General features: G+C 64.8%; 109 protein-coding genes, 4 tRNA genes and 1 pseudogene (2 of these 114 cut by a window edge). 56 read left to right on the plus strand and 58 right to left on the minus strand.

Features of this window, described 5'->3' with window-relative positions; all coding sequences use genetic code 11:
• The 10 genes from L6D75_RS12900 to L6D75_RS12945 all read right to left on the minus strand — a co-directional run.
• Nucleotides 1-7,715 carry the 5' portion of a DUF4347 domain-containing protein gene (locus L6D75_RS12900; protein WP_176514255.1) on the minus strand. 3,475 nt of this gene lie to the left of the window's left edge, so the window shows 7,715 of its 11,190 coding nt (coding positions 1-7,715); the start codon lies at nt 7,713-7,715; the stop codon falls past the left edge of the window.
• A gap of 124 nt (nt 7,716-7,839) precedes the next feature.
• Complete coding sequence (locus L6D75_RS12905) at nt 7,840-8,394, minus strand: phage tail protein (RefSeq protein WP_176514253.1); 555 nt, start codon at nt 8,392-8,394, stop codon at nt 7,840-7,842.
• Nucleotides 8,395-8,451: 57 nt separating this feature from the next.
• Nucleotides 8,452-8,994, minus strand: a complete 543-nt coding sequence (locus L6D75_RS12910; RefSeq protein WP_176514251.1) for a phage tail protein — start codon at nt 8,992-8,994, stop codon at nt 8,452-8,454.
• A gap of 51 nt (nt 8,995-9,045) precedes the next feature.
• Entirely contained in the window at nt 9,046-9,600 is a 555-nt protein-coding gene (locus tag L6D75_RS12915; RefSeq protein WP_176514249.1) for a phage tail protein, read from the minus strand.
• Nucleotides 9,601-9,664: 64 nt separating this feature from the next.
• Nucleotides 9,665-9,991, minus strand: a complete 327-nt coding sequence (locus L6D75_RS12920; RefSeq protein WP_176514247.1) for a DUF6916 family protein — start codon at nt 9,989-9,991, stop codon at nt 9,665-9,667.
• Nucleotides 9,988-10,488 (minus strand): GNAT family N-acetyltransferase, encoded by a 501-nt coding sequence (locus tag L6D75_RS12925; protein ID WP_176514245.1) that lies wholly within the window; start codon nt 10,486-10,488, stop codon nt 9,988-9,990. The genes L6D75_RS12920 and L6D75_RS12925 overlap by 4 nt, the downstream gene beginning before the upstream one ends.
• Before the next feature lie 118 nt (nt 10,489-10,606).
• Nucleotides 10,607-12,706 carry a site-2 protease family protein gene (locus tag L6D75_RS12930; RefSeq protein ID WP_176514243.1) on the minus strand — a complete coding sequence of 700 codons (2,100 nt, stop codon included), beginning with the start codon at nt 12,704-12,706 and terminating at the stop codon, nt 10,607-10,609.
• On the minus strand, nt 12,703-14,022 hold the full coding sequence (locus L6D75_RS12935) for an efflux RND transporter periplasmic adaptor subunit (protein ID WP_176514241.1): 1,320 nt from the start codon (nt 14,020-14,022) through the stop codon (nt 12,703-12,705). Before L6D75_RS12935 ends, L6D75_RS12930 begins: the two co-directional genes overlap by 4 nt.
• A complete protein-coding gene (locus tag L6D75_RS12940; protein ID WP_371871954.1) occupies nt 14,019-14,738 on the minus strand; it encodes an efflux RND transporter periplasmic adaptor subunit in 720 nt (239 codons plus the stop codon). Before L6D75_RS12940 ends, L6D75_RS12935 begins: the two co-directional genes overlap by 4 nt.
• 166 nt (nt 14,739-14,904) lie before the next feature.
• Nucleotides 14,905-14,981, minus strand: a tRNA-Val gene (locus L6D75_RS12945).
• A gap of 201 nt (nt 14,982-15,182) precedes the next feature.
• On the opposite strand from L6D75_RS12945, the gene L6D75_RS12950 reads away from it, so the two are divergent.
• Nucleotides 15,183-16,466 carry an NAD(P)/FAD-dependent oxidoreductase gene (locus L6D75_RS12950; RefSeq protein ID WP_003250557.1) on the plus strand — a complete coding sequence of 428 codons (1,284 nt, stop codon included), beginning with the start codon at nt 15,183-15,185 and terminating at the stop codon, nt 16,464-16,466.
• 71 nt (nt 16,467-16,537) lie between these two features.
• On the opposite strand, the gene L6D75_RS12955 is transcribed toward L6D75_RS12950, so the two are convergent.
• On the minus strand, nt 16,538-17,281 hold the full coding sequence (locus L6D75_RS12955) for a peptidase C39 family protein (protein WP_176514238.1): 744 nt from the start codon (nt 17,279-17,281) through the stop codon (nt 16,538-16,540).
• 156 nt (nt 17,282-17,437) lie between these two features.
• On the opposite strand from L6D75_RS12955, the gene L6D75_RS12960 reads away from it, so the two are divergent.
• The gene (locus L6D75_RS12960; RefSeq protein ID WP_236193562.1) at nt 17,438-17,617 is read left to right on the plus strand and encodes a hypothetical protein; all 180 of its coding nucleotides are present in this window, start codon (nt 17,438-17,440) and stop codon (nt 17,615-17,617) included.
• Nucleotides 17,618-17,751: 134 nt separating this feature from the next.
• Here the strand turns inward: L6D75_RS12960 and L6D75_RS12965 are convergent, their stop codons facing one another.
• Together L6D75_RS12965 and L6D75_RS12970 are read right to left on the minus strand one after the other, a co-directional pair.
• Nucleotides 17,752-18,504, minus strand: coding sequence for a TerC family protein (locus L6D75_RS12965; RefSeq protein ID WP_054903585.1), 753 nt, complete (start codon nt 18,502-18,504; stop codon nt 17,752-17,754).
• 26 nt (nt 18,505-18,530) lie between these two features.
• A complete protein-coding gene (locus tag L6D75_RS12970; protein ID WP_176517209.1) occupies nt 18,531-18,779 on the minus strand; it encodes a hypothetical protein in 249 nt (82 codons plus the stop codon).
• 131 nt (nt 18,780-18,910) lie between these two features.
• Between L6D75_RS12970 and nhaR the strand changes: the two genes are divergently transcribed.
• The 3 genes from nhaR to L6D75_RS12985 all read left to right on the plus strand — a co-directional run bounded on the left by nhaR (nt 18,911) and on the right by L6D75_RS12985 (nt 21,937).
• Nucleotides 18,911-19,804: a transcriptional activator NhaR gene (nhaR, locus tag L6D75_RS12975; RefSeq protein WP_176517210.1), complete on the plus strand. Its 894-nt coding sequence runs from the start codon at nt 18,911-18,913 to the stop codon at nt 19,802-19,804.
• Between the two features lie 105 nt (nt 19,805-19,909).
• Nucleotides 19,910-21,121 (plus strand): serine/threonine transporter SstT, encoded by a 1,212-nt coding sequence (gene sstT / locus L6D75_RS12980; RefSeq protein ID WP_176517211.1) that lies wholly within the window; start codon nt 19,910-19,912, stop codon nt 21,119-21,121.
• A gap of 168 nt (nt 21,122-21,289) precedes the next feature.
• A complete protein-coding gene (locus L6D75_RS12985) occupies nt 21,290-21,937 on the plus strand; it encodes a YceH family protein (protein ID WP_176515052.1) in 648 nt (215 codons plus the stop codon).
• Between the two features lie 4 nt (nt 21,938-21,941).
• On the opposite strand, the gene L6D75_RS12990 is transcribed toward L6D75_RS12985, so the two are convergent.
• From L6D75_RS12990 to L6D75_RS13025, 8 genes are all read right to left on the minus strand, one after another.
• Entirely contained in the window at nt 21,942-22,130 is a 189-nt protein-coding gene (locus L6D75_RS12990; RefSeq protein ID WP_176515054.1) for a hypothetical protein, read from the minus strand.
• 157 nt (nt 22,131-22,287) lie between these two features.
• Entirely contained in the window at nt 22,288-23,850 is a 1,563-nt protein-coding gene (gene ahpF / locus L6D75_RS12995; protein ID WP_176515056.1) for an alkyl hydroperoxide reductase subunit F, read from the minus strand.
• A 125-nt stretch (nt 23,851-23,975) separates the two neighbouring features.
• Nucleotides 23,976-24,539 (minus strand): alkyl hydroperoxide reductase subunit C, encoded by a 564-nt coding sequence (gene ahpC / locus L6D75_RS13000; RefSeq protein WP_008090543.1) that lies wholly within the window; start codon nt 24,537-24,539, stop codon nt 23,976-23,978.
• Nucleotides 24,540-24,791: 252 nt separating this feature from the next.
• Nucleotides 24,792-26,147 (minus strand): glutathione-disulfide reductase, encoded by a 1,356-nt coding sequence (gene gorA / locus L6D75_RS13005; protein WP_176515057.1) that lies wholly within the window; start codon nt 26,145-26,147, stop codon nt 24,792-24,794.
• Between the two features lie 99 nt (nt 26,148-26,246).
• Entirely contained in the window at nt 26,247-27,086 is an 840-nt protein-coding gene (gene galU / locus L6D75_RS13010) for a UTP--glucose-1-phosphate uridylyltransferase GalU (RefSeq protein WP_176515059.1), read from the minus strand.
• Nucleotides 27,087-27,312: 226 nt separating this feature from the next.
• Nucleotides 27,313-28,227 (minus strand): c-type cytochrome, encoded by a 915-nt coding sequence (locus tag L6D75_RS13015; protein WP_176515061.1) that lies wholly within the window; start codon nt 28,225-28,227, stop codon nt 27,313-27,315.
• Entirely contained in the window at nt 28,224-28,874 is a 651-nt protein-coding gene (locus L6D75_RS13020) for a c-type cytochrome (RefSeq protein WP_176515063.1), read from the minus strand. The genes L6D75_RS13015 and L6D75_RS13020 overlap by 4 nt, the downstream gene beginning before the upstream one ends.
• 134 nt (nt 28,875-29,008) lie before the next feature.
• The gene (locus tag L6D75_RS13025; RefSeq protein ID WP_176515064.1) at nt 29,009-29,368 is read right to left on the minus strand and encodes a hypothetical protein; all 360 of its coding nucleotides are present in this window, start codon (nt 29,366-29,368) and stop codon (nt 29,009-29,011) included.
• Nucleotides 29,369-29,529: 161 nt separating this feature from the next.
• Here L6D75_RS13025 and L6D75_RS13030 point away from each other — a divergent pair, with 161 nt between their 5' ends.
• From L6D75_RS13030 to csrA, 8 genes are all read left to right on the plus strand, one after another.
• Nucleotides 29,530-29,832: a DUF1883 domain-containing protein gene (locus tag L6D75_RS13030; RefSeq protein ID WP_039602623.1), complete on the plus strand. Its 303-nt coding sequence runs from the start codon at nt 29,530-29,532 to the stop codon at nt 29,830-29,832.
• Nucleotides 29,833-29,839: 7 nt separating this feature from the next.
• Complete coding sequence (locus L6D75_RS13035) at nt 29,840-30,010, plus strand: hypothetical protein (RefSeq protein ID WP_176515065.1); 171 nt, start codon at nt 29,840-29,842, stop codon at nt 30,008-30,010.
• A 28-nt stretch (nt 30,011-30,038) separates the two neighbouring features.
• Nucleotides 30,039-31,115: an NAD(P)H-dependent flavin oxidoreductase gene (locus L6D75_RS13040; protein ID WP_176515066.1), complete on the plus strand. Its 1,077-nt coding sequence runs from the start codon at nt 30,039-30,041 to the stop codon at nt 31,113-31,115.
• Nucleotides 31,116-31,229: 114 nt separating this feature from the next.
• A complete protein-coding gene (gene modA, locus L6D75_RS13045) occupies nt 31,230-31,988 on the plus strand; it encodes a molybdate ABC transporter substrate-binding protein (protein WP_176515067.1) in 759 nt (252 codons plus the stop codon).
• Complete coding sequence (gene modB / locus L6D75_RS13050; RefSeq protein ID WP_176515068.1) at nt 31,988-32,668, plus strand: molybdate ABC transporter permease subunit; 681 nt, start codon at nt 31,988-31,990, stop codon at nt 32,666-32,668. The genes modA and modB overlap by 1 nt, the downstream gene beginning before the upstream one ends.
• Before the next feature lies 1 nt (nt 32,669).
• Nucleotides 32,670-33,761 carry a molybdenum ABC transporter ATP-binding protein gene (gene modC / locus L6D75_RS13055; RefSeq protein ID WP_176515069.1) on the plus strand — a complete coding sequence of 364 codons (1,092 nt, stop codon included), beginning with the start codon at nt 32,670-32,672 and terminating at the stop codon, nt 33,759-33,761.
• Nucleotides 33,762-33,818: 57 nt separating this feature from the next.
• Nucleotides 33,819-34,841: a DNA topoisomerase IB gene (locus L6D75_RS13060; RefSeq protein WP_176515070.1), complete on the plus strand. Its 1,023-nt coding sequence runs from the start codon at nt 33,819-33,821 to the stop codon at nt 34,839-34,841.
• Between the two features lie 252 nt (nt 34,842-35,093).
• Nucleotides 35,094-35,291, plus strand: a complete 198-nt coding sequence (gene csrA, locus L6D75_RS13065) for a carbon storage regulator CsrA (protein WP_008089330.1) — start codon at nt 35,094-35,096, stop codon at nt 35,289-35,291.
• 73 nt (nt 35,292-35,364) lie between these two features.
• Here the strand turns inward: csrA and L6D75_RS13070 are convergent, their stop codons facing one another.
• From L6D75_RS13070 to L6D75_RS13085, 4 genes are all read right to left on the minus strand, one after another.
• Nucleotides 35,365-35,718, minus strand: a complete 354-nt coding sequence (locus tag L6D75_RS13070) for a response regulator (RefSeq protein ID WP_176515072.1) — start codon at nt 35,716-35,718, stop codon at nt 35,365-35,367.
• Between the two features lie 11 nt (nt 35,719-35,729).
• A complete protein-coding gene (locus L6D75_RS13075) occupies nt 35,730-37,175 on the minus strand; it encodes an ATPase domain-containing protein (protein ID WP_176515074.1) in 1,446 nt (481 codons plus the stop codon).
• A 5-nt stretch (nt 37,176-37,180) separates the two neighbouring features.
• The gene (locus L6D75_RS13080) at nt 37,181-38,341 is read right to left on the minus strand and encodes a two-component system sensor histidine kinase NtrB (protein WP_176515076.1); all 1,161 of its coding nucleotides are present in this window, start codon (nt 38,339-38,341) and stop codon (nt 37,181-37,183) included.
• 82 nt (nt 38,342-38,423) lie between these two features.
• Nucleotides 38,424-38,711, minus strand: a complete 288-nt coding sequence (locus L6D75_RS13085) for a hypothetical protein (RefSeq protein ID WP_176515078.1) — start codon at nt 38,709-38,711, stop codon at nt 38,424-38,426.
• A gap of 204 nt (nt 38,712-38,915) precedes the next feature.
• On the opposite strand from L6D75_RS13085, the gene L6D75_RS13090 reads away from it, so the two are divergent.
• Both L6D75_RS13090 and L6D75_RS13095 read left to right on the plus strand, forming a co-directional pair.
• Nucleotides 38,916-39,000 (plus strand) — tRNA-Leu (locus tag L6D75_RS13090).
• Between the two features lie 102 nt (nt 39,001-39,102).
• On the plus strand, nt 39,103-39,516 hold the full coding sequence (locus L6D75_RS13095; protein WP_176515165.1) for a DoxX family protein: 414 nt from the start codon (nt 39,103-39,105) through the stop codon (nt 39,514-39,516).
• Nucleotide 39,517: 1 nt separating this feature from the next.
• Here the strand turns inward: L6D75_RS13095 and L6D75_RS13100 are convergent, their stop codons facing one another.
• On the minus strand, nt 39,518-39,721 hold the full coding sequence (locus L6D75_RS13100; protein ID WP_176515080.1) for a hypothetical protein: 204 nt from the start codon (nt 39,719-39,721) through the stop codon (nt 39,518-39,520).
• A gap of 249 nt (nt 39,722-39,970) precedes the next feature.
• Here L6D75_RS13100 and L6D75_RS13105 point away from each other — a divergent pair, with 249 nt between their 5' ends.
• Complete coding sequence (locus tag L6D75_RS13105; protein ID WP_176515082.1) at nt 39,971-40,645, plus strand: polysaccharide lyase family 7 protein; 675 nt, start codon at nt 39,971-39,973, stop codon at nt 40,643-40,645.
• Nucleotides 40,646-40,892: 247 nt separating this feature from the next.
• Here L6D75_RS13105 and L6D75_RS13110 read toward each other — a convergent pair whose 3' ends face one another.
• The 3 genes from L6D75_RS13110 to sohB form a co-directional block, all read right to left on the minus strand.
• Entirely contained in the window at nt 40,893-41,156 is a 264-nt protein-coding gene (locus L6D75_RS13110) for a hypothetical protein (RefSeq protein ID WP_176515084.1), read from the minus strand.
• Between the two features lie 89 nt (nt 41,157-41,245).
• Nucleotides 41,246-41,319: transfer RNA gene (locus L6D75_RS13115), tRNA-Cys, on the minus strand.
• A 153-nt stretch (nt 41,320-41,472) separates the two neighbouring features.
• Nucleotides 41,473-42,492: a protease SohB gene (gene sohB, locus L6D75_RS13120; RefSeq protein ID WP_176515086.1), complete on the minus strand. Its 1,020-nt coding sequence runs from the start codon at nt 42,490-42,492 to the stop codon at nt 41,473-41,475.
• Between the two features lie 197 nt (nt 42,493-42,689).
• Between sohB and L6D75_RS13125 the strand changes: the two genes are divergently transcribed.
• The 4 genes from L6D75_RS13125 (at nt 42,690) to L6D75_RS13140 (ending at nt 45,826) form a co-directional block, all read left to right on the plus strand.
• Entirely contained in the window at nt 42,690-43,400 is a 711-nt protein-coding gene (locus L6D75_RS13125; protein ID WP_176515088.1) for a histidine phosphatase family protein, read from the plus strand.
• Nucleotides 43,401-43,457: 57 nt separating this feature from the next.
• Complete coding sequence (locus L6D75_RS13130; RefSeq protein ID WP_176515090.1) at nt 43,458-43,775, plus strand: SCP2 sterol-binding domain-containing protein; 318 nt, start codon at nt 43,458-43,460, stop codon at nt 43,773-43,775.
• Nucleotides 43,776-43,967: 192 nt separating this feature from the next.
• The gene (locus L6D75_RS13135) at nt 43,968-45,035 is read left to right on the plus strand and encodes a phosphotransferase family protein (protein WP_176515092.1); all 1,068 of its coding nucleotides are present in this window, start codon (nt 43,968-43,970) and stop codon (nt 45,033-45,035) included.
• A gap of 23 nt (nt 45,036-45,058) precedes the next feature.
• Nucleotides 45,059-45,826, plus strand: a complete 768-nt coding sequence (locus L6D75_RS13140; protein WP_176515094.1) for an SDR family oxidoreductase — start codon at nt 45,059-45,061, stop codon at nt 45,824-45,826.
• Here the strand turns inward: L6D75_RS13140 and L6D75_RS13145 are convergent, their stop codons facing one another.
• Genes L6D75_RS13145 through L6D75_RS13155 form a run of 3 tightly spaced genes read right to left on the minus strand, consistent with a single transcriptional unit; the run spans nt 45,827 to nt 48,250 of the window.
• Entirely contained in the window at nt 45,827-46,648 is an 822-nt protein-coding gene (locus tag L6D75_RS13145) for a class I SAM-dependent methyltransferase (protein ID WP_176515096.1), read from the minus strand.
• Between the two features lie 50 nt (nt 46,649-46,698).
• Nucleotides 46,699-47,049, minus strand: coding sequence for a hypothetical protein (locus L6D75_RS13150; RefSeq protein ID WP_176515098.1), 351 nt, complete (start codon nt 47,047-47,049; stop codon nt 46,699-46,701).
• A 40-nt stretch (nt 47,050-47,089) separates the two neighbouring features.
• On the minus strand, nt 47,090-48,250 hold the full coding sequence (locus tag L6D75_RS13155) for a GGDEF domain-containing protein (RefSeq protein WP_176515100.1): 1,161 nt from the start codon (nt 48,248-48,250) through the stop codon (nt 47,090-47,092).
• Between the two features lie 224 nt (nt 48,251-48,474).
• Here L6D75_RS13155 and L6D75_RS13160 point away from each other — a divergent pair, with 224 nt between their 5' ends.
• From L6D75_RS13160 to L6D75_RS13175, 4 genes are all read left to right on the plus strand, one after another.
• Complete coding sequence (locus L6D75_RS13160; RefSeq protein WP_176515102.1) at nt 48,475-48,651, plus strand: hypothetical protein; 177 nt, start codon at nt 48,475-48,477, stop codon at nt 48,649-48,651.
• Nucleotides 48,652-48,702: 51 nt separating this feature from the next.
• Complete coding sequence (locus tag L6D75_RS13165) at nt 48,703-49,083, plus strand: glycine zipper domain-containing protein (RefSeq protein WP_176515103.1); 381 nt, start codon at nt 48,703-48,705, stop codon at nt 49,081-49,083.
• A 121-nt stretch (nt 49,084-49,204) separates the two neighbouring features.
• The gene (locus tag L6D75_RS13170; protein ID WP_176515105.1) at nt 49,205-51,034 is read left to right on the plus strand and encodes an SLC13 family permease; all 1,830 of its coding nucleotides are present in this window, start codon (nt 49,205-49,207) and stop codon (nt 51,032-51,034) included.
• Between the two features lie 139 nt (nt 51,035-51,173).
• Entirely contained in the window at nt 51,174-52,595 is a 1,422-nt protein-coding gene (locus L6D75_RS13175; RefSeq protein ID WP_176515107.1) for a GGDEF domain-containing protein, read from the plus strand.
• Between the two features lies 1 nt (nt 52,596).
• Here the strand turns inward: L6D75_RS13175 and L6D75_RS13180 are convergent, their stop codons facing one another.
• On the minus strand, nt 52,597-53,358 hold the full coding sequence (locus L6D75_RS13180) for a sulfite exporter TauE/SafE family protein (protein WP_176515109.1): 762 nt from the start codon (nt 53,356-53,358) through the stop codon (nt 52,597-52,599).
• A 99-nt stretch (nt 53,359-53,457) separates the two neighbouring features.
• Here L6D75_RS13180 and L6D75_RS13185 point away from each other — a divergent pair, with 99 nt between their 5' ends.
• Nucleotides 53,458-54,378: a LysR family transcriptional regulator gene (locus tag L6D75_RS13185; protein WP_176515111.1), complete on the plus strand. Its 921-nt coding sequence runs from the start codon at nt 53,458-53,460 to the stop codon at nt 54,376-54,378.
• A gap of 116 nt (nt 54,379-54,494) precedes the next feature.
• Here L6D75_RS13185 and L6D75_RS13190 read toward each other — a convergent pair whose 3' ends face one another.
• Nucleotides 54,495-54,689, minus strand: coding sequence for a hypothetical protein (locus L6D75_RS13190; protein WP_176515113.1), 195 nt, complete (start codon nt 54,687-54,689; stop codon nt 54,495-54,497).
• Between the two features lie 683 nt (nt 54,690-55,372).
• Here L6D75_RS13190 and L6D75_RS13195 point away from each other — a divergent pair.
• Complete coding sequence (locus L6D75_RS13195) at nt 55,373-55,558, plus strand: hypothetical protein (protein WP_176515115.1); 186 nt, start codon at nt 55,373-55,375, stop codon at nt 55,556-55,558.
• A gap of 54 nt (nt 55,559-55,612) precedes the next feature.
• On the opposite strand, the gene betA is transcribed toward L6D75_RS13195, so the two are convergent.
• From betA to speB, 5 genes and pseudogenes are all read right to left on the minus strand, one after another.
• A complete protein-coding gene (gene betA, locus L6D75_RS13200) occupies nt 55,613-57,295 on the minus strand; it encodes a choline dehydrogenase (RefSeq protein WP_176515117.1) in 1,683 nt (560 codons plus the stop codon).
• Nucleotides 57,288-58,772, minus strand: a complete 1,485-nt coding sequence (locus L6D75_RS13205) for a purine-cytosine permease family protein (RefSeq protein ID WP_176515118.1) — start codon at nt 58,770-58,772, stop codon at nt 57,288-57,290. The genes betA and L6D75_RS13205 overlap by 8 nt, the downstream gene beginning before the upstream one ends.
• Nucleotides 58,769-58,954: a hypothetical protein gene (locus L6D75_RS13210; protein ID WP_308506868.1), complete on the minus strand. Its 186-nt coding sequence runs from the start codon at nt 58,952-58,954 to the stop codon at nt 58,769-58,771. The genes L6D75_RS13205 and L6D75_RS13210 overlap by 4 nt, the downstream gene beginning before the upstream one ends.
• A gap of 88 nt (nt 58,955-59,042) precedes the next feature.
• A pseudogene (locus tag L6D75_RS13215) lies at nt 59,043-60,551 on the minus strand (aldehyde dehydrogenase family protein).
• Nucleotides 60,552-60,564: 13 nt separating this feature from the next.
• Nucleotides 60,565-61,536, minus strand: a complete 972-nt coding sequence (speB, locus tag L6D75_RS13220; RefSeq protein ID WP_176515120.1) for an agmatinase — start codon at nt 61,534-61,536, stop codon at nt 60,565-60,567.
• Between the two features lie 266 nt (nt 61,537-61,802).
• On the opposite strand from speB, the gene L6D75_RS13225 reads away from it, so the two are divergent.
• Nucleotides 61,803-62,717, plus strand: a complete 915-nt coding sequence (locus tag L6D75_RS13225; protein WP_176515121.1) for a LysR family transcriptional regulator — start codon at nt 61,803-61,805, stop codon at nt 62,715-62,717.
• A 15-nt stretch (nt 62,718-62,732) separates the two neighbouring features.
• Here L6D75_RS13225 and L6D75_RS13230 read toward each other — a convergent pair whose 3' ends face one another.
• A complete protein-coding gene (locus L6D75_RS13230) occupies nt 62,733-63,404 on the minus strand; it encodes a peptidoglycan DD-metalloendopeptidase family protein (RefSeq protein ID WP_176515122.1) in 672 nt (223 codons plus the stop codon).
• A 94-nt stretch (nt 63,405-63,498) separates the two neighbouring features.
• Nucleotides 63,499-63,786 carry a hypothetical protein gene (locus L6D75_RS13235; RefSeq protein WP_176515123.1) on the minus strand — a complete coding sequence of 96 codons (288 nt, stop codon included), beginning with the start codon at nt 63,784-63,786 and terminating at the stop codon, nt 63,499-63,501.
• Nucleotides 63,787-63,890: 104 nt separating this feature from the next.
• Here L6D75_RS13235 and L6D75_RS13240 point away from each other — a divergent pair, with 104 nt between their 5' ends.
• Nucleotides 63,891-64,127, plus strand: coding sequence for a hypothetical protein (locus L6D75_RS13240; RefSeq protein WP_176515125.1), 237 nt, complete (start codon nt 63,891-63,893; stop codon nt 64,125-64,127).
• 89 nt (nt 64,128-64,216) lie between these two features.
• Here L6D75_RS13240 and L6D75_RS13245 read toward each other — a convergent pair.
• Nucleotides 64,217-64,304, minus strand: a tRNA-Ser gene (locus L6D75_RS13245).
• Nucleotides 64,305-64,439: 135 nt separating this feature from the next.
• On the opposite strand from L6D75_RS13245, the gene L6D75_RS13250 reads away from it, so the two are divergent.
• The 8 genes from L6D75_RS13250 to L6D75_RS13285 all read left to right on the plus strand — a co-directional run bounded on the left by L6D75_RS13250 (nt 64,440) and on the right by L6D75_RS13285 (nt 70,190).
• Complete coding sequence (locus L6D75_RS13250; protein ID WP_176515127.1) at nt 64,440-65,111, plus strand: Bax inhibitor-1/YccA family protein; 672 nt, start codon at nt 64,440-64,442, stop codon at nt 65,109-65,111.
• Nucleotides 65,112-65,288: 177 nt separating this feature from the next.
• Entirely contained in the window at nt 65,289-66,668 is a 1,380-nt protein-coding gene (locus L6D75_RS13255) for a nucleobase:cation symporter-2 family protein (protein WP_176515129.1), read from the plus strand.
• An 87-nt stretch (nt 66,669-66,755) separates the two neighbouring features.
• A complete protein-coding gene (tusD, locus tag L6D75_RS13260; RefSeq protein WP_176515131.1) occupies nt 66,756-67,148 on the plus strand; it encodes a sulfurtransferase complex subunit TusD in 393 nt (130 codons plus the stop codon).
• 1 nt (nt 67,149) lies between these two features.
• The gene (gene tusC / locus L6D75_RS13265; RefSeq protein ID WP_176515134.1) at nt 67,150-67,509 is read left to right on the plus strand and encodes a sulfurtransferase complex subunit TusC; all 360 of its coding nucleotides are present in this window, start codon (nt 67,150-67,152) and stop codon (nt 67,507-67,509) included.
• A complete protein-coding gene (tusB, locus tag L6D75_RS13270; RefSeq protein WP_176515136.1) occupies nt 67,509-67,805 on the plus strand; it encodes a sulfurtransferase complex subunit TusB in 297 nt (98 codons plus the stop codon). Before tusC ends, tusB begins: the two co-directional genes overlap by 1 nt.
• Nucleotides 67,802-68,137, plus strand: coding sequence for a TusE/DsrC/DsvC family sulfur relay protein (locus L6D75_RS13275; protein WP_176515138.1), 336 nt, complete (start codon nt 67,802-67,804; stop codon nt 68,135-68,137). The genes tusB and L6D75_RS13275 overlap by 4 nt, the downstream gene beginning before the upstream one ends.
• A gap of 14 nt (nt 68,138-68,151) precedes the next feature.
• Nucleotides 68,152-69,138, plus strand: a complete 987-nt coding sequence (locus L6D75_RS13280; protein ID WP_371871964.1) for a glycosyl transferase family protein — start codon at nt 68,152-68,154, stop codon at nt 69,136-69,138.
• A gap of 92 nt (nt 69,139-69,230) precedes the next feature.
• Complete coding sequence (locus tag L6D75_RS13285) at nt 69,231-70,190, plus strand: glutathione S-transferase family protein (RefSeq protein ID WP_176515142.1); 960 nt, start codon at nt 69,231-69,233, stop codon at nt 70,188-70,190.
• 121 nt (nt 70,191-70,311) lie between these two features.
• On the opposite strand, the gene cysG is transcribed toward L6D75_RS13285, so the two are convergent.
• From cysG to L6D75_RS13315, 6 genes are all read right to left on the minus strand, one after another.
• Nucleotides 70,312-71,703 carry a siroheme synthase CysG gene (gene cysG, locus L6D75_RS13290; protein WP_176515144.1) on the minus strand — a complete coding sequence of 464 codons (1,392 nt, stop codon included), beginning with the start codon at nt 71,701-71,703 and terminating at the stop codon, nt 70,312-70,314.
• Nucleotides 71,704-72,984: a serine--tRNA ligase gene (serS, locus tag L6D75_RS13295; protein WP_176515146.1), complete on the minus strand. Its 1,281-nt coding sequence runs from the start codon at nt 72,982-72,984 to the stop codon at nt 71,704-71,706.
• A 30-nt stretch (nt 72,985-73,014) separates the two neighbouring features.
• Nucleotides 73,015-73,389, minus strand: coding sequence for a fluoride efflux transporter CrcB (gene crcB / locus L6D75_RS13300; RefSeq protein WP_176515148.1), 375 nt, complete (start codon nt 73,387-73,389; stop codon nt 73,015-73,017).
• The gene (locus L6D75_RS13305; RefSeq protein ID WP_176515150.1) at nt 73,386-74,711 is read right to left on the minus strand and encodes a replication-associated recombination protein A; all 1,326 of its coding nucleotides are present in this window, start codon (nt 74,709-74,711) and stop codon (nt 73,386-73,388) included. Before L6D75_RS13305 ends, crcB begins: the two co-directional genes overlap by 4 nt.
• A gap of 12 nt (nt 74,712-74,723) precedes the next feature.
• Entirely contained in the window at nt 74,724-75,347 is a 624-nt protein-coding gene (gene lolA / locus L6D75_RS13310; RefSeq protein ID WP_176515152.1) for an outer membrane lipoprotein periplasmic chaperone LolA, read from the minus strand.
• Nucleotides 75,348-75,409: 62 nt separating this feature from the next.
• The gene (locus L6D75_RS13315; protein WP_176515154.1) at nt 75,410-77,869 is read right to left on the minus strand and encodes a DNA translocase FtsK; all 2,460 of its coding nucleotides are present in this window, start codon (nt 77,867-77,869) and stop codon (nt 75,410-75,412) included.
• Nucleotides 77,870-78,224: 355 nt separating this feature from the next.
• Here L6D75_RS13315 and aat point away from each other — a divergent pair, with 355 nt between their 5' ends.
• The 3 genes from aat to infA all read left to right on the plus strand — a co-directional run bounded on the left by aat (nt 78,225) and on the right by infA (nt 79,990).
• On the plus strand, nt 78,225-78,905 hold the full coding sequence (gene aat, locus L6D75_RS13320) for a leucyl/phenylalanyl-tRNA--protein transferase (RefSeq protein ID WP_176515156.1): 681 nt from the start codon (nt 78,225-78,227) through the stop codon (nt 78,903-78,905).
• Between the two features lie 56 nt (nt 78,906-78,961).
• The gene (locus L6D75_RS13325; RefSeq protein ID WP_008097741.1) at nt 78,962-79,669 is read left to right on the plus strand and encodes an arginyltransferase; all 708 of its coding nucleotides are present in this window, start codon (nt 78,962-78,964) and stop codon (nt 79,667-79,669) included.
• Nucleotides 79,670-79,771: 102 nt separating this feature from the next.
• A complete protein-coding gene (infA, locus tag L6D75_RS13330; protein WP_002553999.1) occupies nt 79,772-79,990 on the plus strand; it encodes a translation initiation factor IF-1 in 219 nt (72 codons plus the stop codon).
• A gap of 151 nt (nt 79,991-80,141) precedes the next feature.
• Here the strand turns inward: infA and clpA are convergent, their stop codons facing one another.
• Together clpA and clpS are read right to left on the minus strand one after the other, a co-directional pair.
• The gene (gene clpA / locus L6D75_RS13335; protein ID WP_176515158.1) at nt 80,142-82,412 is read right to left on the minus strand and encodes an ATP-dependent Clp protease ATP-binding subunit ClpA; all 2,271 of its coding nucleotides are present in this window, start codon (nt 82,410-82,412) and stop codon (nt 80,142-80,144) included.
• A gap of 30 nt (nt 82,413-82,442) precedes the next feature.
• Nucleotides 82,443-82,805 (minus strand): ATP-dependent Clp protease adapter ClpS, encoded by a 363-nt coding sequence (gene clpS / locus L6D75_RS13340; RefSeq protein ID WP_016488124.1) that lies wholly within the window; start codon nt 82,803-82,805, stop codon nt 82,443-82,445.
• A gap of 230 nt (nt 82,806-83,035) precedes the next feature.
• On the opposite strand from clpS, the gene cspD reads away from it, so the two are divergent.
• Nucleotides 83,036-83,302, plus strand: a complete 267-nt coding sequence (cspD, locus tag L6D75_RS13345) for a cold shock domain-containing protein CspD (protein ID WP_176515160.1) — start codon at nt 83,036-83,038, stop codon at nt 83,300-83,302.
• A gap of 67 nt (nt 83,303-83,369) precedes the next feature.
• On the opposite strand, the gene icd is transcribed toward cspD, so the two are convergent.
• A complete protein-coding gene (gene icd, locus L6D75_RS13350) occupies nt 83,370-84,626 on the minus strand; it encodes an NADP-dependent isocitrate dehydrogenase (protein ID WP_176515161.1) in 1,257 nt (418 codons plus the stop codon).
• Between the two features lie 466 nt (nt 84,627-85,092).
• Here icd and L6D75_RS13355 point away from each other — a divergent pair, with 466 nt between their 5' ends.
• From L6D75_RS13355 to L6D75_RS13390, 8 genes are all read left to right on the plus strand, one after another.
• A complete protein-coding gene (locus L6D75_RS13355) occupies nt 85,093-87,318 on the plus strand; it encodes an NADP-dependent isocitrate dehydrogenase (RefSeq protein ID WP_176515163.1) in 2,226 nt (741 codons plus the stop codon).
• A gap of 213 nt (nt 87,319-87,531) precedes the next feature.
• Complete coding sequence (locus tag L6D75_RS13360; RefSeq protein WP_176517349.1) at nt 87,532-87,972, plus strand: NUDIX hydrolase; 441 nt, start codon at nt 87,532-87,534, stop codon at nt 87,970-87,972.
• A gap of 59 nt (nt 87,973-88,031) precedes the next feature.
• The gene (gene mnmA / locus L6D75_RS13365) at nt 88,032-89,156 is read left to right on the plus strand and encodes a tRNA 2-thiouridine(34) synthase MnmA (protein WP_176517350.1); all 1,125 of its coding nucleotides are present in this window, start codon (nt 88,032-88,034) and stop codon (nt 89,154-89,156) included.
• Nucleotides 89,153-89,779: a high frequency lysogenization protein HflD gene (gene hflD, locus L6D75_RS13370; protein ID WP_176517351.1), complete on the plus strand. Its 627-nt coding sequence runs from the start codon at nt 89,153-89,155 to the stop codon at nt 89,777-89,779. Before mnmA ends, hflD begins: the two co-directional genes overlap by 4 nt.
• A gap of 189 nt (nt 89,780-89,968) precedes the next feature.
• Nucleotides 89,969-91,339 (plus strand): adenylosuccinate lyase, encoded by a 1,371-nt coding sequence (purB, locus tag L6D75_RS13375; RefSeq protein WP_176517352.1) that lies wholly within the window; start codon nt 89,969-89,971, stop codon nt 91,337-91,339.
• An 81-nt stretch (nt 91,340-91,420) separates the two neighbouring features.
• Nucleotides 91,421-92,587: a ribosomal protein uL16 3-hydroxylase gene (locus L6D75_RS13380; RefSeq protein ID WP_176517353.1), complete on the plus strand. Its 1,167-nt coding sequence runs from the start codon at nt 91,421-91,423 to the stop codon at nt 92,585-92,587.
• The gene (locus tag L6D75_RS13385; protein ID WP_176517354.1) at nt 92,580-93,014 is read left to right on the plus strand and encodes a GNAT family N-acetyltransferase; all 435 of its coding nucleotides are present in this window, start codon (nt 92,580-92,582) and stop codon (nt 93,012-93,014) included. Before L6D75_RS13380 ends, L6D75_RS13385 begins: the two co-directional genes overlap by 8 nt.
• A gap of 235 nt (nt 93,015-93,249) precedes the next feature.
• The gene (locus L6D75_RS13390) at nt 93,250-95,202 is read left to right on the plus strand and encodes a DNA topoisomerase III (protein ID WP_176517360.1); all 1,953 of its coding nucleotides are present in this window, start codon (nt 93,250-93,252) and stop codon (nt 95,200-95,202) included.
• A 106-nt stretch (nt 95,203-95,308) separates the two neighbouring features.
• Here the strand turns inward: L6D75_RS13390 and L6D75_RS13395 are convergent, their stop codons facing one another.
• The 3 genes from L6D75_RS13395 to L6D75_RS13405 all read right to left on the minus strand — a co-directional run bounded on the left by L6D75_RS13395 (nt 95,309) and on the right by L6D75_RS13405 (nt 98,496).
• Nucleotides 95,309-96,406, minus strand: coding sequence for an extracellular solute-binding protein (locus L6D75_RS13395; RefSeq protein ID WP_176517355.1), 1,098 nt, complete (start codon nt 96,404-96,406; stop codon nt 95,309-95,311).
• Nucleotides 96,406-97,515: an agmatine deiminase gene (gene aguA / locus L6D75_RS13400; RefSeq protein ID WP_176517356.1), complete on the minus strand. Its 1,110-nt coding sequence runs from the start codon at nt 97,513-97,515 to the stop codon at nt 96,406-96,408. The genes L6D75_RS13395 and aguA overlap by 1 nt, the downstream gene beginning before the upstream one ends.
• 93 nt (nt 97,516-97,608) lie before the next feature.
• The gene (locus L6D75_RS13405; RefSeq protein ID WP_176517357.1) at nt 97,609-98,496 is read right to left on the minus strand and encodes a LysR substrate-binding domain-containing protein; all 888 of its coding nucleotides are present in this window, start codon (nt 98,494-98,496) and stop codon (nt 97,609-97,611) included.
• Between the two features lie 134 nt (nt 98,497-98,630).
• Between L6D75_RS13405 and L6D75_RS13410 the strand changes: the two genes are divergently transcribed.
• From L6D75_RS13410 to L6D75_RS13420, 3 genes are all read left to right on the plus strand, one after another.
• Complete coding sequence (locus L6D75_RS13410) at nt 98,631-99,920, plus strand: NAD(P)/FAD-dependent oxidoreductase (protein WP_176517358.1); 1,290 nt, start codon at nt 98,631-98,633, stop codon at nt 99,918-99,920.
• 215 nt (nt 99,921-100,135) lie between these two features.
• Complete coding sequence (locus L6D75_RS13415; RefSeq protein WP_176517359.1) at nt 100,136-100,966, plus strand: alpha/beta fold hydrolase; 831 nt, start codon at nt 100,136-100,138, stop codon at nt 100,964-100,966.
• A gap of 174 nt (nt 100,967-101,140) precedes the next feature.
• Nucleotides 101,141-101,920 carry a TSUP family transporter gene (locus L6D75_RS13420; RefSeq protein WP_236193563.1) on the plus strand — a complete coding sequence of 260 codons (780 nt, stop codon included), beginning with the start codon at nt 101,141-101,143 and terminating at the stop codon, nt 101,918-101,920.
• On the opposite strand, the gene nudC is transcribed toward L6D75_RS13420, so the two are convergent.
• Both nudC and L6D75_RS13430 read right to left on the minus strand, forming a co-directional pair.
• A complete protein-coding gene (nudC, locus tag L6D75_RS13425) occupies nt 101,888-102,718 on the minus strand; it encodes an NAD(+) diphosphatase (RefSeq protein WP_176517312.1) in 831 nt (276 codons plus the stop codon). The genes L6D75_RS13420 and nudC overlap by 33 nt on opposite strands.
• Before the next feature lie 35 nt (nt 102,719-102,753).
• Nucleotides 102,754-103,566: a crotonase/enoyl-CoA hydratase family protein gene (locus L6D75_RS13430; RefSeq protein WP_176517311.1), complete on the minus strand. Its 813-nt coding sequence runs from the start codon at nt 103,564-103,566 to the stop codon at nt 102,754-102,756.
• A gap of 153 nt (nt 103,567-103,719) precedes the next feature.
• On the opposite strand from L6D75_RS13430, the gene nhaB reads away from it, so the two are divergent.
• The 4 genes from nhaB to L6D75_RS13450 all read left to right on the plus strand — a co-directional run bounded on the left by nhaB (nt 103,720) and on the right by L6D75_RS13450 (nt 107,580).
• Nucleotides 103,720-105,222: a sodium/proton antiporter NhaB gene (gene nhaB / locus L6D75_RS13435; RefSeq protein WP_176517310.1), complete on the plus strand. Its 1,503-nt coding sequence runs from the start codon at nt 103,720-103,722 to the stop codon at nt 105,220-105,222.
• Between the two features lie 85 nt (nt 105,223-105,307).
• Entirely contained in the window at nt 105,308-105,943 is a 636-nt protein-coding gene (locus L6D75_RS13440) for a dihydrofolate reductase family protein (RefSeq protein ID WP_176517309.1), read from the plus strand.
• A 72-nt stretch (nt 105,944-106,015) separates the two neighbouring features.
• Nucleotides 106,016-106,579, plus strand: a complete 564-nt coding sequence (locus L6D75_RS13445; RefSeq protein WP_176517308.1) for a lipocalin family protein — start codon at nt 106,016-106,018, stop codon at nt 106,577-106,579.
• A gap of 44 nt (nt 106,580-106,623) precedes the next feature.
• Nucleotides 106,624-107,580 carry a ribonuclease Z gene (locus L6D75_RS13450; RefSeq protein ID WP_176517307.1) on the plus strand — a complete coding sequence of 319 codons (957 nt, stop codon included), beginning with the start codon at nt 106,624-106,626 and terminating at the stop codon, nt 107,578-107,580.
• 24 nt (nt 107,581-107,604) lie between these two features.
• On the opposite strand, the gene L6D75_RS13455 is transcribed toward L6D75_RS13450, so the two are convergent.
• Together L6D75_RS13455 and L6D75_RS13460 are read right to left on the minus strand one after the other, a co-directional pair.
• A complete protein-coding gene (locus L6D75_RS13455; protein WP_176517306.1) occupies nt 107,605-108,888 on the minus strand; it encodes a Zn-dependent hydrolase in 1,284 nt (427 codons plus the stop codon).
• 148 nt (nt 108,889-109,036) lie between these two features.
• Nucleotides 109,037-110,527: an NCS1 family nucleobase:cation symporter-1 gene (locus L6D75_RS13460; protein ID WP_176517305.1), complete on the minus strand. Its 1,491-nt coding sequence runs from the start codon at nt 110,525-110,527 to the stop codon at nt 109,037-109,039.
• Nucleotides 110,528-111,143: 616 nt separating this feature from the next.
• Between L6D75_RS13460 and hydA the strand changes: the two genes are divergently transcribed.
• Nucleotides 111,144-112,147 carry the 5' portion of a dihydropyrimidinase gene (gene hydA, locus L6D75_RS13465; RefSeq protein ID WP_176517304.1) on the plus strand. Its footprint extends 436 nt past the window's final position, so only the first 1,004 of its 1,440 coding nucleotides appear in the window; the start codon lies at nt 111,144-111,146; its stop codon lies beyond the right edge, outside the window.

The following is a 112,147-nucleotide window of genomic DNA, read 5'->3' on the forward strand; positions in this document are numbered from 1 at the left end:
TCACCGCCGAACACCAGGCTGAAGTCGCTGGCATCGACACCGCTGACATCCTCGCTGAAGGTCACGTTGTAGCTGACCGAAGCACTGTTGCTTGGGGTCGCGTCGGCCCGGCTGATCTGCGCCGGGGTCGGCAACACGGTGTCGATCAGCACGTTGGCGGTGCTGCCCAGGCCGTTGAGTTGCAGGCCCAGCGGGTTGCCTGCAGGGTCGCGCACGCTGCCGCCATTGAGGTCCAGGGTGTTGCCTACGCCCAGTCCGCTGGCCGTGTTGTCCCCGCCCTGCACGATGTACTGGAACACCAGCGCACCGCTGGCAGCACCTGAAACATAGGCGGCATAGCGCTGCACGCCGCCGATATCGAGCAACAGGCGCGGCGTGCCGGTGGTGCTGTCAACCACCACGCCTTCGCTGGTGTGGACGGTGAAGCTCAGCACATCGCCTGCTTTATAGTTGCCGTCGGCCGGCACACTTACCGAACCAACCAGCGGCACTACGGCGTCGATCAATACGCCACTGGTGCTGCCGACGCCATTGAGGGCCAGGTTGCCCGGGTTGCCGACCGCGTCGCGCAAGGTGGCGCCGTTGAGCTGCAGGTTGCTGGCGACGCTGATGCCATCGCTGTCCATCTGGCCGCTGGTGACGGTCAGGCGGAATACCAGGGCATTACTGCCGGCGCCGGACAGGTAGCTGGCATAGGCCTTGGCGCCATTGTCCAGGGTGATTTCCAGGCGCGGGGTGCCGCCGCTGGTGTCCAGTTGCACCGCTTCGTCGAAGTGCACGGTGAAGTCCAGGTTTTGCCCGGCCACATAGCTGCCGTTGGCCGGCACATCGACGTGGGTGACGCTCGGCGCTACCCGGTCGATGCTGTAGCTGGCCCCGGCCAGGCCACCGGCAAGCAGGTTGCCCGCCGCATCGGCGATGCCGGTGGCACTGCTGTTCAGGTCCAGGCGCAGGCTGCCAACACCGCTCAGCCCACTCACCAGCACCGTGTAGGTGTGGCCGTCCACGGCGGTGACGCTGCTGATGCTGCCTGTGGCGCTGCCACTCAATACCAGGCTGAAATCACTGGCATCGACGCCGCTGACGTCCTCGCTGAAGGTCACCGTGAAGCTGACCGAGCCGCTGTTGCTCGGCGAGGCGTCGACACGCACGATACTGCTGGCGGCCGGCACTGTGGTGTCGACCAGGATGCCCGCGGTGCTGCCCATGCCGTTGAGGGCCAGGTTCATGTCGTTGCCGGCCAGGTCGGTGAGCTGCTCACCGCGCAGGTCCAGGCTGCTGACCGCGATGCCGTCGGCGTCGTTGTCGCCGGCCTGCACGGTGTACTGGAACACCAGCGCCGCGCTGCCATTGCCGGAGACATACGTGGCATAGCGGGTCGCGCCACCCACGTTGAGCACCAGGCGCGGCGCCAGCGCGCCGGTCTGCAGGGCTTCGCTGGCATTGACGGTGAAGGTCAGGACGTCGCCCGCCTTGTAGCTGCCATCGCTCGGGATGGCCACGCTGACCACCGCTGGCACCACGCCGTCGATATTGACGTTGGCAGTGCTGGCAACACTGTTGAGGGTGACTTGGGTGTCATTGCCGGCCGCATCGCGGATGCTGCCGCCGTTGAGCTGCACCGAGCCGCCCAGGGTGACGCCGTTGCTGTCCAGCTGGCCGCTGGCCGCCGTCAGGCGGAACACCAGCGCGCTGCTGCCGGAGCCGGACACGTACTGGGCGTACACCGTGCCGCCGGTGTCCAGGGTGACGGCGATGCGCGGCACGCCGCCGCTGCTGTCGACCACCACGCGCTCACTGAAGTTGACGGTGAAGTCGAGGTTCTGGCCGGGGATGTAAGTGCCGTCTGCCGGCGCGCTGACGCTGGCCACCACCGGCACCACGCCATCGACCACGATATTGCTGCGCCCGCCCAGCGAGTCCGCGCCACCCACGGTCGGCAGCGTCAGGATCGCCAGGTCGTGGGTGGCGTTGGCCAGTGCCCCGCCGTTGAGCTGCAAGGCCGCCGTGCTCTGGAAGTCCAGGTCGGCGCTGAGGTCACCGGCCTGCACGGTGTACTTGAACACCAGGGTATTGCTGCCCGAACCGCTCAGGTAGACCGCGTTGCGGTCGACCAGGCCGGTTTCCAGCAGCAGGCTCGGCGTGCCGCCACTGGCGTCGACGAACACCGCCTGGTCGAATACAACGTTCACCAGCACCTCGTCACCGATCTTCACGGTGCGGTCCAGGCCCTGGGCGGAAACATCGGTCACTTTGGGGTTCACCGGCACCACATTGATCATGATGGTGCCGACGGTGTTCCACGCCCCACCGCTGCCGGTATTGCCCTGGTCGTTGGTTTGGATGATCAGCTGGGCGGGGCCCTGGTACCCGCTGGTAGGCGTGAAAACCAGGCTCTGCAGCGCGGCGTTGAGGTTGGCCTGTGAGCCCTGGATGCGAATGACGGCGTTGTTGAGGCCAGTGCCGATCAACAGGGTCACGCCGCTGGTATTGGCCAGGTTCATGGTGCCGTTCACCGTGCTCAGGGTCACGGTCATCAGGCTGCTGCCGGCATCCACATCGCTGATGGAAATGGCGTTGCCATTGCCATCGTTGAACGCCACAGAACCGTTCTGCGCGACAGTCTGGGCACTCGGCACGCTGTTGACCGGCGCATCGTTGACCGCATTGACGCTGATGGTCACGGTCTTGGTGTCGGTCAGCGGGCTGCCACCGGTGTTGCCGTTGTCGTTGATGGTCACCGTCAGGGTCACGCTGTTGGTAGCGTTCAGTGCGGTCCGGTAGCTCAGGTTGTTGCCAGCGATGAAGGCGTTGATATCGGCCAGGGTGCCGGTGAGCGTCAGGCGGTCGGTGCCGTCGCCGCCGACCACCACGCCCTGTCCACCCACCGCGCTCAGGGTGCCGCTGGGCACCGAGAAGGTCGCGGTCACGCTGCCACTGCCGGCGTCGACGTCGCTGAAGCTGACACCGGTGATGGCGCCGGGCACGTCCTCGGTCACGGTAATGCTCCCCGGCACAGTGACCACGGGCGTGTCGTTCACCGGGATGATCGTGAGGGTCATGGCCCTGCTGTCATTGCTGATGCTGCCAGTATTGGCCGTGATGGTCAGGGTGACGTCACCGTTGGCATTGGCCGCCGCGATATAGGTCACCCGGTTGCTGGCGATGAAGGCGTTGATGGCTGAAAGCGTGCCGGTCAAGGTCAGTGTCATGGTGTTACCGCCCACTGTCACACCGGCGCCGCTGGTGGCACCCAGGCTGCCCGACAGGACGCTCAGGGTCACCGTGCCGCTGGCGGAATCAGCATCACTGACACTGATCTGGTTGATCACCGAAGCGGTATCTTCGACCACCAGGATTGTCGTCGGCGCACTGATCACCGGCGCGTCATCCACGGCGGTGAGGGTAATGCTGCGGGTGACCGCGGAAGAGTCCAGGCCGCCGTCATTGACCTTGAACTCCACGGTGCGCGTCTGGGTAGCTGGGGCGTCCGACAGATTGCTGAAAGTGACCGCCCGCAAGGCCGCCTGGAACTGCGCCAGGGTCGCCTGGTTGCCGGCGGAGGTCAGCGTCAGGGTGCCGCTGGCGGCATCCCAGGAGGCACTGATATTGCCCATGGTCGCCGGGTTGTTGACCAGCGCCAGGTAGTCTTGGCCGGTGCTGTAATTGGCCGAGATGCGCACGGTGGCCGAGGCAATGCCTGGGCCATCCGGGTCGGTGATGGTGATGCCATTGTCGATGACCACGGGCACCGAGGTGGTGTTGTTGCCTTCCGTCCAGGCCACGCTGCCGCCGCTGCCAGCGAGCGTCGGCGCCTCGTTGACCGCGGTGACCACCACGCTGGCGGTGTCGGTCGAGGTGGAAAAGGCCGAAGTGCCGCCCGAGGTGCTGGTGTCGAGCTTGACGCCCTGCAGGCCGGCGGTGCCGTTGCTCTGGTCCCAGGCCTTGTAGGTGAGGGTGGCGGTTTCGCCATGGAAGCCGTCCGGGACGAAGCGCACCCGATCGGATGAACGCAGGATCAATGCGGCGCGGTCCGATACCACGCCGATGTCGAGCCACGTGGTACCGCTGTCGGTACTGAATTGCCACACGCCATGGGTGGTGGTCAGGCCGGTGATGGCAACCCCTTTCAGCGCGCCGCTATCGACATCGGTGACGCCACCGACCAGGGCACTGACCGGGTCACCCGCGTTGTTGGTGGCGGTATCGATCAAGCCCGTCAGGGCCGGCGATTGCGGGTTCAGCAAGGGTGCATCGTTGACCGAGGACACCACCAGGGTGGCCTGGGCGGTACCCGAGGAGAACGCCGTGCTGCCGCCATTGCTGGTGCTATCGGCCAGGCCGCGGCTGCCGGTGATCGAGGCCGTGCCGGTGGTACGGTCCCAGGCGCGGAAGGTGAAGCCGACGTTCTCGCCGTTGGCGCCGTCGGGGATGTAGCGCACCTGGGTGCTGGCGGTCAGCAACAGTGCGCTGCTCGACGAAACCGAGCCGAAGTTGCTCCAGCTGATGCCATCGGTGGAATACTGCCAGATGCCGCGGCCGCTGGTGGCGGTGATCGCGATACCGGCCAGGGCACCCGGGTCCACGTCGCTGTAGCCGACGCTGCCGAGGATGGCGCTCACCAGGTTGCCGCCGGTGACCGTATCTTCGTTGGTGCTGGCCATCACGAAGGGGCCGCCACTGAGCGTCGGCGCATCGTTGACCGCGACCACCGACACCGTGCTGGACACGTTGACCAAGCGCGTATCGAGGCCGCCGTTGGCAGTGCCGCCGCTGTCGCGCACGCTTTCCAGCGTTACCACCCGCGCCGAACCGGACGGCCCCTGGCTGTCGTTGCGATAGGCGATGCTGTTGACGATGCTCTGCGCCGTGGCCGCGGCAAGCCCGGTATGGGTCAGGGTGACGGTGGCGGTACTGCCGCTGACGGTGACGGTGACCGTCATGCCATTGCCGCTGGTGAACACGCTGTTGTTACCGACCAGGCTCACATCGGAGCCATCGATGACCAGCTTCTCGGCGGCGCCGTTGCCGAGGTTGCTGACTGTGAAGACCATCCCGACGATGGTCTGCCCGGCCTCGACGGTACTGATCGATGTGCCGCTGAACAGCTGCACGGCAGCGCCGTCTTCGGTGTAGGCCGGCGAAGTGCCGATGGTGTTCACGACAGGGGCATCGTTGACTGCGCTGACGTTCAACGTCACCGAAGCCACGTTGCTGGTGCTGCCTGTCCCGTCATTGACGGTGACCTGCACCGTGCGCGTAACGGTGCTGATGTCGCCGTTGCCGGCGTTGCGGTAGGCCAGGTTGTGCAGCAACGCGCTCACGGCGGCCGGGGTCGCGGCGCCGTTGAGGCTGATGACCAAGGGATTGCCCAGGCTACCGCCGGTGAACAGGCCGATCAGCACGCCGCCATAGCTGACGCTGTTGCCGCTGATGCCGATCTGCCCGACGCCGCTGCCGGTATGGGTGATCCACAACACGTCCTCGCTGGCGACATTGTTGCTGCTGATGCGCACGGTGACGTTGCCACCGTTGAAGTTGGCGCTGTCGGCATCGCTGACGATGGCATTGCCGCCCGCATCGATCAGCGTTACCGGGGCGCCTTCGATATGGGTGACGCTATCGCCATTGAGATTGCCGATCACCGGTGGCTGGGCGATGACCGTGGTGAAATTCAGTGCCGAGTTGTTGAGGATGCCGCCGAACGCCTTGCCGTCGGCATTGACGAACGCTTTGCCGTCGATGCGGATCGCGTACTCGGTGCCCTGGGCCAGGTCGGCCGGAGGGTCGATGATCCAGGTCGTGCCGGATCCGCTCAGCGCAGAACTGCCGGCGGCGATGCTCTGCACCACGGCACCGTCACGCAGCCGCACGATGTAGATGAAGCCGCTGCCAAGGGTCACGCTTTCGCTGAAGGTCAAGGTGATGTTGGCCGAGGTTGATACGTTCAAGCTGTCGTCGGCTGGCGTGGCACTGACCAGCTTGGGCAAGCCCCCGCTCTGGTAATAGACCATGGCGCTGCTGGCGGCCACGCTACCGATTACATCCTTGTCGCCGTCACCGTCGAAGTCGCCGACCCTCACGTTCTGAAAGCCCATGTTGGGCAGGCTGGCAACGCCGAAAGGCGAGTTGATCAGGTCGACCGCTGCAGTGAACGAGCCGTCGGCGTTCTGGCTGGCGTACTTCCAGGCACCGAGGTCGGCCATCTGGTAGAGGATGTCGGCATCGCCATCGCCATCGAAGTCGCCGATGACCGCCCTGGCGGCAAGCGGCACCGAGGGTAAGCCTACGGTGGGCGCGGAAGAGAACACGCCGGCATCGTTGCGGTACAAGAAACCGGTGCTGTTGTTGCTGAAGGCGAAGACGTCGAGGTCGCCATCACCATCGAAATCCACCACCCGGTAGTTGTAGGTGGTAATGGCGATCAGGCTAACGTTGGCAAAAGGGCTGAGCCCCTGGTCCAGGGTCGTGAAAGTGCCGTTGCCGTTGTTCTGCGCATAACGCCAGACGTTGGCCGTACCGGGTGTGTAAAGGATGTCGGCGGCGCCGTCGCCATTGAAGTCGCCGACCACCAGGCGCACGCCTAACTGCGCATCGGTAAAGCCGCTGGCGTTTTCGCGGGTGTACTTGCCGGTACTGGTGTCATAGCGGTACAGGTAAGCCGAGCCCCCGCTCACGGCCACCCCGAGCAGGTCGGTGTCGCCGTCATTGTCGAAGTCGGCGGCGTAGTAGTTGGTACCGTTGCCCGCAGCGTCGATCAGGCCGACATTGGAAAACGGTGAGTACTGCGCATCGCTGGCCGCGTAATAGGTGAACACCCCACTGTTGCTGCCCAGCGCGAGCTGCCAGGCCGTGCCGTTGGTGCCAGGCTGGAACAGGATGTCGTCGATGCCATCGTTGTTGAAATCGCCGATCACATAACGCGCCAGCGCGTTCGCGGGCAGGGTCTGGCCTGAGCCTGTGGTATAGCTGGCGGCCAACAGGTTTTCATAACCACCCAGCTCAGCGCCCAGCGGGGTGGTTTCAATCGAGCCGCTGACGCGCTCCAGCGTCCAGTTGCCACCCAGGGCGGCGGCGCCGGTATCGTCCGTGGACGCTGCGACATCGGCACCGGTGATGGCGGCCAGGCCATCGAGCAAAGCCTGGCCCTTGCTGTTCTCGCCCACCTTGCAGCCGTACAGCATCAAGTCGCCATCGGCTTTCAGTGCGGCGCCGACGCTCTCCAGCGCGGCGCTGTGCTCGGCAAGGTTGCCGCTGTTGAGCCAGACATTGCCCATCTGCACCGTGCCATCGGCGCCATGCGACAGCAGATGGATGGCATCGAGCCCTTCGCGGCCCTTGAGGTAGTCGGCCATCTGCTGCAGGCCGTCCTTGTTCGGGTCGAGGATGACCACTTCGGGCTTGCCGGACAGCCCCGACAGCAGCTGCTCGAGGTTGCTGACATTGCCGTCGATGAACACCACTTCCTGGCGCTGGGCATCGGGTTGGCCGGTGGCGTCGGCGGTCGCGGCCGGGGGCTGGCTGGCGTCCTGGCTGGGGGCGCTGTCCTTGGCCGCATCGGCGCCGGTCTGCGCCGCCGCATCCTGGGCAACCACGGCCACCGACGCATCGAACATGATCCGCGGTTCGAGCGCCATCAACAGCGGCGCGGCGCCGGGTGCGGGCACGGGCTGCTGTGGGGCTGGTTTGCGCGAAAAACGTTCGATGAGCTTCATGCAGCACCTCCTGGTATTGAACCCCTTCACATGGCCATGCGAAGCGGCCTTTAAAAAGGACGGCGCCCTCACGGGCACCGCCAGTCATGGCCATTCGGGGGCCCTGGCCCCCTCGCCCGGCACGTCAGCCGCGGCTTGGGTAGATCCCGGACACGGCGATGATGAAATTGACAGCCAGGTACGGGTTGCGCACCGAAAGCGGCACCGAACTACCACTGTTGCCGATCGCCTGGGGCGCCAGCGAAGTGTCCATGGGCGTCGCCGGATTACTGCGTTGCCCGTAGATGTTCAATGGCGTACCGGCACTGTCCTCGGCTGCAGCCAGATGAGCCACGTTGGTTGGCTGGCTGGCTACACCTTTCTGGTCGGTGGCCCCCATCTGGTGAGTGTGCTGCGGCAGGTTGTTGTTGGTCAGGGTGACGGCTTCGGCCCCCCCGCCCTTGCCGACGGTATAAATCGCTCCAGTGTTCGGGAACTGACCCTGGCCGATCGGTGTGACCCCGCCGAAGTGGGGCAAGGCGAAGGTGTCGGGCGCTGTTCCGCCATAGAGGTTGCCAAGCAGTGCGTACAGCGCCTGGTTCTGGCGTACCAGCATCAGCTGGCCTTGGCACAGGGCATAGCCCCGGGGTGCGAAGTTGCCAGCGAACATCTTGATTTCTGCGATAAAGGGCTCACTCATCGGACGCTTCCTTCCTTGCGTAATGGGGGGGGTGGCTCAGCCTTGCGTGAATGTGGATCACGGTTTGGTAGGCCATTCGCCAGTCAGGGCGATGATGAAAGAGATGGGCATGTAAGGGTTTCGCAAGGAAATGGGTTGCACTCCGCCGACCACGCTGACCGACTCCCCCTGCATGCTGACATTCATTGCCGTGGTGGCGTCGCCATAGAAGTTCAGCGGCGTCCCCGCAGCATCGGTGGCGGACGCCAGCACCGCGCGCGGCGAAGGCACGTTGGTAACGCCTGCGGACAACGACCCGTTTAGCGGGTGGTTATGCGAGGGCATGCTGTTGCTGGACAGTTGGACGGTCTCGGCGCCACCCGCATTGGCGAAGGCGAAGTTGGAGGTTGCGCCACTCTGTCCTTGACCTATCGGGCCGCGCCCTCTCAGGTCTGGCAGGCCGAACGTGGCGAGGCCATCGCCGCCGAACGTGCGGCCGAGAACGGCAGCCAGCGCCGGATTCTGGCTAACCTGCAAAATGTCCCCTTGGCAGAAGGCGTAGCCATAGGGTGCGTAGGTGCTGGCGAACATCTTGATTTCGCCGACGTAGGGCTCACTCATCGAACACTTCCTGTATATGCGCGTAGTTGAAGATGTGCGGGTCGGTCGAGTTCACTGATGAGGTGGGTAGTAGCCCTCGGCGCAAATGATGAATGAAAGAGCCAGATAGGGATTGCGCAACGCGATCGGCGTCGCACCGCCGGTGGCGGAAAGCGTCGTGGGGGCCAGGCTTGTGTTCAGCGGCGTGGCAGGGTTGTTGACCTCGCCGTAGATATTGACCGGCGAACCCGCCGAATCGGTAACCGCCGCCAGGTAGGTGTCCGGCCCAGGCACGTTGGTCGTGCCCGGCTTGCTGGTGGCACCGAGCGTGTGGGTATGCGCCGGCATGTTGCTGGCCAGTACCGAGACCGTTTCCTGGCCACCGAACTCACCCAGCTCGTAGAAACTGCCGACGCCCGGCGCCTGGCCTTGCCCGACCGGCATACGACCACCGAAATGCGGCAGTTGGAACGTGGAGACGCCGTTGCCACCGTAAGTGGTACCGATGATCGAGAACAGCAACTGGTATTGCGAGATCGACAGCGCTTGCCCCTGGCACATCAACCAGCCCACGGGCGCGTAGTTGCCAGCGAATATCCTGATTTCACCAACGTATGCGTCACTCATTCGAACACGTCCTTTGTTGCTGGGGTTGGAATCTTTCAGCCGGTGGCGGATCTGCAACAGCGCCTCAGGCAGCTTCGCGCTTGCGGTGAATCACCGCTTCCAGGGCTGGGCGACCATCTTCCTCAGGCATTACCGGGGTCATCAGCAGCAGCCAGTGCTGACCGCCCGGGCCGCCGAGCCGAAACACCGCCTGAGGCAGGTGCAACCCTTCGGGCAATGCGAAAATGACGGCGTAACACTCGTATTCATCGCTCATTGCCGCACTTGTGCGAATGGCCGTGCGGGTCACCTGAACCTGCTGTTGCGGGGAGACCTGCAGCGTGAAGGCGTCCGCCGGTGCCTGCTCCAGCAGTGCGAAAGTGGGCATCTGGAAATCGATTGGTTCGCTCATTGCGCCATCCTGCGAGGGTGATTCGGGGCTTCCCTGCGCATGCGCAGGTATACCCCGGCCTGGTTGATCACTTTGAAACCAAAGCGCTGATACAGCTGCAGCGCCGGGTTGTAGGGCTCAACGGAAAGTTCGATTGGCAATTCACGTTCATCGGCCTGGCGCTGCAAGTCTTCGAGCAACGCAGAGCCGATGCCGCGTTTCTGGAACGCTGGAATGAGGGCGATGTCGATCAACAGGGCGCAGGTTTCGCCGAAGTGGCGATAGAGGCGGCCGATACGCAGGCCTTGGTGCTCGATGATGAGAAACTCGGCGCGGGCGAAATGCGCCTGGTAATAGGTGTGCTGCGCGTTGAACTGCATGCTCAAGAAAGCAGCGACCTGCTCCGCCGGCCAGCCGCTATGGGCCATCTCCTGCGCACGGCTGGTGGCATACAGTTGCTCGATAAAGGGCATGTCGCCCGTTTGCAGGGCACGGAGGGTCACAGCGCAGTTCGACATCGGTGCAAACTTCCCTGTTTACAGCAGCCTGTGGGCAAACTTGTGGCGTGACGGACGTCAGCGCGTGAGGCATGGCAAATTGATAGCAGCCTAGTTCAATTGTCTGACACTCTCACTACTAAAATCCACTTTCCCGTACGCCTAAAGCGGCTATTCGTCGCCAGGCAGATCCTAAAAGCGACATCCCCTCGCCCTCCAGCACCACCACACCCCGCAGCGGGTGCGAAACCTGCTCGGGGGCGCCTTTTTCGAGGGCGAAGCGCGCGCCGTATTGCGCCTCCAGTGGCTGCGCCCGCTTTTCGTCATCACGGCGCACGGCGATCGGGCCTTTGTGCTCGGAAACCAGGGCTTCCTGGTCGATATAAGGGGCACCTGCGGTGTCGATGTCGGCCAGCGTCACGGCCAGCGAACCTCGCAGTACGTCATCCGCCACGAAGTGCCCGGCTGCCCCCGGCGCCACCCGCCACAAGTCCGCTTCGGCCAGGTAGCCACGCAGGCGCAAGCCTCGTTCGGCCACCTCGGCCAGCGGCAGATCGACCCCGACCCAGCGGCCAGGTGCGAGGTTGTGCGCAAGGTCGCGCACCGTGCCCGCATGCGGCGCGCGCAGGTTCAGGCGCTCGCGCTGGGCAGCCAGGCCGCGGTACTCGGCCACGGCTTCGGCCAGGCGCTGCTCGAGGATGCCGGTGTCTGCCGCGGTGGCGCTGCGCCCCGCCTGCCGGCGCAGCTGCAGTTGCAGGATGTCGATCTCGCGGCGGGTGATGCTCATCCGAGAGGCCAGGTCTGGCGACTCGAGCACCACCAGCACCTGGTTCTGCGCGACCTGCTCGCCATCTTTCACCCGCACTTCGCGCACCTGCGCCGCAGCCGGTGCATGCAGCGCGCTCACCCGCGCAGCCTCGAGCATCGCCGGCACTTCCACGCCACTGCGCCAGGGCACCACCAACAATGCCAGCAAACCCGCCAGCCCAGCGCCCAGCAGCCATACCTTGCGCGGCTGCGCCTTGCTGCGGTGCTGCCACCAGTGTTGCCATTCGCGCCACACCGGCAGGCCGATGAACCAGACCAGTTCGACCATCATCAGGAAGATGCCCAGCACCTTGAAGAACAGGTGATAGACCGCAAGGGCAATGCCAAAGAACAGAACCGCGCGCCACACCCACGAGGCGTAGCTCCAGCACAACAGGCGCCTGCGCATGGTTGGCGACCAATGCTCGGGCATCGGTTCGCCATAGCCGAACAGCAGCTCGCGCAGGTGCCAGCGCCCCAGGGCGAAGCCGCGGCCCTGCAGGTTATCGACGCCCCACAGGTCGCAGAGCAGGAAGTAGCCATCGAAACGCATCAACGGGTTGACGTTGATCGCCAGCGTGGTGATCCAGGTGGCACTGGCGAGCATGAAAGCCGCCGTGCGCCCGGCCCCGTCCGGCAGCAGCGACCAGGCCAGCAGCGCGATGCACGCCAGCACCAGCTCGGCCAGCACGCCGCCGGCGCCGATCAGCAGCCGTGTGCGCCGGTCCTGCACCCGCCAGGCATCGCTGACGTCGGTGTAGAGCATGGGCAGCAGCACCATGAATGCCACGCCCATGCTCGGCACCCGGCAACCGGCGCGCTTGGCCATGTAGGCATGGCCGAACTCGTGGCAGAGCTTGGCAAAGCCCAGGGCCACCGCGAACGCCAGCATGCCGCCGAGGCTGAGCAAATGGGGGAAGGTGGCAAGAAAGCGCTCCCAGTCGCGCATCACCAGGAACAAGCCCAGCAGCAGCACGCTGGGCAAACCCAAGCGCAGTAGGCCGGGGCCATGGCGCTGCAGCCAGGGCCAGGTGCGGTTGAGAAATGCATCGGGGCGCCACAGCGGGATGCGGAAGAACAGGTACTTGTGCAGCACCTGCGTCCACAGGCCCTGGCGCTGAGCGGCCGCCTTGGCTGCGTAGCTGGCGCGTTGCTCGGCATCCACGGCACTGACCAGGTCATGGCCGCGCAGAAAACGCAGCAGCTCATCCAACGCCTGCCCCGTCACCGGCATCCCGGGTTCGGCATTGGCTGCCTGCAGCACCTGCTGCGCATCGCCCAGCGCCCAGTGGCGCAACAGGCGCATGGCCGCCGCGCCAAGTTTGAAATAGCGCCCGCGCAGGGGGTCGGCGAGGGTCCATTGCGGCGCACCGTCGAGCCCGGGCGCGCCCGGCGAAAGCTGCAGATCAGGGCGCAGCGCCGGCAGCATCACAGGCCGACCGCCTGGCGCAGCGCCGCCAATGGCCTGCGCAGCAGGTACAACGCAAGCGGTGCTCGAGCGCCGAACACTTTGGCGGTGCCGCGCAGGCCGATGCGCGGCGGCGCCTGTTCGAAGCTGGCGTCGAGCCGGTAGGCCAGTTGCCCGGCGGGTGTGGCCTGGGCCTGATAAGCCATGCGCTCGAGCGTGGCGCCATGGCGGTTCAAGGGGTCGCTGTCGAGAAACAGCGCAACCTGCGCGCCCTGCTCCAGGCCGATGGCATCGGCCACCGGCAACTCGATGCGCAGTTCGGCCTGGGCCGGGTCGGCGATGTCCATCAGCCGCTCCCCGGTGCGCATCGGCTTGCCGATGAAGCGCTGCGCGTCAGCGAACACGGCAATGCCTTCGCGTTCGGCGCGAACCTCGCTGCGCGCCAGCAGGTCGCGGGCATAATCACGCTCGGCGCGCTTTTGCTCGACCCGCGCCGCCAGCAGATCCAGGCGGGCACTGGAGTCGGCATCGGAGAATGCCCGCTGGGTGTTGGCCTTGAGCTCTGCCTGGGCAACGCCGAGGGTCCGTTCGGCCACGTCGGCCTGGGCCTTCAAGGTGGTGGCATCGAAACGCGCCAGCAACTGGCCGGCCTGCACGGCCTGGTTCGGCTTGACCAGTATTTCGGCCACTACCCCGTCCAGCGGCGCGCTCACCACCTGGCCATTGCGTGGCACCACTTCGGCCGGCGCCAGCACCGACTGGCGCACCGGCACCAGCAGCACCAGCAACAGCGCCGCGGCTATTGCCCAGCGGGTGCGGGCCGGCCAACGCAGCCGCCATGGCTTGCCCGGCTGCAGTGCCTGCCAGGCGTGGCCATAACAGTCGCCCAGCTGCGCCAGCAAGGCCTGCTCGGCATCGTTCCAGGGCATGTCCCGCGCCAGCCACAGGCCACCAAACACCTCGCCCTTGCGGTCTTTGAGCGGCAGCCAGAACGCCTGGGGCGCCGACAGCGCCTGCCAATCGTCGCGGCAGGCTTGATCCAGGTCGGCCGCTGGGACCACCCCGGGCAAGGCGAAACGCTCACTGGCCGCCAGGTGCGATGCGGCGCGCTCGATGAACACCACGAATGGCGCATTCGGCTCGACCGCACTGATGCCGGTGAGCGCCCGCACCTTGCCGGCGATCAGCAGCGCGGCGTGGCGGTAGCCGAACAGCGGCTGGGCATCGTTGACCATGCTGAACGCCAGGGTTTGCACCGAGGTGGCGGCGCGGGCCTGGCGTTCGAGCTTGAGGTAGTGGGCCAGCAGTTGCTCCAGGGCGCCTGGCACCACGGCGTTCATGGCGACTCCGCAAAGTGCGCGGTGCCGCTCATGCCAGCCAGCAGCCCGGGGGTACTGGCCGGCACGCTGGCAATCAACAGGAGGGTCTGGCTGCCTTCGTCAATGCGCGCGCCGAGGCGCTTGACCACGGCAGCGATCGGCGTGCCGGTTTCATCGGGCACGAAGCTGAAGGCCTGCTCGGGCTTGAGCCTGCCCAGCCAGCGCGAAGGTACCAGCAGGTGAATTTCCAGGGAGCGGTTGTCGACGATTTCCAGCAGCGGCGCACCGCTGGCCACGCTTTCGTGGGCCTGGACGCGGCGTTCGACCACCTGGCCGTCATACGGCGCCTTCACCTGGCAGCGCTGTACCTGCACCTGATACACCTGCGCTTCGGCCTGGGCCTGCGCCTGGCGCGCCTCGGCCAGGGCCACTTCGAAGCGCCCCACGGAATTGAGCGCCGCCAGCTGCTGTTTGTTACGCAGCTCTTCGCGCGCCGCCCGCACCGACGCGGCCGAGGCATTGGCCTGGGCCTGGTAGGCGCTGCAGTCGAAGCGCACCAGCACATCACCCTTGGCGAATGCTTGCCCTTCGGCGTAGGGGATTTCCACGACGCGGCCGGGCAACTCGCTGGCCAGCACCGCCTGGGACCGTGCGCGCAGCACACCGCGGATGTCGCCGCTGGTGGCCGTACTGCCTTCCTGCAGCAGCGGGTCGCCGTCGTCAGCGGCTTGCGCCATGCCTGCAGCCAAAGCCAATGCCATGCACAACGCGAACTGCTTCATCTTGCCACGTCCCTGTAGAGGTGTGGCCGGATGCTATCAGTGTTTTCAGGGGCGCGGAAGGTAGCCCACGGGGGCTGGAATGCAAAAAGGGCGACCCTTGCGGATCGCCCCTTCTGATGTTTGGTAGGCACAATTGGACTCGAACCAACGACCCCCACCATGTCAAGGTGGTGCTCTAACCAACTGAGCTATGTGCCTGTCGTGTGGTGCGCATTCTACGCATTCCTAAAACTGTGTCAACACTTTTTTTCGCGCTAACTCACTGAATATTAAACTCTTTATAAGGAAGCGACGGCACGCACCAGTAAAGGATTTTTAACGGGACGACTAGCGGGTGTTTATTATTATTGATAGCATCGGTACATTCGTTAAAAATATAAAACACGAGGTTTCTCGAGCATGGCCAATACCCCCTACCCCCAGTCCTACTACGCCGCCTCGGCTAACCCGGTGCCGCCACGTCCGGCGCTGCAGGGTGAGGTGGAAACCGATGTGTGCATCATCGGCGCCGGCTACACCGGCCTGTCCAGCGCACTGTTCCTGCTGGAAAACGGCTTCAAGGTCAGCATCGTCGAAGCGGCCAAGGTCGGTTTCGGCGCGTCGGGCCGCAACGGCGGCCAGATCGTCAACAGCTACAGCCGCGACATCGACGTCATCGAACGTACCGTCGGCCCCAAGCAGGCTCAACTGCTGGGCCACATGGCCTTCGAAGGCGGCCGCATCATCCGTGAGCGCGTGGCCAAGTACAACATCCAGTGCGACCTGAAGGACGGCGGCGTGTTCGCGGCGCTGACCAGCAAGCAGATGGGCCACCTGGAATCGCAGAAACGCCTGTGGGAACGCTTCGGCCACAACCAGCTGGAGCTGATGGACCAGAAGCGCATCCGCGAAGTGGTTGCCTGCGACAGCTACATCGGCGGCATGCTCGACATGAGCGGCGGCCACATCCACCCACTGAACCTGGCCCTGGGCGAAGCTGCCGCGGTCGAGTCGCTGGGCGGCATCATCTATGAGCAGACCCCGGCCGTGCGCATCGAGCGTGGCGCCAACCCGGTCGTGCACACCCCGCAGGGCAAGGTGCGCGCCAAGTTCATCATCGTCGCCGGCAACGCCTACCTGGGCAACCTGGTGCCGGAACTGGCCGCCAAGTCGATGCCATGCGGCACCCAGGTGATCACCACCGAGCCACTGGGCGAGGAACTGGCCCGCACCCTGCTGCCGCAGGACTACTGCGTGGAAGACTGCAACTACCTGCTCGACTACTACCGTCTGACCAGCGACAAGCGCCTGATCTTCGGCGGCGGCGTGGTGTACGGTGCGCGTGACCCGGCCAACATCGAAGCGATCATTCGTCCGAAGATGCTCAAGGCCTTCCCGCAGCTGAAGAACGTCAAGATCGACTACGCCTGGACCGGCAACTTCCTGCTGACCCTGTCGCGCCTGCCGCAAGTAGGCCGTATCGGCGACAACATCTACTACTCGCAGGGTTGCTCGGGCCACGGCGTGACCTACACCCACCTGGCGGGCAAGGTGCTGGCCGAGGCACTGCGTGGCCAGGCCGAGCGTTTCGACGCCTTCGCCGGCCTGCCGCACTACCCGTTCCCGGGTGGCCAGATGCTGCGGGTACCGTTCAGCGCCATCGGTGCCTGGTACTACAGCCTGCGTGACCGTCTGGGCTTCTGATTCTGCAGGTTTGGCCTTATCGCGGATGAATCCGCTCCTACGGGGGCGGATTCATTTGCGAGGGGCCAACGCTATTTCCCCAGGCTGTTCACCGCCTGCTTCGCCGCGATTTCTTGGCCGGCCTTGGCCAGTTCGTCGGCAGCCTGCAGCCAGCGCTGGCGGTCCACCTGGGCCGGCAGTTGCCGCGGCGGCTGCACCAGCACTGCCCAACTCCCCTCCTTCGCCCAGGCCGAGGCGAAATCGTCGAAGGCCATCATCTGCCGTCGATTCATGCCTGAGCGCAGCAGCACCCGTTTCTTGTAGCGGTCATAGCCGATCAGCAGCGCATAGCGCGGCTCGCTCCACCACGCCGAACCTTCCTGATAACGCAGCAGCCCCGGGTTGCCTGCGGCCACCTGCTCAAGCAATGCATCGACGCGCTGATCGAGCGGATACACCACCATGCCGTATTCGCGCGCTACGCGAGGTATGCCGGTGCCCAGCGAATCGGCGCCCTGGGGCAAGTTCAAGGGCTTGTCCAGCAGCCCCGGGGTGATCGGCGCGCCCTGCTGCGAGAGCAATGCGGCCAGGGCCATGGCGCCGCTGTGGTTGGCGTTGCCGCGATAGAACGGCACGCTGCTGATCTCGACCCGTTGCGGCAAGCCTTTGAGGGCGGCCGGCGGGGTGCTGGCGCAACCGGCCAGGCTCGCGGCCACCAGGCATGCCAGCAACAGTCGACGTGGGCCATTGCCCCACGGCTTGAAGGAATCGTGCTCCATGAACGCTCGCTTGTTCCGATGCCAGGCAGGCAGCGCCCGGCTCTGGCCGACGATCATAGGGCTCCGCGCGGCGCGGGTATAGCCCGTTGCGGGCGGCAATGCCACAGGAGCAAAGCACCAGACGTAAGGTCAATGGAACGTCACGGTCGGCGAGCTAGACTAAAGCTGTGTCTGGAGGGCGAGCCATGCCTGGCCCGAGAGAAGGAGGCACACATGAGCCTGACAATGGCAATTCTCATGCTGGTGGGTATGTGGCTTAGCGTCGCTGCCGCCATGTTATGGGGTGTACTGCGCATCGTGCGACGTCATTCACAGCATCACCACCTGCCACCGCAGGTCGCAAGCAAACCACAACCTGTTCGCCGCGCTCGGCGCCATGCCGGCGTGCATTGATTTTCGAATTTTCTGCATGCCTATCGCCGGCAAGCCGGCTCCCACAGGGACTTCACTGCATTTGGGATCAGTGCGGTCGCTGTGGGAGCCGGCTTGCCGGCGATTAGGGGCGCAAAGCACCCCCGCGCTATCTATCAGCCTTCAGCCGCCTCGCGCTTGAGCCGTGCCCGTCGCGCCAGGATGTTGAGGATCTCGATCACCGTCGAGAAGGCCATCGCGGCATACACATAACCCTTCGGCACATGGGCACCGAAACCTTCGGCGATCAGGGTCATGCCGATCATGATCAGGAAGCCCAGGGCCAGCATCACCACGGTCGGGTTGTCGTTGATGAAGTTGGCCAGCGGGTCGGCGGCCACCATCATCACGATCACGGCGGTGATCACGGCGATGATCATGATCGGCAGGTGCTCGGTCATGCCCACGGCGGTGATGATGCTGTCGACCGAGAACACGATGTCCAGCAGCAGGATCTGGAAGATCGCTGCGGCAAAGCCCAGGGTGACCGTGGACGAGACCTTGGCCTCTTCCTTGGCGCCATGCGGGTCGACGTTCTCGTGGATTTCCTTGGTGGCTTTCCACAGCAGGAACAGGCCACCGGCGATCAGGATCACGTCCTTCCAGGAGAACGCGTTGCCGAACACCTCGAACACCGGGTCGGTCAACTGCACGATCCAGGCCACCGTGCTGAGCAGGGCCAGGCGCATCACCAGGGCCATGCTGATACCGATGCGCCGCGCCTTGGAGCGGTACTCCAGCGGCAGCTTGTTGGTCAGGATCGAGATGAAGATCAGGTTATCGATACCCAGTACCACTTCCATGGCCACCAGCGTGGCCAGGGCAACCCAGGCGGTGGGGCTTGCGGCGAGTTCCAGCAAATATTCCATGTTTCAATCCTGCTAACGGTTCTGGGTCAGATGTCCTGGGTCTTGCCTTGCTTGTCTTGCGGCTCGGCTTGCTCGGGCTTCTGCCCTTCGCTGCCGATGGCGTCGCTCAGGGCTTCCTGGGCCGCCTTGTTGGTGTCATCGATGGCCTGCTTGGCCGACTTGGCGGCCTGGTCGAGCATCTGCTGGGCGGATTTCTCGGCCTGGTCGCAGCCCGCCACGCTCAGTAGGGCCAAGGCTAGCACCAGTGGCGTGCCGATGGATTTGAGTTGCAACATGAAGCCCTCGCTTGTCGATATCCCTGCGGCGCGCGACGCGCCTGATGGGGTGGCATTCTAGTTTTCCTGACACATCCGGAAAATTCGTATTTTCAGCGTATATACTTCGGTTTTTACGAATCGGGACCGTCATGCTCAATTACCGTCAGCTCCATTACTTCTGGGCGGTGGCCAAGACCGGCAGCATCGCCCGGGCCAGCGAGCAGCTGAACCTGACCCCGCAGACCATCAGCGGGCAGATCAGCCTGTTCGAGCAGACCTACGGCCTGGAGCTGTTCCAGCGCGTCGGCCGGCAGCTGGAGCTGACCGAAACCGGCCGCCAGGCGCTGGTCTATGCCGAGCAGATGTTCCAGCTTGGCGGCGAGCTAGAGGCCATGCTGCGCGCCGGCCCACAGGAGCAGATACTGTTTCGCGTCGGGGTTGCCGACGTGGTGCCCAAGTCGATCGTCTACCGCTTGCTGGCGCCGACCATGGAGCTGGACGATGTGCTGCGCATCAACTGCCGCGAAGACAAGCTCGAACGCCTGCTGGCAGACCTGGCGATCCAGCGCCTGGACCTGGTGATTTCCGACAGCCCGATGCCCAGCCACCTGGATATCAAGGGGTACAGCCAGAAACTCGGCGAGTGCGGCCTGAGCTTCTTTGCCACCCCAGCGCTGGCCCGGCGCCATGCCGGCCCCTTCCCCGCCTGCCTGCAGGATGCCCCGCTGCTGATTCCGGGGCAGGAAACCGTGCTGCGCAGCCGCCTGCTGCGCTGGCTGGGCGAGCAGCAGGTGCAGCCGCGGATCATCGGCGAGTTCGACGACAGCGCCTTGATGCAGGCCTTCGGCCAGTCCGGCAGCGGCATCTTCGTGGCGCCGAGTGTGATTGCCGAGGAAGTGTGCCGGCAGTACGGGGTCGAGCTGGTGGGGCAGACCGATGCGGTGCTGGAGTCGTTCTATGCCATTTCGGTGGAGCGCAAGGTCAAGCACCCGGGGATCGTGGCCATCACCGAGGGGGCGCGGCGGGAACTCTTCCATTGGTGAGGGTCGTGCCCCTTTCGTAGACATTGCTTGCACATCGGTCAGAACTTGCCGACTAAGGTCTATGGTAAAGTCGCGCCCTTTCACGATATCGAGACAGCGCTGCACATGACCCCTGTTTTCCGCCTCCTCAACCGTACCAGCCTGGTGACCCAGATCGTCATCGGCCTGGTTGCCGGCATCGCCCTAGCCCTGCTGGCGCCGGCCATCGCCCGTGACCTGGGCTTTCTTGGCAAGGTGTTCGTCAGCGCCCTGAAGGCGGTCGCGCCGGTGCTGGTGTTCATCCTGGTGATGGCGTCGATCGCCAACCACCGCCACGGCCAGGAAACCCACATCCGCCCGATCCTCTGGCTGTACCTGCTGGGCACCTTCGCCGCAGCGGTGGTGGCCGTGGTCGCCAGCATGCTGTTCCCCTCGCACCTGGCCCTGAGCACCAGCGAAGCGGCCCTGAGCGCGCCGGGCGGCATCACCGAAGTGATGCAGAACCTGCTGCTGAGCGCCGTGGACAACCCGGTCAATGCCCTGCTCAACGCCAACTTCATCGGCGTGCTGACCTGGGCCATCGGCCTGGGCGTGGCGCTGCGCCATGCCGGCGACACCACCCGCACCGTGGTCGAGGACCTGTCCAACGGCGTGACCCTGATCGTGCGCGTGGTGATCCGCTTCGCGCCGCTGGGCATCTTCGGCCTGGTCAGCTCCACCCTCGCCCAGTCGGGCCTGAGCGCCCTGCTCGGCTACCTGCACCTGCTGGCCGTGCTGATCGGCTGCATGCTGTTCGTGGCGCTGGTGATGAACCCGCTGATCGTGTTCTGGAAGATTCGCCGCAACCCCTATCCGCTGACCCTGCTGTGCCTGCGCGAAAGCGGTATCACCGCCTTCTTCACCCGCAGCTCGGCTGCCAACATCCCGGTCAACCTGGCGCTGTCCGAGCGCCTGGGGCTGCATGAAGACACCTACTCGGTGTCCATCCCGCTGGGTGCGACCATCAACATGGCCGGCGCTGCGATCACCATTACCGTGCTGACCCTGGCGGCAGTTCACACCCTGGGCATTGCCGTCGACCTGCCGACTGCGGTGTTGCTGAGCGTGGTGGCGGCGGTTTGCGCGTGCGGGGCGTCGGGTGTGGCCGGGGGGTCGCTGTTGCTGATTCCGCTGGCGTGCAGCCTGTTCGGTATTCCCAGCGAGATCGCCATGCAGGTGGTGGCGGTGGGCTTCATCATCGGCGTGCTGCAGGATTCGGCGGAAACGGCGCTGAATTCTTCGACCGATGTACTGTTCACCGCAGCTGCTTGCCAGGCTGAGGAACGGCGCGGAGCCTGAAGCTGCCGGGGCCGCTTTGCGGCCCTTTCGCGGGGCAAGCCCGCTCCCACAGGTTCATCATTGCCCTGGGGTTGTGGCAGCGGGCTGGCCCCGCGAAAAGGTCGGTGATTGCTTAAGCCAGGCGCTTTACCTACGCTAGTGGCCTTTTCCTCGCAATGAGACAGGGCCATGTCAGAACACGAAACCGCCGGCGAAGGCCGTTTCAGCAGCACCGAGATCCGTATTCTCGGTGCACTGATCGAAAAACAGGCCACCAGCCCGGAAAGCTACCCGCTGACCCTCAACGCCCTGGTCCTGGCCTGCAACCAGAAAACCAGCCGTGAACCGGTCATGAACCTCAGCCAAGGCCAGGTCGGCCAAGCCTTGCGCACCCTCGAAGGCCAGCAGATGACCCGCCTGCAGATGGGCAGCCGCGCCGACCGCTGGGAGCAGCGGGTGGACAAGGCGCTGGAGCTGGTGCCGGCACAGCTGGTGCTGATGGGCCTGATGTTCCTGCGCGGCCCGCAAACCCTCAACGAGCTGCTGACCCGCAGCAACCGCCTGCACGACTTCGACGATACCGAGCAGATCCAGCACCAGCTGGAGCGCCTGATCTCGCGAAACCTGGCCCTGCACCTGCCGCGCCAGGCCGGCCAGCGCGAGGACCGCTACACCCATGCGCTGGGCGACCCGGCGGAAATCGAGGCGATTCTCGCCGCCCGCCAGCAGGAAGGTGGCGCGCGCAATAGCGGCAGTGGTGTGTCAGAAGAGCGAATCGAAGCGCTGGAAGCCCGCATTGCAGCGCTGGAGGCGCGCCTGGCCGAGCTCGAAGGCTGAGCCCTCAGAGCTCAGGTTCGGGGAAGTTGCGACAACTCTTGCGTTCGGCCAGCTCCCGGTCACTGGGGCGCTGGTCGACGAACACGGTACGGCCGTCGGCGTAGATTTCCAGGTAGCCCCAGTACAGGTCCTGCTCTTTCTGCCCGGGCTGGGGTGGCACTAGCCACCAGGGTTCGCGGCTGATCAGGGTCATGGGTGAGATTCCTGAAGGGGTCTGCAGTCATCATAGACACCCGCCGCCTGTCATGGCCCTATCGCCGGCAAGCCGGCTCCCACAGGTACCCCACTGATTGCAAATGCAGTGGTGTGCCTGTGGGAGCCGGCTTGCCGGCGATGGGGCCGGTGCAGGCTTACGCCGGCGCCGAAGTGCGAATCAGGTGATCGAACGCCGCCAGCGATGCCTTGGCACCCTCGCCCACAGCAATGACGATCTGCTTGTACGGCACCGTGGTCACGTCACCCGCGGCAAACACGCCGGGGATGTTGGTCGCGCCCTTGGCATCGACGATGATCTCGCCACGCGGCGACAGCTCGACCGTGCCCTTGAGCCAATCGGTGTTCGGCAGCAGGCCGATCTGCACGAAGATGCCTTCCAGCGCCAGGTCATGCACTTCATCTGTGCTGCGGTCCTTGTAGCGCAAGCCCGTCACCTTCTCGCCATCGCCCAGCACCTCGGTGGTCAGCGCGCGGGTGATGACCTTGACGTTGGGCAGGCTGTGCAGCTTGCGCTGCAACACCGCATCGGCGCGCAACTGGCTGTCGAACTCGATCAGCGTCACCTGGGCGACGATACCGGCCAGGTCGATGGCCGCTTCCACGCCGGAGTTGCCGCCGCCGATCACCGCCACGCGCTTGCCCTTGAACAACGGGCCGTCGCAGTGCGGGCAGTAGGCCACGCCACGGGCGCGGTACTCCTGCTCGCCGGGTACGTTCATTTCACGCCAGCGGGCGCCGGTAGCCAGGATCACGGTCTTGGCCTTGAGCGAGGCACCACTGGCCAGGCGCACTTCGTGCAGGCCGCCGTCGGTGGCCGGGATCAGCGCTTCGCCGCGCTGCAGGTTCATGATGTCGACGTCGTACTGCTTGACGTGCTCTTCCAGCGCCGTGGCCAGTTTCGGCCCTTCGGTTTCCTGCACCGAGATGAAGTTCTCGATGGCCAGGGTGTCGAGCACCTGGCCGCCGAAACGCTCGGCGGCAACGCCGGTGCGGATGCCTTTGCGCGCTGCGTAGATGGCGGCCGCAGCGCCTGCCGGGCCACCGCCGACCACCAGCACGTCGAAGGCGTCCTTGGCGCTGATCTTCTCGGCCTGGCGGCTACCGGCATTGGTGTCGATCTTGCCGAGAATCTCTTCCAGGCCCATGCGGCCCTGGCCGAACAGTTCGCCGTTCAGGTAGATGCTCGGCACCGCCATGATCTTGCGTGCGTCGACTTCGTCCTGGAACAGCGCGCCATCGATGGCCACGTGACGCACGTTGGGGTTGAGCACCGCCATCAGGTTCAGCGCCTGGACCACGTCCGGGCAGTTCTGGCACGACAGCGAGAAGTAGGTTTCGAAGGTGAGCTCGCCTTCCAGTGCCTGGATCTGCTCGATGACCTCGCGGCTGGCCTTGGAGGGGTGGCCGCCGACTTGCAGCAGCGCCAGCACCAGCGAAGTGAATTCGTGGCCCATGGGGATGCCGGCAAAACGCAGGGAAATGTCCGCACCCGGGCGATTGAGCGAGAACGATGGACGACGGGCGTCTTCACCATCCGCGCGCAGGGTAATGAGGTTCGACAGGCCGGCGATTTCCACCAGCAGGTCGTGCAATTCGCGGGACTTCGCGCCGTCGTCGAGGGAAGCAACGATCTCGATCGGCTGGGTGACCCGCTCCAGGTAGGTTTTCAGTTGCGATTTAAGCGTGGCGTCCAACATACGGGCGATTCCTTTTTTCAATCTTCACAAACAAAAACGCCCAGGCACTAGCGCCCGGGCGTTTGACGGGGCGATGAAAGCTTCAGCTTTGGCGGCTGCTCACCGCCCGCGACTGGCTCACGGTCTTAGATCTTGCCGACCAGGTCCAGCGATGGCGCCAGGGTGGCTTCGCCTTCTTTCCACTTGGCTGGGCACACTTCGCCTGGGTGGGCGGCCACGTACTGGGCAGCCTTGACCTTGCGCAGCAGCTCGCTGGCGTCACGGCCTACACCGCCGTCGTTGATTTCGACGATCTTGATCTGGCCTTCCGGGTTGATCACGAAGGTACCGCGATCGGCCAGGCCGGCTTCTTCGATCAGCACGTCGAAGTTGCGCGAGATGACGTGGGTCGGGTCACCGATCAGCGGGTACTTGATCTTGCCGATGGTGTCCGAGGTGTCGTGCCAGGCTTTGTGGGTGAAGTGGGTGTCGGTGGACACACCGTAGATTTCCACGCCCAGCTTCTGGAATTCGGCGTAGTTGTCGGCGAGGTCACCCAGTTCGGTCGGGCAGACGAAGGTGAAGTCGGCCGGGTAGAAGAACACGACGGACCACTTGCCCTTCAGGTCGGCTTCGCTTACCTGAACGAATTCGCCATTGTGGAAGGCGGTGGCGTTGAACGGTTTGACCTGGCTGTTGATGATAGGCATGAGAGACGCTCCTTCATGGGGTTGAAATCAGTTGACGGAGAGAATCCTAACCGCTGGTCCCGATAAAGGCTCATTGGTAAAGCTCATGCTTGCGATTGGTTTTGGCTATAAGCGAGGTTTATTAATAGAAGGGATTGCGCTGAGCAAAGGATTGCGGGCCAAGCTGCAGGCCCCATCGCTGGCAAGCCAGCGCCCACAGGCACAGCGCAGGCTTTGAGAACTGCGCTGTAGCTGTGATGGGGCCAGTGGGGCTTAGCGAGTGACGGTGCGCATGGTGACGAACTCTTCGGCGGCCGTTGGATGCACGCCAATGGTTTCGTCGAATTGCTGCTTGGTCGCGCCGGCCTTCAGGGCAATGCCCAGGCCCTGGATGATCTCGCCGGCATCCGGCCCGACCATGTGGCAGCCCAGGACCTTGTCGGTCTCGGCATCCACCACCAGCTTCATCAGGGTCTTTTCCTGGATGTCGGTGAGGGTCAGTTTCATGGCGCGGAAACGGCTCTCGAAGACCTGCACCTTGTGCCCGGCCTGCAGCGCCTGCTCTTCGGTCAAGCCCACGGTGCCGATCGGCGGCTGGCTGAACACCGCGGTCGGGATGTTCTGGTAGTCCACCGGGCGGTACTGCTCGGGCTTGAACAACCGGCGTGCCACGGCCATGCCTTCGGCCAGGGCCACCGGGGTGAGCTGCACGCGGCCGATCACATCGCCGATGGCCAGGATCGACGGGGCGGTGGTCTGGTACTGCTCATCCACACGGATGAAACCGCGCTCATCCAGCTCCACCCCGGTGTTTTCCAGGCCCAGGTTGTCGAGCATCGGGCGCCGGCCGGTGGCATAGAACACACAGTCGGCCAGCAACTCGCGGCCATCCTTGAGGGTGGCCTTGAGGCTGCCGTCCTCGAGCTTGTCGATACGCTGGATGTCGGCGTTGAACTGCAGGTCCAGGCCGCGCTTTTCCAGCTCTTCCTTCAGGTGGGTACGCACCGAGCCGTCGAAACCACGCAGGAACAGGTCACCGCGATAGAGCAAGGTGGTCGCCGCGCCCAGGCCCTGGAAGATGCCGGCGAACTCCACCGCGATGTAACCGCCGCCCACCACCAGTACGCGGCGCGGCAGCGCCTTGAGGTAGAAGGCCTCGTTGGAGGTGATGGCCAGCTCCTTGCCCGGGATGTCCGGCACCTGCGGCCAGCCGCCGGTGGCGATGAGGATGTGCCCGGCGCTGTAGCGCTGGCCATCCACTTCCACTTCGTTGGGCCCGGTGATACGCGCGTGACCTTGCAGCAGGGTCACGCCGCTGTTGACCAGCAGGTTGCGATAGATGCCATTGAGGCGCTCGATCTCGCGGTTCTTGTTGGCAATCAGCGTGCCCCAGTCGAAATGCCCTTCTTCCAGGGTCCAGCCGAAGCCTGCGGCCTGCTCCAGCTCATCGGCGACGTGGGCGCCATAGACCAGCAGCTTTTTCGGCACGCAGCCGACGTTGACGCAGGTACCGCCCAGGTAGCGGCTTTCAGCCACTGCCACCTTGGCACCGAAGCCCGCGGCGAAACGCGCCGCACGTACACCGCCGGAACCGGCACCAATCACGAACAGATCAAAATCGTAGGCCATGTATTCAGTCTCCTTGGCTGGCGCCCAGCATACCGCCGTTGGCAGCCGCAAACAAAAAAGCCACCCCGAAGGGTGGCTTTATCGACCAGGCGTGGCGAATCAGTATGCCTTGCCGGTCTTGTAGTAGTTCTCGAAGCAGAAGTTGGTGGCGTCGATGTAGCCCTCGGCACCGCCGCAGTCGAAACGCTGGCCCTTGAACTTGTAGGCGATCACGCAGCCGTTCTGCGCCTGCTGCATCAGCGCGTCGGTGATCTGGATCTCGCCGCCTTTGCCCGGCGGGGTGTTCTTGATGATGTCGAAGATATCCGGGGTCAGGATGTAGCGGCCGATGATCGCCAGGTTCGACGGGGCGTCTTCAGGGGCTGGCTTCTCGACCATGTTGGTCACGCGGAAGATGTCTTCGCGGATCATGTCGCCGGCGATGACGCCGTACTTGTTGGTTTCCTGCGGGTCGACCTCCTGGATGGCGATGATCGAGCAGCGGAACTGGTTGTACAGCTTGACCATCTGGGTCAGTACGCCGTCGCCTTCCGGGTTCACGCACAGGTCGTCAGCCAGCACCACGGCGAACGGTTCGTCGCCGATCAGCGGGCGGCCGGTCAGGATGGCGTGGCCCAGGCCTTTCATTTCGGTCTGGCGGGTGTAGGAGAACGAGCACTCGTTGAGCAGGCGACGGATACCGACCAGGTATTTTTCCTTGTCGGTGCCCTTGATCTGGTTTTCCAGCTCGTAGCTGATGTCGAAGTGGTCTTCCAGGGCGCGCTTGCCGCGGCCAGTGACGATGGAGATCTCGTTCAGGCCGGCGTCCAGCGCCTCTTCAACGCCATACTGGATCAGTGGCTTGTTGACCACCGGCAGCATTTCCTTGGGCATGGCTTTGGTAGCAGGCAGGAAGCGGGTGCCGTAACCGGCTGCCGGGAACAAGCATTTCTTGATCATAAACGTCCTTAAACAAAGGCTGGGCCTGTGGAATTCGGCGCAGTCTAATCAGGCGGCAGTCACCTTACAATGCCCCCGCCCGTGGCTGACTGGTGCCAACATAGAGATAACCCAGTGTAGATAGTTCCGGCGGATCGTGAATATTGCCTTTGGCGATGACGACCGGCAGGCGCAACCCCCGCCTTGCAAGGGGCTGCGCCACAATCCAGGCGGCTGGCGCGGCCGCTCAACTACCGCTGCCGCGCCCGATCAGCACGCCATCGACCTGCTGGCCGTAGAGGTTGACCCCGTCGTTGGCGTGGAACTTCAGCCGGGTCTTTTCGATCGAGCCTTCCATCAGGCGCGGGTCCTGCGGCCGCTCATGGCGGTTGACCCAGGCGGCTACGTCCCAGGCCTGCTGGTCGCTCAGGCTGCCGGGCTTGCCCAGGGGCATGTTGTACTTGATGAACGACGCCGCCGTGTTGATCCGGTGCATCCCGGCACCCCAGTTGTAGGAATCCTTGCCCCACAGCGGTGGCATCACATAGTCGCCGGCCACTTTCTGGCCTTCGCCATTGTCGCCGTGGCAGATCGCGCATTGCGCCTGGTAGACCGCCTCGCCGCGCTTGAAGTCGTAGCCACCCTTGGGCTGCGGCACATCGGGGTAGCCGCGCCCGGCGATTTCCACGCCGGTGGGCGCCTTGGTCGACAGCCAGTAGGCATACACCGACAACGCCGTCATCTGCGGGCTGTCGGCAGCCGGCGGCTTGCCGTTCATGCTGAACTGGAAGCAGCCCTGGATGCGCTCGGCGTAGGTGTTGACCTTGTCGTTTTTCTTGCGATACGCCGGGTACATCGGGTACGCACCCCACATCGGCGCGGAATGGGCCAGGCGGCCCTGATCGAGGTGGCAGTTGCTGCAATTGAGGCCGTTGCCGACCGCCTCGGGCATCAGCCGGCGGGTGTCGACGAACAGCGCATGGCCCTCGCGCACCATCTTGCCGAAGGCGTTGTCCGGCAGCTCGCTCTCGGCCGGCGGCGCGAACTGCGCCGAAGCCTCGGCACCGGGCACCTGCAGCTGGGACTGGTCTTCCATGGCGATGGGCGCGGCCACGGCATGGCCCATGGCGGCGAGCAACAGGGTGGGCATCAGTGCTCTCATGGCTTGGCCTCCGGGCTGACGGGGTTGGCAAAGTACTCGGCGATCGCCTTGACCTCGGCATCGGTCATGGCCTTGGCCACGCCGACCATGAGCTGGTTGGGGTCGTTGCTGCGGCTGCCATCGCGCCAGCCGTTGAGCTGCGCCATCAGGTAAGGCGCAGGTTGCCCGGCCAGGGGCGGAAAGTGCTCGCCGACGCCGCTGCCGCCTGGGCCGTGGCATTGCACGCAACCGGGTATCTGCCGGCTCCAGTCGCCGTAGAGGGCCAGGCGTGCTGTGGGGTTGTCGGCTATCTGCTGGCGGCGCCGGTCCGGCGCGGGGTCGCTGGGCAGGCTGGCGAGGTAGCTGCTGACGGCAGTGATTTCATCGTCGGTCAGGGCCTTGGCCAGCGGCTCCATCACCGGCTGCTTGCGCGTGCCGTTGCGCCAGTCATGCAATTGCTTGCTGAGGTAGCCTGCGGGCAGGCCGGCCAGGCGGGGGAAGCCGGCAGCGGCGATGCCTTTGCCGTCCGGGCCGTGGCAGCTTGAGCAAGCCATGGCGGCGGGGTTGGCCCCGCCCTGGGTGAAGATCTTCTGGCCATCGGCGGCATGCGCCGCAGGCCAGGCCAGGATCAGCAGGCTGCCGATCACGACGCGACTCATAGGGGTCATCACGAAACTCCATTTCTTTTGTTATAAGCTTAAGCTTAAAAAACATAAGCAAATGGATACTAGCCCCGTAAGCGAATGTGCAACAGCGCTCCCTCAGGCCAAGGCCTTGCTAAGCGCGCATTACTTGCGCCAGGTCAATTGCCTGAAATGCATTTTGTCGCAGCCGTGCGCACGTCACCCAGGCGCAGCGGGAAGTTGTTCAGCCGCTCGTGCAGCTTGATGCTGCTGCCGCTGCCGCGTTTTTCGATATCCACCAGCGCCGCCGGCCCGGTGCCGGCCGAAAGCTTCTGCGGCACGATCAGGCGCAAGCCGTCATCACGCTTTTCTTCGACCAAGGGGTCGCGGCTGTCTGCCAGGTGCTGCTTGACGCAGTCGGCATATTCACGCGGCGTCTTGCCAGACATCACATCGAGGGTTTCGTGGGATTGCTCCAGCTCCGAAACACTGACACACCCTCCCAACGTCAAGGCCAACGCCGCTACCATCCACTTCATTTGTCACACCTCTGCTGTCAAGAATTCGCTATGACAACGCCCAGGCGTTTTTGCTCCCCGCTTTGGCAGATTTATCCGCGCCCGTTTCAGCCGGTGCGCCAGCCTGTGGCGACATCGTGGTATCGTTCGCCTTTGCAGAACCAGACTTTGCGGAGCACCCCATGAAATTCGTACACCAGCGCGAGCACTTGAACGAGGACGACATCGTCGTCATCGAGTGTTCCCAGCGCTGCAACATCCGCCTGATGAACGACGCCAACTTCCGCAGCTTCAAGAATGGCGGCCGGCACACCTACCACGGTGGCCACTTCGAGCGTTTCCCGGCCAAGATCACCGTGCCCAGCACCGGCTTCTGGAACATCACCATCGACACCGTGACCACCCGCCCGATCTCGGTAACGCGCAAGCCAACCTTGACCCACAAGATCAAGATCATCCGTCGCTCGTCGTCGAAACTCAGATAAGACTGCCATGACCCAGAACATCAAGTACGTCATCAAATACAAGCTCGACGGCGAGCGCCGCTGGGATTTCGCCGTGATGCCCGACGCCTCGCACGAGCAGGCGCTCGATGCCCTGCGCAAGATCCACGGCGACGACGCCGAGAAGATCACCGACATCCAGGTCAGCAAGGCCCTGTAACCCACACACTGCGCGCAAGGAGACCCGCATGAGCAACTGGCCCGACCATCGTATTCTCGATCTTCTGGGCATCGAGTTGCCCATGCTCCAGGCGCCCATGGCCGGAGCCGGCGGCTCGGCCATGGCGATTGCCGTGGCCAACGCCGGCGGGCTCGGTGCCCTGCCCTGCGCCATGCTCAGCGGCGAGCAGGTGCGCGGCGAAATTGCCGCCTTTCGCGCCGCCTGCCCGGGGCGGCCGCTGAACCTCAACTTCTTCTGCCACCAGCCCCCGGCGCCAGATGCCGAGCGCGCCGCGCAGTGGAAGCAGGCGCTCAAGCCCTACTACGAGGAAGTCGGCGCCGATTTCGAGGCGCCCACCCCGGTCTCCAACCGCGCCCCCTTCGATGAACAGAGCTGCCAACTGGTCGAGCAACTGCGCCCGGAAGTGGTGAGTTTTCACTTCGGCCTGCCGGCGCCGGCGCTGCTGCAGCGGGTCAAGGCGACAGGTGCCAAGGTGCTGTCCAGCGCCACCACCGTGCAAGAGGCCGTCTGGCTCGAGGCCCACGGCTGTGATGCGATCATTGCCATGGGTTATGAAGCCGGCGGCCATCGCGGCATGTTCCTCAGCGACGACATCACCAGCCAGATCGGCACCTTCGCCCTGGTGCCGCAGATTGCCGACGCGGTGCGCCTGCCGGTGATCGCCGCAGGCGGCATCGGCGACCATCGCGGCCTGGTCGCGGCGCTGGCCCTGGGTGCCAGCGCCGTGCAGCTCGGCACTGCTTACCTGTTCTGCCCGGAAGCCAAGGTTTCTGCGGCCCATCGCCGCGCGCTGGACAGCGCGCCCGCCAGCGACACGGCGCTGACCAACCTGTTCACCGGGCGCCCGGCACGCGGCATCAACAACCGCATCATGCGCGAGCTGGGGCCGATGAGTGCGCTGGCGCCGCGCTTCCCACTGGCCGGTGGCGCGCTGATGCCGCTGCGGGCGATCACCGACCCGCAAGGCAACAGCGATTTCAGCAACCTGTGGGCAGGCCAGGCGTTGCGCCTGGGCAAGGCGATGCCGGCTGAGCAACTGACCCGAGAGATCGCCGAACGCGCACTGGCGCAGCTCAATCGGTAAAGCGCGCGCAAGGCCACTGCCACCTGCAAATCCGCATGATTCAGCCCCTTCCCGACAAATGGCCTATCGCTATATAGTTCACGCCATAACGATAACCACCCCAAGGAGCTGTTCATGCGTATCCGCTTGCCTTACCTGGCCGTCACCGCCCTCGCCAGCCTGATTTCCCTCAACAGCGCCTGGGCCGACGAGGTGCAGGTCGCGGTCGCCGCGAACTTCACAGCGCCGATCCAGGCCATCGCCAAAGACTTCGAGAAAGACACCGGCCACAAGCTGGTCGCCGCCTACGGCGCCACCGGGCAGTTCTACGCCCAGATCAAGAACGGCGCGCCGTTCGAGGTGTTCCTGGCCGCCGACGACAGCACCCCGAAAAAGCTCGAAGAAGAAAAGGAAATCGTCCCGGGTTCGCGCTTCACCTACGCCATCGGCACCCTGGCGCTGTGGTCGGCCAAGGAAGGCTACGTGGACGCCAAGGGTGACGTGCTGAAGAAGAACGAATTCAAGCACCTGTCCATCGCCAACCCGAAAGCCGCGCCTTACGGCCTGGCCGCCACCCAGGTGCTGGACAAGCTGAAGCTGACCGAAGCCACCAAGGGCAAGATCGTCGAAGGCCAGAACATTACCCAGGCCTTCCAGTTCGTCTCCACCGGCAACGCCGAACTGGGCTTCGTCGCCCTGTCGCAGATCTACAAGGACGGCAAGGTCACCAGCGGCTCGGCCTGGATCGTGCCGGCCAACCTGCACGACCCGATCCGCCAGGACGCCGTGATCCTCAACAAAGGCAAGGACAGCGCTGCGGCCAAGGCCCTGGTCGAATACCTCAAAGGCCCGAAAGCCGCTGCGGTGATCAAGTCCTACGGTTATGAACTCTGATGCCACTTGACGCCAGTGACCTGGGCGCGATCTGGCTGACCCTTAAACTGGCCAGCCTGACCACCCTGATCCTGCTGGTCGTCGGCACGCCCATCGCCTGGTGGCTGGCGCGCACGCGCTCCTGGCTACGCGGGCCGGTGGGCGCGGTGGTGGCCTTGCCGCTGGTGCTGCCACCGACGGTGATCGGCTTCTACCTGCTGCTGGCCTTGGGTCCGCACGGCTGGATTGGCCAGGCCACCCAGGCCCTGGGCCTGGGTAGCGTGGTGTTCAGCTTCGCCGGCCTGGTGATCGGCTCGACGGTGTATTCCATGCCGTTCGTGGTGCAACCGCTGCAAAATGCCTTCACCGCCATCGGCCAGCGCCCACTGGAAGTGGCCGCGACGCTGCGCGCCAGCCCCTGGGACACTTTCGTCCATGTGGTGCTGCCGCTGGCCCGCCCCGGTTTCGTCACCGCCAGCATCCTCGGCTTTGCCCACACCGTGGGCGAGTTCGGCGTGGTGCTGATGATCGGCGGCAATATCCCTGACAAGACCCGCGTGGTTTCGGTGCAGATCTTCGATCACGTCGAGGCCATGGAGTATTCACAAGCCCACTGGCTGGCCGGTGCCATGCTGGTGTTCTCGTTCCTGGTGCTGCTCCTGCTCTATGCCGGGCGCCGCGGCAAGACCGGCTGGAGCTGAAATGAGCGGATCGATAGTGGCGCGCCTGCAACTGGCGCGCGACGACTTCACCCTGGATGTCGACCTGCAGCTGCCCGGTCGCGGCATCAGTGCACTGTTCGGCCACTCAGGCTCGGGCAAGACCTCGGTGCTGCGCTGCCTGGCCGGGCTGGAGCGCGCGGCCAAGGCCTATATCGAAGTCAATGGCGAGGTCTGGGAAGACAGTGCCCGCGGCTACTTCCAGGCGCCGCACCTGCGCCCGGTGGGCTACGTGTTCCAGGAAGCCAGCCTGTTCCCGCACCTGTCGGTGCGCGGCAACCTGGAGTTCGGCTGGCGCCGCATCGCCGCCGGCGAGCGCAAGGTCGGCCTCGACCAGGCCTGCCAACTGCTGGGCATCGGCCACCTGCTCGAACGTAGGCCGGCCACCTTGTCCGGCGGCGAGGCGCAGCGCGTGGGGATCGCCCGGGCGCTGCTCAGCAGCCCGCGCCTGTTGCTGATGGACGAGCCACTGGCTGCCCTCGACGGGCCACGCAAACGCGAGATCCTGCCTTACCTTGAGCGCCTGCACGACGAGCTGGACATCCCGCTGGTGTACGTCAGCCATGCCCAGGACGAAGTGGCGCGGCTGGCCGACCACCTGGTGCTGCTCGAGCAAGGCCGGGCCATGGCCAGCGGGCCGATCGGCGAAACCCTTGCCCGCCTCGACCTGTCGCTGGCCCAGGGCGAGGACGCCGGCGTGGTGATCGAGGGCATGGTGGTCGGCCACGACCCGCACTACGACCTGCTCGACCTGCGCCTGCCCGGCAGCATCGGGCCGCTGCTGCGCATCGCCCACCCGGCGCACAGCATGGGCAGCACGCTGCGGGTCAAGGTGCAGGCCCGCGACGTCAGCCTGGCGCTGATGGCCGACGGCACCTCGAGCATTCTCAACCGGCTGCCGGTGCGGGTGCGCGAAGCCTGCCCGGCAGACAACCCCGCCCATGTGCTGGTGAGCCTGGACGCCGGTGGCAACGCCTTGCTGGCGCGCATCACCCGCTACTCGGCCGACCAGCTCGGCCTGCACCCCGGGCAGGCCTTGTATGCGCAGATCAAGTCGGTGGCACTGTTGGGCTGAGCATCGGCGGCGCGGCTGTTGTCCATTGCTCAGTGACCTGATCGAGGTGTGCCGACGATGCTCGACTGCAGCTTGCCGCCCAGCCTGCACTATGTTGACGACAGCCAGCCCGGCCTCAGCCGCAAGCTCTGGCGTGGGCGCTTCATCTACCTTGACGCGCAAGGCCAGCGCATCCGCGACAGCCAGACCCTGGCGCGCATCGCGGCGCTGGTGATCCCGCCGGCCTATACCGATGTGTGGATCTGCGCCGACCCGCAGGGCCATCTGCAGGCCACCGGCCGCGATGCCCGCGGGCGCAAGCAGTACCGCTACCACACCCAGTGGCGCGAACTGCGCGACGAGCACAAGTACGGGCGCATGCTGGCTTTCGCCCAGGTACTGCCCAAACTTCGTGCTCAGCTGGAACTGCACCTGGCCCGCCCAGGCCTGGACCGGGAAAAGGTCATGGCCCTGGTGGTCAGCCTGCTCGACCACACGCTGATCCGCATCGGCAACCAGCGCTACCTGCGCGACAACAAGTCCTACGGGCTGACCACCCTGCGCAACCGCCACGTCAAGGTCGAGGGCAGTACCATCCGTTTCCAGTTCCGCGGCAAGCGCGGCGTGGAACACGATGTAACCCTGCGTGACCGGCGCCTGGCGAACCTGCTCAAACGCTGCATGGAGCTGCCTGGGCAGGCGCTGTTCCAGTACCTGGACGAAGACGGCCAGCGCCACAGCGTGGGCTCCAGCGAGATCAACCAGTTCTTGCAGCAGCTGACCGGCGCCGACTTCACCGCCAAGGACTACCGCACCTGGGCCGGCAGCAGCCTGGCGTTGAGCCTGCTCAGGCCGCTGGCCTGGGAGCCGGAAAGCGAGGCCAAGCGCCAGGTCAGCAGCATCGTCAAGCAGGTGGCCGCGCGCCTGGGCAACACGCCGGCGGTATGCCGGCGCTGCTACATCCACCCGGCGGTGCTGGAGCATTACACCCTGGGCCGGCTGCCTAACTTGCCTGGCCGCCGAGTGCGCAAAGGGCTGGATCCGGAAGAAGTCGCGCTGCTGTTGTTTCTGCAGGCGCTGGAGGAATCGGCTGATGATTGAGCTGGGCTATCTGACCAATGATGCAGAGAAATTTCCCATACGCCTCGAACCCCCCTATCCTTGCCACCGAGCACCTTCGTCGACACACCAGTGGCGCACTGAATCGGCACCTGCGACTAAAGACACACGACAGTTTTTATATTTCGGGGAATTACTATCCGCCGAAAGCGTCTTTAATGAGAAGGAAGAGGGACAGGCTCCCACCGCCACGGCACTGGCCAGGCGGATTTCTATATCACCAAGGAGAACTACATGCTGATACTCACCCGTAAGGTTGGCGAAAGCATCGTCATCAACGATGACATCAAAGTCACCATTCTGGGCGTCAAAGGGATGCAGGTGAGGATTGGCATCGATGCACCAAAAGATGTCCAGGTGCACCGTGAGGAAATCTTCAAGCGCATCCAGGCCGGCAACCCGGCACCGGAGAAGCACGACGACCAGCACTGACCTGCCGGCTACCTGACAGTCGCACGGACGCGCCTGCTCGCAACGCACCAAGGACCGGCCCGCTGGCCGAGCCTCAGGTGCCCAGCAACTCGCGCACCTTGGCGATCATCCTGTCCATGTCGAAGGGCTTGTCGAACACCGCGGCGAACAGTTCCGGGCGTCCTTGGCTGGCCTGGGCGCCGCTCATGAGGATCACGGGCAGGTCCGGCAGCACCAGCTCCTCACGAATCGCCACCACCAATTCTTCTCCGTTGAGCACGGGCATCATGTAGTCGGTGATGACCAGCTCCACGCGCTTTTCCTTGAGCGCTTCCAGGGCTTTGCGTCCATTGCTCGCCTTCTCCACCAGAAAGCCTTCATCCTCCAGGGCGAAGCCCAGGATATCGGCAATCAGGTATTCGTCATCGACGATCAGGATGGTATTCATCTGCGGCCCCGTCACCCACCCCCTTGCGGCACCGGCGAACCCGAGAGCACCCCGCTGGCACCCTCGAATGCCTTGCGCAGGCTGATACCCTGCGGGCCGAAATGCAGCGCATGCAGCGCCGGGTCGTGGTGGCTGTCGCGCACCTTGAGGATCGACAACAGGCGCCGCAGCTGCGAGTCCAGCTCGACGAAGCGCATCAGCATGAGGTTGTCGACGATGCTCGACAGGTCCGGCGCGGGCGCGGTGATTTCCGAGCCGAAGATGTCGCGCATTTCCCAGGTGAGCATGACGCTGACATCCCGCGCCCGCAGCTCGCCGGTCAAGGCGCGGAAGAACGCGTTGAGCCGTGCCGGGTCGACTGCCAGGCGGCTGAAGGCGCCGAGGCTGTCGATCACCACGCGCTTGCTGCCTGCGGCTTCGACCTGCGCCAGCAGGCGCGCACCGAGCTGGTCGAGCAAGCCTTCGGTGGTTGGCTGCCAGCACAGCTGCAAGGCGCCTTGGCGCTCGAGGGCGGCGAAGTCGTAGCCCAGGGACGCCGCCTTCAGCCGCAGGCGGTCGGGGGTTTCGTAAAAGCCGAAATGCAGGCCCGGGGCTTCGGGAGTGGAGGCTCCCAGAAACGCCAGGCCCAATGAAGTCTTGCCGATCCCCGAGGGCCCCATCAACAAGCTGACCGAGCCTTTGGCCAGGCCGCCGCCGAGCATCTCATCGAGTGTCTCGATGCCCGTGGTCACCCGGCTCAAGCTGGCATTGCCCGGCTGGCTGGGGTGGCTGTACAAGGCCTCCAGGCGTGGGAACACGTGCATTCCCGCCTCGTCGATCAGGCATTCGTGGCGGCCGGACAACGCCCCGCTGCCGCGCGTCTTGCGCAGTTGCACGTGGCGCACGGCGCGGCTGCCGAGCAACTGCTCGCCCAGCTCGATCACCCCATCGACCATGGTGTGCTCGGGGCTGCCTTCGTCCAGCCGAGCGCTGGTCAGCAACAGCACGGTACAACCGGCGAAGGCCGCATGGCCCTGCAGCTCGGAGACGAATTTCTTGGTGTCCAGCGACGTTTCCGCGCGCACCCGGGCGTTGAGCACGCCGTCGACGATCAGCAAGCTGGCCTGCTGCCGGCTGATTTCCTGGCGCAGCAACTTGACCACCGCATCCAGCCCCTCCTGCTCGAGGGTGTCGAAGGCGCTGACGAACTGGATCTGGTCGCCGACCATCGCCGGGTCGAAGAAATCCAGGGTCGCCAGGTACTGGAACAGCCGCTCGTGGGATTCACTGAGCAAGGTCGCCACCAGCACTCGCCCGCCCTGGCGCACGTGGCTGCAGGCCAGCTGGTTGGCAAGAATGGTCTTGCCCGCCCCTGGCGGCCCTTGAATGATGTAGGACGCGCCAGCGACCAGGCCGCCCTTGAGCAGCGCATCGAGCCCCGCTATTCCCGTCACCAGCCGCTTGAGTGCTTGTGCCATGGTGGCTACCTTTGCGTTTGACTGTGCGCATCACGCCGGCAGGTCGGCAGGTACAGGCGCATGCAAGTACCCTCGCCCATCTCGCTGCGCACGGTGATTGCGCCATTGCTTTGCTTGGCAAAGCCGTAGGCCTGGCTGAGGCCCAGGCCGGTGCCCTTGCCGAAGGGTTTGGTGGTGAAGAACGGCTCGAAGATCCGCGGCAGTACGTGCGGGTCGATGCCTGGGCCGGTGTCGCTCACCTCGAAGCAGACGTAGCCTCCGCACAGCCCTTCCACTTCGCCCGCAAGCTCCACGGCTTCGATCGCCATGCGAATCGTGCCGTGGCCTTCGATGGCATCGCGGGCATTGAACATCAGGTTGAGCAAGACCATCTGCAATTGCCCGACGTCCACATCGATCATCGGCAAATCGGGCTGCAGCCGCTCTTCGAGCGTGATCTCGCGGGGCAAGGCGTGCTCCAGCAGGCCACGGGTTGCGGTGAGCAACTCGGCCGGCGCGATCAGGCTGACTTCGAGCTGGCGGTGGCGGGCGAAGGTCAGCAGCTGCTTGGTCAGCTCGGTGCCGCGCTGGCCGGCATCGAGCACGTGCTGCATCAGCCGCTGCTGGCGCGCCGGGTCGCGGCTTTCCTGGGCCATGCGCGCGGAATTGATGATGATGGTCAGCAGGTTGTTGAAGTCGTGGGCCAAACCGCCCGTCAGCTGGCCCAGCGCTTCGAGCTTCTGCGCCTGGAACAGCTGGGCACGCACCGCATCGAGCTGCATGGCCGACTCGCGCCGGTCGGTGATGTCACGGGTGACCTTGGCCAGTCCTATGACCCTCCCCTGCTCATCGTGGATAACGTCCAGCGCGGCCAACGCCCAGAACTGCGTGCCATCCTTGCGTACCCGCCAGCCCTCGTCCTGCGCCACGCCCTGTTCCAGGGCCTGCTTGAGCAGCCGTTCGGGGCGGCCATCGAGGCAATCCTGAGGGGTGAAGAACAACGAAAAATGCCGGCCGACGACTTCCTCGGCGCGGTAGCCCTTGATGCGCTCGGCGCCGGCGTTCCAGCTGACCACACGGCCGGAGGTGTCGAGCATATAGATGGCGTAGTCCACCACTGACTGCACCAAGCGCTCATAGCTGTTAGCGGGCATCACAGGGTGGTCGGTGCAGTCAGCTGAAACCATGCAAACTCCACAGGCACAGCAGGAGGGGAAATAGTGAGCTTAGCCAAAGTTGCCCGCCTCCGTCAGCGCGCTGCACTTCAGTTCAGCCAGGCTCACGCTCGACCAGCACCGGGCTGACCCGCCGCGGCAGCGCCACTTTCAGCAACCACAGGCACACCAGCACGATCACCCCGCCACCGCCCAGGGCCATCAGGCGCTGGGGTTGCGGGTGTTCGTCGGCGAACCCGATCATCAACAGGTAGCCGCCCAGTGAGGCCAGGCTGACATAGAGAAACGCCCCCAGCAACAGAACGTGGGCGAACAGCACACGCCAGTACCAGCGGGGGCGAACGAGGCGCCCGGAATCGGTGGAACGGGAAGCCCGAGACATGGCTACGCACTCATTGGATCCAATGGAAGGCGCCACAGTGGCCTAATGACACCTAGGTGTCAATTAACCTTCCGTTCGAGGCCATCACTCCTTTGATCATAGGTGCTGTAGTTGACTCAACTATAACAATGGGTTATAAAGCGCGCTTGATTGTCAGGCCCTTCTGCCTAGAAGCGCGCCGGTCGTCACGACCCTTTCAAGCGTGCGAGTGTGGTGGAATTGGTATACACAGCAGACTTAAAATCTGTCGGCGTGAGCCTTGCGGGTTCGAGTCCCGCCACTCGCACCATATTTTGATGAAGGCGCCCTGGTGGCGCCTTTTTCGTGCCCGCCGGAAATTCAGCGCATGCCTGCTAGAGTGGAACCTGTCTACGTCCACTGGAATGCCACCATGCGCTACTCCCTGTTCGATGGCCAACGCGACATCATCCTCCTCATCGCCCGCGTGCTGCTGATGATCCTGTTCATCCTCTCGGGCTGGGCCAAGCTCACCGGTTTCGAAGGCGCGGTCGGCTACATGACCTCGCTGGGCGCACCGGCCCCCATGGTGGCGGCAGCGGTTGCCGTGCTGATGGAGTTTTTCGTCGGCATCGCGCTGATCCTGGGTTTCTACACGCGCCCGCTGGCTTTCCTGTTCGCGTTGTTCGTGCTGGGCACGGCGCTGCTGGGGCACCCGTTCTGGAACATGGTCGACCCTGAGCGTGCCGCCAACATGACCCAGTTCCTGAAGAACCTGAGCATCGTCGGCGGGCTGCTGTTGCTGGCAGTGAGCGGGCCTGGGCGGTTCTCGCTGGACGGGCGCTGAGTCAGTCGTCCACGTCGTCGTGCCAGGCGGGATGGTCGTCCTCGTCGTCGAGGTCGTCGTCGAGGTCATCCAGTAGCTCTTCGTCTTCCTCGACTTCATCTTCGGCGCCCTGGGCATCGGCTTCGATGTCCAGGTCGTCGTAAAGGAATTCGTGATCGAGCAGGTGATCGTGCTCCGGCTCGTGCAGGTCGTCTTCGTCGCGCATGGTGGCTCCTGGAAATTGGCCACGCCTGTATAGGCGCATCGCTGGCCAGGGTCAATGGCTGACGGTTAATGCTGAGTTAACCGATAGCCCTCAGGCTGAAATCTCTCCCTTCAAACGTTCCTTGCCCGCCTTCCTGGCGGGCTTTTTTTTTGCGCAGACCCTTCGTCCGAATGCAGGCCGCTCCCCGAACCCAACCGGAATGTTGCGTTCGCACATGATGCAGGAACCGCTTTTTCAAGGAGAGAATGCATGGCCGTGAACATCGACAACCTCATCATCACCACACCCGTTCCGAAATCCGCCAGCAACCCCGTTGCCCTCGAAGTGACAGGCGCCCAGGCCCTGGCGAGCCTGACCAACGTGGTCGCACGCCTGAACGATGGCTCGATCCGCATGACCGCCCCCACCAAGGGCGCATCGAGCAAGAGCACCCACCGCACCCGCTGCGAATGGAAAGAAGCCGTGTACTGGGCCCTGGGCAGCGCTGCCCGCCACCGCAATCACCAGCGCATGACGCTGGAGAAGGTCAACCTGGCGCAAAAGGTGGTGATTTCCCAGATGCATGTGAAGGACGACGACAACCCGCCGATCAAGGTGTTCTGGAACAAGGGCAAGATCACCGTGGGCTTTCGCGCGGACTTCAACCAGACCGCAACCGTGAGCAGCACCGTGCTGGAGAATGTGCCGCTCGGCAGCCGTTTCGATATCACCATCGACGTCACCGAGAACGGCGCCTGCACGGTCAGCGCAACGTGCGCAGGCCGCACCGGCACCACCGCCACGCTGCAACTGGGGCCATCCTGGGCGGCGCGGACGCTGAATTTTCATGGCGGGGTGTACAACCAGGTGGACTACAACGATGACACGCCGGCCGAGGATGGGTCCGTCTGCGTGATCAGCGCACTGGAGCGGGTGCATGCTTGAGGCGGGTATTACAGGCGTGAAACATACCCTTCACGAATTTATGACACCCGCCTGGGCACACTGACCCTGCTCCGACGTTCTTTAGGCCCGCCACTTGTTGGCGGGCTTTTTCTTTGGCCGAATGTGCTGTGCAGCCCAGGCCACAGGATTGCAACGAGCCGCTCGCGCTGGGCAGCGCTCAGCCCATAATTACACCAACTTTGTGTGCACTCTGCTGGGCAGATGCCGACTCCGGCATTTTGTACAGCTACTTGGCTGTGCGCTCCTCCGCCTGCCGGCCACTGTAGACGCAGAACGCGGAGTTGTAGCCATTGAAGGCAACAGCATGGCTGAAGTCGCAGAAGTAGGCCGGATTCTTGGTTCCAATGATATCGCCCGCTTTGCACTGACCGGGCATCGATTCTACGAGCGTGTCGCCGTTGCTTCCGAGGCAGGCTTTCCCGCTTGAGGAGTCATTGCACCCTGCTAGGGCAATCGAGGCCAGGGCCAGACAGATAAAACGGTGTTTCATAAGAGACTCCTTTCAATAAGCCGCGGATGGTACTTTTTTGACCCGCAAAGAAAAACCCCGCAGACGTTAATCTGCGGGGCTTTCGAATGTGGAGGCCGAGGTCGGAATCGAACCGGCGTAGACGGATTTGCAATCCGGAGCATAACCACTTTGCTACTCGGCCTCAAAGTTCGGAGTTAGCGGCTTTCGCTTTGCTATCTCCTTGAAACACTGAACCTTTTTCAAAGTTCGCTGCGTTTCGATGGGCGCATTATGTCTGCATTCGGCACACCTTGCAACCCCCTGATCAAAAAAAATATTCAAGGGGTTCAAGGGTTTAGCGCAAGCGGCCGAGTTTACTCCACAAACCCACCAGGGTGTTCTCCACCGTGCCGCTGGCGGCCATGCCGATGCGCTCCTGCAAGCTCTTGCGTTCGGCGTAGTGCAGGTGGAACAGGTTGGCGTTGCGGGCACGCTCGCTGAGGTATTCGTCGCTGGTCTGCAGCTGGTCCACCAGTTTGCGGTTCAGCGCAGCGACGCCCAGCCAGACTTCACCGGTGGCCACCTCGTCGATGTGCAGCTGCGGGCGGTAGCGGGCGACGAAATCCTTGAACAGCTGGTGGGTGATGTCCAGGTCTTCCTGGAACTTCTCCCGGCCCTTCTCGGTGTTCTCGCCGAATACGGTCAGGGTGCGCTTGTACTCACCGGCGGTGAGCACCTCGAAGTCGATGTCATGCTTTTTCAGCAGGCGGTTGACGTTGGGCAACTGCGCCACCACGCCAATCGAACCCAGGACGGCGAACGGGGCACTGACGATCTTCTCGCCAATACAAGCCATCATGTAGCCGCCGCTGGCGGCCACCTTGTCGATGCACACGGTCAGCGGGATGCCGGCTTCGCGGATGCGCGCCAGCTGGGAAGCGGCAAGGCCATAGCTGTGCACCAGGCCACCGCCGCTCTCCAGGCGCAGCACCACTTCGTCACGCGAATTGGCGAGGGTCAGCAGTGCGGTGATTTCGTTGCGCAGGCTTTCGGTGGCGGAGGCTTTGATATCACCATCGAAGTCGAGCACGAATACCCGGCCCTTCTCCTCGGCCTTGGCCTTCTTCTGCTGCTTCTCCTTTTTCGCCTGCTGCTTGCGCAAAGCCTTGAGCTGGGCCTTGTCGAGCAACCCGGCCTCCAGGCGCTCGCGCAGCTCTTTATAGAACTCGTTGAGGCGGGTGACCTGCAGTTGCCCACCCGCCTTGCGCCGCCCTTTACTGCGCAGGCCGGCGATGGCCGACAGCACCACCAGGATGGCAATTACCAGGGTGGCTGTTTTAGCGAGAAAGCTTGCGTATTCGGCAAGAAACTCCACGTTGACTCCTTATGAACCAGCGCCATGACGGCGCGAAACTTTAGCTAGCATACCGGGGCTCTGAAGACGCTGCCAGCCGAGGCAAAGGGCGGCAACACAGTTCAAACAACCTTTTCAAACGCTTGTATGTTTTTTCGTTGACAGCCCGTGTGGCGCATCCTAACCTCGCAGCAATCTTCAAGCGGCCGGATACTTTCGTGGGCAACCTCTACCTGATCCGACATGGCCAAGCCTCCTTCGGTGCCGACGACTATGACGTCCTGTCGCCGCTGGGCATTCGCCAGAGCCAGGCGCTGGGCGACCACATGGCCGCGCTCGGCCTGCGCCTGGACCGCTGTGTGGCCGGCGACCTGCGCCGCCAGCAGGACACTGCCCGGCTCGCGCTGGAGACGATGCACGGCAACGGCTGCGCAGTACCGGCCATTGAGACCGACCCGGCATTCAATGAGTTCGATGCCGACGGTGTGATCCGCGCACTGCTGCCGGGCCTGCTGGCCGATGAGCCGAATGCGCGAGAAATCCTGCGCAACGGCGCGCAGAACCGCAGCGAGTTCCAGCGCCTGTTCGCCCTGATGGTGCAGCGCTGGCACGCCGGCGAGCATGCCGACGATGGCCTGGAGACCTGGCAGGCATTTACCGCTCGGGTGCAAGCCGGCCTGCAGCGTGTGCTGGACAACGCCGGCAGCGGCGACAACATCGCCGTGTTCACCTCCGGCGGTACCATTGCCGCCCTGCTCCACCTGGTTACCGGTATTACCCCCAGCCAAGCCTTCGCGCTGAACTGGCAAATCATCAACACGTCGCTCAGCCAGCTGAAGTTCCGCGGCCGCGACGTGGCACTGGCCTCCTTCAACAGCCAAGCCCATGTGCAGCTGTTGAAGGTGCCGGAGCTCATCACTTATCGCTGAGCCCGGCCTGTTGTTGTCCCTGCGTGGACGTGAATATCACTCTATAAGGAATGCACCATGACCTCCGTAGCTGATGCCGTTAAAGAGATGCAAAAGAAGTTCAACCCAGCCGCAGCCGCAGGCCTGGATCTGGTGTTCGGCTTCAACATCACCGATGAAGACAAGCACTATGCACTGATCGTCAAGGACGGCACCTGCGACCTGCAGGAAGGTGAGAACCCGGACGCCAACTGCACCCTGGTCATGGACAGCGAAACCCTCAAGGGCATCGTCAGCGGCGAAACCGACGGCATGCAGGCCTTCATGGGCGGCAAGCTGCGCGTCGAAGGCGACATGATGCTGTCGATGAAACTCAGCGAGCTGTTCCCTTCCTGAGTGACGGGCACACCGAGCGAGACGAAAACCGAAGCCTGACCGGCTTCGGTTTTTTTTTGCCCTGCCCGCGGCATTCGGTGCAGTGATCGGCCAGCAACACCCACACCTATATGGCACCTGGCACGCTTGTTCCAGCGCAGCAAGGCCATTAGATTAGCCAATAGTCCTTGCGCTAGAAAATAAGGAAAACGCATGACGCTCACCGACCAGTCCACCCAGGTACGCCCCGGCGAAGAACTCGACGCGGCCGTCATCGATCCTTACCTCAAGGCCCACATCCCGGGCCTTGCCGGCACCCCGAAGATCAGCCAGTTCCCAGGTGGCGCGTCCAACCTGACCTACCTGGTCGCCTACCCGGGCCACGAGTACGTGCTGCGCCGCCCGCCGTTCGGCCAGAAAGCCAAGTCGGCCCACGACATGGGCCGTGAATTTCGCATCCTCAACCAGCTCAACAGCGGTTTCCCCTACTGCCCCAAGGCCTACGCACACTGCACCGATGAATCCCTGATCGGCGGCGAGTTCTACGTGATGGAACGAGTCAAGGGCATCATCCTGCGCTCGGACATCCCGGCCGAACTGGGCCTGGATGCCTCGCGCACCGAAGCGCTGTGCAAAAGCTTCATCGACCGCCTGGTCGAGCTGCACCAGGTCGACTACAACGCCTGCGGCCTGGCCGACCTGGGCAAGCCCGAAGGCTACGTGCAGCGCCAGATCGAAGGCTGGACCAGCCGTTACGAAAAAGCCCTGACCCCCGACGCGCCACGCTGGGAGCAAGTCATCGCCTGGCTGCGCGAAAAGATGCCGGCCGACCACCCGCGCCCCGGCATCGTGCACAACGACTACCGCTTCGACAACGTGATCCTCGATGCCGACAACCCGATGCGCATCATCGGCGTGCTCGACTGGGAAATGGCCACGATCGGCGACCCACTGATGGACCTGGGCAACAGCCTGGCCTACTGGATCGAGGCCAGCGACCCGGCGCCGGTGCAACTGATGCGTCGCCAGCCAAGCAACGCTCCAGGCATGCTCAGCCGCCGCCAGTTCGTCGACTACTACGCCGAGCGCGCCGGCATCACCCTGGACAACTTCGATTACTACTATTGCTACGGCCTGTTCCGCCTGGCCGGCATCGTGCAGCAGATCTACTACCGCTTCTACCACGGCCAGACCCAGGACAAACGCTTCGCCCAGTTCATCCACATGAACCGGCTGCTGGAGCAGATGAGCCTGCAGGTCATCGGCAAGTCCACGCTCTGACGACAGACAACAAGGAAAACAGCATGTCCAAGACTCACCTGTTCGACCTCGACGGCAAGGTCGCTTTCGTCTCCGGTGCCAGCCGTGGCATCGGCGAGGCCATTGCCCACCTGCTGGCCCAGCAAGGTGCCCATGTGATCGTTTCCAGCCGCAAGCTCGAGGGCTGCCAGCAGGTGGCCGAGGCGATCATCGCCGCCGGCGGCAAGGCCACGGCGATTGCCTGCCACATCGGTGAGCTGGAGCAGATCCAGCAGGCCTTCGCCGCCATCCGCGAGCAATTCGGCCGCCTGGACGTGCTGGTCAACAACGCCGCCACCAACCCGCAGTTCTGCAACGTGCTGGACACCGACCCCGGCGCTTTCCAGAAGACCGTCGACGTGAACATCCGCGGCTACTTCTTCATGTCGGTGGAAGCCGGCAAGCTGATGCGCGAGAACGGCGGCGGCAGCATCATCAACGTGGCGTCGATCAACGGCGTATCACCCGGGCACTTCCAGGGCATCTATTCGGTGACCAAGGCGGCGGTGATCAACATGACCAAAGTCTTCGCCAAGGAGTGCGCGCAGTTCGGCATCCGCTGCAACGCCCTGCTGCCGGGCCTGACCGACACCAAGTTCGCCTCGGCGCTGGTGAAGAACGACGCCATCCTCAAGGGCGCGCTGCAGCAGATCCCGCTCAAGCGCGTGGCCGACCCCAAGGAAATGGCCGGCGCCGTGCTGTACCTGGCCAGCGAAGCGTCCAGCTACACCACCGGCACCGCGCTCAACGTCGACGGCGGCTACCTGTCCTGATCAGGCCTTGATCGCCTGCAGGGTGTAGCTCAGCGGCAGGCGCTGGGGCGCATGGCGCAATCGCCATTCGCCATCGGCGCCTTTGTCCATCTGCCCCGGCAGGGCCTCCCAGGGCAGGCTCTGGTGCTCCACCAGGCCGGTCAGTTGCAGGCCATGGGCGAGCAAGGCGCTGATCAGCTCACCCATGCCATGGTTCCATTCATGGGTTTCGGTGCGGGTCAGGCGCTGGTCGCTGTCGACGTAGGTCTGGTCGGTGTGCCATACCGTCGGCGCTTCGTGCTCGAAGTACGGATACTCCAGTTGCAGCCGGTCTTGATGGTCTTCGTTGATGGCCATCAGCATCGGGTGACCATCACGCAGGAACAGGCGCCCACCCGGCTTGAGCAAGGCCGCCACGGTGCGCGCCCAGGGCTCGATGCGGGGCAGCCAGCACAATGCACCGATGCCGGTGTAGACCAGGTCGAAACTGCCGGCGGGCAGCACCTGGTGCGCCTCGTAGACGTCGGCCTGCACGTAGTCGATGGCCGTGGCGCAGCGCTCGGCCAGGCGCCTGGCTTCGAGCAGCGATGCAGCGGAATAGTCCAGGCCGCACACCTGGGCACCCAGCCGCGCCAGCGACAGGGTATCGGTGCCGATGTGGCATTGCAGGTGGACCGCGCGCAGGCCACGGATGTCGCCTAGCCGCGGCAGGTCGAAACGCACGGTTTCGGACAGATGCTCCGGCTCGCCGACCAGGCGCTCGACTTCATAGTCCTGCGACGCCGCATGCAGCGGCGCACGTTCATCCCAGCTGTCACGGTTCAATTGCTGTGAGCGGTCCACGTCAGCCATCCTTGCTCTGCTCCTGGTCTCGACCAACAGCTCGGCGCACCTTACAGGCAGGTGGCCGCTGCGGCCCGGCGCTGCAGGGCAACGCCATCGTTTTTCTGTGCGTAGTAATCCACCCGGGTGCCGCCCGCCTGCGAATACACATCGACGAACGACTCGGCTTCGCGGGTATAAACAGTCAGGCCGCCCTGCTTGCGAGGCTCCAGGTAGCCACTGGCGTCATCGCCGAACACCTCTTCCTTCTGCCAGCTGAACTGGATGCACTGCGCCACCAGCTCCGGCGCCTTCTGCGAGGCCAGTTGCGCAGCCGGCTTGCCGCCACGGGCCGCGTCCATGGTCGCGCTAGCGCAACCGACCAACACCAGTGCCGCAGCCATCGGCAAAATTGCTCGCATGTTCCATCCTCGGGGCAAAAAAGAAAGCGACTCTAGCACTTCATCCGGCCCCGACCAACGCCGCCATGCGCACCGCGTTGCGCCCTGCTGCCTTGGCCTGGTACAGCGCCGCATCGGCCTGGGCCAAGAGGCTTGCAGTGCTGTCATGCGGGCCAGGTATGCCGCACCACAGGCCAACACTGAAACGCAGCGCAATCTCGTCGCCGGCAAAATGCGCCGGGCTCATCGCGATGGCCTCGCGCAACGCCTGCAGCGCCTGCAACGCGCCGTCGCGGTCGGCATGCGGCAACAGCAGCAGAAACTCCTCGCCACCGTAGCGGCCCATGCTGTCGCCCTGGCGCATGCGCTGCTGCAACTGGCGCACGCAATGGCACAGCACCTCGTCACCGGCCAGGTGGCCGTACAGGTCGTTGATACGCTTGAAATGGTCGATGTCGATCATGGCCACCGCCAGGTGGCTCTGCTCGCCGCGGGCGCGGTCCAGCGCCACGGCAAAGCGCTCCAGAATCGCCCGGCGGTTGAAGGCGCCGGTCAGCACATCGCGCAAGGCCAGGTGCTGCAGGCGCGCCTCGCTGCGCTCCTTGGCCATCAGCACCAGGCCGATCGAATACATCATCACCGTGACCGTGCCGATCGCCACGGAAATACTCTGCTTGAGGTTGCTGGTGTCGTAGCGCATCTCCACGGCGGTGCCGCCGAGCACCGCCACGGCACGCATGCCCAGGCCAACCAGGCTGATCAGCGCGCCGATTTCCAGCAACAGGTGCGCCCTGCCCGGGCGCTCGGCGTAACGCCGCGCCCAGTACAGGATCAGCGCGCACTGCAGCATCAGCACCAAAGTCGCCAGCAACATGCGCGGCTCCAGGGTGTCGAGCAGCAGCATCAGGCCCACCAGCATGCACGCCGGGATGATGAAGATCAGCGGCCACGGCATGGCCTGTTCGCGCACGCGGAACAGGCTCGCCGAATAGAACGCCAGCGCCAGCGACAGCAAGCTGTTGCCCACGCCATAGCTTAGCCACAGCGGCGCATGGCCATACACGGTGTAACAGACGTAGGCCAAGGCATGGGCAAGCAGCCCGCAGCCGGTCAGCCACACATCGTTACGCCGATTCGACGGGCCGACCAGCAGCAGGCAGAAAGCGAGGATGGTTGCCACCAGGGCAACGGCTGCGAACAGCGTGGGGGTGTGGGCGATCATCGTGATTCACCGTGTGGCAGCTAGCCGTCTTCAGTGCGGCCTGCCCAGCAGTCTATGGGCCAAGGCGCGCGGCGGCCATGACCGAACGGGACAGAACAGCAGCCGCAAGGCACGCCGTTCATCGTCCACGCAACAAAAAAACCACCCTCCCGGAAACAAAATGGATCGTTTCCAGTCTCAGGCAGTGCCCCGTAAACCTATGCGGATCAAGGACCTATATCGTGATGACCCGCCTTGCAAGCTGCTCGCTGATCGCCGCCTTCCTGTTGGTTGCCGGCTGCCACCACCACCGTTACCACGATGACGACGATGGCTGGCGCGATGGCGATCGTGACCATCGTCACCACCCGCGTTACGAGCGCGACGATGACAACCGCTACCGTGACCGCGACTACCGCTAAGACGTCTTTTCAATCCACTTACAACCTGATGATTTTTCCGAGGCTTCTATCATGCGTCTGACTTTGCCTTCCCTTGCCCTTGGCCTGCTCTTGTGCCAGGGCGCTTTCGCCGGTGACGGCAGTGCCGCCATTGGCGGTGGCCTGGGGGGTGCCCTGGGTAACGTGATCGGCCAGCAAATCGGTGGCAGCACCGGCGCGGCCATCGGCGCTGGCCTGGGCGGCGCCGCGGCCGGTGCGGTAGGCGCCAACAAAGGCAACCGTACCGAAGCGGCCATCGGCGGCGGCCTGGGTTCGGCCGGCGGTTCGGTGATTGGCCGCAAGGTCGGCGGCTCGTCCGGCTCGACCATCGGTGCCGGCCTGGGCGGCGCAGCCGGTAGCGCCCTGGGCAACCACATGGGCAGCAACAGCAAGAAGCACCACCGCCACCACTGATGGCGGCGCACTCAGGGCCGCCTCGCGGCCCTGATGTTCATCAATACCCCCTTCACCTGCACCTGCCACACTGGCTGCTACTGTCTACTGTGCCCCTTGTGTGAAGGAACATCCCCGCCCCATGAACCAGGAATTGCTCTGGGTCCTCGGCCTGCTGGCCGTCGTCGTCGTCCTCTTCGTCATCAACCGCCCGCGCATGGATGTGGTCGCCCTGCTGGTGATCCTCGCCCTGCCCTTGTCGGGCATTCTTACCGTGGAACAGGCCCTGGCCGGCTTCAGCGACCCCAACGTGGTGCTGATCGCCGCGCTGTTCGTGATCGGCGAGGGGCTGGTGCGCACAGGCATCGCCTACCGTATCGGCGAATGGATGAGTGAACGCGCCGGCAACAGCGAGGCGCGCCTGCTGGTGTTGCTGATGGTGTCGGTGGCCGGGCTGGGCTCGGTGATGAGCTCGACCGGCGTGGTGGCGATCTTCATCCCGGTGGTGCTGAGCATCGCCGCGCGCCTGAAGATTTCCCCCAGCCGGCTGATGATGCCGCTGAGCTTCGCCGGCCTGATCAGCGGCATGCTCAGCCTGGTGGCCACGCCGCCCAACGTGGTGGTGCACAGCGAGCTGGTGCGCCATGGCTTGCCCGGTTTCAGCTTCTTCAGCTTTACCCCGTTCGGCCTGGTGGTGCTGGTGCTGGGCGTCGGCTACATGCTGCTGACCCGCCACTGGCTCAATGGCGAAGTGCGCAAGGATGGCCGGGTGGAAACCCGCCGCACCCTGCTCGACCTGGTGCTCGACTACAAGCTCAATGGCCGCGAGCGGCGCCTGCGGATCCGCCCGCAGTCGCCGCTGATCGGCCATACCCTGGGCGAGCTGGAGCTGCGCACCCGGCATGGCGCCAACGTGATCGGCATCGAGCGCCAGCACAAGTTCACCACCCGGGTGATTGCCGCCGATTCCAGCACCGTGCTGCACCAGGGTGATGTGCTGCTGCTCGACCTGTTCGCCAACCGCGACGACCTGCGCAGCCTGTGCCAGACCATGCAGCTGGAGCCGTTGCACTTCAAGGCGGCCTATTTCATCGACCAGTCCCAGGAGCTGGGCATGGCCGAGGTTTCTCTGCCGCCAGGCTCCAAGCTGATCGGCAAGAGCATTCTCGAACTGGCCTTCCGCACCCGCTACGACCTCAACGTGGTCGGCCTGCGCCGTGACCAGGCGGCGATCGAGGAGCAGTTGGTGGAAGAAAAGCTGCGCCTGGGTGACACCCTGCTGGTGGTCGGCCCATGGAAGGCCGTGCGCCTGCTGCAGAGCCAGCCCAAGGACTTTCTGGTGCTGAGCCTGCCGGCCGAGATCGACCAGGTGGCCCCGGCCCGCACCCGCGCGCCCTATGCGTTGATCAGCCTGGCGGTGATGGTCGGGCTGATGGTCAGCGGCGCGGTGCCCAATGTGATTGCCGCGCTGATCGGCTGCCTGCTGATGGGCGCCGGGCGCTGCATCGACATGAACAGCGCCTACCGGGCCATCCACTGGCAAAGCCTGGTGCTGATCGTCGGCATGCTGCCGTTTGCCCAGGCCTTGCAGAAGACCGGCGGCATCGACCTGGCGGTCGGCGGGCTGGTCAGCCTGCTCGGCGGTGCCGGGCCGATCGCCATGCTGGCCTGCCTGTTCATGGTCACGGCGGTGATCGGCCTGTTCATCTCCAACACCGCCACCGCGGTGCTGATGGCGCCAGTGGCGATCAGCACGGCCACGCAACTGGGCCTGTCGCCCTACCCGTTCGCCATGACCGTGGCCCTGGCGGCTTCGGCGGCGTTCATGACGCCGGTGTCCTCGCCGGTGAACACCCTGGTGCTCGGCCCCGGCCAGTACCGCTTTGGCGACTTCGTCAAGGTGGGTGTACCGTTCACCTTGCTGGTGATGGTGGTCACGGTGTTGATGGTGCCTTGGTTCTTTGGTTTGTAGGACAATCCCGCGCACAATGGTGGCATTTGGATATTATCCCTACAGATCGCGGCAGATTGACATCAAGTACCCTGTACAAACACACTGAGATGTCATTGCCCCAGGTGCCTACAGCCGTTGTCCTGGATTTCGTTTCCGCTTGTCGGTCGAGCCTATGGTTTTTCCAGCACAATCGCGCCTGTTGCCCTACCTTGCACTGTTCGGCCTGACCTTCGCCCTCACCGTGGGCGGCATCCTGGCCCGGCCGATCGAATCCCTGTCGCTGTTCTGGCCGGTGAATGCGGTGCTGGCCGGCGTGCTGTTGCGCTATCCGCGCCAGGCCGGGGTGATCGGCTTCGCCCTGGTGTGGCTGGCGATGGTCGCGGCCGACTTCCTGTGCGGGAGTGCCTGGGCGCCCGCCTTGTGGCTGAACCTGGCCAACCTGGGCGTGGTGGTGACCGTGTGGTTGCTGCTGTCGCGCCTGCCCCGCCTGCACCGGCGCATGCGCAGCCCGTATGGCGTGCTGAGCGTGTTCGGCGCCTGCGCGGCGGGCGCCATGGTGGCGGCGAGCCTGGCCTGCGTGGTGGCCGCGCCGTGGTTCGAGCAGTCCCTGCGCACGACCTGGCTGGCCTGGTTCAGCGAACAGTTCTCGACCAGCGTGCTGGTGCTGCCGGTGTTGCTGACCGCGCCTTCGGCCCGCGCATTGCTGCGCAGCTACCAGGCGATCCGCCTGGCGCCGCTGCTGGTGCTGCTGGGCTCGCTGGCGTTTAGCATCGGCTTTGGCGGGCCTGGGGCCATCGCCTTCCCGATCGCCGCCCTGCTCTGGTGCGCCTGGACCTACTCACCCTTCCTGGTTTCGTTGCTGACGCTCACCGCCGGCAGCACGCTGATCGTTGCCGTGGCGCAGAACCTCATGCACTTCAGCGTGCCGCAGAGCGAGCCTGGGGTCACCACGCTGATGTCGGCGCGCCTGGGCATCGCCATGCTGGTGCTTGGGCCGCTGGTGGTCGCCTGCGTCAGCCAGGCCAACCGCAGCCTGCTCGCGCGCCTGGCGCACCAGGCCACCATCGATCACCTGACCGGCGTGCTCACCCGCAGCGCCTTCACCCGCCGCGCCAACGCCCTGCTCGAAAGCCGCCAGCAGCATGCCCAGGCCGTGCCGCTGACCTTGATGATGCTCGACATCGACCATTTCAAATCGATCAACGACCGCTACGGCCATGCCGTGGGCGACCAGGTACTGCGCCACTTCGCGCGCACCCTGCAAGACCAGCTGCACGAGGACGAACTGCTGGCGCGCATGGGCGGCGAAGAGTTCGTGGTGATCCTCCCAGGCCTGGCGCCAGACCGCGCGCAGTTCACCGCCGAACGCCTGCGCCGGGCGGTGCAGGACCTGCATGTGGTGCACGGCGATGCGCGCCTGCAGATTACCGTGAGCATCGGCCTTGACGGCTGCGCCGCCGACACCGAGGCGCCAAGCCTGGACGTGCTGATGGCGCGCGCCGACCACGCCCTCTACCGCGCCAAGGCCCACGGGCGCAACCGCGTCGAGCAGGCCGAGGCGCAGCGCCAGGTGGTGTGACTCAGCCGGCCAGCAAATCCCAGGACAGCTTGGCGATCAGCACGCACAACAGCACCAGGAACAAGCCGCGAACGAACCCGGCGCCCTTGCGCACCGCCAGCCAGGTGCCGGTCAGGGCGCCGAGGATGTTGCACGCGGCCATTGGCAAGGCGATGGCGTACAGCACGTTGCCGGACGGCACGAAGAACACCAGCGCCGCCAGGTTGGTGGCGATGTTGACCACCTTGGCCGACGCCGAGGCGTGCAGGAAGTCCAGGGCGAAGAAGCGGATGAACAGGAAGATCAGGAAGCTGCCGGTGCCTGGCCCGAACAGGCCATCGTAGAAGCCGATGGCGCCGCCGATCAGCACCGCCAGGCACTGCTCCTTGCGGCCGATCTTGGCCGGGGCGTGCAAGGTGCCGAAGTCCTTCTTGCAGAAGGTGTAGATGGCCATCAGCACGATCATCACCAGCACCGCCGGGCGCATCACGCTGGGCGGCACCAGCGACACCGTGGCGGCCCCTGCGAACGACATGACGAAGGCACTGAGGGCCGCCGGCACGATCAGGCCCCAGTCCAGGGTCACCTTGCGGATGAACGAACGCGCGGCAAAGGCCGTGCCGCACACCGACGCCAGCTTGTTGCTGCCCAGCAAGGCCGCCGGCTGCGCGCTAGGCAGCACGTTGAACAGCGCCGGGATCTGGATCAGCCCACCGCCTCCCACGGCGGCATCGATCAGGCCGGCGGCGAAGGCGAACAGGGAAAGTACGGCGATATCCATCATGGCGCGGTTCCAGGCAGTGAAGGCAGACTGCAAGGCTAATCAAAGCGCCGCGCTTGTGTTGAAATGCCATATTGCGAAAACTGCAACGAGGAACCCTCCATGGCATTGGACATGCTGCGCGAAATCCAGGCATTCGTCAGCGTTGCGCACAAGCGCAGCTTCGTCGCCGCGGCGCGCGCCCTGGGCCGCTCGCCCAGCGCCATCACCCGCGCGGTACAAACCCTGGAAGACCACACCGGGTGCAAGCTGCTGGTGCGCAACGCCAACGCCGTGACCCTCAGCGAAGCCGGCGAGCGCCTGCTGCCGCACGCCGAACGCTTGCTGGATGTGCAACGCGATGCTGCCGATGAGCTGGCCGCGCTCAGCGGCAGCGCCCAGGGCTGGATCCGCTTCGCCGTGCCGCAGCTGCTCGCCGAGCATGTGCTGCCCGGCATGCTGGCGGCCTTTTCCCAGCGCCACCCGCAGGTGACGCTGGACGTGCAGTACCGTGACGAGGCCATCGACCCGTTGCAGGGCAAGCTCGATTTCGTGGTGCGCGGCGCATTCCCGCAGTCGAGCGAGTTGATCGGCTACCCCTTGTGGCGCTACCGCCGGCATCTCTACGCCAGCCCCGGCTACCTAGGCCGCACCGGCATACCCCAGGAACCGGAGCAGCTGGCGGACCACGCGCTGATCCTGCACACCGCGCCGCGCATCCTCAAGGCCTGGCACTTCAGCCGTGACGGGCGCATCACCAGCTTGCGCCCGCACCCACGCCTGCGCCTGAACTCGGGTGATGCGGTCTACCACAGCGCCCTGGCCGGGGCCGGCATTGCGCGCCTGGCGGATTGGGTGGGCGAAGCCCAGGTAAAGGCCGGGCGCCTGGTACGGGTGTGCGCCGATTACCGGCTGACCTCCAGCACCGGGCAAGACCCACAGATGCACGCGGTGTACCCCGCCGGCGAGCTGCCGGCGCGCGTGCGTGAACTGTTGCTGGCCCTGCGCCAGGCCGGTGAGGCGGCCAGTGAACAGCCCGGATAATGGCTGTTCAAATTCTGTTCAATTTAACAGAGCCCGCCGCCCGCCTGGCCTACAGCGTTTTATCCACAGACCTACCCACGTTTTTTGTGGACAGATTTCCTCATGCAAAGAAGGACTTATCTCACCGCCAGCAACGCCGCATTCGCAGCCCGCACCAGCTCGATCCAATCACCTGCGCTGATCACCCCCGCATGCTCCAGCGCTTCGGCGCTGCGCAAGGCCTGATCGTACTCATCCTCGTCGAGAATGCCGTTGGCGAGAAAACGGCTACGCCACTCCAGCATGGCTGAAGTGGCCTTCTTGCATTCCATCTATGTATTGGCTCCCAGGCAAATGGCCGGCTCGCTGTCGCGACCCATTGTGACGCGGGAGACTACACGAGCCATTTGCACTTGAGAACGACTTGCAGCGACCACCGGTCCAGTGGTGCAACCGGGTAGCACTGCCCTCAGCTTGGCGGAATGGTGCCGAGCAAGCCAATCAGAATGGTCAGCAGCAGAAAGCCACCCAGAAACAGTGCGAGCTTGCCCATCGGAACCTCTTCAAAGTGATGTTGGGACAAGCACATTGTCGACTTCAGGCTGATACGGTTACAGATTCAGGTTCGACGAAAAAAAGCGGATCAGATGGGTTGGCGAGCCAACGGATCGGGGCCTGGGCATTGGCCGCACGGCGGGGGACACTCGGGCGGATGCCAGAGCAATTGCTACATAAGGTTTCCATCACCAATGAAACACCTGTTTGGCCAACGCCAGCGCGCCGGCCTGCCACTGCACGCCTGCAACCCCCGCCCTGCGCGGGCCGGGCCTGCAAGTACACGTTAACGATCAGAAACATCTGCCGTGCAGATTTGTAGGAAAGTTTTCTCGTGACTGTAGGAAAAAGGCAGGTAACTGCCTTCTCCTGTATGAACGCCCAGTTTGATCAGGGTTTTCGAGCTGCTACGGTCCTTTTTCCTACAACGGCAAGGACGCCTACCGCGCTTGAGAAACATATGGATACGTACACAGCCGCTGCCCTGAAACTGCAAAAGACCCTCCTCACCCTGCGCCAGACCCGTGACCGGCTGCGAGCCGCAGGCAACGACGAAGAAGCCGACGAGCTTGCACTGAAAATCGCCCGCGTCGAGGAAACCCTGGCGCAGCTCCCGGCCGCGCTGCAATCGCCCACCCTGCAGTGAAAGCCTGCAGGGGCTTGCGCAGCCAGCCCCTGCCCTGCTGTCGATGAAGGCCCTTCAGCTCACCCGACGCGCAGGCGCGTGGCTGCGCTGCTTCTGCTCCCAGTCACCCACCAGCCCTATCGCGACCTCGGCAGCTGCCAGTGGCGTGCGCCCGCGCACCAGGTCTGCGGCGCGTTCGGCGAGCATGATGGTCGGTGCGTTGAGGTTGCCGTTGGGCTCGCTGGGGAACACCGACGAATCGATCACCCGCAACCCTTGCAGCCCATGCACGCGCAACTGCGAATCGACCACCGCCATGTCGTCCTCGCCCATGCGGCAGGAGCCGCACGGGTGCATGGTGCTTTCCATGTTGGCGCGCACGAAGGCGTCGATCTGCTCGTCGGTCTGCACATGCGCCCCTGGCGCCAGCTCCTCGCCACGGAACCGGTCCATGGCCGGCTGGCCGATGATTTCGCGGGTCAGGTGCACGCAGCGGCGGAAGCCTTCGCGGTCTTCTTCGCGCTCCAGGTAGTTGAAGCGGATTTCCGGGTGCTGGTACGGGTCGCCCGACAGCGCCCGCACGTGGCCGCGGCTCTTGGGCTTGTTGGGCCCGGTGAGCACCATGAAGCCATGCCCCTTGAACGGTTTGTTGCCGTCATAGCGCATGGCCGCCGGCAGGAAGTGGAACTGGATATCAGGCCAGCGCAGGCCCTTGGCCGAGCGGATGAACCCCCCCGCCTCGAAATGGTTGCTGGCGCCCAGGCCGTCCTTGAACAACAGCCAGCGCAGGCCGATCAGCGCCTTGCCCAGCAGGCTCATCTTGCCATTGAGGGTGACCGGCTCCTTGCAGGCGTACTGGATGTAGATTTCCGAATGGTCCTGCAGGTTTTCACCCACCCCCGGCAGGTCGTGGCGCACCTCGATGCCGGCCTTGCGCAATACCGCCTCGGGGCCTATGCCTGAGCGCTGCAGCAGGTGCGGCGAGCCGATCGGGCCGGACGCCACCAGCACCTCGCGGTTGCAGTACACCTTGTGGGTCTGCCCGCCTTCGTCGTATTCCACCCCCACCGCACGCTTGCCCTCGAGCAGGATGCGCCGGGTCATGGCGTGGGTGACCACGGTCAGGTTGGGCCGGCTCATGGCCGGGCGCAGGTAGGCGTTGGCCGTGGACCAGCGCACGCCGTCCTTGACCGTCATGTGCATGGCGCCGAAGCCTTCCTGCATGTAGCCGTTGCAGTCGTCGGTCTTGATGTAGCCGGCCTCGGCGCCGGCCTCGATCCAGGCGCCATACAGCGGGTTCTGCATGTTGTTGCCGTTGTTGGTGGCCAGCGGGCCGTTGGCGCCGCGGTAGTCGTCGCCGCCGAACTTGTACTGCTCGGCACGCTTGAAATACGGCAGGCAGTTGCGATAGCCCCAGCCCTTGGCTCCCAGGCTTTCCCACTCGTCGAAGTCATGGGCATGGCCGCGGATGTACACCAGGCCATTGATCGACGACGAGCCACCCAGCACCTTGCCCCGCGGGCAATGCAGGCGGCGGCCGTCCAGGTGCTGCTCGGAGGCGGTCTCGTAGTGCCAGTTGTACTTCTTGGTGTTCATCGGCAAGGAGAAGGCGCTGGGCATCTGGATCAGCACGCTGCGGTCGCTGCCGCCGTATTCGAGCACCAGCACCGAGGTGCTGGCATCCTCGCTCAGCCGGCTGGCCAGGACACAACCGGCAGACCCGGCACCGATGATGATGTAGTCGTATTTTTTAGTCATTGCTGTAGCCCTTGGCACCCAGGCCCGCTGCCTCGACGGTGCGTTCATTGCGCGGTGGATAGCCGCCCCAGCCCAGGCGAGCGGCCAACGCACGGGTCAACCCGTAGTGGACCAACCCGGCCAGCAGGCAGGACGGCAAGGAAGCGGTGATGAAGCTGAAGGAGTGGGTGTGGGCCAGCGTCTGCGGGTTGAACACCACCACGTAGATGGCAAAGCCCGCCACCAGCGCGAGCAGCGCGATGGGATTAAAGCCCTTGCAGAAGCGCAGCGGCGAAGCGTGCTGCGCGGCGTACAAGTGGCGCAGGTTCAGGCGCTGACGGCGCAGGAAGAAGTAGTCGGCGATGCCGATGCCGGCCAAGGCGCTGTTGAGGGCGGAGGTCCACACCAAAAAGATGAAGAAGCCGTCGTAGATGCCCGGCAGCAACAGCACGATGCCCACCGGGATCACGCAGAACAGCGCGATCAGCAAACCCCAGCGCATCGCCCGCATCCGCTCACCGGCCAGTTGGCGCAAGCCGATCACTGCGGTGTAGAGGATATTGACCATGCCGGTGAGGTTGGCCAGCGCCAGGAAACTCAGCGCCACCACGCCAAAACCAAGGCCGCCGGCCAGGCGCATCCAGGTGGTGGGGTCGCTGCTGCCCAGGGTCGAGGCGGCGAACAGGCTGACCGTCTCGCCCAGCGAGGCTGCACCGAAGATGCCGACCATGTTGGGCCAGAAGGCGGTGCGCTGGTTGCGGCACAAGCGCGACAAATTGCCCAGGTAAGGCCACCAGGAAAAGCCCGCGGCGATGTTGATTTCCACCGCGATCATGAAGTTGACGTGGGGGTCTTCGAACGGCGGCTGCAAGGGCGGCATGGCCAGCAGTTCTGCGATGCTGAAGCGCTGGGCGATCAGGAACATCAGCGCCAGCATGATCAGGATCAGGCTGGGCGCGATCACCGCGCTCAGGCGCCGGATCATGTCCGGCCCGCGCATCGCCGCCGCCGCTGCCAGCACGATCGCCAGCAGGCCGCCAGCGGTGACGATCCAGCCATCGCCCGCTGCGGCCGGGCGCTGCTGCACCAGGGTGTCGAGGTTGTCCAGGGCACGCCCGCACATCAGGCCCAGCACCGCCAGCCAGCCCATGGTCAGCACCACCACCGACAGCACATACACCAGCCGGCTGCCATTGATGCCGAACATGCTGCGCAGGAAGGTGAACTGCTCCAGCCCATACTTGCCGCACGGCAGGCTGGTGGAACTGGCGGCGAGGATCACCCCGATGATGTTGCCGATGACCACCGCGCAGATGCCCTGGCGCGGCCCGACGAACAACGCGGTGGCGCCGCCGATGAGAAACACCCAGGTGGCCACGGCCAGCGCCGAGTTGGCGTAGGCGAACCCCCAAAAACCCCAGACCCGCTCGCTGGGCAGCAAGGGCGTGTCGCCACGCTCGGCGCCCAGGCGAAATTCCGCTTCACGGGAGCTGCTCATGGCCGGCCTCCCCACAGGTAGAAGCCGATGATCACGGCCAGTGCCAGCAAGGCCACCAGCAGGGCGTCGGTCGCGGTCAATGCCCCCGGCCAGCGCGGGCCGGCCTGCAGTTCTTCATAGGCGCGCAGGCGCCTGTCCAGGTCTTGCGCACGCTCCACATCGACTTCGCTGCTCAAGGGCATCACCTCGTAGGTTCTTGTTCTTGGAATATGATGCAAGCCGATTCGGCCGCGCCGCCGCCTCAAGGCAACGGCGCTGGCCGCCCTGTCGCTAGGGCAAGGTGATCCACACGGCTTTGGTTTCCAGCAGGAACTCCAGCTGCTCGGCGCCCATGTCCTTGCCGTAGCCCGATTGCTTGTAGCCACCGAACGGCATGGACGGGTCCAGGGTGCTGTGCGCGTTGACGTACACGGTGCCGGCGCGCAGTTGCGGGATCAGGCCATGGACGCGGCCCAGGTCATTGGAATACAGCGCCGCCGCCAGGCCGAACGCCGAGTCGTTGGCCAGGGCCAGCGCCTCTTCCTGGCTGTCGAACGCCTGGGTGACCAGCACCGGGCCGAAGATTTCTTCCTGCACCACGCGCATGTCGTTGCGGCAGTTGGCGAAGATGGTCGGCTGCACATAGAACCCCGGGCCCGCGACAGGCTCGCCGCCGTAGTACAGCTGCGCACCCTCGGCCTGGCCCAGCTAAATGTAGCCAAGCACGCTTTGCTGCTGCTTGCGCGACACCATCGGGCTGATGAAGCAGCCCGGATCGAGGCCGGGGGCGATTTTCAGGGTGGCGGTGTATTCGGCCAACGCCTGCAAAAATTGTGGGTAGATGCTGCGCTCGATGTAGGCCCGGGTGCCGGCATCGCAGACCTGCCCGGAATTGAAGAACACGCCGTTGGCCACCGCCTGCGCCGCCGCCGGGATATCGGCATCGGCGAACACGATCACCGGCGATTTGCCGCCCAGCTCCAGGGTCAGGCGCTTCATCTGGTCCATCGACGCCTTGCCCACCGAGCAGCCGACCGGGGTCGAGCCGGTGAAGCTCAGCTTGTCGATGCCCGGGTGGCTGGTCATCGCCGTGCCGACCACGCTGCCGCGCCCGGTGACGATGTTGATCACGCCGGCGGGGATGCCGGCCTCCTCCACCAGCTCGGCGAAGCGCAAGGCCGACAGGGAGGTCAGCTCGGCCGGCTTCACCACCACGGTGCAGCCGGTCGCCAGCGCGGCGCCGAGCTTCCAGGCCATGGTCTGCAGCGGGAAGTTCCAGGGCACGATCACGCCCACCACGCCGACCGGCTCCTTGCGGGTGTAGGTCAGGTAGTTGCCCGGCAGCGACGGCTCCACGGTGCGCCCGTGGATCTTGCTGGCCCAGCCGGCGAAGTAGCGGAAGGTGTCGAGGGTGCCCTGGATGTCCACGGCCCGCGCCTGCTCCACCGACTTGCCCATGTCGATCGATTCGATCTGCGCCAGCTCGTCGCCATTGCGTTCGATCAGGTCCGCCAGGCGATGCAGCAGGCGTTCGCGCTCCAGGGGCTTGAGCTGGCTCCAGGGGCCGCCGTCGAACTGTGCACGGGCGGCCTGCACTGCGCGGTCCAGGTCTTCGACGGTGCCCATGGGAATGTGGGTAAGTACCCCTTCGGTCGAGGGCTCGATCACCTCGCTGGTGGCGCCGTCGCTGGCCGCAAGCCAGGCGCCGCCGATGAACTGGCGTTGGGGTTTGGAAAGGAAGCGCTGGGTCGCCTCCAGCACACCGAATGCCTGCAGATAGTCTTTAACCTTGTTGTCCACGGTGTGTCCCCGGTCAGCGAGCGCGGGCGCGCTCATGGAAGATGAAGCCGATGCTGTTCATCAGCAGTTGCGCGGCGAGGATCGAGGTGACGCCGGCCGGGTCGTAGGCCGGGGCCACTTCCACCAGGTCCATGCCGACCACCCTGCCCTGGCTGCGGCGTGCCAGCGCCTGGATGATCTCCAGCACTTCGTAGTAGAGGAAACCGCCGTGGCTCGGGGTGCCGGTGCCGGGGGCGATGGAGGGGTCGAAGCCGTCGATGTCGATGGTGATGTAGTAATCGCGGCCTTGCGGGATCTTCGCCAGCACACCTTCCGGGCCGAGGCGGCGCACGTCGCGCACCGAGAGGATCTGCGAACCGGCGTCGCGGGCGGCGTCGTAGTCGTCGCGGTTGGACGAGGACACGTTGCGGATGCCCATCTGGGTCATGCCGACGATGTGGTCCAGCTCCGAGGCGCGGCGCAGCGGGCTGCCGTGGCCGTAGCGCACGCCGTGGCGCTCGTCGACGAAATCAAGGTGGGCGTCGAAGTGAATGATGTGGATCGGCCCGCGCCCTTCGAAGGCCTTGATCACCGGGGCGTGGATCGAGTGGTCACCGCCCAGCACCACCGGCATGGCGCCCGAGGCGAGGATCTGGCGCACGGCCGCTTCGATGTTGGCGTTGCTGCTGGCCATGTCGGTGTGGACGATGTCGGCATCGCCCACATCGACCATGCGCACCTGCTCCTGGGTCAGGTAGGTGACGTCATCTTCGTGGTCGTAGGCGCCACTGTGGCCGAAGGAGAACAGCGTGGATGCCTCGCGAATGCCCCGCGGCCCGAAGCGTGCGCCGGAGCGCCACTGGGTGCCCATGTCGTTGGGCGCGCCGAGGATCGCGACATCGGCGTCGATGGCGTCCCAGTCGGTGCAGATGGGCGATTTGGCGAAAGTGCAATGCCCCACGAAGGGCAGGTTCAGGCGGCCGGATTCATAACCGTGCTTTGCCATGTTCGGGCTTCTCCACTTCTTGTTCTGTTCAGGAGACGGCGCCCGCGCAGGGCCGCCGTTGCAGCCACTATGGGCGCAGCCCGGCAGTGGAAAAATGCGCAACTGCAGATGCATACATCGGCGAACCCGAAGTATTCGAAGCTTTTGAAAGCCGCAGGAACCCGGCGTTGCGGGAAAGCGCCCTGGCATGGTTACCTTGGCAAAAAACAATCGATCGGCTGCTCATATCAGCTTCACCGATGTGACGCACCGACAGGAGGCCAGGCGTGATCCAGCTCCACGATGTCGATCTCAAGCTGCTCAGGGTATTTGCCACCATCGTGCGCTGCGGCGGCTTTTCTGCGGCGCAGGCCGCGCTCAATGCCGGCCAGTCGACCATCAGCGAACAGATGACCCACCTGGAAACGCGGCTGGGCGTGAAGCTGTGCCAGCGCGGGCGCAGCGGCTTTCGCCTGACCGAGCAAGGGGTGGCGATCCATGAAGCGGCGCTGCGCCTGCTGGGCGCGGTGGAAAGCTTCTGCCTTGACGCCGACGTGCTCAAGCAGCACATCAGCGGCAAGCTCAACCTGGGCATCATCGACTCCACCCTCACCGACCCCGACTCGCCGGTGCCGCGCACCACCCAGCGCTTCGTTTCGCGCGGCCACGACGCCCACCTCAACGTCTACATCGGCACACCTGCCGAGCTTGAAGAACGCGTGCTCGACGGCCGCCTGCACCTGGCCATCGGGCACTTCCCCCTGCGGGTGCCGGGGCTGTCCTACCTGCCCCTGTACGACGAGGCGCTGGGCCTGTACTGCGGCCGCCGCCACCCCTTGTTCGCCAGCAAGGCCAGCAACGGCCGCCTGCTGGAGGAGGTGCGCGCCTGCCGCCTGGTCGCCCGCGGCTACATGCAGCAGTACGACCTCGACCAGCTGGGCATGAGCAAGGCCGCCGCCACGGTCGAGAACATCGAGGCGGCGGCGATCCTGATCATTTCCGGGGCGTATGTCGGTTTCTTGCCGGTGCACTTCACCGAGCAGTGGGTCAAGAGCGGCGAGATGTGCCGGTTGGGGGCGAACACGCTGGACCTGAGTTCGCCGTTTGATGTGATTACCCGCCGCGGGGTGGCGGCGCCGCCGATATTGCAGGCGTTTCTCGAGGATCTAGGGGCGTGCATGCAGCCGGTAGGGCTGCCTTGAGCCCCGGGAACAGGCTCAATTCGGTGCCGGCAACACGCTCATCGGATCCACCGGCTTGCCGTTCTGGCGGATCTCGAAGTACAGCTGCGTGCGGTCGGTATCCAGGTCGCCAGCCTCGGCGATCTTCTGGCCCTTGCTGACGGTCTGGCCTTCCTTGACCAGCAGCTTGCTGTTGTGGCCGTAGACGCTGGCGTGCGCAGGCCCGTGCTGGAGGATGATCAGGTTGCCGTAGCCGCGAATGTTGGTGGCGAAAGCCACCTTGCCGCCGAGGCTTGCGAACACCGGCTGGCCAGGGCTTGCGGCGATGCGGATGCCCTTGCTGAGCTTGTCGGCCGGTGCGTAGCGGCCGATGACCACGGGGTTCTTGATCGGCCAGTCCCAGCCACGCAGGGTCACCTTGGTGGTCGGCGCGGCGGCGCCTTTAGCCGTCGTGGCGGTGCCGTTGCCTGGGCCGAAGCGAATGCTCTGGCCCACGTTCACCGCGTAGGGGGCGCTGATGTTGTTGTAGCGCGCCAGCGCCTTGAAGTCCCAGCCGTGGCGCGTGGCGATCGAATAGAGGGTGTCGCCGCGCTTTACCTTGTAGACGCCACTGACGACCTTGTTGGCAGAAGCGCTGGAGCTTGGGGGTTGGGAACTGCACGCGGAGATCGACAGCAGGACAGCGATCAGAATGAACCTGAGAAACACACCACATCCTTTGAGCGGAGACGCGATTGATTGAGGCGGCCACTATAAAGCACTGCGCGCGGCGTGCATGCCTGGGCATGGCAAGAAATCAGCGCTATTTCTTTATCTGGCAGATGCCGTTGGCGCGGTTCTTACCGGTGTAGGACACGTCAGGGGAGCCATCGGGGTTGATCGACAACGAGATCGTCACGTTACTGCCTTTGGCTTCGAAGTAGTTGTCGTTGAATTTCTTCAGCTTCGCTTCCTTGCCGTTGATGTAGATCGGGCCGCCCTTGTCGGCGTGGACCTCGATGTTGCCGGGGCAGGTGGCGTTCAGGAGAGGGATCTGGGCTTGGGCCAGGCTGGAAAAGGCGACCAGAAGGCCTGATAGTAGTTTCTTCATCTCACGCGCCTTGATGGAGTTTGTTCAGGAAGGGAGCGCAATAGTTTAGGCCGGCTCGTCATTGAGCGCTCGTTGTGGGTTGTGCATTTCAAGGAGAGCAAGGAATGAGTATTCGCAGCTTGGCGAAAAACCTTCCGCCTGACCCTGATAACGAGGGCTGGGTGCTAGGGTGGGGCGTGCTGCGGGATCGACATCCGTGGCACTTTGTCGACGTGTATGCGGACCGTAATACCGCCAAGGTAGAGGCAGAGCGCCGTGGTGAAGGGTACGTGGTGGAGTACGGCTCGCATCGGCTGGGATCGGATGAATTCGTCAGCGGTGCAGCGCTGCCGGAAGGCTAGCAGCAGGTGGTATTCCCAAAATGTTCCCATTAGGCTTTTTTTGGGACCTCAGAAACGCAAAAAGCCCTGAATAATCAGGGCTTTGAATATGGCGGAAGCGTAGAGATTCGAACTCTAGGATAGTTGCCCATCGACGGTTTTCAAGACCGTTGCCTTAAACCACTCGGCCACGCTTCCAGCTCGTTTTGCGGCGGCCATAATACCGTAATGAAACACGCTGTCAAACTCTCTATGACGCCGGTTACAGAACCTCTGATAGACTCCTTTGAATCAGAACGTTTCAAAACCACAGGTTTACCAAGGAGTGTCGCCATGCGCGAACAGGATTATGCCGTACACAACGGCCAGCAGGTCGAGCAGCGCGAGGTCAGCAAGGTCCTGCGCAACACGTACAGCCTGCTGGCACTCACCCTCGCCTTCAGCGGTGTGATGGCCTACATCTCGCAACAGATGGGCGTGCGCTACCCCAACGTATTCGTGGTGCTGATCGGCTTCTACGGCCTGTTCTTCCTCACCGCCAAACTGCGTGATTCGGTTTGGGGCCTGGTGTCCACCTTCGCCCTCACCGGTTTCATGGGCTTCATTCTCGGCCCGATCCTCAACCGCTACCTGGGCATGAGCGGCGGCGCCGAGGTAGTCAGCTCGGCCTTTGCCATGACCGCGCTGGTGTTCGGTGGCCTGTCGGCCTATGTGCTGATCAGCCGCAAGGACATGAGCTTCCTCAGCGGCTTCATCACCGCAGGCTTCTTCGTGCTGCTGGGCGCGGTGGTGGCCAGCTTCTTCTTCCAGATCAGCGGGCTGCAACTGGCGATCAGCGCGGGCTTCGTGCTGTTCTCTTCGGTCTGCATCCTGTTCCAGACCAGCGCGATCATCCATGGCGGTGAGCGTAACTACATCATGGCTACCATCAGCCTGTATGTATCGATCTACAACCTGTTCATCAGCTTGCTGCAGCTGTTCGGCATCATGGGCCGCGACGACTGATTCGATCGGTAAGAAAAAACCCGCTTCGGCGGGTTTTTTCATGGGCGTAAATTGACTTAAAGGTCAGCTTATTCAGCGATTCACCGCCGATCGTGCAGGTATCGTGCTTGCCACTACCCCAATCCCGCTTCATTCCGTAGAATGCGCTCCTTTTTTCATCCGGGGCAGCAACCTGCAATGAGCACACACGAACACAGCCCAGACGCGGCAGCGCCTGCCAACGAACTGGTGCTTGGCCTCGAAGACAAGCCGCGGCTGCTGATCGGCCTGCTGGCAGCGCTGCAGCATTTGCTGGCGATCATCGTACCGATCGTCACCCCAGGCCTGCTGATCTGCCAGGCGCTGGGCGTGTCGGCGCGTGACACCAACCTGATCGTGTCCATGTCGCTGGTGATTTCCGGCATCGCCACCTTCGTCCAGTGCAAACGCTTCGGCCCGTTCGGCGCCGGGCTGCTGATCGTGCAGGGCACCAGCTTCAACTTCGTCGGGCCGCTGATTGCCGGTGGCGCTTTGATGGTCAAGCAGGGTACGCCGGTGGAAAGCGTGATGGCGGCGATCTTCGGCGTGGTCATCGCCGGCTCGTTCGTGGAGATGGGTGTGTCGCGCATCCTGCCGTTCGTCAAACGGCTGATCACCCCGCTGGTAACCGGCATCGTCGTGCTGATGATCGGCCTGACCTTGATCAAGGTCGGCCTGATCAGCATGGGCGGCGGCTTCGGCGCGATGGCCGATGGCACCTTCGCCAATGGCGAGAACCTGCTGCTGTCGGGCGTGGTGCTGGCGATCATCGTGATCCTCAACCGCATCCCGGTGGTGTGGATGCGCAGCTGCGCCATCGTCATCGCCCTGGCCGTGGGCTATGCCCTGGCCGGCTACCTGGGCCGCCTGGACTTCACCGGCATGCACCAGGCCGCATTGTTCCAGGTGCCGACGCCGCTGCACTTTGGCCTGAGCTTCTCCTGGGCGCTGTTCATTCCAATGCTGGTGATCTACCTGGTGACCTCGCTGGAAGCCATCGGTGATGTCACCGCCACCAGCAAGGTCTCGCGCCAGCCGGTCGAAGGCCCGGTGTGGATGCAAAGGATCAAGGGTGGCGTGCTGGTCAACGGCGCCAACTCGCTGCTGGCTGGCCTGTTCAACACCTTCCCCAGCTCGATCTTCGCCCAGAACAACGGCGTGATTCAGCTGACCGGCATCGCCAGCCGCCATATCGGCATCTGGATTGCCGTGATGCTGGTGCTGCTGGGCCTGTTCCCAAGCGTTGCCGGGGTGATTCAGGCGGTGCCGGAGCCGGTGCTGGGTGGTGCGGCGATGGTCATGTTCGGCGCCGTAGCGGCATCGGGCATCAACATCCTGGCCAGCACCCGCCTCGACCGCCGCGCCTTGCTGATCATCTCGGTGTCGCTGGCGCTGGGCCTGGGCGTGGCCCAGGTGCCCGAGTTCCTCGCACACATGCCCGCGGCGATTCGCCATGTGCTGGAGTCGGGCGTAGCCACCGGTGGCATCTGCGCCCTGCTGCTCAACTGGTTCCTGCCGGAGAGCAAGGAACACGCCTGACGCAGCCTGCTTCAGCCGACAAAGCCCGCGCCTGCCTGCGCGGGCTTTTTGCTTTATCATGGCCGCATTCCTTTGCATGAGTTGTCCATGAAATTCGCCATCGCGGTTTTTTCCCCGGCCCATGCGCCCTCCTCGCGCCGCGCCTTGCGCTTCGCCGAGGCGGTGCTGGCCGACGGGCATGAGATTGCCCGGCTGTTCTTCTACCAGGACGGGGTTCACAGCGCCTCGGCCAACATCGTCGCCCCCCAGGACGAGCTGGACGTGGCCGCGCAATGGCGCGCCTTCATCGAAACCCAGAAGCTCGACGCCGTGGTGTGCATTGCCGCCGCCTTGCGCCGTGGCGTGCTCGACCAGGCCGAAGCCGCGCGCTACCAGCGCCCGGCGGTGAACCTGCCCCAGCCCTGGGAGCTTTCGGGCCTCGGGCAGTTGCATGAGGCCGCGCAGGTTGCCGACCGCCTGGTCTGCTTTGGAGGCGATTGAAATGGCCAAGTCCTTGTTGATCATCAGCCGCCAGGCGCCGTGGAACGGCCCCGGCGCACGCGAAGCGCTGGACATCGCCCTTGCCGGCGGCGCCTTCGACCTGCCGCTGGGCATGCTGTTTCTCGATGACGGCGTCTTCCAGCTGGCGCCCGGCCAGCAACCTGCGGCCGTGCAACAGAAAAACCTCGGCGCCAACCTGCAGGCACTGCCGATGTTCGGCGTCGAAGCCCTGTACGCCTGCCAGCACAGCCTGGCCCGCCGCGGCTTGCCCGCCGACACCCTGGAACTGGCGGTGGAGGTGCTGGACGATTCGGCGCTCAAGGCGCTGATTGCCCGTTACGACCAAGTGGTGACGCTCTGATGCCGACCTTGCACGTGATTTCCCATTCCCCGTTCGGCGATGAGCGCCTGGGCAGCTGCCTGCGCCTGCTGGGCAACGACGATGCCTTGCTGCTGTGCGGCGATGCGGTGTACGCCCTGCGCGAGGACAGCGACAGCCTGCGCCAGCTGCAGGCCGCCGGCCTGGAGCAGCGCCTGTTCGCCCTCGACGAAGACCTGCAAGCCCGCGCCATCACCAGCGAGCTGGCCAAGGCGGTGGATTACCCGGCCTTCGTCGCGCTGTCGCTGCACCATGACAAGGTCAACAGCTGGCTATGAACACTCTGACCGTTGGCGATCAGGCGATCGCCCTGGACAAGGACGGCTTCCTGGTCGACCTGCAAGACTGGTCCCATGAAGCCGCCGAGGCACTGGCCGCGCGCGAAAGCATTGCGCTAACCGCCGAGCACTGGGAAATCCTCGAGCTGCTGCGCCAGTTCTACGCGGAGTATCAGCTCTCCCCGGCCACTCGCCCGCTGATCAAGTACACCGCGCTCAAGCTGGGCGTGGAAAAGGGCAACAGCCCGCACCTCAACCGCCTGTTCAATGGCACCCCCGCCAAGCTCGCTGCCAAGCTCGCGGGCCTGCCCAAGCCGACCAACTGCATATGACCGACGCCCGCCCGCTGACCCTGGAAACCCCGGCCGAACACCCCTTCGCCGCCTTCGTGCGCATCCTTGGCAAGGGCAAGCGCGGCGCGCGCGGCCTGACCCGCGAAGAGGCCCGCGCCGCCATGGCCCTGCTGCTCGAAGGCAAGGTCGAAGACACCCAGCTCGGGGCCTTCCTGATGCTGCTGCGGCACAAGGAAGAAAGCGCCGAGGAACTGGCCGGCTTCACCGAAGCCGTGCGTGCCCACCTGCAGGCGCCGCGTATCGCGGTCGACCTCGACTGGCCGAGCTATGCCGGCAAGAAGCGCCACCTGCCGTGGTACCTGCTGGCGGCCAAGTGCCTGGCCAACAACGGCGTGCGTATTCTCCTGCACGGCGGTGGCGCACACACGGCCGGGCGCCTGTACACCGAGCAGTTGCTGGCCCTGCTGGAGATTCCGCTGTGCCGTGACTGGCCGGCGGTCAGCCAGGCCCTGGACCAGCATCACCTGGCCTTTGCGCCGCTGCACGACTGGGCGCCGCAGCTGCAGCGGATGATCGACCTGCGCAACACCCTCGGCCTGCGCTCGCCCATCCACTCCCTGGCCCGGGTGCTCAACCCATTGGGCGCCCGCTGCGGCCTGCAGAGCATCTTCCACCCCGGCTACCAGGCCGTGCACCGCGAAGCCAGCCGCCTGCTCGGCGACCATGCCGTGGTGATCAAGGGCGACGGTGGCGAGATCGAGGTCAACCCTGACGTGATCAGCCACCTGTATGGCACCAGTGCAGGGCAAAGCTGGGACGAGGAATGGCCGGCGCTCAGCGAACGCCGCCATGTGAAGCCGCCAAGCCTGGAGCCGGAGCAGTTGCTGGCCGTCTGGCGCGGCGAGGCCGAGGACAGCTACGGTGAGATGGCCGTGGTCGCCACCATGGCGCTGGCCCTGCGCGGCCTGGGCCAGGACCGCGAACAGGCATTCGCCACCGCACGCGGCTACTGGAGCGCGCGCAACCGATCGAATAAGTAGATAGCTACCCCGCAGTCTTTGCGCTAGTTGTTCGAACGATATCCCCTAGACTGGGCTCCAACGACAAACGACTTTGTTCCGAGGAGCTCACCATGGGCCTTTTGATCGACGGCCGCTGGCATGACCAGTGGTACGAAAACGGCAAGGACGGCGCCTTCAAGCGCGAGAACGCCCAACGCCGCAATCAACTGCCCGCCGCCGAGGCTGGCCGCTATCACCTGTATGTGTCGCTGGCGTGCCCCTGGGCCCACCGCACCCTGATCGTGCGCGCGCTCAAAGGCCTGGAGCCGCTGATCGATGTGTCGGTGGTGAGCTGGCTGATGCAGGAGAACGGCTGGACCTTCGACCAGCAGCAAGGCTCCAGCGGCGATCACCTCGACGGCCTCACCTACCTGCACCAGCGCTACACCCAGGACGACCCGCACTACACCGGCCGCGTGACCGTGCCCGTGCTGTGGGACAAGCAGGAGAAGCGCATCGTCAACAACGAGTCGTCGGAGATCATCCGCATCTTCAACAGCGCCTTCAATGCGCTGACCGGCAACCACCTGGACCTGTATCCCGAGCCGCTGCGCCCGGCCATCGAGGCGCTTAACGCCCGCATCTACCCGGCAGTGAACAACGGCGTGTATCGCGCAGGCTTCGCCACCACGCAGGAGGCCTATGTGGCCGCCTTCGACGAAGTGTTCGATGAGCTGGATCATCTGGAAGGGCTGCTGGATCGCCAGCGCTACCTGGCAGGGGAATACCTGACCGAGGCTGATGTGCGGCTGTTTACCACGCTGGTGCGCTTCGATGCGGTGTACCACGGGCACTTCAAGTGCAACCTGCGCCGCCTGAGCGATTACCCGAACTTGTCGAACTGGCTGAGGGAGCTGTATCAGTGGCCGGGGGTGGCGCAGACGGTGGATATGGAGCACATCCAGAAGCACTATTACATGAGCCACAAGACTATCAACCCGAATGGCATTGTGCCCAAGGGGCCGCTTCAGGACTTCAACGAGCCGCATGATCGGGAGCGATTGGCGGGCAAGGGGATCTGGCGGGGTTGAGACAGCTGGGGCTGCTTTGCAGCCCTTTCGCGACACAAGGCCGCTCCTACAGGACACCATGGGGTCTTTGTAGGAGCGGCCTTGTGTCGCGAAAGGGCCGCAAAGCGGCCCCAGCCTATTGCTAGTCCTGCTGCGCCCCTTCGAACCAGGCCAGCTTCTCGCGCAACCGCACCACTTCCCCGACGATCACCAAGGTCGGCGCATGCACCTCATGCCGAGCCACCAGCGCCGGCAAGTCCGCCAGCGTACCGGTGAACACCCGCTGATTGCGCGTCGTCCCCTGCTGCACCAGCGCTGCCGGCGTGCTGGCCGCACGCCCATGGCGAATCAGCTCGGCACAAATGGTCGGCAACCCCACCAGGCCCATGTAGAACACCAGGGTCTGCGCCGGCGCCACCAGGTCATCCCAAGGCAGGTTGCTGGTGCCGTCCTTGAGGTGCCCGGTCACGAAGCGCACCGACTGGGCATAGTCACGGTGAGTCAGCGGAATTCCGCCATAGGCGGAACAACCACTGGCCGCCGTAATGCCCGGCACCACCTGGAACGGGATGCCCTGCTCGGCCAGCTCTTCGATCTCCTCGCCACCCCGGCCGAAGATGAACGGGTCACCGCCCTTGAGCCGCAGTACGCGCTTGCCTTGCTTGGCCAAATCGACCAGCAGGCGGTTGATCTGGTCCTGCGGCACGGCATGGTCGGCGCGGCGCTTGCCCACGTAGATGCGTTCGGCATCGCGCCGGCACATCTCGATGATCGCAGGCGCCACCAGGCGGTCGTACAGCACCACGTCGGCCTGCTGCATCAGGCGCAAGGCACGGAAGGTCAGCAAGTCCGGATCACCCGGGCCCGCCCCCACCAGATACACCTCGCCGCCCTGCTGCACCGGCGCGCCGTCGACCATTGCCTGCAACAGCTTCTCGGCCTCGGCGCCCTGCCCGGCCAGCTGGCGCTCGGCAATCGGGCCCTGGAAAACGGTTTCCCAGAAGCCGCGGCGCTGGTTGACGTCGGGGTACAACGCCTTGACCCGGTCGCGAAAACGCGCGGCCAGGCCGGCCAGTTCACCATAGGCAGACGGAATCCAGGCCTCCAGCTTGGCGCGAATCAAGCGCGCCAGCACCGGGGCGTCTCCGCCACTGGACACCGCCACCACCAGGGGTGAGCGGTCGACGATGGCCGGGAAGATCACCGTGCACAAGGCCGGCGCATCCACCACGTTGACCGGCAGGCTCAGCGCCTGCGCATCGGCCGACACCTGGGCATTGAGCCCAGGGTCGTCGGTGGCTGCGATCACCAGCCGGCAACCGGCCAGGTCGCCTGCCTGATAGCCACGCACCAGCACCTCGCCGCCACCTTCACGGGCCAGCGCAGCCAGCTGGCCGTCGACGTCGGGCGCTACCACCCGCAGCGCGGCGCCGGCATCGGCCAGCAGGCGCGCCTTGCGCAAGGCGATTTCACCGCCGCCGACGACCAGCACGCGGCCGCCCTGCAGCTTGTGGAACAGCGGCAGGTAATCCATTTAGCGGATGACCTCGACACCACCCATGTACGGCTTGAGCACGTCCGGCACGCGGATCGAGCCGTCGGCCTGCTGGTAGTTCTCCAGCACCGCAACCAGGGTGCGGCCTACCGCCAGGCCGGAGCCATTGAGGGTGTGCACCAGTTCCGGCTTGCCGGTTTCCGGGTTGCGCCAGCGCGCCTGCATGCGGCGGGCCTGGAAGTCGCCGCAGTTGGAGCAGGAGCTGATCTCGCGGTACTTGTCCTGGCTCGGCACCCACACTTCCAGGTCGTAGGTCTTCACCGCGCCAAAGCCCATGTCGCCGGTGCACAGGGCCAGCACGCGGTACGGCAGCTCCAGCAGCTGCAGCACGCGCTCGGCGTTGGCGGTCAGGCCTTCCAGGGCTTCCATCGACTTGGCCGGCTCGACCACCTGGACCATCTCGACCTTGTCGAACTGGTGCTGGCGGATCATGCCGCGGGTGTCGCGGCCCGACGCGCCGGCTTCACTGCGGAAGCACGGGGTATGGGCAACCAGCTTGAGCGGCAGCTGCTTGGCGTCGAGGATCTCGCCCGCCACCAGGTTGGTCAGCGACACTTCGGCGGTCGGGATCAGGTAGAAGTCGGCTTCGCCTTCGCGGCTGATCTTGAACAGGTCTTCCTCGAACTTCGGCAGCTGGCCAGTGCCCTGCAGGGCTGGAGCCTGTACCAGGTACGGGGTGTAGTGCTCCTCGTAGCCGTGCTCGCCGGTGTGCAGGTTGATCATGAACTGCGCCAGGGCGCGGTGCAGGCGGGCGATTGGCCCACGCAGCACGGCAAAGCGGGCGCCAGACAGCTTGGCTGCGGCTTCGAAGTCCAGGCCACCGCTGATCTCGCCCAGGGCGACGTGGTCCTTGATCTCGAAATCGAAGGTGGCCGGGGTGCCCCAGCGGCGCACTTCGACGTTGTCGTCTTCGCTGGCACCGACCGGCACGCTGGCGTCCGGCAGGTTCGGGATGGTCAGCAGAATGCCGTCCAGCTCGGCCTGGATGCCGTCCAGCTCGACCTTGCCAGCGGCCAGTTCATTGGCCATGCGCTCGACGTCGGCCATCAGCGGCGCGATGTCTTCGCCCTTGGCCTTGGCCTGGCCGATGGACTTGGAGCGGGCATTACGCTCGGCCTGCAACTGTTCGGTACGGGTCTGTACCGCCTTGCGGCGCTCTTCCAGTGATTCGATGCGCGCGACATCCAGGCTGAAGCCACGGGAGGCGAGGCGGTCAGCCACTTCCTGGAGTTGGCCGCGTAACAGTTTGGAATCGAGCATGTCGTTCTCTCGTTATGTATAGAGGTTGGTTCAGAGTCGGGTCAGGGACAGGCCGGCCCAGGTGGCCAGGAGCCCGCCCATCACGCTAATACCGGTATAGCCCACGGCCAGGGGCACTTGCCCACTTTCCATGAGGCGCACGGTATCGAGCGAAAAGGAGGAAAAGGTGGTCAGGCCGCCCAGGAAGCCGACGATCAGGCCGGCGCGCAGCTCCACCGGGGCCATCGGCTTGTGCAGGAACAGGCCGTAGAGCAGGCCGATCAGCAGGCAGCCGACCAGGTTGACCGCCAGGGTACCGAGGTAGAAGTGCCGCGGCCAGTTGGCCGCCACCCAGTTCGAGGTGGCGAAACGCAGCAAGGTACCGGCAATGCCACCTGCGCTGACGGCGGCGATGAGTGCGATCACGGTTTTCTCCGTTGGCGGGGGCTGTTGCGGTCGAGTTCGTGCAGGTGGCGCAACTTTTCGCCGATCTTCAGCTCCAGGCCGCGCGGCACCGGCTGGTAATAAGGGCGCGGTTCGAGCTGGTCGGGGAAGTAGTCTTCACCGGCGGCGTAGGCGTCGGGCTCGTCGTGGGCGTAGCGGTATTCATCGCCGTAGCCCAGTTGCTTCATCAGTTTGGTCGGTGCGTTGCGCAGGTGCAGCGGCACTTCCAGCGAGCCATGCTCGGCGGCCTCGCGCAGGGCGGTCTTGAAGCCCATGTACACGGCGTTGCTCTTCGGTGCGCAGGCGATGTAGGTGATGGCCTGGGCCACTGCCAGCTCGCCCTCGGGGCTGCCCAGGCGCTCCTGCACGTCCCAGGCCGCCAGGCACAGGCTCAGGGCGCGCGGGTCGGCGTTGCCGATGTCTTCGCTGGCCATGCGCACCACGCGGCGGGCGATGTACAGCGGGTCGCAGCCGCCGTCGAGCATGCGCGCGAACCAGTACAGCGCAGCATCCGGGTTGGAGCCGCGCACCGATTTGTGCAACGCGGAAATCTGGTCGTAGAAGGCCTCGCCGCCCTTGTCGAAGCGCCGACGGCTGTCGCCAAGCAGGCTCTGCAGCAGCTCGACGGCGATCTCGCCACCGTCCTCGGCAAGGTCGGAGGCGTTCTCGAGGAAGTTGAGCATGCGCCGGCCATCGCCGTCGGCGGCGGCCATGAGCATCTTGAAGGCGTCGTCACCGACCCGCAGGTTGCGCTTGCCCAGGCCCCGCTCTTCACTGAGGGCCCGGTCAACCAGCTTGCGCAGTGCAGGCTCGTCGAGGCTCTTGAGCACGTATACCCGGGCCCGCGAGAGCAAGGCGTTGTTCAGCTCAAAGGACGGGTTTTCAGTGGTGGCGCCGATGAAAATCAGCGTGCCGTCTTCCACGAACGGCAGAAAGGCATCCTGCTGCGACTTGTTGAAGCGGTGCACCTCGTCGACGAATAGGATGGTGCGCCGGCCGTACTGGGCGGCCTGCTGCTTGGCCACCTCCACCGCCTGGCGGATCTCCTTGACCCCGGCCAGCACCGCCGACACCGTTTCGAAGTGGGCATCGCAGAACTGTGCCAGCAGCCGCGCCAGGGTGGTCTTGCCCACCCCGGGCGGGCCCCAGAAGATCATCGAGTGCAGCGCACCCTGCTCCAGCGCCTCGCGCAGCGGTTTGCCACGCGCCAGCAGGTGCTCCTGGCCGACGTACTCGTCCAGGTTGGACGGGCGTAGTCGGGCAGCCAGGGGCTGGGCAACAGGTTCGCTTCGAAACAGGTCCATGACGAGCTCCGCTTACTCCTTGATCACGTCAGCGCCTTTGGGGATGTCGAACTTGAACTGGCTGTCCGGCACCGCCTGGTTGGCCTTGACCCCGTTGAACAGGATGTTGGTGCGCTGGCCGACGCTGTCGACCAGTTGCATGTCGTTGATCAGGCCCTTGCGGAATGACACGCGCAGCGAGTCGAACAAGGTGTCCTTGGTTTTCGGCTTGAGGGTGAAGTCCATCACTTCGCCCTGCTCCTTGGAGGTGATGTCGAAGCTCTGGCTGATTTTCGACACGTCGCCGGAGAGCAGCAGCGCCGGGGTCTGGTTCAGGCGCACGTCGAGCTTCTTGATGGTCGCCTGTTCAAGGTCCGGGTCCCACAGGGTGACGTTCTTGCCGTCGGAAACCACCACCTGCTCCTGCGGCGCATTGGTGTGCCAGTAGAACAGGCCCGGGCGCTTGACGGTCATCTTGCCGGACGTTTCCTGCAGGCTGGTGCCGCCGGCATCCAGGGTCAGCTGGGAGAAATTGGCTTCGATGGTCTGGGACTTTTCCAGCAACTGGGTCAGGCGCTGTACGTCTTGCTCGGCGGCATGGGCCGAGACAGACGCCAGGGTCAGGGCAGAAACCAACAGCATGCGAATCGCGCGCATGTTAATCCTCATTGAGCATTGAAGGAGCCCGGCGCCACCGTTGGCGCCGGGCAAGGTGTTCATCAGTCGCGTGGGCCGCCTGGGGCGATCACTTCTCGCGAGCCGTTGCTGTTCATTGGCGTGACCACGCCGGCCATCTCCATCGCCTCGATCATGCGGGCGGCGCGGTTGTAGCCGATCTTCAGCTTGCGCTGCACCGCCGAAATCGAGGCGCGGCGGCTTTCGAGCACGAACTGCACGGCCTCATCATACAGCGCGTCGCTTTCCGAATCTTCGCCATCGCCACCACCGCCGCCGCCTTCGAAGCCGCTGCCGGCCTCTTCCACGCCGTTGAGGATGTCGTCGTTGTAGTCCGGTGCGCCACGCAGCTTCCAGGCTTCCACCACGCGGTGCACTTCATCGTCGGAGACGAACGCGCCGTGCACGCGGATCGGCAGGCTGGTGCCCGGCGGCATGTAGAGCATGTCACCGTGGCCCAGCAACTGCTCGGCACCACCCTGGTCGATGATGGTCCGCGAGTCGATCTTGCTCGACACCTGGAACGCCATGCGGGTCGGGATGTTGGCCTTGATCAGGCCGGTGATCACGTCCACCGACGGGCGCTGGGTGGCGAGGATCAGGTGGATACCGGCTGCCCGCGCCTTCTGCGCGATACGCGCGATCAGCTCTTCGACCTTCTTGCCGACGATCATCATCATGTCGGCGAATTCGTCGACCACCACCACGATGGTCGGCAGGGTCTTCAGCGCCGGCGGCTCGTCGTCCATGCTTTCGCGGCGGTACAACGGGTCGTGGATGACCTCGCCCGCTTCCTGGGCGTCCTTGATCTTGCGGTTGAAGCCGGCCAGGTTGCGCACGCCCATCGCGGCCATCAGCTTGTAGCGCCGCTCCATCTCGGCCACGCTCCAGCGCAGGGCGTTGGCGGCGTCCTTCATGTCGGTGACCACCGGGCACAGCAGGTGCGGGATGCCTTCGTAAATCGACAGTTCGAGCATCTTCGGGTCGATCATGATCAGCCGCGCGTCTTCCGGGCTGGACTTGAACAGGATCGACAGGATCATCGCGTTCACGCCCACCGACTTACCGGAACCGGTGGTACCGGCCACCAGCAGGTGCGGCATCTTGGCAAGGTCGGTGATCACCGGCTTGCCGCCGATGTCGTGGCCCAGGGCCAGGGTGACAGGCGACTTTTGCTCATCGTACTGCGGGGTCGCCAGCACTTCGGAGAAGCGCACCATCTGGCGGTTCTCGTTGGGGATCTCGATACCCACGGTGGTCTTGCCGGGGATGACTTCGACCACACGCACGCTGGTCACTGCAATCGACCGCGCAAGGTCCTTGGCCAGGTTGGCGATACGGCTGACCTTGACCCCGGCCGCCGGCTGGATCTCGTAGCGGGTGATCACCGGGCCCGGGTGGATGGAGTCCACCGTGACTTCCACGCCGAATTCCTTGAGCTTGATTTCCAGCAACTGGCCGACGCCGGCCAGGGATTCTGGCGAGTACTCGATCTTCTTCTCTTCGGCCGGGTCGAGGATCGAGATCGACGGCAAGGTGCCTTCCACGGCGCTGTCGATGAACAACGGCGCCTGCTTCTCTTTCATCACGCGCTTGCTGGGCTCCGGCGCCTTCACCGCAGGCGGCATGATCACCGGGGCGGCCACGGGCTGCTCGCGCGGGATTACGGTTTCGCGGGGCACCACGGGCTCACGCTGCACGACCGGCCGGGCTGGGGCTGGCGGCTCTTCGCGCTCGACAACGCGCTCACGCGGCTGCGGCTTGATCGGTTCGCGCTTTTCGGCTGCCATGGGCGCTGCGTCGAAGTTCGGCTCGTCCACTTCACGCAGCTGCGCCACCAGGCGCTTGCGCTCGTTGCGCGCTTCCCACCAGCGGTTGGCCGCGCCTTGCACCAGTTCGAACAGGTCGAGGGTGATCTTGCCGGTCATGTCCATCACCTTGAACCAGGACAGGTCGGTGAACACGGTCAGGCCGAACAGGAACAGGGCAATGAACATCAGCGTGCTGCCCTGCACGTTGAGCAGGTTGCGCGCCAGGTCGCCCAGGCTTTCGCCCAGGGCGCCGCCGGCGGAGAACGGCAGGCTGGCTGCAGGGTGGAAATGGATATGCGCCAGGGCGGCGCCGGACAGCACCAGGAACACCAAACCGATCAGCCGCCAGGAGAACAGCCAGCCGCTCCACTGCCAGGGCTGGTGACGCTCGCGGAAGATCTGCCAGGTCTTGATCGCCAGCAGCAGCGGGAAAATGTAGGCGAAGTAGCCAAGCACCATGAACAGGATGTCGGCGAAATAGGCACCGGCGCGCCCGGCGGCGTTCTGCACCTGGTCGACGTTGCTGGTGTGGCTGAAGCCTGGGTCGGAGGTGTCGTAGGTCAGCAGTGCCATCCACAGGTACAGGCACAGTGCGCCGACAGCGATCAACGCACCTTCCTTGAGGCGGTAATGCAGCTGCTGCCGCCACTGGGGCACAGGCAAAGGAGCTGGAGTTGCGGTGGATTTCTTCAAAACGCGTCTATTCCTGCGCGGTGCTGCGCGTCCAGTAGTGATCGGCCGGTGTCTGGCCAATGAACCCCTACTTTTAACATTACTGCCCGCCGGCCGCCATGGCGGCACGCCGTATGGAGCTTGGCTGGGGGCGACTTTCGTATAGGTGCAATTTGAGCATGCATTTTCTTTTGTGACAAAGGCTTATGCTGTGTTTTTGCACAGGTGTGACAGCAAATGTGCCAGATGGTGCCTGCGGCTGCATGAATGTGTAGGAAATTGCCTATATGGCGGCCAGCCATGGGGCCAAAGAGATTGACCCTGCCTGGCACCCGCGCCATGCTGGCCTCTCCCCTCCCCCACCGCACGATAGACCATGCTCACCTGGCTGACCCGCGACTCGCTGACCTTCCCGCCCCTGGAAAAGGCCCTGCACGACCCCAACGGGCTGCTGGCGGCCGGTGGCGACCTGAGCCCCGATCGCTTGGTGCAGGCCTATCGCCATGGCTGCTTCCCCTGGTACCAGGACGGCCAGCCGATCCTCTGGTGGTCGCCTGACCCGCGCACGGTGCTGCTCCCGAACGAACTGCACGTTTCGCGCTCACTGGCCAAGCTGATGCGCCAAGGCCGCTACCAGGTCAGCTTCGACACCGACTTCCCTGCCGTGATCGCCGCCTGCGCCGCACCCCGCGACTATGCCGACGGCACCTGGATCACCGACACCATGCGCGATGCCTACTGCGAGCTGCACCGGCGCGGCATCGCCCACTCGGTGGAAGTGCGCCAGGACGGCGAGCTGGTCGGCGGGCTGTATGGCCTGGCCATGGGCCGGCTGTTTTTCGGCGAGTCGATGTTCAGCCGCGCCGACAACGCCTCCAAGGTCGGTTTCGTGACCCTGGTCGAGCACCTGCGCGAGGCCGGCTTCGTGCTGATCGACTGCCAGATGCCGACCAACCACCTGCACAGCCTCGGCGCCCGCGCCATCAGCCGGGCAGACTTTGCCGGGTACCTCGGGCAGTACCTCGACCAGCCCAACAGCGCCAGTTGGCGGACCTAGGCGAGTTTTGCCAGCTGGCTTACACTTAAAGCAAAGTCTCACCGAAGGGGTCGATCATGACAGAGTTGGCGCGTTTGAAGTTCTATGCCACTCAACCCCACTCCTGCAGCTACCTGCCGGACGAGCAGGCCACCACCCTGTTCCTCGACCCCAGCCAGCCGATGGACGTGCATGTGTATGCCGACCTGTCAGAGATGGGTTTTCGGCGCAGTGGCGACCACCTGTACCGCCCGCATTGCCAGAACTGCAATGCCTGCGTGCCGGCGCGCATCCCTGCGGCGCGCTTCATTCCCAACCGCCAGCAACGGCGCATCCTCAAGCGCAATGCCGACTTGACCGTGACTGCCGCGCGCCCGGCCTTCAAGGAAGAGTACTTCGACCTGTACCGGCGCTACATCGAGACCCGCCACGCCGATGGCGACATGTACCCGCCCAGCCGCGATCAGTTTTCCACCTTCCTGGTACGCGACCTGCCGTTCTGCTGGTTCTACGAGTTTCGCCTGGCCGGGCGCCTGCTGGCGGTGGCGGTGTGCGACCTGCTGCCCAACGGCCTGTCGGCGGTGTACACCTTCTACGAGCCGGACGAGGAACGGCGCAGCCTGGGGCGTTTTGCCATCCTCTGGCAGATCACCGAGGCCCTGCGCCAGGATCTGGAGGCGGTGTACCTCGGTTACTGGATCAAGAACTGCAAGAAGATGAACTACAAGACGCAGTACCGGCCCATCGAATTGCTGATCAACCAGCGCTGGGTCACCCTCAATTGAAAGCATTGGCTTGAAACACCTTTTTCCGGCATAATCCACGCCACTTTTTTGCCCGGTGCGGTTATGCGTCGGGCCAACACTGGATACCGAGGGCTCAACTGCATGTCGAAAGAAGACAGCTTCGAAATGGAAGGTACTGTCGTCGACACCCTGCCCAACACCATGTTCCGCGTGGAGTTGGAAAACGGGCACGTCGTAACCGCGCACATCTCCGGAAAGATGCGCAAGAACTACATCCGCATTCTCACTGGCGACAAGGTCCGCGTCGAGCTGACGCCTTATGACCTGAGCAAGGGCCGCATTACTTATCGTGCGCGCTAAGCTTAAGCCATGAAAAAGCCCGGCCAAGTGCCGGGCTTTTTTGTGCCTTCAACATTGTGAGGGCTGCCTTGCAGCCCATCGCCGGCAAGCCGGCTCCTACAGCCGTGGGAGCCGGCTTGCCGGCGATGGGCCGCAAAAGCGGCCCCTTGCATCACGCGACTTCTGCCGTGGTCTCGAAATCGAACACCAGTTCGCCATCGCGCAGGTCGATGTGCACCACACCGCCATGCTCGGCCAGCTCGCCAAACAGGATCTCCTCGGCCAATGGCCGCTTGATCTTGTCCTGGATGAGCCGCGCCATCGGCCGCGCCCCCATCTGCACATCGTAGCCCGACGCCGCCAGCCAGCCGCGAGCATCGTCGCTGACTTCCAGCAGCACGCGCTTGTCTTCCAGCTGGGCCTGCAGTTCGATGAGGAACTTGTCGACGATGCTCTTGATCGTCTCGTGGCTCAGGCGGCCGAACTGGATGATGGTGTCCAGGCGGTTGCGGAACTCCGGCGTGAAGCTCTTGCGAATGACTTCCATGGCATCGGACGCGTGGTCCTGATGGGTAAAGCCGATCGACGCCCGTGCCGCGGTTTCAGCCCCGGCGTTGGTGGTCATGATCAGGATCACGTTACGGAAGTCCGCCTTGCGCCCGTTGTTGTCGGTCAGGGTGCCGTGGTCCATCACCTGCAGCAGCAGGTTGAAGACTTCCGGGTGGGCCTTCTCGATTTCGTCGAGCAGCAACACGCAATGCGGCTGCTTGGTGATGGCCTCGGTCAGCAGGCCACCCTGGTCGAACCCGACATAGCCTGGAGGCGCACCGATCAGGCGCGACACGGTGTGCCGCTCCATGTACTCGGACATGTCGAAGCGCACCAGCTCAACCCCCAGGGCCTTGGCCAGCTGCCGCGCGGCCTCGGTCTTGCCGACGCCGGTTGGGCCGGCGAACAGGAACGAGCCGACCGGCTTGTCCGGCGCCTTGAGGCCGGCACGCGACAGCTTGATGGCCGTGGCCAGCGAGTCGATGGCAGCATCCTGGCCGAACACGGTCAGTTTCAGGTCGCGCTCCAGGTTACGCAGCAGCTCCTTGTCGGAACTGGTGACGTGCTTTGGCGGAATCCGCGCGATCTTGGCGACGATGTCCTCGACCTGCGGCACTTCGATACGCTTGACGCGGTTGGCCTCAGGCTGCAGGCGCTGGTAGGCACCCGCCTCGTCGATCACGTCGATGGCCTTGTCCGGCATGTGGCGATCGTTGATGTAGCGCGAGGCGAGCTCTGCCGCTGCACGCAGCGCTTCGTCGCTGTACTCGATGTTGTGGTGGCTTTCGAACCGCCCCTTCAGGCCGCGCAGGATGCCGACGGTGTCTTCCACCGATGGCTCGCTGACATCGACCTTCTGGAAACGCCGCGCCAGGGCCCGGTCTTTCTCGAAGATGCCGCGAAATTCCTGGAAGGTGGTCGAGCCGATGCAACGGATCTCACCGGACGACAGCAGCGGCTTGAGCAGGTTGGACGCATCCATCACGCCACCGGAGGCCGCACCGGCACCGATGATGGTGTGGATCTCGTCGATGAACAGAATCGCCTGCGGGCGCTTGCGCAGCTCACCGAGCAGCGCCTTGAAGCGCTTTTCGAAGTCGCCGCGGTACTTGGTGCCGGCCAGCAGTGCGCCAAGGTCCAGCGAGTACACCACGCTCTGCGCCAGCAGGTCGGGCACCTGGCCATCGACGATGCGCTTGGCCAGGCCTTCGGCGATGGCGGTCTTGCCGACACCGGCCTCGCCCACCAGCAGCGGGTTGTTCTTGCGCCGCCGGGCGAGGATCTGCGCAACGCGCTCGACCTCCTGCTCGCGGCCTACCAGCGGGTCGATCCGGCCGGCACGGGCCAGCTCGTTGAGATTGCTGGCATAGGCATCCAGGGGGTTGCTCGAAGAGGAGGTTTCAGCACCGTCCTCGTCCTGCATTTCCTGGTCGTTTTCACTGTGCGGGCCATGGCCCGGCACCTTGGAGATGCCATGGGCGATGTAGTTGACCACGTCGATACGGGCCACGCTCTGCTGCTTGAGCAGGAACACGGCCTGGCTTTCCTGTTCGCTGAAGATCGCCACCAGCACATTGGCGCCGGTCACTTCGCGCTTGCCGGAGCTTTGCACGTGGAACACGGCACGCTGCAGCACACGCTGGAAGCCCAGGGTCGGCTGGGTTTCGCGGTCTTCGTCATTGACGGGAATAAGGGGTGTGGTGGAATCGATGAACTCTTGCAGGTCGTGCTTGAGTTTGTCGAGATTGGCGCCACAGGCGCGCAGAACGGTCGCGGCAGCCTCATTGTCAAGGAGTGCCAGCAGCAGATGTTCGACGGTCATGAACTCATGACGCTTCGAACGAGCCTCCTTGAAGGCAAGATTGAGGGTGACTTCGAGCTCGCGGTTTAACATAGCTTCACCTCATACCCAAGTGGTCGGCGATTAACCGTCCTTCTCGATTTCACAGAGTAGCGGATGCTGGCTTTCCCTGGCGTATTGGTTGACCTGCATGGCCTTTGTTTCGGCGATGTCACGGGTAAACAATCCGCACACTGCCCGCCCTTCGGTATGGACGGTCAGCATGATCTTGGTCGCCAGCTCGCGGTTCAAACTAAAGAACGTTTCGAGCACTTCGACGACGAAATCCATCGGCGTGTAGTCATCGTTGAACAAAACCACCTTGTACATCGGTGGCGCCTGCAGGATCGGCTTGGCTTCCTGTACCGCAAGACCTGAGCCGTCGTCCTCGTTCGTTTGCGGGCGATCCTGATTGAATGTTAGTCGAATCTCGCTTGGTGCATGCATGGAAAGAATTTCATCATGATCGACAAGTTAAGGTTGTGGGTTGACCGCACAGGCCACTGCCGGCGCTGGCGCCGGGCGACCTTGACTATCGGCAAAACGGTGTTACAACCAATAAGAACCCACCGTGGTCGATAAAGATCCGCGCAGTCAACCAGATTTTTCGCATGGTTCGTATGCGGATGAAGTGGATGATACTCCAGTGATGGAGTCCTTTGCAGAGGGACATAGGGATGGCAAGCGGTAAAGTCAAGTGGTTCAACAATGCCAAGGGCTACGGATTCATCAACGAGGAAGGTAAATCCGATGACCTTTTCGCTCATTATTCGGCCATTCGCATGGACGGATACAAGACCCTCAAGGCTGGCCAGGCCGTAGTGTTCGACATCGTCCAGGGCCCCAAAGGCCTGCACGCCGTCGAAATCAAGGATGCCGCCGCGGCAGCTGCAGAGGTCGCCAATGCCCAGGGCGAACCCCAGAGCGAAACCGCCAAAGCCTGACCCCTGCTCTGTGCCGGTACACGAAAAACCGGCCGCCTCTTCACGAGACGGCCGGTTTTGCTTTGCCTCACATGTGCTTGATCATCTCGTCGCCGAAGCCTGAGCTGCCCACAAGCTTGGCCCCTTCCATCAGCCGCTCGAAGTCGTAGGTCACGGTCTTGGCCCCGATCGCGCCATTGGTGCCCTTGATGATCAGGTCGGCCGCCTCGGTCCAGCCCATGTGCCGCAGCATCATTTCCGCCGAGAGGATCACCGAGCCTGGGTTCACCTTGTCCTGCCCGGCATACTTGGGCGCAGTGCCGTGGGTCGCCTCGAACATGGCCACGGTGTCGGACAGGTTGGCCCCCGGCGCGATACCGATGCCGCCCACTTCCGCCGCCAGGGCGTCGGACAGGTAGTCACCGTTGAGGTTGAGCGTGGCGATCACATCGTACTCGGCCGGGCGCAGCAGGATCTGCTGGAGCATGGCGTCGGCAATGGCATCCTTGACGATGACCTCGCGCCCGGTCTTGGGGTTCTTGAACTTCATCCACGGGCCGCCATCGAGCAGCTCGGCGCCGAATTCATCGCGAGCCACCTCGTAGCCCCAGTCCTTGAAGGCACCTTCGGTGAACTTCATGATGTTGCCCTTGTGCACCAGGGTCAGCGATTCACGGTCGTTGTCCACCACGTATTGCAAGGCCTTGCGCACCAGGCGCTTGGTGCCCTCGCGCGAGACCGGCTTGACGCCGATGCCGCAGTCCTGGTCGAAGCGGATCTTGGTGACGCCCATTTCCTCCTTGAGGAACTTGATCACCTTGTTCGCCTCGGGCGAGCCGGCTTTCCACTCGATGCCGGCATAGATGTCTTCGGAGTTCTCGCGGAAGATCACCATGTCCACATCGCCTGGCTTCTTGACCGGGCTCGGCACGCCCTTGAACCACAGCACCGGGCGCAGGCACACATACAGGTCGAGTTGCTGGCGCAGGGCCACGTTGAGCGAACGGATGCCACCGCCCACCGGCGTGGTCAGCGGCCCCTTGATCGACACCACGTAGTCCTTCACCGCATCCAGGGTTTCCTGGGGCAGCCAGGTGTCCTGGTCGTACACCTGGGTGGCCTTCTCCCCGGCATACACCTCCATCCAGTGGATCTTGCGCTTGCCGCCGTAGGCCTTGTGCACGGCCGCATCGACCACCTTGATCATCACCGGCGACACATCGACGCCAATCCCATCGCCTTCGATATAAGGAATGATGGGGTTGTCGGGCACATTGAGCGAATGGTCTGCATTGACGGTGATCTTGGCGCCGTCGGTCGGAACCTTGATTTTCTGGTATCCCATGCTTGCACTACTCCGCTTTCGGGTGTGATTGGACATCATGCGATCCCACTGAGCCTAAACCACATCCGCCGACCTGCAAGCGGCGCACCTTGCATCGGCTGCGCCCACCCTTTGCCAGCGCCCGCCCTGCGGCAATCCACCACATTGCCCCTACGTCTTTGGTCTTATAAATGGCGCCGATGCCACTTCACCTTGCTGATTAGCCCGATTGGTTTGATATACTGCGCCGCGACCGAAGGGTCATCGGGGCGAATCCCAGGAAAATGCGGCTCGCCCTCGGCCAGGCACGACGCCTGGCCACGAAGCCTGGGCTGTTACCGCAGCTCAGCACTTGACGCTCGACTGATGCATCCACCATCACCGCTCGCAGCCTCTCGACTTTCCGCCTATGGCATCGCCTGGGCGAAGCGCCTACCCTGCGCACCACGAGACTCGAGTACGCTCAGCACATAGAGAGTTAACCCGCATGCCCACCCGTTCCAAGATCATCTATACCTTCACCGACGAAGCCCCCGCCCTCGCCACCTACTCGCTGCTGCCGATCATCGAAGCTTTCACCGCTTCGGCTGACATCGCCGTAGAAACCCGCGACATCTCCCTGGCTGGCCGCATCCTCGCGGCATTCCCGGAGCAACTGGGCGCCGAGAAGCAGGTAGGCGATCACCTGGCGGAACTGGGCCAGCTGGCTACCACCCCTGAAGCCAACATCATCAAGCTGCCGAACATCTCGGCCTCGGTCCCGCAATTGAAGGCGGCGATCAAGGAGCTGCAGGGCAAGGGCTACAACATCCCTGACTACGCCGACGAGCCGGCCAGCGCCGAAGAGAAAGAATCGCGCGCACGCTACGACCGCATCAAGGGCAGCGCCGTGAACCCGGTACTGCGCGAAGGCAACTCCGACCGCCGCGCCCCGCTGTCGGTCAAGAACTACGCACGCAAGCACCCGCACAAGATGGGCGCCTGGGCCGCCGACTCCAAGTCGCACGTTTCCCACATGAACAGCGGCGACTTCTACGGCAGCGAAAAAGCCGCCCTGATCGAAGCTGACGACAGCCTGCGCATCGAGCTGGTCGGCAAAGACGGCAGCACCACCGTCCTGAAGGAAAAGACCGCCGTCAAGGCCGCCGAGATCATCGACTGCGCGACCATGAGCCGCAAGGCCCTGAAAGCCTTCATCGCCGAGCAGATCGCCGACGCCAAGGCCTCCGGCGTACTGCTGTCGGTGCACCTGAAAGCCACCATGATGAAGGTGTCCGACCCGATCATGTTCGGCGTCATCGTTGAAGCCTTCTACGGTGAAGTACTGGCCAAGCACGCCGCCGCCCTGACCGAAGTCGGCTTCAACGCCAACAACGGCATCGGCGACCTGTACGCCCGCATCAAGGACCTGCCAGCCGACAAGCAGGCCGAAATCGAAGCCGACATCCAGGCCCTGTACGCCGAGCGTCCGGCCCTGGCCATGGTCAACTCCGACAAGGGCATCACCAACCTGCACGTGCCGAGCGACGTCATCGTCGACGCCTCGATGCCAGCGATGATCCGCGACTCGGGCAAGATGTGGAACACCGCCGGTGAACTGCAGGACGCCAAGGCGATCATCCCGGACCGCTGCTACGCCGGCATCTACCAGGCCACCATCGAAGACTGCAAGGCCAACGGCGCCTTCGACCCGACCACCATGGGCAGCGTGCCGAACGTTGGCCTGATGGCGCAGAAAGCCGAAGAGTACGGCTCCCACGACAAGACCTTCCAGGTCAAGGCCGACGGCGTCGTGCGCGTGGTCGATGGCAAGGGCAAGGTCGTTCTGGAGCAGAACGTCGAAGCCGGTGACATCTTCCGCATGTGCCAGACCAAGGACGCGCCGATCCAGGACTGGGTCAAGCTGGCCGTCAACCGTGCCCGCCTGAGCAACACCCCTGCGGTGTTCTGGCTGGACCCGGCCCGCGCCCACGACGGCGTGATGATCGAGAAGGTGCAGACCTACCTGAAGGATCACGACACCGCTGGCCTGGACATCCGTGTCCTGGCGCCGGTCGACGCCATCAAGTTCTCCCTGGCCCGCATCCGCGAAGGCAAGGACACCATCTCGGTTACCGGCAACGTGCTGCGCGACTACCTGACCGACCTGTTCCCGATCATGGAGCTGGGCACCAGCGCCAAGATGCTGTCGATCGTGCCGCTGATGAACGGCGGTGGCCTGTTCGAAACCGGCGCCGGCGGTTCGGCACCCAAGCACGTGCAGCAGCTGGTGGAAGAGAACTTCCTGCGTTGGGACTCGCTGGGTGAATTCCTGGCCCTGGCCGCTTCCCTGGAGCACCTGGGCAACACCTACGACAACCCACGCGCCAAGGTCCTGGCCAACACCCTGGACCAGGCGACCGGCAAGTTCCTCGACACCAACAAGTCGCCTTCGCGCAAAGTCGGTGGTATCGACAACCGCGGCAGCCACTTCTACCTGACCCTGTACTGGGCCCAGGCCCTGGCTGCCCAGAGCGACGACGCCGCCCTGCAGGCGCGCTTCGCACCGCTGGCCAAGACCCTGGCAGAGAACGAGGCGACCATCGTTGCCGAGCTCAACGCCGTCCAGGGCAAGCCAGCCGACATCGGCGGCTACTACGCCCCGGATGCCGAGCTGACCGCCAAGGTGATGCGCCCAAGCCAGACCCTGAACAGCGCCATTGCCGCCCTGTAAGGTTCGCTTGAAGTAACAGCACAAACCCCGGCCACGCACCGGGGTTTGTGCTTTCTGAAAGCGCCCCTTGTAGGAGCGGCCTTGCGTCGCGAAAGGGCCGCAAAGCGGCCCCGGGTTATCAGCTTCGCAGCAAAAACCGCCGGGGCCGCTTCGCAGCCCTTTCGCGACGCAAGGCCGCTCCTACAGGGGCCGCGCCAACCATAGGAAATGCTCATGACCTGGCAACCCCACATCACTGTCGCCACCATCGTCGAGCACGAAGGCAAGTTCCTCTTCGTCGAAGAATTCAAGGCCGGCCAGCACGTCTTCAACCAGCCCGCCGGCCACCTCGAACCCTTCGAAACCCTGCCCCAGGCCGCTCTGCGCGAAACCCTCGAGGAAACCGCCTGGGAAGTCGAGCTCACCGGCGTGGTCGGCATCTACCTGTACACCGCCCCAAGCAATGGCGTGACCTACCAGCGCATCTGCTTCGCCGCCCGCCCCGTGCGCCACCACGCCGACCTGGCACTGGACAGCGACATCGTCCGCGCCGTCTGGCTCAGCCGCGAAGAACTGCTGGCCGACCCCAGCCGCTGGCGCAGCGAGCTGGTGCCACGCTGCCTGGACGACTACCTGCAGGGGCCGCTGCACAGCCTTGCCCTGCTGCGCGACTGACGCGCCGCGCCGGGTTTGATAGAATCGACGTTTTTCCCCCTTGATACACATCGGTAGCCATGACCAGCCCAGCACTCAAAGACCCCGCCAAGACCCGCGTCATCGTCGGCATGTCCGGCGGCGTGGACTCTTCCGTCTCCGCCCTTCTGCTCATGGAGCAGGGCTACCAGGTGGAAGGGCTGTTCATGAAGAACTGGGAAGAGGACGACGGCACCGAATACTGCACCGCCCGTGAAGACCTGGCCGACGCCCAGGCCGTGTGCGACCGCATCGGCATCAAGCTGCACACCGCCAACTTCGCCGCCGAGTACTGGGACAACGTGTTCGAGCACTTCCTCGAGGAATACAAGGCCGGCCGCACGCCGAACCCGGACATCCTCTGCAACCGCGAAATCAAGTTCAAGGCGTTCCTCGACTACGCCCTGTCGCTGGGCGCCGACCTGATCGCCACCGGCCACTACGTGCGCCGCCGCGACACCGGCGAGCTCACCGAACTGCTCAAGGGCCTGGACCCGAACAAGGACCAGAGCTACTTCCTGCACGCCGTCGGCGGCAAGGAAATCGCCCGCACGCTGTTCCCCGTGGGCGAGCTGGAAAAGCCCGAAGTGCGTGCCATCGCCGAGAAACACGGCCTGGCCACCGCCAAGAAGAAAGACTCCACCGGCATCTGCTTCATTGGCGAGCGCCGCTTCAGCGACTTCCTCAAGCAGTACCTGCCCGCGCAACCGGGCAACATCGAAACCACCGAAGGTGAAGTGATCGGCCGCCACCACGGCCTGATGTACCACACCATCGGCCAGCGCCAGGGCTTGGGCATCGGCGGCCTGAAGGACGCCGGCGACGAGCCGTGGTACGTGCTGCACAAGGACCTGGTGCGCAATGTGCTGGTGGTCGGCCAGGGCAACGAACACCCGTGGCTGTTCTCCCGCGCCCTGCTCGCCTCGCAGATCTTCTGGGTCAACCCGATCGACCTGAGCAGCCCGCGCCGCCTCACCGCCAAGGTGCGCTACCGCCAGAGCGACCAGCAATGCACGCTGGAGCTGACCGAAAGCGGCTACCGCGCCGTGTTCGACGAGCCGCAGCGCGCGGTCACCCCCGGCCAGTCGGTGGTGTTCTACGACGGCGAGGTGTGCCTGGGCGGCGGGGTGATCGAAAGCGCCGAGCCGTGGAGCCCGCGCGCATGAGCGACCTGCGCGAGCAATTGGTAGCGTTGGGTGGTGTATTCCAGGCCGCCGTGCTGGTCGATCGCATCGCCCGCACCGGCCAGGCCAGCGAGGCCAATATCGGCTGCATGCTGGGCAGCCTTCTGGTGCGCGACCCCAAGGACACCCTGGAGGTGTTCGGTGGCGACGACCTCAACCTGCGCGACGGCTACCGGGCGCTGGTCGGTGCCCTGGAGCGCGACCCCAACAGCCTGCAGCGCGAGCCCCTGCGCTATGCCCTGTCGATGCTGGGCCTGGAGCGCCAGCTGAACAAGCGCGGCGACCTGCTCGAGACCATCGGCAACCGCCTGCCGCAGATCCAGTCGCAGGCCGAGCATTTCGGCCTGGTTCACGAAAACGTCATCGCTTCCAGTGGAGCCTTGTACCAGGACACCCTGAGCACCCTGCGCCAGCGCATCCAGGTGCATGGCGACATGCGCTTCCTGCAGCAGGCCAGCAACGCCTCGAAGATCCGCGCCCTGCTGCTCGCCGGCATCCGCGCCGCGCGCCTGTGGCGCCAGCTGGGCGGGCACCGCTGGCAGCTGGTATTCAGCCGGCGCAAGCTGCTCAACGAACTGTACGACATGATGCGCAACGCTTCCTGAGAAATGCGCACAACCTTTGTAGGAGCGGCCTTGTGTCGCGAAAGGGCCGCAACGCGGCCCCAGGGCCTTTGCATGCGCCCTCATGCCGGGGCCACTGCGCGGCCCTTTCGCGACGCAAGGCCGCTCCTACAGGCATTTTTCATGTATGATATGCGCCCTTCCAAAAGCCTGACTGTCCGAGAACACCCCATGCAGCTTTCTTCGCTCACTGCGGTTTCCCCTGTAGACGGCCGTTACGCCGGCAAAACCCAGGCCTTGCGCCCCATCTTCAGCGAATTCGGCCTGATCCGTTTCCGCGCCCTGGTCGAAGTGCGCTGGCTGCAGCGCCTGGCCGCTCACCCACAGATCGGCGAAGTGCCGGCGTTTTCCGCCGAAGCCAACGCCGTGCTGGACAGCCTGGCCACCGACTTCAAGCTCGAGCACGCCGAACGCGTGAAAGAAATCGAGCGCACTACCAACCACGACGTCAAGGCGATCGAATACCTCCTCAAGGAGCAGGCCGCCCAGCTGCCTGAGCTGGCCAAGGTCAGCGAATTCATCCACTTCGCCTGCACCAGCGAGGACATCAACAACCTGTCCCACGCCCTGATGCTGCGCGCTGGCCGCGACGACGTGCTGCTGCCGCTGATGCGCCAGATCGCCGAGGCCATCCGCGCCCTGGCCCACGCCCACGCCGACGTGCCGATGCTCTCGCGCACCCACGGCCAGCCGGCCTCGCCGACCACCCTGGGCAAAGAGCTGGCCAACGTCGTGTACCGCCTGGAGCGCCAGATCGCCCAGGTTGCCGCCGTGCCGCTGCTGGGCAAGATCAACGGCGCCGTGGGCAACTACAACGCCCACCTGTCGGCCTACTCGCAGATCGACTGGGAAGCCAACGCCCGCGCCTTCATCGAAGACGAGCTGGGCCTGGTGTTCAACCCCTACACCACCCAGATCGAGCCGCACGACTACATCGCCGAGCTGTTCGACGCGATCGCCCGCTTCAACACCATCCTCATCGACTTCGACCGCGACGTCTGGGGCTACATCTCGCTGGGCTACTTCAAGCAGAAGACCGTGGCCGGCGAAATCGGCTCCTCGACCATGCCGCACAAGGTCAACCCGATCGACTTCGAGAACTCCGAAGGCAACCTGGGTATCGCCAACGCGCTGTTCCAGCACCTGGCCAGCAAGCTGCCGATCTCGCGCTGGCAGCGTGACCTGACCGACTCCACCGTGCTGCGCAACCTGGGCGTGGGCTTCGCCCATAGCGTCATCGCCTACGAAGCCAGCCTCAAGGGCATCGGCAAGCTGGAAGTCAACGCCGCACGCATCGCCGCCGACCTGGACGCCTGCTGGGAAGTCCTCGCCGAGCCGATCCAGACCGTGATGCGCCGCTTCAACATCGAGAACCCCTACGAGAAGCTCAAGGAGCTGACCCGTGGCAAGGGCATCACCCCTGAAGCGCTGCTGACCTTCATCGACGGCCTGGACATGCCAGCCGACGCCAAGGCCGAACTGAAGCTGCTGACCCCCGCTACCTACATCGGTAACGCGGCAGCCCAGGCAAAACGCATCTAAGCTGACCGTCGCGTTCAACGCCCGGCCTAGCCGGGCGTTTTTATTCCCGGACGAAAATTACGTTTTTTCAATAGGTTGAACATGAATCCTGATACTCCACTGCAGCTGCTCGGCGGCATCTCGGCCCGCGAATTCATGCGCGACTACTGGCAGAAGAAGCCCCTGCTGGTGCGCCAGGCCTTCCCGGACTTCGAAAGCCCGATCGACCCCGACGAGCTGGCCGGCCTGGCCCTGGAAGAGGAAGTCGAGTCGCGCATCGTGCTCGAGCACGGCGCCCACCCGTGGGAATTGCGCCGCGGCCCGTTCAACGAAGAGACCTTCGCCGAGCTGCCGGAAAAGGACTGGACCCTGCTGGTGCAGGCCGTCGACCAGTTCGTGCCGGAAGTGGCCGAGCTGCTCGAGCAGTTCCGCTTCCTGCCAAGCTGGCGTATCGATGACGTGATGATCAGCTTCGCCGCCCCCGGTGGCAGCGTCGGCCCGCACTTCGACAACTACGACGTGTTCCTGCTGCAAGGCCACGGCCAACGCAACTGGAAAGTCGGCCAGATGTGCAACAGCGACAGCCCGCTGCTGCCCCACGCCGACCTGCGCATCCTCGCCGAATTCGAACAGAGCGGCGAATGGACCCTGGAGCCCGGCGACATGCTCTACCTGCCGCCGCGCCTGGCCCACTACGGCGTGGCCGTGGACGATTGCCTGACCTACTCGGTCGGCTTCCGCGCGCCAAGCGCCGCCGAAGTGCTGACCCACTTCACCGACTTCCTCGGCCAGTTCCTGCCCGACGAAGAGCGCTACAGCGATGCCGACGCGCAGCCGGTCAGCGACCCGCACCAGATCCAGCATGACGCCCTCGACCGCCTCAAGGCGCTGCTCGACAAGCACATGAACGACAAGGACCTGCTGCTGACCTGGTTCGGCCAGTTCATGACCGAGCCACGCTACCCGGAGCAGGTGGTCGGCGAAGAGCTGAGCGAGGAAGAGCTGGTCGAGGCCCTCGAAGATGGCGCGATCCTGATCCGCAACCCAAGCGCACGCATGGCCTGGTCCGAGCTCAACGACGACCTGATGCTGTTCGCCAGCGGCCGCAGCTGCCCGCTGCCTGCCAAGCTGCGCGAACTGCTGAAACTGGTGTGTGCCGCCGACGCCCTGCACATCGACAACCTCGGTGAATGGTTGCAGGATGAAGATGGCCTTATGCTGGTACAGCAACTGATCAAACAAGGAAGCCTGGGATTCGCCAATGAATAAGATTCGTGTGCGCCTCGCCGACTGGCAGAAAGACAACGCGGACATCCGCCGCATTCGCGAAGCCGTGTTCGTCGCCGAACAGCACATTCCGCCGGAGCTTGAGTTCGACTCCGAAGACCAGGACGCCCTGCACTTCCTGGCCCTGGAAGGTGACTACCCGATCGGCACCGCGCGCCTGCTGGCCGACGGCACCATCGGCCGCATCTCGGTGCTCAAGGATTGGCGCGGGTTGAAGGTCGGCGACACGCTGGTCAAGGCGGTGATCGTCGAGGCGCAGAACCGCGACCTCAAGCAGCAGATGCTCAGCGCCCAGGTGCATGCCACGCCGTTCTACGAGCGCCTGGGCTTTCGCGTAGTCAGCGAAGAGTTCCTCGAAGCCGGCATCCCGCATGTGGACATGGTCCGCGACTCCCGCGAGACCGCCTGATACACGCCCCCTGTAGGAGCGGCCTTGCGTCGCGAAAGGGCCGCAAAGCGGCCCCGGCGGTCTTTGCTGCGAAGCTCAAAACCTGGGGCTGCTTCGCAGCCCTTTCGCGACGCAAGGCCGCTCCTACATCCGGCACATGACCCAGCAACCTGTACATCCATCCAGATAAAACTTGCCTCTGCGCCCCCGCTTGCGCATCCTAGTGCCCATCATTCCCGATGAAGCGTCCCCGGCCATGCGCCTGTTCCTCTGCGAAAAACCTTCCCAGGCCAAAGACATCGCCAAGGTCCTCGGCGCCCAGCGCAAGGGCGACGGCTGCTGGCAAGGCACCGACGTGTGCGTGACCTGGTGCATCGGCCACCTGCTCGAAACCGCCCCGCCCGACAGCTACGACGAACGCTACAAGCGCTGGAACCTGGCCGACCTGCCGATCATCCCGCAACAGTGGAAGATGCAGGTCAAGCCCAAGACCGCCAGCCAGTTCAAGGCCGTCAAGCGCCTGCTCGGCGAGGCCCGCGAGCTGGTGATCGCCACCGACGCCGACCGCGAGGGCGAGATGATCGCCCGCGAGCTGGTCGAGCACTGCCGCTACCGCGGCCCGATCCAGCGCCTGTGGCTGTCGGCACTGGACGACGCCTCCATCCGCAAGGCCCTGGCCCGCCTGCTGCCGGGCCAGCAAACCTTCAACCTCTACCACTCGGCGCTCGGCCGTTCGCGCGCCGACTGGCTGATCGGCATGAACATGAGCCGGCTGTTCACCCTGCTGGGCCGCCAGTCCGGCTACCAGGGCGTGCTGCCGGTGGGCCGGGTGCAAACCCCGACCCTGCGCCTGGTGGTGGACCGCGACCGCAGCATCGCCGACTTCGTACCGGTGCCGTTCTGGGCCATCGAGGTACAGCTTGCGCAAGCCGGCCAAGCCTTCAACGCCCAGTGGCGCGCCCCGGAAGATGCCTGCGACGACCAGGGCCGCTGCCTGAACCCGGCGCTGGCGCAACAGGCCGCCAGCGATATCGGCAGCGCCGGCACGGCGCGGGTGCTCAAGGTTGCCACCGAGCGGGTGCGCGAGGCCGCGCCGCTGCCCTTCGACCTGGGCACGCTGCAGGAGCTGTGCTCGAAGAAGTTCGGCCTCGGCGCCCAGGAAACCCTCGACATCGCCCAGGCCCTGTACGAAACCCACAAGCTGATCACCTACCCGCGCAGCGACTGCGGCTACCTGCCCGTCAGCCAGCACAGCGAGGCGCCGGGCATTCTCGCCGCACTGCAGCGCGCCGACGCCAGCCTTGCGCCCTTGCAGGCGCACCTCGAGCCCCAGCGCCGCTCGCGGGCCTGGAACGATGCCAAGGTCAGCGCCCACCACGGCATCATCCCCACGGCGGCGGCCAGCGACCCGGCGCGCCTGCCGTCCAAGCACAAGGCCGTGTACACCCTGATCCGCGCCCGCTACCTGGCGCAGTTTCTGCCCAACCACGAATACGACCGCACCCAGGCCGATTTCGACTGCGCCGGCCACGCCCTGCGCGCCGTCGGCAAGCAGATCGTCGAGCCCGGCTGGCGCCGCGCCCTGCCTGAGGCGCTGGCCCCCGCCAAAGGCCGCGAGGCAGCGCCAGCCCAAGTGCTGCCCGCCTTGCGCGAGGGCCAGGATTGCAACGTGCAGGGCCTGCAACTCAAAGACCTGTGGACCCAGCCGCCCAAGCCGTTCACCGAAGGCGACCTGATCAAGGCCATGAAGAACGTGGCCAAGCTGGTGGACGACCCGCGGCTGAAACAGAAGCTCAAGGAAACCACCGGCATCGGCACCGAGGCGACCCGCGCCAGCATCATCCAGGGCCTGCTCGACCGCGGTTACCTGGTGAAGAACGGCAAGGCCCTCGCCGCCACTGCGGCGGCGTTCAGCTTGATCGACGCAGTGCCGCGTGCCATCGCCGACCCCGGCACCACCGCCATCTGGGAGCAGGCGCTGGACATGGTGCAGAGCGGGGAAATGAGCCTGGAAGAGTTCGTGGCGCGCCAGTCGGCGTGGATGGGCAAACTGGTGGAGCGCTGCCGGGGGATGCGCATGAGCATCACCGGGCCGGCGGTGGGCAAGGCGGCGCGTTGGAAGAAGAAGCGCAGGGGCAAGGCTGCCAGCGCGGGAAGCAAAACAGCCGGAAGCAAACCGAAGCAGGCTCGGCGCAAGACCTCCAGTTGAAGGTGCCAATACGGGCCCCATCGCCGGCAAGCCGGCCCCCACAAGTAGCCCCTCAATGACGCGATTTCTGTGGGAGCCGGCTTGCCGGCGATGGGGCCCTCACGGCCTAAGTCCCGCTCTTCAACCGGCTGAACGCCCGGGTAAGCTCCCGGTTGAAAGCCTTGCCATTGTCATTCTTACCATACAACCGCGCCTTCACGTCCTCCGGCGGATAAGTCCCCGGCGCATTGCGAATGCTCGCCTCCACCAACCCGTCCGCCGCCGTGATCGCATTGGCGTAATGAATGGTGTCGGTGATCGGCGCAATCACCTCCGGCCGCATCAGGTAGTCCATCAGCTGCCACGCCGCCTGCGGATGCGGCGCATCCTTGGGCACCACCAGCGCGTCGAGCCAGATCAGCGTGCCCTCCCGAGGGATGCGGTAGTCCAGCGCAAACGCCTTGCCCGCCTGCTGCGCCTGGCCCTGGGCAATCGCCACGTTGCCATTCCACGACATCGCCACGCAGGTCTCGCCATTGGCCAGGTCGTTGATGTTGCGGTCATTGTCGAAGTAGCGGATGTACGGGCGGATCTTGCGCAGCTGCACCTCGGCGGCCTTGAGGTCTTCGAGGCGTTGCTGGTTGATGTCCAGGCCCATGTAGCGCATCACCGCGGCGAACACCTCGTTGGGGTCGTTGAGCAGGCTCACCCCGCAGTCGGCAAATTTCGCCACCACCTGCGGGTCGAACAGCATCGCCCAGCTGTCCACCGGCGCATCGGCGATGCGCGCGGCCACCGCCTGCTGCTGGTAACCCACGCCGGTGGTGCCCCAGGCATAGGTGCCGGCATAGCGGTTGCCCGGGTCGAACAAGGCCATGTGCTGGCGAAACTCCTCGCCCACCCCCGCCAGGTGCGGCAGCTGGGCCTTGTCCAACGGCTGCAGGGCGCCGCTGGCGATGGCCCGGCTCAGGTGCTGGCCGGCGCTGAGCACCACGTCGTAGCCGCTGCCGCCGGTCAGCAGCTTGGTCTCGGCGGTTTCCAGCGAGTCGAAGTGGTCGGCGACCACGCGGATACCGGTTTCCTTCTCGAAGTTGCTCAAGGTGTCCGGGGCCAGGTACTCGCCCCAGATGTACAGGTTCACGGTCGGCTGTTGTGCGTCGGCTGCCAGGGCCCCCGCCGCCGCGCAGCCCAGGCCGAGCGCGGCGGCCAGCAAGGTGAGCTTCATCAGCGACGACCTCCGGCGTATTGCGGCATGGTGATGCAGGCGACGTTGCCGCCACCGAGCAGGATCTCGCGGGAGTTCTCGATGCCGATGATGCGGTGCTCGGGGAACAGTTCGGCCAGGGTCGCCTGGGCCACCTGGTCATTGCGGTCGCCGAACAGCGGCACGACGATGGCCGAGTTGCCGGCGTAATAGTTGATGTACGAGGCGCAGATGCGGGTACCGGCCTCGCGCAGGTGCGTACCCTCGACCTGGTCCAGCCCGGCGGCCTCCTCGGCGGTCCACTGCAGCACATCGGGCTGCGGCAGCTTGTGCACCTTCAGCTCGCGGCCCCGGGCATCGCGGGTGCTGCGCAGGATGTCGTAGGCCTCCTGGTAGATTTCCCACTGTGGGTCGTCGCGGTTGTCGGTCCACTGCAGCACCACTTCACCGGGGCGCACGAAGCAGGCCAGGTCATCGACATGGCCGTCGGTTTCATCGAACTTGCAACCCCGGGGCAGCCAGATCACCTGGTCGGCGCCCAGGTAGTCCTCCAGCCGGCGGGTGACCTCCTGCTTGCCCAGGTGCGCATTGCGGTTGCGGTTGAGCAGGCACTGCTCGGTGGTCAGCAGGCTGCCCTGGCCATCGCTCTGGATGCCGCCAAGCTCGGCGATCAGCGGCGCGCGGTAGCGGTCCAGGCCTTCGATTTCGAGGATCTTCTGCGCGATCTGGTCGTCCTTGTCCCAGGGATAGTAAAGGCCGCCGTCCAGCCCGCCGTAGGCGTTGAACTCGAAATCCACACCGCGCACTTCGCCGCTGGCGTCGTTGACCACAAAGCACGCGCCACTGTCGCGGAACCAGGTGTCGTTGCAGGTCATTTCCACCACCCGCACCTGCGCCGGCAGCAGGCGCCGGGCGTTGGCGTACTGGGCGGCGGAGGCGCACACGGTGACCGGCTCGCTGGAGGCGATGGCGGTGACGATCTCCACCCAGACCTTTTGCGCAGGCTTGGCGCCGTTGCGCCATACGTCCGGCCGCTCGGGCCAGCCGAGCCAGCAACCGGCCTTGCGCTCGAATTCGCCGGGCAGGCGGAAGCCATCGGCTTTTGGGGTGGTGGTCAGCGAACGTGCCATGGGTCAACCTCGTGTCAGTGAGTGATGACTGCACGCTACGCCGGCGCGTTGGCCGGTTCCAACGATGAAAACTCAGCGATAGGTGAATTTAATTCAGCTATCGCCCAGCTGTTCGATGAACCATTCGATGAATTGCGCCACCGCAGCGCGCTCCAGGCGCAGCCGCTCGCACACCAGCGCGTACTGCCCCTGGGCGGTGACGGTGGCCGCGAACGGGCGGATCAGCCGCCCGCTCTGCAGGTCGGCCTGGCAGGTCAGGTTGTCGCCCATGGCCACCCCCTGCCCCAGCAACGCCGCCTCCAGGGCCAGGGCCGCGTGGGGGAAGTACAGCTGGCGCGAGGGCAAGGCATCTTCGGCATGGGTGGCCAGCCAGGTGGTCCAGGTGCGGCCGTCCTGGTCGTCATGCAACAGGCAGTGGCGCACCAGGTCGCGCGGGCGCTTGAGGCTGCCCTGGTTGAACAGGCTGGGGCTGCACACCGGGAAGAACTGCAACAGCGGCAGCGGCCGCACGAAGTGGGTACTGGCATCCAGCGCACTGGTGCCATAGGTGATGGCCACGTCCACATCCAGCGCCGGGGCGCCGGCATCGATGGGCTGATCGTGCAGGTGCAGGGTGATGTGCGGGTAGCGGCTGCTGAAGTCGGCGAGCCTGGCCACCAGCCACTTCTGCGCCAGCTCCGCGGTCACGGCTACCCGCAGCACGGCCTGGGAAGAGGGGTCGCGCAGTTCGTCGCAGGCCTTGCCGATCAGCTCGAAGGCCTGCTGCAGGTGATGCAGCAGGCGCTCGGCCTCGACACTGGGGCGCACCTGGCGGCCGACGCGCTCGAACAGCGCCACCCCCAGTTGCTCTTCGAGCTGGCGGATCTGGTGGCTGACGGCGCTGTCGGTGACGCACAGCTCGGCGGCGGCGCGGCCGAAGTGGCCGTGGCGGGCGGCGCACTCGAAGGTGCGCAGGGCAGTCAGGGAAGGCAGGCGGCGCATAGGGTTTCCTGTCAGGTACATGAGCCGCACAGCGGCCCCAGGATCATACAGCCAACAAAACCCTGCTGGCAGCGTGAAAAATTCATGCTAAGTTTTCATGAAAATAATCAAAACAAATTTCACGAGGACCTTGCATGTTCAAGCAATCCGCCCAGCACGTCGCCAGCTACTACGCCCAGACCTACCCCGCCAGCATCCCCCTGCGCCCCACCCTGCAAGGCCCTGAGCATACCGACGTGCTGATCGTCGGCGCCGGCTTCAGCGGCCTGCACACCGCCTTGCGCCTGGCCCTGGCCGGCAAGCGCGTGACCCTGCTGGAAGCCAGCCGGGTGGCCTGGGCGGCGTCCGGGCGCAATGGCGGCCAGGCCCTGCTGGGTTGGTCGTGCGACATGCCGCCGCTGGAAAAGGCTCTGGGCGTGGAGCGCACCCGGCGCCTGTGGCAAAGCATGTGCTGGGCTGCCGATGAGCTGCGCGAACTGCCCCAGCGCCATGGCTTCGACATCGACTACCGGCTGGGCAGCCTGTGGACGGCGGTGCTGCCACGCCGGGTGAAGATGCTCGAAGAAGCCCTGCACGAGGCCGAACACAAATGGGGCTACGACGCGCTGCGCCTGATCGGCCGCGACGAGATGCGCCAGTGGATCGACAGCCCGCGCTACCAGGCAGCGCTGTATGACGCCAAGGGTGCGCACCTGAACCCGCTGAAACTGGCCCAGGGCCTGGCCGCCACGATCGAAGCCCATGGCGGGCGCATCTTCGAACAGAGCCAGGTGCTCGAACTGCACAAGACCGCCAACGGCCATGTCGCCCGCACCGCCCACGGCGAGGTGCACGGCGAGGTGCTGGTGCTGGCCTGCAACGCCTACATCGACCGCCTCGACCGCAGCCTCTCGCAGCGCCTGCTGCCGGTCGGCTCGTACCAGGTCGCCACCGCCCCGCTGGATGCCGAAGTCGCCCACTCGCTGCTGCCGCGCAACAGCTGCGTGATCGACAACCAGTTCGTGCCCGACTACTTCCGCCTCACCCCGGACCACCGCCTGCTGTTCGGTGGGGGTTGCACCTACCTGGGGGGTATCCCCAAGGATGTCGCCAGCGCCACCCGGCCGTTCCTGGAGCGGGTCTTCCCGCAACTGGCTGGGGTGGCCATCGACTACGCCTGGGGCGGGCACATCGACTGCAGCATGCAGCGCACCCCGGACGTTGGCCGCGAGGGGCAACGGTACTGGCTGCAGGGCTTTTCCGGCCATGGTGTGCTGCCGACCCTGGCCGCGGCGCGGGCGGTCAGCGATGCGATCCTGGGTGACGACGAACTGCTGAGCCTGTACCAGGGCATCGACAACGGGCGGTTCCCGGGCGGCGACCTGCTGGCTGCGCCGCTGGAGGCGGCGGCCAAGGCGTGGTACCGGATGCGTGATCGTGCCTGAAGGCGCTTAGGGGACTGTTTCGGCCCTATCGCCGGCAAGCCGGCTCCCACAGGTATGGAGTGCCCCACCAATCCAACCCTTGGGGTCAGTCCAGGTAATCCACTGACAGTGTGGGAGCCGGCTTGCCGGCGATAGGGCCGGAACTGACAACCCAGCAATCTCTCCTATTCTCAATAGCTCACTTGGTAATCCCCCTGCACAGAGGAGACGCGTCCATGAGCTACGTGACCACCAAAGATGGCGTTCAGATCTTCTACAAGGACTGGGGCCCGCGCGATGCGCCGGTCATCCACTTCCACCACGGCTGGCCGCTCAGCGCCGACGACTGGGACGCGCAGATGCTGTTCTTCCTCGGCCAGGGCTTTCGCGTAGTCGCCCACGACCGCCGCGGCCATGGCCGCTCCAGCCAGGTCTCGGACGGCCACGACATGGACCACTACGCCGACGATGTGGCCGCGGTGGTCGAGCACCTGGGCACCCAGGGTGCGGTGCATGTGGGCCACTCCACCGGCGGCGGCGAAGTGGTGCGCTACATGGCCCGCTACCCGAACGACAAGGTGGCCAAGGGCGTACTGATTGCCGCAGTGCCACCGCTGATGGTGCAAACCCCGGGCAACCCCGGCGGCCTGCCAAAGTCAGTGTTCGACGATTTCCAGGTGCAAGTGGCGACCAACCGCGCGCAGTTCTATCGCGATGTGCCGAGCGGGCCGTTCTACGGCTACAACCGCCCGGGCGCCAAAGCCTCGGAAGGCGTCATCGGCAACTGGTGGCGGCAGGGCATGATCGGCAGTGCCAAGGCCCATTACGACGGGGTGGTGGCGTTTTCCCAGACGGACTTCACCGAAGACCTGAAGAAGATCCAGCAGCCGGTGCTGGTGATGCATGGCGACGATGACCAGATCGTGCCGTATGAAAATTCCGGGCCGCTGTCGGCCAAGTTACTGCCCAATGGCACGTTGAAGACCTACAAGGGCTTCCCGCATGGCATGCCGACCACCCATGCCGATGTGATCAATGCGGATTTGCTGGCGTTCATTCGTAGCTGAGGGTTTTTCATACTGGCCCTATCGCCGGCAAGCCGGCTCCCACAACGCTCACCTGTGGGAGCCGGCTTGCCGGCGATAGGGCCAACACTGACAACACCCCCCTCCCGGCATTACCATGCCAACCTCTAGCGCGGCAGTTTGCCGCACCCCTGCCTTCCAGCCTGCCAGACGCCAATGCCCTTCGAACTCACCGTAGAACCCCTTACCCTGCTGATCCTCGCCCTGGTCGCCTTCGTCGCCGGTTTCATCGACGCCATCGCCGGTGGTGGCGGCCTGCTCACCACCCCAGCATTGCTCACCGCCGGCATGCCGCCGCACCTGGTCCTGGGCACCAACAAGCTCAGCTCCACCTTCGGCTCGGCCACCGCCGGCTTCACCTACTACCGGCGCAAGCTGTTCCACCCCGCGCAGTGGCGCCTGGCGGTGCTGGGCACGCTGATCGGCGCCCTGCTCGGTGCGACCATCGCCCACTACCTGCCAGCCGAGTGGCTGAACAAGATGCTGCCGGTGATCGTCTTCGCCTGCGGCGTCTACCTGCTGTTTGGCGGCACGCCCAAGGCGCCGCTGGATGCCGACGCGCCGATCAAGAAGAAATGGCAGTTCCCGCAGGGCTTCAGCCTGGGCTTCTACGACGGCGTGGCCGGCCCCGGCACCGGCGCGTTCTGGACCGTGAGCACGCTGCTGCTCTACCCCATCGACCTGGTGCGTGCCAGCGGCGTGGCGCGCAGCATGAACTTCGTCAGCAACATCGCGGCGCTGACGGTGTTCATCATTTCCGGGCAGGTGGATTACATCGTCGGCCTGTGCATGGGCCTGTCGGTGATGGTCGGCGCCTTCTTCGGCGCACGCACGGCGATCAGCGGCGGCAGCAAGTTCATCCGCCCGGTGTTCATCACCGTGGTGCTGGCGTTGACCGTGCGCCTAGCGTGGCAGCACTGGTTCGGGCAGGCCTAGGCGGCGAGCCACATACAAGTCGATCAGGTAACGGGCAATGGAACGCCCGGCCGGCAGCGGCGGCAGGTCGTGCACGCTGAACCACTTGGCGTCCTCGATCTCGTCCGGCTGCATGACGATATCGCCCCCGGCGTATTCGGCATGGAAGCCCAGCATCATCGAATGCGGGAACGGCCAGCACTGGCTGCCCACGTACTGGATGTTGCGCACCTCGATCGCCACCTCTTCGCGCACCTCGCGCACCAGGCAGTCCTCGGCCGATTCGCCCGGCTCGGCAAAGCCGGCCAGGGTGCTGTAGACACCGCTGACGAAGCGCGGCGAGCGCGCCAGCAGCACCTCGTCGCCGCAGGTCACCAGCACGATCATGCTCGGCGAGATGCGCGGGTAGCTGCGCAGCTCGCAGGGCTGGCAGTACATCGCCCGCTCCCAGCGGATCTGCGTCATCGGCTGGCCGCAGCTGCCGCAGAAGCGGTGCTCGCGGGCCCAGGTGCCGATCTGCGCGGCGTAGCCAAGCACCTTGTAGGTGTCGAAGTCGCCTTCGAGCATGAAGCTGCGCAGGCCGCGCCAGCTGCAGCCTGGCAGCGCGGAGGCGCTGCGCAGTTCGAGCAGGAACACTGGCTGGCCATCGAAGTGGCCGATGCCGTGCTCGCACAGCACGTCCAGGTCCTGGCGCTTGAGCCAGTCGCGAGCGAACAGCGCGCCGTTGGCGTCCACCAGAAACCCTTCCGAGCTGCGGGCGACGGCCCAGCCACCGGTGATCTGCGGGTCGAGTACTGCGGTAGTCCAGCGTGCTGACATGTCGGGGGTTCCTTGACTGCGCGTCCCCCGCCCGGTCAGTCGGCGAACGTCGGTTTCTGTTTGCTCATGTGCGCCGCCACGGCCACGCGCAGGTCTTCGGACTGCAGCATCGCGGCGTTCCAGGTGGCGATGTAGTCCAGGCCATCATCGATGCTGTGGTCACGCATGTAGCTGAGCATCTGCTTGGTGCCGGCCACGGCGATCGGCGATTTTGCGGCAATTTCCCGGGCGATGGCAAAGACCGCGTCGAGCAAGGCGGCCTGATCATCATAGACCCGGTTGACCAGGCCGATGCGCAGCGCTTCCGCCGCCTCGACATGGCGCCCGGTGTAGGCCAGCTCGCGCATGATGCCGTCGCCGATGATGCGTGGCAAACGTTGCAGGGTGCCGACATCGGCGGCCATGCCCATGTCGATTTCCTTGATCGAGAACTGCGCGTCGGCGCTGCAGTAACGCATGTCGCAGGCCGAGACCAGGTCGATGGCGCCGCCGATGCAGTAGCCCTGGATGGCGGCCAGCACCGGCTTGCGGCAGGTGTCCACAGCATTGAACGAGGACTGCATGCGCAGGATGGTGCGCCGCAGCAGGCGGGCGTTGCGGCCCACGTCCTTGCCCATCTGCCCGGCCAGCGAGGCCAGCATCATCAGGTCGATGCCCGACGAGAAATGCTTGCCCGCCCCGCTGATGACCACCGCGCGCACGGCATCGGTGTCGTCGATCCATTGGAAGATGGCGACGATCTCCTCCCAGAACGCGGCGTTCATCGCGTTGATCTTTTCCGGGCGGTTGATCTGGACGTGGGCGATGTTGTCGGTCAGTTCGACCTTGAATGCGCTGTACTCGGTCACGGGCGGCACTCCTGTGGGCAAATGGGTTGTCAGCGCAGGATGGTAACCCAGCCAGGTGCCCGCACTTGTGCCAAAAACGGGACTGCCGGCCTTGCCTCCTGCGCCTCGATGGGGCACCTTGCGCGCTCGCCGAATCATAAGGATACAAATTACATGTCACGCTCCCTGACCGGCGCCCTGGCCCAAGGCTTTCTCGGCCAGTCGCCGCTTTGGTACAAGGCGGTCATCTGCCTGTTTCTGATCCTCAACCCGTTGCTGCTGGTCAGCGTCGGCCCCGTAGCCGCGGGCTGGGCCCTGGTGATCGAGTTGATCTTCACCTTGGGCATGGCCCTGAAATGCTACCCGCTGATGCCGGGTGGCCTGCTGCTGGTCGAGGCCTTGCTGCTCAGGATGACCACGCCCCAGGCCCTGTACGACGAGCTGCTGCACAACTTCCCGGTGATCTTGCTGCTGATGTTCATGGTGGCCGGCATCCACTTCATGAAAGAGCTGCTGCTGTTCCTGTTCTCGCGAATTCTGCTGGGGGTGCGTTCCAAGGCGCTGCTGGCCTTGCTGTTCTGCGTGCTGTCGGCGTTTCTCTCGGCGTTTCTCGACGCCTTGACCGTGACGGCGGTGATCATCAGCGCGGCCGTGGGCTTCTACGCGGTCTACCACCGCGTCGCCTCCAACGCCAACCCGCGCGAGGACAGCGCGCTGGACAGCGACCAGCAGATCGAGCAACTGCACCGCGCAGACCTCGACCAGTTCCGCGCCTTCCTGCGCAGCCTGCTCATGCACGGCGCGGTGGGCACCGCCCTGGGCGGCGTGTGCACCCTGGTGGGCGAGCCGCAGAACCTGCTGATCGGCCACGAGATGGGTTGGCACTTCGCCGACTTCTTCCACAAGGTCGCGCCGGTGTCGCTGCCGGTGCTGGTCGCCGGCCTGGTGACCTGCGTGCTGCTGGAGAAGCTGCGCCTGTTCGGCTACGGCACGCTGATGCCCGAGCGCGTGCGCCAGGTGCTGGCCAGCTACGCCGCCGAGGATGATGCCGCACGCACCCAGGCGCAGCGGGTGGCGCTGTGGGTGCAAGGCATCGCCGCATTGATCCTGATCGTCTGCCTGGGCCTGCACATTGCCGAGGTCGGCCTGATCGGCCTGCTGGTGATCGTGCTGATCACCGCCTTCACCGGCATCACCGACGAGCACCGCCTGGGCCGGGCGTTCCAGGACGCCATGCCGTTCACCGCCCTGCTGGTGGTGTTTTTCGCGGTGGTCGCGGTCATCCACCAGCAGCAGCTGTTCAGCCCGCTGATCGCCTGGGTGCTGGCCCTGCCTGCCGAGCAGCAGCCGGGCATGCTGTACCTGGCCAACGGCCTGCTCTCGGCCATCAGCGACAACGTGTTCGTCGCCACCATCTACATCACCGAGGTCAAGCAGGCGTTCGTCAACGGCGGCATGAGCCGCGAGCACTTCGAGACCCTGGCGGTGGCGATCAACACCGGCACCAACCTGCCCAGCGTGGCAACGCCCAATGGCCAGGCAGCGTTCCTGTTCCTGCTGACCTCGGCGATCGCGCCGCTGATCCGCCTGTCGTATGGCCGCATGGTGTGGATGGCCCTGCCCTACACCGTGGTCATGGGTGGCCTGGGCTGGTGGGCGGTGACCTACTGGCTGTAAATGCGCCGGCGCTGTCGAAACGGCGCCGCGCCGTTCGACCAGGGACAAGGCCTGCGCACTGCAGGCCACCCCTGGAGCACCCACCATGCGCAAGCTCATCGTTGCCGCCTTCATCAGCCTCGACGGCGTCATGCAAGCCCCCGGCGGCCCGCAGGAGGACACCCGCGGCGGCTTCAGCCATGGCGGCTGGATCGTGCCCTACGCCGACGAAGTGTTCGGCCAGGCCATGCAGGCACTGTTCAGCCAGCCCTTCGCGCTGCTGCTGGGGCGGCGCACCTACGACATCTTCGCCGGCTACTGGCCGAAGGTGAAAGACGACGGCGAAGACTTCTCCATCGCCAACCTGTTCAACAGCGTGCCCAAGTACGTCGCCACCCACTCCCCCGACACCCTCGCCTGGCACAACAGCCACGCCCTGGGCAGCGATGTGACCGGCGCCGTGCGCGCGCTCAGGCAGCAGGACGGCCCTACGCTGCTGACCCAGGGCAGCGCCGAGCTGGTGCAGCAACTGCTGGCGGCAGGCCTGGTGGATGAACTGCAATTGCTGACCCACCCACTGCTGCTCGGCCACGGCAAACGCCTGTTCGGCAGCGATGCCGCCGCCGCGGCGTTCACCTTGCAACACGCCCAGGTTTCCCCCAAAGGCGTGCTGATCGCCCGTTACGTGCGTGCCGGCGAAGTGCAGACCGGGTCGTTCGAGCTGCCGCCCGAGCAGGCCTGATCCGATACAACTTTTGCAGCGGCCGCGCATCGAAACACAGGTAAGCCCACATCCGCTTCCAGGAGGTTTGCCATGGTGCTGCGCACAGCCCTGATCGTTTCCTGCATGACCCTGGCCATTGCCGGCTGCGCCGGGTCGGGCGATGAACACCGCTCGCCCCCCGCCACCGAGCAGGTCGACCTGCAACGCTACCAGGGCACCTGGTACGAGCTGGCGCGCCTGCCGATGTTCTTCCAGCGCAACTGCGTGCAGTCCGAAGCGCACTATGGCTTGCGCGAGGATGGCCGCATCGACGTGACCAACCGCTGCAAGGAAAAGGACGGCCAGTGGAACGAGGCCAAAGGCATCGCCGAAGCACAACAGCCGGGCAAGACCGACAAGCTCTGGGTGCGCTTCGACAACTGGTTCAGCCGCCTGGCGCCCGGGCTGACCAAGGGCGAGTACTGGGTGCTGTACCACGACAAGGATTACCGCGTGGCGCTGGTCGGCCACCCCAACCGCGAGTACCTGTGGCTGCTGTCGCGCACCCCGGCGATCACCGACCAGACACGCGAGCAGTTGCTGGCCATCGCCCACAAGCAAGGCTACGACACCAGCAAGCTGATCTGGCGCCAGGATGACCTCGCCAAGCCCTGACAACCGGGCTACTGTGTAGCCCCCAAAATCTCTGGAGCCCGGCTTTGGACCTGCAGTTTCTAGGCACCTCGGCCGGGGTGCCGACCAAGGCGCGCAACGTCAGCGCCACCGCCGTCATCGAAGCCAGCGGCAGCCACTGGTACCTGGTGGACTGCGGCGAAGGCACCCAGCACCGCTTGCTGCACACCTCGCTGTCGGTGCGCGATTTGCGCGCCATCTTCATCACCCACGTGCACGGCGACCACTGCTTCGGCCTGCCGGGGCTGCTGGCCAGCGCCGGCATGAGCGGGCGCCAGCAACCGCTCGAGCTGATCCTGCCGGCCGCGCTGCATGAGTGGGTGCGCCTGGGCCTGGCCGCCAGCGACACCTTCCTGCCGTTCGAGCTGCGCCTGCACGCTGTGGAAACCTTCCAGGGCTGGGCCAGCGACAGTGTCAGGGTCGACAGCGTAGCCCTGTCGCACCGGGTGCCGAGCGTGGGTTACGTGTTCAGCGAGATCAACCCCGAGCCGCGCCTGGACGTGCCGCGCCTGGAGGCCGAAGGCATCCCGCGCGGGCCACTGTGGGGCGCGCTGGCCAAGGGCGAGGCGGTGGAACATGGCGGCCAGCTGCTGCACGGGCGCGACTACCTGCGCGCCTCGCGGCCGGCGCGGCGGGTGATCGTCTGCGGCGACAACGACAGCCCCGAGCTGCTGGCCGAGGTGGCCAGGGACGTGGACGTGCTGGTGCATGAAGCGACCTTCACCCAGGCGCTCATCGAGCGCACCGGGGCCACGTTCGGCCACAGCAGCGCAGCGGCGGTGGCGCGCTTCGCCGAAACGGCAGGTGTGCGCAACCTGGTGCTGACCCACTTCAGCGCCCGCTACCAGCCCGATCCACGGCGCAGCCCGTGCATCGAGGACCTGCGCGTGGAAGCGCAGGCCCACTACAGCGGCCACCTGACCCTGGCCCAGGACCTGCAGCGTTACCACATCGGCCGTGACGGGTGCCTGCAGCCGGCCTGACCCGGCACCCGTCACCCCCTGGCGCTACGCCGCCAGGCGCCCGCTGGCGATCGCCTCGGAGGCCGCCAGCATCGCCCGCAGCAACACCGCGCAACCGGCCGCCAGGTCTTGCGGCGTGGCGTTCTCGATCTCGTTGTGGCTGATGCCGTTCTCGCACGGCACGAAGATCATCCCCGCCGGCCCGAGCTCGGCCAGGAAGATCGCGTCGTGCCCGGCCCCGCTGACGATGTCCATGTGCGCCAGGCCCAGCGTGCGCGCCGAGTCGCGCACGGCATCGACGCAGCCACGGTCGAAGTACAGCGCCGGGAAATCGGCCGTGGGCACCAGTTCATGGCTCAGGCCGTGCTTGGCGCAGGTGGCTTCGATCACCGCGCGCACGTCGGCGATCATCGAATCCAGCCGTTCGCCTTCCAGGTGGCGAAAATCCAGGGTCATGCGCACCTCGCCGGGGATGACGTTGCGCGAGCCCGGGTAGGCCTGCAGGCAACCGACGGTGCCACAGGCATGCGGCTGATGGCCGAGCGCGGCCTTGTTGACCGCCTCGACCACCGCGGCGGCGCCGACCAGGGCGTCCTTGCGCAGGTGCATCGGCGTCGGGCCGGCATGGGCTTCGACGCCGCGCAGGGTCAGGTCGAACCACTTCTGGCCCAGCGCCCCCAGCACCACGCCGATGGTCTTGGCCTGGTCTTCGAGGATCGGGCCCTGCTCGATGTGCGCTTCGAAATAGGCGCCCACCGGGTGGCCGAGCACCGCCCGCTGGCCGGCGTAGCCGATGGCATTGAGCGCCTCGCCCACGCTCACGCCCTGGGCGTCGCGCTTGGCCAGGGTCTGCTCCAGGGTGAACTTGCCGGCGAACACCCCCGAACCCATCATGCAGGGGGCAAAGCGCGAGCCTTCTTCGTTGGTCCACACCACCACTTCCAGCGGCGCTTCGGTTTCGATGCCCAGGTCGTTGAGGGTGCGGATGACTTCCAGGCCCGCCATCACGCCGAAGCAGCCATCGAACTTGCCGCCGGTGGGCTGGGTGTCGATGTGGCTGCCGGTCATCACCGGGGGCAGCTTGGGGTTGCGGCCCGGGCGGCGGGCGAAGATATTGCCGACGCCGTCGACGCTGACGGTGCAGCCGGCGGCCTCGCACCAGCCGACGAACAGGTCGCGGGCCTGGCGGTCGAGGTCGGTCAGGGCCAGGCGGCAGACCCCGCCCTTGGCCGTGGCGCCGAGGCGCGCCAGGTCCATCAGCGATTGCCACAGGCGGGCGCTGTCGACGTGCTGGTCGGTGGATTGCAGGACGTTCTGGGCGGGGGTCATTGGGGTTTCTCCTCAGGCGTTTTTGTTATCTGCATGCAGGTTGAATCTTGCGCTGTCGGGTCGGGCCTCATCGCCGGCAAGCCGGCTCCCACAGGCCTGTGTGTGTACCTGTGGGAGCCGGCTTGCCGGCGATGAGGCCAGCGCGGTATCAGGGCAACGGCTTGGCCAGCCGCGCCGCCCCACGCACCGCTACACCCCCGAGGGCGTAGTACAGCGCGCCACCGAGCAGCGAGCCGGTGAACCAGCCATAGTCGTAGAACCAGCTGAAACTGCTGTTGCCAATCGCCATGACGGTCAGCGCCACGGGCACCGCGAAGGCGCCAAAGCCGGCCCAGTTCCACGCCGGGTACACGTCGTCACGGTACAGCCCGGCCAGGTCGAGCTTCTGCCGGCGGATCAGGAAGTAGTCCACCACCATGATCCCGGCAATCGGCCCGAGCAGGCTCGAGTAACCCAGCAGCCAGTTGGAATAGACACTCTCAAGACTCAGGTCGGAGACGATCCAGCCAAGCTTCTTGAGCAGCTCGTGGCCCATCAGCGCCAACCCGATCAAACCGGTCAGCCACACCGCGCGGCTACGCCCGATCAGGCGCGGGGCGATGTTCTGGAAGTCGTTGGTCGGCGAGACGATGTTGGCCGCCGTGTTGGTCGACAGCGTGGCGATGATGATCAGCGCCATGGCCAGCGCCACCCAGCCCGGGCTGTGGATCTTGCCGATCAGGCTGACCGGGTCCGACACCGTTTCCCCCACCAGCGAGGCCGAGGCGGCGGTCATCACCACCCCCAGCGCTGCGAACAGGAACATGGTCAGCGGCAGGCCGAAGATCTGCCCGAGAATCTGGTCCTTCTGGCTCTTGGCGTAGCGGCTGAAGTCCGGGATGTTCAGCGACAGCGTGGCCCAGAAGCCGACCATCGCCGTGAGCCCGGCGCAGAAGTAGCTGACCACGCTCGCCCCTTCCGGGCGCTTGGGCGGCTGGGCCAGCAACTCGGTCATCGACATGTGCGGCAAGGCCCAGAACAGCAGGCCGAAGCCCACCGCCACCAGCAATGGCGCCGACAGGGTTTCGAGCCACTTGATCGACTCCGCACCGCGCAGCACCACCCACAGGTTGAGCGCCCAGAACACCATGAAACCGATCACCTCGCCGGTGCCGCCCAGGGCTTTCCAGTCAGGGAAGATCGAGCCCAGGAACAGGTGGATGGCCAGCCCGCCGAACATCGTCTGGATGCCGAACCAGCCGCAGGCGACCACCGCGCGGATCAGGCACGGCACGTTGGAGCCGATGATGCCGAACGAGGAGCGCAGCAGCACCGGGAACGGAATGCCGTACTTGGTGCCGGGGAAGGCATTGAGCGTCAGCGGGATCAGCACGATCAGGTTGGCCAGCAGGATCGCCAGCAGCGCCTCGCCCACGCTCAGGCCGAAGTAGGCGGTGAGCACACCGCCCAGGGTGTAGGTGGGCACGCAGATGGACATGCCCACCCACAGCGCGGTGATGTGCCACTTGTTCCAGGTGCGCTGGTGCACCTTGGTCGGCGCGATGTCGTGGTTGTAGCGCGGGCTGTCGAGCACGTCAGTGCCCGCCGACAGCTCGAACAGGCCAGCCTGCTCGATCACTTGCGATCTGCTCTGTTGCATGGGGCCTTCTCCAGATTTTTCTAATTGTTCGCTCATCGGGCTAATGCGATGGCCGGAGTGTCTACACCACCAGTACTGCACCTCCGGCCCGGCCTGGCGGTTGGGCCGTACTCAAATTGCGTGCCGGGTTGGCCGGAGCCTGCCCGCACGGCCGCCGCCGGCCGGAGGTAATCAACTGATCTGCAAGGCTTTCGATTGCGCCAGGCGCAGGCACACGGGTGCCTTCGCCGGGTATTCATGCCGCTGTGGGCCGGCCCTGGCCCGCGCACCGGGTTTCAACTTGGTGCAACCTGGTTTTTCAGTGGCGCGGCCAGCGCCTCGAAGCCAGGTTTCAAGCAGCTGATTTTGCATGGAAAATCTTGACCAATTTGGCATCTTGTCAAGTGCGTCAAAATGGTGAAGGGCCTCCCCATTTTGGTGATTTCCTACATAAATCGTTATAAATCAATTAGTTATAAAAGCTATAAGCTCATGAAATTTTTTCTTGAATAATCCAAAATCCCCAACTAGATTCCATTCTTGTCAGGCCTGACAGGATTGAGATCTGTCCTCCAGCCACTGGCACATAACAATTCCAAGAACCGGCCCAGACCGGTCAGCCTGCGAGGAAGACGGCATGTCCCTGTTGATCCGTGGCGCCACCGTGGTCACCCACGAAGAGAGCTATCCCGCTGATGTCCTGTGTGTCGATGGCCAGATCCGCGCCATTGGCAAAGACCTCGAACCCCCTACCGATTGCGAAATCCTCGACGGCACAGGCCAGTACCTGATGCCCGGCGGCATCGACCCGCACACCCATATGCAGCTGCCCTTCATGGGCACCGTGGCCAGCGAAGACTTCTTCAGCGGCACCGCCGCGGGGCTGGCCGGCGGCACCACCTCGATCATCGATTTCGTCATCCCCAACCCCCAGCAGTCGCTGCTCGAAGCCTTCCACACCTGGCGCGGCTGGGCGCAGAAAAGCGCCTCGGACTACGGCTTTCACGTCGCCATCACCTGGTGGAGCGAACAGGTGGCCGAAGAAATGGGCGAGCTGGTGAGCCAGCACGGGGTCAACAGCTTCAAGCACTTCATGGCCTACAAGAACGCCATCATGGCCGCCGACGACACCCTGGTGGCCAGCTTCGAGCGTTGCCTGCAGCTGGGCGCGGTGCCCACCGTGCATGCCGAGAACGGCGAGCTGGTCTATCACCTGCAGCGCAAACTGCTGGCCCAGGGCCTGACCGGCCCGGAAGCGCACCCGCTGTCACGCCCCTCGCAAGTCGAAGGCGAAGCCGCCAGCCGCGCCATCCGCATCGCCGAAACCATCGGCACGCCGCTGTACGTGGTGCACATCTCCAGCCGCGAAGCGCTGGACGAGATCAGCTACGCCCGGGCCAAGGGCCAGCCGGTGTACGGTGAGGTGCTGCCCGGCCACCTGCTGATCGACGACACCGTCTACCGCCACCCCGACTGGTCCACCGCCGCCGGTTACGTGATGAGCCCCCCGTTCCGCCCGCGCGAGCACCAGGAGGCGCTGTGGCGCGGCCTGCAGTCGGGCAACCTGCACACCACCGCCACCGACCACTGCTGCTTCTGCGCCGAACAGAAAGCCATGGGCCGCGACGACTTCAGCCGCAT

This window comes from Pseudomonas faucium, assembly GCF_021602585.1.
Lineage (GTDB): Bacteria > Pseudomonadota > Gammaproteobacteria > Pseudomonadales > Pseudomonadaceae > Aquipseudomonas > Aquipseudomonas faucium.

Coding starts and splice junctions, on each gene's coding strand:
- L6D75_RS12905 (WP_176514253.1), bottom strand. CDS start 8,394: ATGAGTGAGCCCTTTATCGCAGAAATCAAGATGTTCGCTGGCAACTTC.
- L6D75_RS12910 (WP_176514251.1), bottom strand. CDS start 8,994: ATGAGTGAGCCCTACGTCGGCGAAATCAAGATGTTCGCCAGCACCTAC.
- L6D75_RS12915 (WP_176514249.1), bottom strand. CDS start 9,600: ATGAGTGACGCATACGTTGGTGAAATCAGGATATTCGCTGGCAACTAC.
- L6D75_RS12920 (WP_176514247.1), bottom strand. CDS start 9,991: ATGAGCGAACCAATCGATTTCCAGATGCCCACTTTCGCACTGCTGGAG.
- L6D75_RS12925 (WP_176514245.1), bottom strand. CDS start 10,488: ATGTCGAACTGCGCTGTGACCCTCCGTGCCCTGCAAACGGGCGACATG.
- L6D75_RS12935 (WP_176514241.1), bottom strand. CDS start 14,022: ATGAACGCCGTGGTGCCAGGCGCCCTGGAGCAACTGCTGGCCCACTAC.
- L6D75_RS12940 (WP_371871954.1), bottom strand. CDS start 14,738: ATGGCGCAAGCCGCTGACGACGGCGACCCGCTGCTGCAGGAAGGCAGT.
- L6D75_RS12950 (WP_003250557.1), top strand. CDS start 15,183: ATGGCCAATACCCCCTACCCCCAGTCCTACTACGCCGCCTCGGCTAAC.
- L6D75_RS12955 (WP_176514238.1), bottom strand. CDS start 17,281: ATGATCGTCGGCCAGAGCCGGGCGCTGCCTGCCTGGCATCGGAACAAG.
- L6D75_RS12960 (WP_236193562.1), top strand. CDS start 17,438: ATGAGCCTGACAATGGCAATTCTCATGCTGGTGGGTATGTGGCTTAGC.
- L6D75_RS12965 (WP_054903585.1), bottom strand. CDS start 18,504: ATGGAATATTTGCTGGAACTCGCCGCAAGCCCCACCGCCTGGGTTGCC.
- L6D75_RS12970 (WP_176517209.1), bottom strand. CDS start 18,779: ATGTTGCAACTCAAATCCATCGGCACGCCACTGGTGCTAGCCTTGGCC.
- nhaR (WP_176517210.1), top strand. CDS start 18,911: ATGCTCAATTACCGTCAGCTCCATTACTTCTGGGCGGTGGCCAAGACC.
- sstT (WP_176517211.1), top strand. CDS start 19,910: ATGACCCCTGTTTTCCGCCTCCTCAACCGTACCAGCCTGGTGACCCAG.
- L6D75_RS12985 (WP_176515052.1), top strand. CDS start 21,290: ATGTCAGAACACGAAACCGCCGGCGAAGGCCGTTTCAGCAGCACCGAG.
- L6D75_RS12990 (WP_176515054.1), bottom strand. CDS start 22,130: ATGACCCTGATCAGCCGCGAACCCTGGTGGCTAGTGCCACCCCAGCCC.
- ahpF (WP_176515056.1), bottom strand. CDS start 23,850: ATGTTGGACGCCACGCTTAAATCGCAACTGAAAACCTACCTGGAGCGG.
- ahpC (WP_008090543.1), bottom strand. CDS start 24,539: ATGCCTATCATCAACAGCCAGGTCAAACCGTTCAACGCCACCGCCTTC.
- gorA (WP_176515057.1), bottom strand. CDS start 26,147: ATGGCCTACGATTTTGATCTGTTCGTGATTGGTGCCGGTTCCGGCGGT.
- galU (WP_176515059.1), bottom strand. CDS start 27,086: ATGATCAAGAAATGCTTGTTCCCGGCAGCCGGTTACGGCACCCGCTTC.
- L6D75_RS13015 (WP_176515061.1), bottom strand. CDS start 28,227: ATGAGAGCACTGATGCCCACCCTGTTGCTCGCCGCCATGGGCCATGCC.
- L6D75_RS13020 (WP_176515063.1), bottom strand. CDS start 28,874: ATGACCCCTATGAGTCGCGTCGTGATCGGCAGCCTGCTGATCCTGGCC.
- L6D75_RS13025 (WP_176515064.1), bottom strand. CDS start 29,368: ATGAAGTGGATGGTAGCGGCGTTGGCCTTGACGTTGGGAGGGTGTGTC.
- L6D75_RS13030 (WP_039602623.1), top strand. CDS start 29,530: ATGAAATTCGTACACCAGCGCGAGCACTTGAACGAGGACGACATCGTC.
- L6D75_RS13035 (WP_176515065.1), top strand. CDS start 29,840: ATGACCCAGAACATCAAGTACGTCATCAAATACAAGCTCGACGGCGAG.
- L6D75_RS13040 (WP_176515066.1), top strand. CDS start 30,039: ATGAGCAACTGGCCCGACCATCGTATTCTCGATCTTCTGGGCATCGAG.
- modA (WP_176515067.1), top strand. CDS start 31,230: ATGCGTATCCGCTTGCCTTACCTGGCCGTCACCGCCCTCGCCAGCCTG.
- modB (WP_176515068.1), top strand. CDS start 31,988: ATGCCACTTGACGCCAGTGACCTGGGCGCGATCTGGCTGACCCTTAAA.
- modC (WP_176515069.1), top strand. CDS start 32,670: ATGAGCGGATCGATAGTGGCGCGCCTGCAACTGGCGCGCGACGACTTC.
- L6D75_RS13060 (WP_176515070.1), top strand. CDS start 33,819: ATGCTCGACTGCAGCTTGCCGCCCAGCCTGCACTATGTTGACGACAGC.
- csrA (WP_008089330.1), top strand. CDS start 35,094: ATGCTGATACTCACCCGTAAGGTTGGCGAAAGCATCGTCATCAACGAT.
- L6D75_RS13070 (WP_176515072.1), bottom strand. CDS start 35,718: ATGAATACCATCCTGATCGTCGATGACGAATACCTGATTGCCGATATC.
- L6D75_RS13075 (WP_176515074.1), bottom strand. CDS start 37,175: ATGGCACAAGCACTCAAGCGGCTGGTGACGGGAATAGCGGGGCTCGAT.
- L6D75_RS13080 (WP_176515076.1), bottom strand. CDS start 38,341: ATGGTTTCAGCTGACTGCACCGACCACCCTGTGATGCCCGCTAACAGC.
- L6D75_RS13085 (WP_176515078.1), bottom strand. CDS start 38,711: ATGTCTCGGGCTTCCCGTTCCACCGATTCCGGGCGCCTCGTTCGCCCC.
- L6D75_RS13095 (WP_176515165.1), top strand. CDS start 39,103: ATGCGCTACTCCCTGTTCGATGGCCAACGCGACATCATCCTCCTCATC.
- L6D75_RS13100 (WP_176515080.1), bottom strand. CDS start 39,721: ATGCGCGACGAAGACGACCTGCACGAGCCGGAGCACGATCACCTGCTC.
- L6D75_RS13105 (WP_176515082.1), top strand. CDS start 39,971: ATGGCCGTGAACATCGACAACCTCATCATCACCACACCCGTTCCGAAA.
- L6D75_RS13110 (WP_176515084.1), bottom strand. CDS start 41,156: ATGAAACACCGTTTTATCTGTCTGGCCCTGGCCTCGATTGCCCTAGCA.
- L6D75_RS13130 (WP_176515090.1), top strand. CDS start 43,458: ATGACCTCCGTAGCTGATGCCGTTAAAGAGATGCAAAAGAAGTTCAAC.
- L6D75_RS13135 (WP_176515092.1), top strand. CDS start 43,968: ATGACGCTCACCGACCAGTCCACCCAGGTACGCCCCGGCGAAGAACTC.
- L6D75_RS13140 (WP_176515094.1), top strand. CDS start 45,059: ATGTCCAAGACTCACCTGTTCGACCTCGACGGCAAGGTCGCTTTCGTC.
- L6D75_RS13150 (WP_176515098.1), bottom strand. CDS start 47,049: ATGCGAGCAATTTTGCCGATGGCTGCGGCACTGGTGTTGGTCGGTTGC.
- L6D75_RS13155 (WP_176515100.1), bottom strand. CDS start 48,250: ATGATCGCCCACACCCCCACGCTGTTCGCAGCCGTTGCCCTGGTGGCA.
- L6D75_RS13160 (WP_176515102.1), top strand. CDS start 48,475: ATGACCCGCCTTGCAAGCTGCTCGCTGATCGCCGCCTTCCTGTTGGTT.
- L6D75_RS13165 (WP_176515103.1), top strand. CDS start 48,703: ATGCGTCTGACTTTGCCTTCCCTTGCCCTTGGCCTGCTCTTGTGCCAG.
- L6D75_RS13170 (WP_176515105.1), top strand. CDS start 49,205: ATGAACCAGGAATTGCTCTGGGTCCTCGGCCTGCTGGCCGTCGTCGTC.
- L6D75_RS13180 (WP_176515109.1), bottom strand. CDS start 53,358: ATGATGGATATCGCCGTACTTTCCCTGTTCGCCTTCGCCGCCGGCCTG.
- L6D75_RS13185 (WP_176515111.1), top strand. CDS start 53,458: ATGGCATTGGACATGCTGCGCGAAATCCAGGCATTCGTCAGCGTTGCG.
- L6D75_RS13190 (WP_176515113.1), bottom strand. CDS start 54,689: ATGGAATGCAAGAAGGCCACTTCAGCCATGCTGGAGTGGCGTAGCCGT.
- L6D75_RS13195 (WP_176515115.1), top strand. CDS start 55,373: ATGGATACGTACACAGCCGCTGCCCTGAAACTGCAAAAGACCCTCCTC.
- betA (WP_176515117.1), bottom strand. CDS start 57,295: ATGACTAAAAAATACGACTACATCATCATCGGTGCCGGGTCTGCCGGT.
- L6D75_RS13205 (WP_176515118.1), bottom strand. CDS start 58,772: ATGAGCAGCTCCCGTGAAGCGGAATTTCGCCTGGGCGCCGAGCGTGGC.
- L6D75_RS13210 (WP_308506868.1), bottom strand. CDS start 58,954: ATGCCCTTGAGCAGCGAAGTCGATGTGGAGCGTGCGCAAGACCTGGAC.
- speB (WP_176515120.1), bottom strand. CDS start 61,536: ATGGCAAAGCACGGTTATGAATCCGGCCGCCTGAACCTGCCCTTCGTG.
- L6D75_RS13235 (WP_176515123.1), bottom strand. CDS start 63,786: ATGAAGAAACTACTATCAGGCCTTCTGGTCGCCTTTTCCAGCCTGGCC.
- L6D75_RS13240 (WP_176515125.1), top strand. CDS start 63,891: ATGAGTATTCGCAGCTTGGCGAAAAACCTTCCGCCTGACCCTGATAAC.
- L6D75_RS13250 (WP_176515127.1), top strand. CDS start 64,440: ATGCGCGAACAGGATTATGCCGTACACAACGGCCAGCAGGTCGAGCAG.
- L6D75_RS13255 (WP_176515129.1), top strand. CDS start 65,289: ATGAGCACACACGAACACAGCCCAGACGCGGCAGCGCCTGCCAACGAA.
- tusD (WP_176515131.1), top strand. CDS start 66,756: ATGAAATTCGCCATCGCGGTTTTTTCCCCGGCCCATGCGCCCTCCTCG.
- tusC (WP_176515134.1), top strand. CDS start 67,150: ATGGCCAAGTCCTTGTTGATCATCAGCCGCCAGGCGCCGTGGAACGGC.
- tusB (WP_176515136.1), top strand. CDS start 67,509: ATGCCGACCTTGCACGTGATTTCCCATTCCCCGTTCGGCGATGAGCGC.
- L6D75_RS13275 (WP_176515138.1), top strand. CDS start 67,802: ATGAACACTCTGACCGTTGGCGATCAGGCGATCGCCCTGGACAAGGAC.
- L6D75_RS13285 (WP_176515142.1), top strand. CDS start 69,231: ATGGGCCTTTTGATCGACGGCCGCTGGCATGACCAGTGGTACGAAAAC.
- cysG (WP_176515144.1), bottom strand. CDS start 71,703: ATGGATTACCTGCCGCTGTTCCACAAGCTGCAGGGCGGCCGCGTGCTG.
- serS (WP_176515146.1), bottom strand. CDS start 72,984: ATGCTCGATTCCAAACTGTTACGCGGCCAACTCCAGGAAGTGGCTGAC.
- L6D75_RS13305 (WP_176515150.1), bottom strand. CDS start 74,711: ATGGACCTGTTTCGAAGCGAACCTGTTGCCCAGCCCCTGGCTGCCCGA.
- lolA (WP_176515152.1), bottom strand. CDS start 75,347: ATGCGCGCGATTCGCATGCTGTTGGTTTCTGCCCTGACCCTGGCGTCT.
- aat (WP_176515156.1), top strand. CDS start 78,225: ATGCTCACCTGGCTGACCCGCGACTCGCTGACCTTCCCGCCCCTGGAA.
- L6D75_RS13325 (WP_008097741.1), top strand. CDS start 78,962: ATGACAGAGTTGGCGCGTTTGAAGTTCTATGCCACTCAACCCCACTCC.
- infA (WP_002553999.1), top strand. CDS start 79,772: ATGTCGAAAGAAGACAGCTTCGAAATGGAAGGTACTGTCGTCGACACC.
- clpA (WP_176515158.1), bottom strand. CDS start 82,412: ATGTTAAACCGCGAGCTCGAAGTCACCCTCAATCTTGCCTTCAAGGAG.
- clpS (WP_016488124.1), bottom strand. CDS start 82,805: ATGCATGCACCAAGCGAGATTCGACTAACATTCAATCAGGATCGCCCG.
- cspD (WP_176515160.1), top strand. CDS start 83,036: ATGGCAAGCGGTAAAGTCAAGTGGTTCAACAATGCCAAGGGCTACGGA.
- icd (WP_176515161.1), bottom strand. CDS start 84,626: ATGGGATACCAGAAAATCAAGGTTCCGACCGACGGCGCCAAGATCACC.
- L6D75_RS13355 (WP_176515163.1), top strand. CDS start 85,093: ATGCCCACCCGTTCCAAGATCATCTATACCTTCACCGACGAAGCCCCC.
- L6D75_RS13360 (WP_176517349.1), top strand. CDS start 87,532: ATGACCTGGCAACCCCACATCACTGTCGCCACCATCGTCGAGCACGAA.
- mnmA (WP_176517350.1), top strand. CDS start 88,032: ATGACCAGCCCAGCACTCAAAGACCCCGCCAAGACCCGCGTCATCGTC.
- hflD (WP_176517351.1), top strand. CDS start 89,153: ATGAGCGACCTGCGCGAGCAATTGGTAGCGTTGGGTGGTGTATTCCAG.
- purB (WP_176517352.1), top strand. CDS start 89,969: ATGCAGCTTTCTTCGCTCACTGCGGTTTCCCCTGTAGACGGCCGTTAC.
- L6D75_RS13380 (WP_176517353.1), top strand. CDS start 91,421: ATGAATCCTGATACTCCACTGCAGCTGCTCGGCGGCATCTCGGCCCGC.
- L6D75_RS13385 (WP_176517354.1), top strand. CDS start 92,580: ATGAATAAGATTCGTGTGCGCCTCGCCGACTGGCAGAAAGACAACGCG.
- L6D75_RS13390 (WP_176517360.1), top strand. CDS start 93,250: ATGCGCCTGTTCCTCTGCGAAAAACCTTCCCAGGCCAAAGACATCGCC.
- L6D75_RS13395 (WP_176517355.1), bottom strand. CDS start 96,406: ATGAAGCTCACCTTGCTGGCCGCCGCGCTCGGCCTGGGCTGCGCGGCG.
- aguA (WP_176517356.1), bottom strand. CDS start 97,515: ATGGCACGTTCGCTGACCACCACCCCAAAAGCCGATGGCTTCCGCCTG.
- L6D75_RS13405 (WP_176517357.1), bottom strand. CDS start 98,496: ATGCGCCGCCTGCCTTCCCTGACTGCCCTGCGCACCTTCGAGTGCGCC.
- L6D75_RS13410 (WP_176517358.1), top strand. CDS start 98,631: ATGTTCAAGCAATCCGCCCAGCACGTCGCCAGCTACTACGCCCAGACC.
- L6D75_RS13415 (WP_176517359.1), top strand. CDS start 100,136: ATGAGCTACGTGACCACCAAAGATGGCGTTCAGATCTTCTACAAGGAC.
- L6D75_RS13420 (WP_236193563.1), top strand. CDS start 101,141: ATGCCCTTCGAACTCACCGTAGAACCCCTTACCCTGCTGATCCTCGCC.
- nudC (WP_176517312.1), bottom strand. CDS start 102,718: ATGTCAGCACGCTGGACTACCGCAGTACTCGACCCGCAGATCACCGGT.
- nhaB (WP_176517310.1), top strand. CDS start 103,720: ATGTCACGCTCCCTGACCGGCGCCCTGGCCCAAGGCTTTCTCGGCCAG.
- L6D75_RS13440 (WP_176517309.1), top strand. CDS start 105,308: ATGCGCAAGCTCATCGTTGCCGCCTTCATCAGCCTCGACGGCGTCATG.
- L6D75_RS13445 (WP_176517308.1), top strand. CDS start 106,016: ATGGTGCTGCGCACAGCCCTGATCGTTTCCTGCATGACCCTGGCCATT.
- L6D75_RS13455 (WP_176517306.1), bottom strand. CDS start 108,888: ATGACCCCCGCCCAGAACGTCCTGCAATCCACCGACCAGCACGTCGAC.
- L6D75_RS13460 (WP_176517305.1), bottom strand. CDS start 110,527: ATGCAACAGAGCAGATCGCAAGTGATCGAGCAGGCTGGCCTGTTCGAG.